The sequence below is a fragment of the Streptomyces sp. CB02058 genome (assembly GCF_001905505.1).
Classification (GTDB): domain Bacteria; phylum Actinomycetota; class Actinomycetes; order Streptomycetales; family Streptomycetaceae; genus Streptomyces.
This window is the reverse complement of record NZ_LIPG01000005.1, coordinates 647,369-731,529: the sequence shown is the minus strand read 5'-3', so window position 1 is coordinate 731,529 and position 84,161 is coordinate 647,369. Positions and strand designations below refer to the sequence as shown.

The 84,161-nt window shown below is 71.8% G+C and carries 60 protein-coding genes, 10 tRNA genes, 1 other RNA gene and 1 riboswitch; of the genes, 32 read left to right on the top strand and 39 right to left on the bottom strand.

What is annotated here, in order from left to right; genetic code table 11:
- Window positions 1-334: 334 nt before the first annotated feature.
- Window positions 335-892: a MarR family winged helix-turn-helix transcriptional regulator gene (locus AMK10_RS28135; protein ID WP_073751075.1), complete on the bottom strand. Its 558-nt coding sequence runs from the start codon at window positions 890-892 to the stop codon at window positions 335-337.
- A gap of 142 nt (window positions 893-1,034) precedes the next feature.
- Between AMK10_RS28135 and AMK10_RS28130 the strand changes: the two genes are divergently transcribed.
- Complete coding sequence (locus tag AMK10_RS28130; RefSeq protein WP_073751073.1) at window positions 1,035-2,330, top strand: MFS transporter; 1,296 nt, start codon at window positions 1,035-1,037, stop codon at window positions 2,328-2,330.
- Between the two features lie 7 nt (window positions 2,331-2,337).
- Here the strand turns inward: AMK10_RS28130 and AMK10_RS28125 are convergent, their stop codons facing one another.
- Together AMK10_RS28125 and AMK10_RS28120 are read right to left on the bottom strand one after the other, a co-directional pair.
- Window positions 2,338-3,984 carry an ATP-binding SpoIIE family protein phosphatase gene (locus AMK10_RS28125; RefSeq protein ID WP_073750975.1) on the bottom strand — a complete coding sequence of 549 codons (1,647 nt, stop codon included), beginning with the start codon at window positions 3,982-3,984 and terminating at the stop codon, window positions 2,338-2,340.
- Window positions 3,985-4,311: 327 nt separating this feature from the next.
- Window positions 4,312-5,748 carry an NAD(P)/FAD-dependent oxidoreductase gene (locus AMK10_RS28120; protein ID WP_079180899.1) on the bottom strand — a complete coding sequence of 479 codons (1,437 nt, stop codon included), beginning with the start codon at window positions 5,746-5,748 and terminating at the stop codon, window positions 4,312-4,314.
- A 338-nt stretch (window positions 5,749-6,086) separates the two neighbouring features.
- On the opposite strand from AMK10_RS28120, the gene AMK10_RS28115 reads away from it, so the two are divergent.
- Together AMK10_RS28115 and AMK10_RS28110 are read left to right on the top strand one after the other, a co-directional pair.
- Window positions 6,087-6,896, top strand: a complete 810-nt coding sequence (locus AMK10_RS28115; RefSeq protein ID WP_073750971.1) for a TetR/AcrR family transcriptional regulator — start codon at window positions 6,087-6,089, stop codon at window positions 6,894-6,896.
- Between the two features lie 428 nt (window positions 6,897-7,324).
- Window positions 7,325-9,388, top strand: coding sequence for a sigma-70 family RNA polymerase sigma factor (locus AMK10_RS28110; RefSeq protein WP_073750969.1), 2,064 nt, complete (start codon window positions 7,325-7,327; stop codon window positions 9,386-9,388).
- Window positions 9,389-9,514: 126 nt separating this feature from the next.
- On the opposite strand, the gene AMK10_RS28105 is transcribed toward AMK10_RS28110, so the two are convergent.
- A complete protein-coding gene (locus AMK10_RS28105; protein WP_073750967.1) occupies window positions 9,515-12,760 on the bottom strand; it encodes an ATP-binding protein in 3,246 nt (1,081 codons plus the stop codon).
- 62 nt (window positions 12,761-12,822) lie between these two features.
- Window positions 12,823-14,934: an asparagine synthase-related protein gene (locus tag AMK10_RS28100; RefSeq protein ID WP_107428513.1), complete on the bottom strand. Its 2,112-nt coding sequence runs from the start codon at window positions 14,932-14,934 to the stop codon at window positions 12,823-12,825.
- Window positions 14,935-15,875: 941 nt separating this feature from the next.
- Here AMK10_RS28100 and AMK10_RS28095 point away from each other — a divergent pair.
- From AMK10_RS28095 to AMK10_RS28080, 4 genes are all read left to right on the top strand, one after another.
- A complete protein-coding gene (locus AMK10_RS28095; RefSeq protein WP_073750963.1) occupies window positions 15,876-17,372 on the top strand; it encodes a sporulation protein in 1,497 nt (498 codons plus the stop codon).
- A 134-nt stretch (window positions 17,373-17,506) separates the two neighbouring features.
- Entirely contained in the window at window positions 17,507-18,763 is a 1,257-nt protein-coding gene (lhgO, locus tag AMK10_RS28090) for an L-2-hydroxyglutarate oxidase (RefSeq protein ID WP_073750961.1), read from the top strand.
- On the top strand, window positions 18,756-19,655 hold the full coding sequence (trmB, locus tag AMK10_RS28085; RefSeq protein ID WP_073750959.1) for a tRNA (guanosine(46)-N7)-methyltransferase TrmB: 900 nt from the start codon (window positions 18,756-18,758) through the stop codon (window positions 19,653-19,655). Before lhgO ends, trmB begins: the two co-directional genes overlap by 8 nt.
- A 70-nt stretch (window positions 19,656-19,725) precedes the next feature.
- Window positions 19,726-21,195, top strand: a complete 1,470-nt coding sequence (locus AMK10_RS28080) for a PrsW family intramembrane metalloprotease (protein WP_073750957.1) — start codon at window positions 19,726-19,728, stop codon at window positions 21,193-21,195.
- Window positions 21,196-21,198: 3 nt separating this feature from the next.
- Here the strand turns inward: AMK10_RS28080 and AMK10_RS28075 are convergent, their stop codons facing one another.
- From AMK10_RS28075 to AMK10_RS28055, 5 genes are all read right to left on the bottom strand, one after another.
- Window positions 21,199-22,143: an aldo/keto reductase gene (locus AMK10_RS28075; RefSeq protein WP_073750955.1), complete on the bottom strand. Its 945-nt coding sequence runs from the start codon at window positions 22,141-22,143 to the stop codon at window positions 21,199-21,201.
- A gap of 144 nt (window positions 22,144-22,287) precedes the next feature.
- On the bottom strand, window positions 22,288-23,328 hold the full coding sequence (locus AMK10_RS28070) for a M23 family metallopeptidase (RefSeq protein WP_073750953.1): 1,041 nt from the start codon (window positions 23,326-23,328) through the stop codon (window positions 22,288-22,290).
- An 11-nt stretch (window positions 23,329-23,339) separates the two neighbouring features.
- A riboswitch (cyclic di-AMP (ydaO/yuaA leader) is annotated at window positions 23,340-23,492 on the bottom strand.
- A 233-nt stretch (window positions 23,493-23,725) separates the two neighbouring features.
- Complete coding sequence (locus tag AMK10_RS28065) at window positions 23,726-24,883, bottom strand: PP2C family protein-serine/threonine phosphatase (protein ID WP_073750951.1); 1,158 nt, start codon at window positions 24,881-24,883, stop codon at window positions 23,726-23,728.
- Between the two features lie 134 nt (window positions 24,884-25,017).
- Complete coding sequence (locus AMK10_RS28060; RefSeq protein WP_073750949.1) at window positions 25,018-25,764, bottom strand: MerR family transcriptional regulator; 747 nt, start codon at window positions 25,762-25,764, stop codon at window positions 25,018-25,020.
- Between the two features lie 115 nt (window positions 25,765-25,879).
- Window positions 25,880-25,953, bottom strand: a tRNA-Met gene (locus AMK10_RS28055).
- 215 nt (window positions 25,954-26,168) lie between these two features.
- Here AMK10_RS28055 and AMK10_RS28050 point away from each other — a divergent pair.
- The 4 genes from AMK10_RS28050 (at window position 26,169) to AMK10_RS28040 (ending at window position 28,750) form a co-directional block, all read left to right on the top strand.
- The gene (locus AMK10_RS28050; protein WP_073750947.1) at window positions 26,169-26,522 is read left to right on the top strand and encodes a hypothetical protein; all 354 of its coding nucleotides are present in this window, start codon (window positions 26,169-26,171) and stop codon (window positions 26,520-26,522) included.
- Between the two features lie 203 nt (window positions 26,523-26,725).
- Complete coding sequence (locus AMK10_RS28045) at window positions 26,726-28,111, top strand: FAD-binding oxidoreductase (RefSeq protein WP_073750945.1); 1,386 nt, start codon at window positions 26,726-26,728, stop codon at window positions 28,109-28,111.
- A 206-nt stretch (window positions 28,112-28,317) separates the two neighbouring features.
- The gene (locus AMK10_RS37780) at window positions 28,318-28,470 is read left to right on the top strand and encodes a hypothetical protein (protein WP_198959801.1); all 153 of its coding nucleotides are present in this window, start codon (window positions 28,318-28,320) and stop codon (window positions 28,468-28,470) included.
- A gap of 58 nt (window positions 28,471-28,528) precedes the next feature.
- Window positions 28,529-28,750, top strand: a complete 222-nt coding sequence (locus AMK10_RS28040) for a hypothetical protein (protein ID WP_073750943.1) — start codon at window positions 28,529-28,531, stop codon at window positions 28,748-28,750.
- A 28-nt stretch (window positions 28,751-28,778) separates the two neighbouring features.
- On the opposite strand, the gene AMK10_RS28035 is transcribed toward AMK10_RS28040, so the two are convergent.
- Both AMK10_RS28035 and AMK10_RS28030 read right to left on the bottom strand, forming a co-directional pair.
- Window positions 28,779-30,119: an ABC transporter substrate-binding protein gene (locus tag AMK10_RS28035; protein ID WP_073750941.1), complete on the bottom strand. Its 1,341-nt coding sequence runs from the start codon at window positions 30,117-30,119 to the stop codon at window positions 28,779-28,781.
- Between the two features lie 239 nt (window positions 30,120-30,358).
- Window positions 30,359-31,813, bottom strand: a complete 1,455-nt coding sequence (locus tag AMK10_RS28030) for an MFS transporter (protein WP_073750939.1) — start codon at window positions 31,811-31,813, stop codon at window positions 30,359-30,361.
- A gap of 161 nt (window positions 31,814-31,974) precedes the next feature.
- On the opposite strand from AMK10_RS28030, the gene AMK10_RS28025 reads away from it, so the two are divergent.
- On the top strand, window positions 31,975-32,430 hold the full coding sequence (locus tag AMK10_RS28025; RefSeq protein ID WP_073750937.1) for a MarR family winged helix-turn-helix transcriptional regulator: 456 nt from the start codon (window positions 31,975-31,977) through the stop codon (window positions 32,428-32,430).
- A 475-nt stretch (window positions 32,431-32,905) separates the two neighbouring features.
- On the opposite strand, the gene AMK10_RS28015 is transcribed toward AMK10_RS28025, so the two are convergent.
- The 8 genes from AMK10_RS28015 to AMK10_RS27980 form a co-directional block, all read right to left on the bottom strand.
- Window positions 32,906-32,982: transfer RNA gene (locus AMK10_RS28015), tRNA-Lys, on the bottom strand.
- 91 nt (window positions 32,983-33,073) lie between these two features.
- Entirely contained in the window at window positions 33,074-34,645 is a 1,572-nt protein-coding gene (locus AMK10_RS28010; protein WP_073750933.1) for an amino acid permease, read from the bottom strand.
- Between the two features lie 61 nt (window positions 34,646-34,706).
- Window positions 34,707-37,805 (bottom strand): FG-GAP-like repeat-containing protein, encoded by a 3,099-nt coding sequence (locus tag AMK10_RS28005; RefSeq protein WP_073750931.1) that lies wholly within the window; start codon window positions 37,803-37,805, stop codon window positions 34,707-34,709.
- Between the two features lie 286 nt (window positions 37,806-38,091).
- Window positions 38,092-40,347, bottom strand: a complete 2,256-nt coding sequence (locus AMK10_RS28000) for a DEAD/DEAH box helicase (protein ID WP_198959800.1) — start codon at window positions 40,345-40,347, stop codon at window positions 38,092-38,094.
- A 209-nt stretch (window positions 40,348-40,556) separates the two neighbouring features.
- On the bottom strand, window positions 40,557-41,117 hold the full coding sequence (locus tag AMK10_RS27995) for a hypothetical protein (RefSeq protein WP_073750927.1): 561 nt from the start codon (window positions 41,115-41,117) through the stop codon (window positions 40,557-40,559).
- A gap of 126 nt (window positions 41,118-41,243) precedes the next feature.
- Window positions 41,244-41,621, bottom strand: a complete 378-nt coding sequence (locus tag AMK10_RS27990; RefSeq protein WP_073750925.1) for a fluoride efflux transporter FluC — start codon at window positions 41,619-41,621, stop codon at window positions 41,244-41,246.
- A complete protein-coding gene (locus AMK10_RS27985; RefSeq protein ID WP_073750923.1) occupies window positions 41,618-42,043 on the bottom strand; it encodes a fluoride efflux transporter FluC in 426 nt (141 codons plus the stop codon). Before AMK10_RS27985 ends, AMK10_RS27990 begins: the two co-directional genes overlap by 4 nt.
- On the bottom strand, window positions 42,040-42,393 hold the full coding sequence (locus tag AMK10_RS27980; RefSeq protein WP_015578045.1) for a metallopeptidase family protein: 354 nt from the start codon (window positions 42,391-42,393) through the stop codon (window positions 42,040-42,042). The genes AMK10_RS27985 and AMK10_RS27980 overlap by 4 nt, the downstream gene beginning before the upstream one ends.
- Before the next feature lie 123 nt (window positions 42,394-42,516).
- Here AMK10_RS27980 and AMK10_RS27975 point away from each other — a divergent pair, with 123 nt between their 5' ends.
- The 4 genes from AMK10_RS27975 to AMK10_RS27960 all read left to right on the top strand — a co-directional run bounded on the left by AMK10_RS27975 (window position 42,517) and on the right by AMK10_RS27960 (window position 44,418).
- The gene (locus AMK10_RS27975; RefSeq protein ID WP_073750921.1) at window positions 42,517-44,052 is read left to right on the top strand and encodes a metallophosphoesterase; all 1,536 of its coding nucleotides are present in this window, start codon (window positions 42,517-42,519) and stop codon (window positions 44,050-44,052) included.
- Between the two features lie 80 nt (window positions 44,053-44,132).
- Window positions 44,133-44,205 (top strand) — tRNA-Glu (locus tag AMK10_RS27970).
- A gap of 39 nt (window positions 44,206-44,244) precedes the next feature.
- Window positions 44,245-44,319 (top strand) — tRNA-Asp (locus AMK10_RS27965).
- A gap of 22 nt (window positions 44,320-44,341) precedes the next feature.
- Window positions 44,342-44,418: transfer RNA gene (locus AMK10_RS27960), tRNA-Phe, on the top strand.
- Window positions 44,419-44,470: 52 nt separating this feature from the next.
- On the opposite strand, the gene AMK10_RS27955 is transcribed toward AMK10_RS27960, so the two are convergent.
- Both AMK10_RS27955 and AMK10_RS27950 read right to left on the bottom strand, forming a co-directional pair.
- Entirely contained in the window at window positions 44,471-45,313 is an 843-nt protein-coding gene (locus AMK10_RS27955; RefSeq protein WP_073750919.1) for a cytochrome c biogenesis CcdA family protein, read from the bottom strand.
- Window positions 45,310-46,071 carry a DsbA family protein gene (locus AMK10_RS27950; RefSeq protein ID WP_073750917.1) on the bottom strand — a complete coding sequence of 254 codons (762 nt, stop codon included), beginning with the start codon at window positions 46,069-46,071 and terminating at the stop codon, window positions 45,310-45,312. The genes AMK10_RS27955 and AMK10_RS27950 overlap by 4 nt, the downstream gene beginning before the upstream one ends.
- Window positions 46,072-46,431: 360 nt before the next feature.
- On the opposite strand from AMK10_RS27950, the gene hrpA reads away from it, so the two are divergent.
- From hrpA to AMK10_RS27935, 3 genes are all read left to right on the top strand, one after another.
- Window positions 46,432-50,352 carry an ATP-dependent RNA helicase HrpA gene (hrpA, locus tag AMK10_RS27945; RefSeq protein WP_073750915.1) on the top strand — a complete coding sequence of 1,307 codons (3,921 nt, stop codon included), beginning with the start codon at window positions 46,432-46,434 and terminating at the stop codon, window positions 50,350-50,352.
- A gap of 116 nt (window positions 50,353-50,468) precedes the next feature.
- Window positions 50,469-50,543: transfer RNA gene (locus tag AMK10_RS27940), tRNA-Asp, on the top strand.
- A gap of 142 nt (window positions 50,544-50,685) precedes the next feature.
- Entirely contained in the window at window positions 50,686-50,997 is a 312-nt protein-coding gene (locus tag AMK10_RS27935) for a DUF6274 family protein (RefSeq protein WP_079180889.1), read from the top strand.
- A 550-nt stretch (window positions 50,998-51,547) separates the two neighbouring features.
- Here AMK10_RS27935 and bldC read toward each other — a convergent pair.
- Window positions 51,548-51,754, bottom strand: a complete 207-nt coding sequence (gene bldC / locus AMK10_RS27930) for a developmental transcriptional regulator BldC (RefSeq protein WP_003949541.1) — start codon at window positions 51,752-51,754, stop codon at window positions 51,548-51,550.
- A 660-nt stretch (window positions 51,755-52,414) separates the two neighbouring features.
- Window positions 52,415-53,260, bottom strand: coding sequence for a hypothetical protein (locus AMK10_RS27925; protein WP_073751071.1), 846 nt, complete (start codon window positions 53,258-53,260; stop codon window positions 52,415-52,417).
- Window positions 53,261-53,438: 178 nt separating this feature from the next.
- On the opposite strand from AMK10_RS27925, the gene AMK10_RS27920 reads away from it, so the two are divergent.
- On the top strand, window positions 53,439-54,521 hold the full coding sequence (locus tag AMK10_RS27920; protein ID WP_073750913.1) for a Leu/Phe/Val dehydrogenase: 1,083 nt from the start codon (window positions 53,439-53,441) through the stop codon (window positions 54,519-54,521).
- 346 nt (window positions 54,522-54,867) lie between these two features.
- On the top strand, window positions 54,868-55,125 hold the full coding sequence (locus tag AMK10_RS27915; RefSeq protein ID WP_073750911.1) for a DUF3073 domain-containing protein: 258 nt from the start codon (window positions 54,868-54,870) through the stop codon (window positions 55,123-55,125).
- A 153-nt stretch (window positions 55,126-55,278) separates the two neighbouring features.
- On the opposite strand, the gene purM is transcribed toward AMK10_RS27915, so the two are convergent.
- Both purM and purF read right to left on the bottom strand, forming a co-directional pair.
- The gene (gene purM, locus AMK10_RS27910; RefSeq protein WP_073750909.1) at window positions 55,279-56,352 is read right to left on the bottom strand and encodes a phosphoribosylformylglycinamidine cyclo-ligase; all 1,074 of its coding nucleotides are present in this window, start codon (window positions 56,350-56,352) and stop codon (window positions 55,279-55,281) included.
- A gap of 60 nt (window positions 56,353-56,412) precedes the next feature.
- A complete protein-coding gene (purF, locus tag AMK10_RS27905; protein WP_073750907.1) occupies window positions 56,413-57,939 on the bottom strand; it encodes an amidophosphoribosyltransferase in 1,527 nt (508 codons plus the stop codon).
- Window positions 57,940-58,625: 686 nt separating this feature from the next.
- Here purF and AMK10_RS38755 point away from each other — a divergent pair.
- Both AMK10_RS38755 and AMK10_RS27900 read left to right on the top strand, forming a co-directional pair.
- Window positions 58,626-58,718 carry a putative leader peptide gene (locus tag AMK10_RS38755; RefSeq protein ID WP_354006217.1) on the top strand — a complete coding sequence of 31 codons (93 nt, stop codon included), beginning with the start codon at window positions 58,626-58,628 and terminating at the stop codon, window positions 58,716-58,718.
- A gap of 207 nt (window positions 58,719-58,925) precedes the next feature.
- Complete coding sequence (locus AMK10_RS27900) at window positions 58,926-60,380, top strand: sulfatase family protein (RefSeq protein ID WP_073750905.1); 1,455 nt, start codon at window positions 58,926-58,928, stop codon at window positions 60,378-60,380.
- A 225-nt stretch (window positions 60,381-60,605) separates the two neighbouring features.
- Here AMK10_RS27900 and AMK10_RS27895 read toward each other — a convergent pair whose 3' ends face one another.
- The 6 genes from AMK10_RS27895 to purS form a co-directional block, all read right to left on the bottom strand.
- Entirely contained in the window at window positions 60,606-61,433 is an 828-nt protein-coding gene (locus tag AMK10_RS27895; RefSeq protein WP_382564607.1) for an META domain-containing protein, read from the bottom strand.
- A 53-nt stretch (window positions 61,434-61,486) separates the two neighbouring features.
- On the bottom strand, window positions 61,487-62,287 hold the full coding sequence (locus AMK10_RS27890; protein ID WP_073750901.1) for a maleylpyruvate isomerase family mycothiol-dependent enzyme: 801 nt from the start codon (window positions 62,285-62,287) through the stop codon (window positions 61,487-61,489).
- A 77-nt stretch (window positions 62,288-62,364) separates the two neighbouring features.
- A complete protein-coding gene (locus AMK10_RS38275) occupies window positions 62,365-63,663 on the bottom strand; it encodes a hypothetical protein (RefSeq protein ID WP_241839692.1) in 1,299 nt (432 codons plus the stop codon).
- 146 nt (window positions 63,664-63,809) lie between these two features.
- The gene (purL, locus tag AMK10_RS27880; protein WP_073750900.1) at window positions 63,810-66,059 is read right to left on the bottom strand and encodes a phosphoribosylformylglycinamidine synthase subunit PurL; all 2,250 of its coding nucleotides are present in this window, start codon (window positions 66,057-66,059) and stop codon (window positions 63,810-63,812) included.
- On the bottom strand, window positions 66,056-66,736 hold the full coding sequence (purQ, locus tag AMK10_RS27875) for a phosphoribosylformylglycinamidine synthase subunit PurQ (RefSeq protein WP_073750899.1): 681 nt from the start codon (window positions 66,734-66,736) through the stop codon (window positions 66,056-66,058). The genes purL and purQ overlap by 4 nt, the downstream gene beginning before the upstream one ends.
- Window positions 66,733-66,984 carry a phosphoribosylformylglycinamidine synthase subunit PurS gene (gene purS, locus AMK10_RS27870; RefSeq protein ID WP_033296931.1) on the bottom strand — a complete coding sequence of 84 codons (252 nt, stop codon included), beginning with the start codon at window positions 66,982-66,984 and terminating at the stop codon, window positions 66,733-66,735. The genes purQ and purS overlap by 4 nt, the downstream gene beginning before the upstream one ends.
- Window positions 66,985-67,370: 386 nt before the next feature.
- On the opposite strand from purS, the gene AMK10_RS27865 reads away from it, so the two are divergent.
- The 6 genes from AMK10_RS27865 to AMK10_RS27840 all read left to right on the top strand — a co-directional run bounded on the left by AMK10_RS27865 (window position 67,371) and on the right by AMK10_RS27840 (window position 70,595).
- Window positions 67,371-67,706: a histone-like nucleoid-structuring protein Lsr2 gene (locus tag AMK10_RS27865; RefSeq protein ID WP_198959799.1), complete on the top strand. Its 336-nt coding sequence runs from the start codon at window positions 67,371-67,373 to the stop codon at window positions 67,704-67,706.
- A 153-nt stretch (window positions 67,707-67,859) separates the two neighbouring features.
- Window positions 67,860-67,931, top strand: a tRNA-Gly gene (locus AMK10_RS27860).
- Window positions 67,932-68,010: 79 nt separating this feature from the next.
- Window positions 68,011-68,083: transfer RNA gene (locus AMK10_RS27855), tRNA-Gly, on the top strand.
- Window positions 68,084-68,520: 437 nt separating this feature from the next.
- The gene (locus AMK10_RS27850; RefSeq protein WP_079180898.1) at window positions 68,521-69,876 is read left to right on the top strand and encodes a sensor histidine kinase; all 1,356 of its coding nucleotides are present in this window, start codon (window positions 68,521-68,523) and stop codon (window positions 69,874-69,876) included.
- Window positions 69,873-70,496 carry a response regulator transcription factor gene (locus tag AMK10_RS27845; RefSeq protein WP_073750897.1) on the top strand — a complete coding sequence of 208 codons (624 nt, stop codon included), beginning with the start codon at window positions 69,873-69,875 and terminating at the stop codon, window positions 70,494-70,496. Before AMK10_RS27850 ends, AMK10_RS27845 begins: the two co-directional genes overlap by 4 nt.
- Window positions 70,497-70,519: 23 nt before the next feature.
- A tRNA-Gly gene (locus tag AMK10_RS27840) sits at window positions 70,520-70,595 on the top strand.
- A gap of 41 nt (window positions 70,596-70,636) precedes the next feature.
- On the opposite strand, the gene AMK10_RS27835 is transcribed toward AMK10_RS27840, so the two are convergent.
- The 6 genes from AMK10_RS27835 to ffs all read right to left on the bottom strand — a co-directional run bounded on the left by AMK10_RS27835 (window position 70,637) and on the right by ffs (window position 79,401).
- On the bottom strand, window positions 70,637-71,563 hold the full coding sequence (locus AMK10_RS27835; protein WP_073750896.1) for a phosphoribosylaminoimidazolesuccinocarboxamide synthase: 927 nt from the start codon (window positions 71,561-71,563) through the stop codon (window positions 70,637-70,639).
- Window positions 71,564-71,817: 254 nt separating this feature from the next.
- On the bottom strand, window positions 71,818-73,281 hold the full coding sequence (locus tag AMK10_RS27830) for a N,N-dimethylformamidase beta subunit family domain-containing protein (RefSeq protein WP_073750895.1): 1,464 nt from the start codon (window positions 73,279-73,281) through the stop codon (window positions 71,818-71,820).
- 204 nt (window positions 73,282-73,485) lie between these two features.
- On the bottom strand, window positions 73,486-75,216 hold the full coding sequence (locus tag AMK10_RS27825; protein ID WP_073750894.1) for a hypothetical protein: 1,731 nt from the start codon (window positions 75,214-75,216) through the stop codon (window positions 73,486-73,488).
- 322 nt (window positions 75,217-75,538) lie between these two features.
- A complete protein-coding gene (gene purD / locus AMK10_RS27820) occupies window positions 75,539-76,792 on the bottom strand; it encodes a phosphoribosylamine--glycine ligase (RefSeq protein ID WP_073750893.1) in 1,254 nt (417 codons plus the stop codon).
- A gap of 198 nt (window positions 76,793-76,990) precedes the next feature.
- Window positions 76,991-79,225 carry a DNA polymerase III subunit gamma and tau gene (locus tag AMK10_RS27815; RefSeq protein ID WP_073750892.1) on the bottom strand — a complete coding sequence of 745 codons (2,235 nt, stop codon included), beginning with the start codon at window positions 79,223-79,225 and terminating at the stop codon, window positions 76,991-76,993.
- Window positions 79,226-79,306: 81 nt separating this feature from the next.
- Window positions 79,307-79,401: signal recognition particle sRNA small type (gene ffs / locus AMK10_RS27810), an RNA gene on the bottom strand.
- A gap of 133 nt (window positions 79,402-79,534) precedes the next feature.
- On the opposite strand from ffs, the gene AMK10_RS27805 reads away from it, so the two are divergent.
- Window positions 79,535-79,622, top strand: a tRNA-Ser gene (locus tag AMK10_RS27805).
- A gap of 395 nt (window positions 79,623-80,017) precedes the next feature.
- On the opposite strand, the gene AMK10_RS27800 is transcribed toward AMK10_RS27805, so the two are convergent.
- Window positions 80,018-80,428 (bottom strand): DUF4333 domain-containing protein, encoded by a 411-nt coding sequence (locus AMK10_RS27800; RefSeq protein WP_198959798.1) that lies wholly within the window; start codon window positions 80,426-80,428, stop codon window positions 80,018-80,020.
- A gap of 480 nt (window positions 80,429-80,908) precedes the next feature.
- Here AMK10_RS27800 and AMK10_RS27795 point away from each other — a divergent pair, with 480 nt between their 5' ends.
- A complete protein-coding gene (locus AMK10_RS27795) occupies window positions 80,909-83,311 on the top strand; it encodes an ATP-binding protein (RefSeq protein ID WP_073750890.1) in 2,403 nt (800 codons plus the stop codon).
- Complete coding sequence (locus tag AMK10_RS27790; RefSeq protein WP_198959797.1) at window positions 83,308-83,964, top strand: response regulator transcription factor; 657 nt, start codon at window positions 83,308-83,310, stop codon at window positions 83,962-83,964. The genes AMK10_RS27795 and AMK10_RS27790 overlap by 4 nt, the downstream gene beginning before the upstream one ends.
- The last annotated feature ends 197 nt before the right edge of the window (window positions 83,965-84,161 follow it).

Genomic DNA, 84,161 nt, shown 5'->3' with positions numbered 1-84,161 from the left:
TTTCGCTTTCCAGTTCTTCGCTTTCGCGTTTCCCTTTCCGGCGAGTCCGACTCTATCAGATCCTTTCGGGCCTGATTCCCAGTCAGCGGGGTTTGTCTTCCCGGCCGTTGGGCCGTTCCGACGCTCAAACTCTAGCGGATTCTCCCGGCAGCTCATAATCGAGCCTTCGAATTGAATTCCGGGCATGCCGAAATTCTCCCCGCTGGGAGATCGTGCTGAGTTTGGTTGCCGCATTCGCGGCGGGATCGGCTGCCGCCGGACCGTACCGGCTCCGGGACAACTCGAAGAACCTTACGGACGCGAGAGGTGCGTGTCAACCCCTCCCCCGGCGCCCTCAGTCCAGGTCGGTGAGCCTGCCGCCGGCGTCCGGCTGCTCGTGCTCCACCCTGCGCAGGAGGCGGATCAGTATCTCGCCGAGCGCTCCGCGCTCGTCACCCGAGAGGTCCTGGAGGAGGTCCTCCTCGAAGGTGCTGGCCATGCGCATCGCCTCGAGCCATTTCGTACGCCCCTCGTCGGTCAGTTCGACGATGACGCGCACGCGGTTGTTCTCGTCCCGGTCCCGTGTGACCAGCCCTTCGCCCGCCATGCGGTCGATGCGGTGGGTCATCGCGGCCGGGGTGAGCCCGAGGCGCTTGGCGAGCTCGCCGGGACCCAGTCGGTAAGGAGTGCCGGCCAGGACCAGGGTCTTGAGGACTTCCCACTCGGCGTTGCTGATGCCGAGGGTCGCGACCTGTCTGCCGTACGCCACGTTCATCCGGCGGTTCAGACGGCCCAGCGCCGAGACGATCTGTTCGACCTGCGGGTCGAGGTCCTGGAACTCGCGCTGGTAGGCCGCGATCTGCTCGTCGAGGCTCGGCTCCTGGAGCTCGGGCTGCTCGGTGGTGTCAGACATGGCGGGCAGTATCGCACGCTCACCATCGCCTTCGAAGTCCTTCGAGCTCAAGACTTCAGCATCTAATTTTAGTGCTAAAGTCTACGGGTCTGTGTTCTTCAAAGTTCTTCATGTCTTGAGGTAGGTGAGTGTGACCAGGGAGATGGGTGCAGCGCTGCGGCGGATCCAGCTGGGCAGCGCGCTGAGCGCGTTCGGCCTCGGGTTCACCGTCCCGTATCTGTACGTCTACGTGGCGCAGGTACGGGATCTTGGTGCCGGTACGGCGGGTGTCGTGCTGGCTGTCTTCGCCATGGCCGCGCTGGCCGTGCTGCCGTTCACGGGCCGGGCCATCGACCGGCGCGGGCCCCTGCCCGTGCTGATCGTCGCCGCCGGTGCCGCCGCCGTGGGTGCCTGCGCCCTGGGGGTCTCGGAGAGTGTGACGACCGCGGTCCTCTCCGCCGCCGTCCTCGGTGCGGGCACCGCCGTCATGCAGCCCGCGCTCGCCACGATGCTGGTGTGGTGCTCGACCGCGGCGACACGTACCCGCGCCTTCGCCATGCAGTTCTTCCTGCAGAACCTCGGGCTCGGCATCGGTGGCCTGGTCGGCGGACAGCTGGTGGACGTCGACCGGCCGTCGAGCTTCACCATGCTGTTCCTGATCGAGGCGGCGATGTTCCTGGTGCTCGGCGTCGTCGCGGCCACGGTCCGCATGCCCCGTGCGCCGTCCCTCCCGGCCACCCCGTCCGTCGACGGTGCCGCGCCCAAGGGCGGACTGCGCGTCCTGCTCTCCCACAAGGCGATGGTGCAGCTGTGCGTGCTGGGCTTCGTCATCTTCTTCGCCTGCTACGGACAGTTCGAGTCCGGCCTCGCCGCCTACGGAACCGAGGCCGCGGGGATCGAACCCTCGACCCTGGGCATCGCACTGGCCGCCAACACCGCGGTCATCGTCATCGCGCAGTTCGTCGTGCTCCGTCTCGTGGAGCGTCGGCGGCGCAGCCGGGTCATCGCCTGGGTCGGTCTGATCTGGGCGTTCGCCTGGATCGTGGCCGGGTACGCGGGTCTCGGGCACGGCAGCCAGACCATGGCGACGGCCGCGATGATCTCGACGTACGCCCTCTTCGGTCTCGGTGAGTCGATGCTGTCGCCGACGGTCGCCCCGCTGGTCGCCGATCTGGCGCCCGAGTCGATGGTCGGTCAGTACAACTCGGCGTTCGCCCTGGTGAAGCAGCTGGCTCTGGCCGTCGGACCGGCGGTGGGCGGGCCCATGGGGGCCACCCTGCACGGGCCGTACATCGTGACCTTCGTGCTGTTCTCGCTGGGCATCACCGTGCTGGCCCTGAAACTGGGCCGGCAGCTCACCCCCGTACAGGACGCACCGCTCGCCGCGGCGCCGTCCCGGGTGGTCGCCGTGTCGCTGCCGGAGAGCGAGCCGGCCGCCGCTCCGGCAGCCGTCCGCTGAGGTCCGTTCAGCCGGGAAGGGCGAACTCGCACCAGACGGCCTTGCCGCCGCCCGGAGTGCGTCTGCTGCCCCAGGACGAGGCGATGCTCGCGATGATGGAGATGCCGCGTCCCGCCTCGTCCGCCGGTTCGGCGCGGCGTCTGCGCGGCAGGTGGTCGTCCCCGTCCGTCACCTCGATGATCAGCCGCCGGTCCGTCCGGCGCAGGCCGAGGCGCATGGGCGGGGTGCCGTGCTGGAGGGAGTTCGCCACGAGCTCGCTCGCGGCGAGGACGCCCAGGTCGCAGAGCTCCATGGGAAAGCGCCAGGACGCCAGGACGCCCGTGGCGAAGGCGCGGGCGCGGGGAGCCGCCTCGATTCCGCCGAGCAGTTCGAGGGAGGCGTTGTGGAAGAGCTCGGCGCTCGTGCCCGTACGCGCGGGATGCTGGACGACGAGCACGGCGACGTCGTCGTCGTGCTCCGCGGTCACTCCCAGGGAACGGATGAGCCGGTCGCAGACCACCTGCGGTGATCCCTTGGCGCCCGACAGGGCCCGCTCCAGGGAGGCGACGCCCTCGTCGATGTCCTCGCTGCGGCGCTCGACCAGGCCGTCCGTGTAGAGCACGGCCGTGGACCCGGGCGGCAGGTCGATCGTCCCCGAGGTGTGGACCCAGCCGCCGGTGCCGAGGGGCGGCCCGGTCGGGTCCTCGGCACGGTGGACCGTGCCGTCCTCGTCGCACACGAGGATCGGGAGGTGGCCCGCGGAGGCGTAGACGAGGTGGCCCTCGTTGGGGTCGTGGACGGCGTAGACGCAGGTGGCGATCTGGCTGGCGTCGATCTCGGCGGCGAGGACGTCGAGGAGCTGGAGCACCTCGTGGGGCGGCAGGTCGAGACGGGCGTAGGCGCGGACCGCGGTGCGCAGCTGGCCCATGACGGCGGCGGCGCGCACCCCGCGCCCCATCACATCGCCGATGACGAGCGCGGTGCGGCCGGCGCCCAGGGTGATGACGTCGTACCAGTCGCCGCCCACCGCCGCGTCCGTGCCGCCGGGCTGGTACGTCGCCGCGATGCGCAGGTCGTCCGGTTGTTCGAGGTCCTGTGGGAGCAGGGAGCGCTGGAGGGTCACGGCGGTTTCGCGGTGGCGGCGTTCGCTGGCGCGGAGCCGCTCCGCCGCCTCCGCGTGGTCGGTGACATCGGTGGCGTAGACGAGGACACCCGCCTCGCCTTCCGGGTCTCCGGTGGTCACGGGGGTGCAGGTCACGGTGTACGAGTTCCCCGCGCGGACCTTGCGGGACTTGACCGTGCGCGAGGTGCCGCTGCGCAGGACCTGGTCCATGAGGGGCAGCAGGCTGAGCTCGGCCAGCTCGGGCATCGCCTCGGCGGCGGGTGTGCCGCACGGGCGCGGTCCGAACGCCGATACGTACGCGGCGTTGACGTAGGTGATGCGGTGCTCGGGACCGTGCAGCAGGGCGACGGGGGCGGGGAGCCGGCCGAGGAGCTCACGGGCCGAGAGGCCTTCCAGGGAGGGGCCGGACACGGGCGCGGAGGGTTCCGAGGTGTCGCCCGGGGGCGTGGCTCCGGACTCGGCGCGGGCGGCGGGTACGGAACTGCGGTCGTCCCGTGCGGCGGCTCGACGCTGCGTTCCGGGAAGGCGGGCACTCCAGCGCGTGAAGTTCACGGAATTTCTGGCCTCGTGTGTCGGTCTGGTCCGCTCGGGCGAGCTGCTTCGTCTGCTGGTCCTCTGCCGGCCCCCGGGTGCTTCTCCCCCGGTCGGGGTGCCGGTGCCGGTCTCCCGACCGTGCGCAGCCGGGCCTCTTCGTGCGGTTGATCTCGCTGGCGGTCACTGTAGGTGACTACCGGCCGGGTCACTCTGCGCAGGTGTGGACCCACCTATGGTCACACGGCCAGTGTGACCGACCGTACTGACAGTTGCCGTACCGCCGCTGGTCCGACCGCTGAATTACGGCCGTTTTCCAGGGGAAGCCGCTGCGCCGAACGTGGCGGATCAGTCCGAGGCGTCCGGCGGGCCGTCCTCCTTCCGACGGGGGTCCCCCGGGGGCTGTTGCGGCTGTGCGTGTCCACCGGCGGCGAGGGCGAATTCGGCGCGCGGGTGTTCGAGCGAACCGAGGGAGACGATCTCGCGCTTGAAGAGGCCGGCCAGCGTCCACTCGGCGAGGACCCGCGCCTTCCTGTTGAAGGTGGGTACGCGGCTCAGGTGGTAGACGCGGTGCATGAGCCAGGCCGGGTACCCCTTGAGCTTGCGCCCGTAGACATGCGCGACCCCCTTGTGCAGACCGAGGGAGGCTACCGATCCGGCGTAGGAGTGCCGGTAGTCCTCGGTCGGCCGCCCGGCGAGGGCCGCGACGACGTTGTGGGCGAGCACCTTGGCCTGGCGCACCGCGTGCTGGGCGTTGGGCGCGGTCTCCGTACCCGGTTCGGACGAGGTGAGGTCGGGTACGGCCGCGGCGTCGCCCGCCGCCCAGGCGTGTTCGACGCCGTCGACACGGAGCGCGGCGGTGCAGCGGATCCTGCCGCGCCCGGTGAGGGGGAGATCGGTGGCGGCGAGGACCGGCGCGGGCTTCACGCCCGCCGTCCACACCAGGGTGCGGGTCGGGAAGCGCGACCCGTCGCTGAGCACCGCGACCCTGCCCTCGCAGCTGTCGAGCCGGGTGTCGAGCCGTACGTCGATGTTGCGGCCCCGCAGTTCCCTGACCGCGTACTTCCCCATCGTGTCGCCGACCTCCGGGAGGATGCGGCCGGTCGCCTCGACCAGGATCCATCTCAGGTCCGTGGGCTTGATGTTGTGGTAGTACCGCGAGGTGTAGCGGGCCATGTCCTCCAGCTCCGCGAGCGCCTCGACACCGGCGTATCCGCCGCCGACGAAGACGAAGGTGAGGGCCGCGTCGCGGATCGCCGGGTCGCGGGTCGCCGAGGCGATGTCCATCTGCTCGATGACGTGGTTGCGGAGACCGATGGCCTCCTCGACGGTCTTGAAGCCGATGCCGAAGTCGGCGAGGCCGGGGACCGGAAGGGTGCGCGAGACGGATCCGGGCGCGAGAACGAGCTCGTCGTACGGGATCTCCAGGGCGCCGGTGCCGTCCTCGCCGGTGGCCGGCGTGGTGACCGTCGCGGTGCGCTTGGCGTGGTCGATCCGCTCCGCCTCGCCGATCACGATCGTGCAGTTCTTGAGGACGCGGCGCAGAGGCACGACGACGTGACGCGGCGAGATCGAACCGGCGGCGGCCTCGGGCAGGAACGGCTGATACGTCATGTAGGGCTCGGGCGTGACCACCACGATCTCGGCCTCGCCGCTTTTCAGTCTCTCCCTCAGCTTCCGCTGGAGACGAAGCGCGGTGTACATCCCGACGTAGCCGCCGCCGACGACGAGAATGCGCACACTTGGCCGGGTGCCGGGGGACGTCCCCCGGGAATCTGGTGCCATCACCATCCCATGACGCAACGGAGTCCTGTGTTTGTCCACAGGCCCGGCAAATTGTGTGACCGGAGCACTTCGATCACCGGGCGGGGCACGGCCGGCGCCGGATTCCGGAGCTGCGCAGGTCAGGTACGCCGGGAGGGTGACCACGCGGGGGCCGAATCAGGGTCCAACCGGTCCTTGCTCCGATCGGGGGGCGCTCCGTGCGGAACTACCCCCTTCTGAATTGACCCGGGCTCAACTATGTTCGTATCCCGTCGGGGTGTCGGAATCGGACGAAGATCCGCACACCGGCGGACAGGTGGGGAAGTCTCCGGGGGGAGACGTCATAACCGGGGGAAGTTATGCACATTCAGGATTTGCATGGGCCGAGCGCTGTCGCCTCCGCCGAGGGCCACGGGCGTCTGACAGCCATGGGCACGGTCGGTACGGTCGCGACGGCGGGGGCCTCGGGGGACACGAGTCGCTCGGCCCCGCTCCGCGTGGACGCGCAGCGCAATCTCGAACACGTCCTGCGCGCCGCGCGTGAGGTGTTCGGCGAGCTGGGTTACGGGGCGCCGATGGAGGACGTGGCGCGCCGCGCACGCGTGGGCGTCGGCACGGTCTACCGGCGTTTCCCCAGCAAGGACGTGCTGGTGCGCCGGATAGCCGAGGAGGAGACGTCGCGCCTCACCGACCAGGCGCGTACGGCGCTCGGGCAGGAGGACGAGCCGTGGTCCGCGCTCTCCCGCTTCCTGCGGACCTCGGTGGCATCGGGCGCGGGACGACTGCTGCCGCCGCAGGTGCTGCGGGTCGGTGCGGGGCCTGACGAGCAGGCACCGGTACCGGGCGCCGTCGCGGCCGACGGTGATACCCGTGTCCCGCACCAGCGGCAGGGGGTGGCACAGCCCGGCCTCCGGGTCGCCGGACAGCGTTCCGACGCGGAGGAGGGCCTCCACGACGACCCCGGGGCCACCGAGCTGCTGGAGGTCGTGGGCCGGCTGGTCGACCGGGCCCGGGAGTCGGGTGAGCTGCGGGGCGATGTGACGGTGGGCGATGTGCTGCTGGTCATCGCCACGGCGGCACCCGCCCTGCCGGACCCGGCACACCAGGCTGCCGCCTCGTCACGGCTGCTGGACATCCTGCTGGAGGGCCTGCGGTCGCGGCCTGCGTAGGGCGCGGGTGCGGCGGTCGGCGTGCCTCCCGAGTCCCTCGGCCCCGCGTGGGCCCGGGTGTCCCCGGTTCGCACGGGGCAGAGGCCTCCTGGCCCTCCTGGGCCCGGCTCCGGGTGGGCGGGGCCGCATGTCCGACGCCGGGCCTGGCCCAGTCGGTCGTCATGAGCCGGGCGGCGCGGGAGCCTCGTACGGCCAGGGCGCGCGCCGTGTCCGGGCGTGCGGGGTGGCCGGAGGCGGGGTCCTCGGTCGGACGTGAGTGCGAGCGAGGGCTGTTGCTTCTTCCCCGTTGGAGTGATCTCGCACCCTCCGGCAGGGGAAGACACCCCGGATGAGTGGTTGCCTCCCCGCCCCGGGTTCGCCTCAATAGGCCGCTGTGGCACTCTGGCCCCGGTATTCAGGGTCCGAGGGTGCATACGGGGGCTTCCGCGATGAGCGGTGACGCGCAGCAGGAAGAGCCGGCCGACGGCATCACGGCCGCGGGAAAGGACGGCACGGGCAGCGAGCCCGACGGTCCGCCCGCTGCGCGGACGGCGAGCCTCGAGGCGGGACGGGTGCCGCAGCCCGGCCGTCCTGCGTCCGGACAGCCGGACGACGACGCCGAGGGTGGCACCGTGCTGCCCGGACCCTGGCCCGCTGCCGCCGGCGAAGCGGCACCGCCCGAGCCCGCCAGCGGGACCGGGACGGGGACGGGGGTCGACCCCGCGTACGCCGTCCCGCTCCAGCGTGAGGGGCGCTCCGGCTCCGCCGATCTCGGGCCGTCCGACGCCCAGTTGATCGAAGGCATGCGCGCGGGGGACGACCAGGCGTACGAGGTGCTGTTCCGGCGCCACAGCGGCGCCGTGCGCCGCTATGCCCGTACCTGCTGCCGGGACGCGGACACCGCCGACGACCTGACGGCCGAGGTGTTCGCGCGGACCTTGCAGGCGGTCCGGGGCGGGAAGGGGCCGCAGGAGGCCGTCCGGGCCTACCTCATGACCGCCGTCCGGCACGTCGCCGCCGCGTGGACGAAGAGCGCGAAGCGCGAGCATCTGGTCGACGACTTCGCGGTGTTCGCCGCCCAGGCGACCCGTTCCGCCGAGATGTCTGAGGCGGACACCCTCGATCTCGGCGCCGATGTCCTGGCCATGCACGAGGCGGACCGGTCGATGGCGATGCAGGCGTTCCGCAGCCTGCCGGAGCGCTGGCAGGCCGTGCTGTGGCACACCACCGTGGAGGAGGAGTCGCCGAGCGAGGTGGCCCCGCTCTTCGGCCTGACGGCCAATGCCACGGCGGTCCTTGCCGTCCGGGCCCGCGAAGGGCTCAAGCAGGCCTATCTGCAGGCGCATGTGAGCCAGTCGCTGACGGCGGGCGGCGACTGCGCGCAGTACGCCGACCGGCTCGGCGCCCACGCGCGCGGCGGCCTGCGAACCCGGGCCGAACGCGGGCTGCGCAAACATCTGGACGAGTGCGCGAAGTGCCGGATCGCCGCCGGTGAGCTCGAGCGGGTCAACGCCGGTATCCCGGCACTGCTGCCGATCGCCGTCATCGGCTGGTTCGCGGCCGGTTACACGGTCAAGGCGGCCGGTCTCGTCGCGGGCGGCGCCGCCGGTGCGGCAGGTGCGGCCGGCGCGGGAGCCGCCGCGGCGGCCACCGGAAGCGCGTCCTCGGGAAGCGGTACGGCGGCGGGGGGCGCTGCCGCCTCGGAAGGCCTCGGTGCCCCCGTGAAGGCCGGGATCGCCGCGACGCTGGCCGTGGCCGCCGCGGCCGGACTGGTGTGGGCCATGGCCGGTGACGACCGGCCCGCTCCGGAGACGCCTCCGGTGGCCAAGCCCCCGGCCGCGGCCCCGCTCACCCCCTCGCCCTCCGCCCCTCCGGAGCCGACACCGCCCCCACCCGCCTCGCCCGCACCGGCACCGCCGCCCGCCCCGGAGCCGACGCCGACTCCCACGCCCACCCCGACCCCGACGCCCGAGCCGCCCGCCCCCGAGCCCACGCCCGAGCCCAGCACCGCGGAGCCGGCACCGCCCGCGCCCACCCCCACACCGACGCCGACCCCACCGCCGCCGCCCGCGCCGGAGGTCTACCAGGTGAACGAACTGGCCTACTCCGTGGCAGGCGATCACACCGGGCCCGAGATCCTCCTCGGCCGGAGCAACGGTCTGTTCTGGCAGCGCGACGGGCTGTCGATCGGCTCCACGACGTACGCCCACGGTGTCACCGCGCATTCCCGCTCGTCCGTCACCGTCCAGCTGAACCGGCCGTGCACCCGCTACGAGGCAATGGTCGGCGTCGACGACATGACCATGGGACTCGGCGCCGTGCGCTTCTCGGTGTACGACGACGGCGGGGCCCGGCTGTGGCAGTCACCCGTGGTGCGGGGCGGCGAGCCTGCCGTGCCGCTGAGCGTCGGCATCGAGGGCCAGGAGACGATCCGGCTCGTCGTGGAACCCTCGGGGCAGCTCGGCGGGGTCGCCCTGGCCGACTGGGCGGAGTCACGGATCAGCTGCCGCTGAGGCCCTCTGCCCCGCACGGGCGGATCGGCTGCGGCCGAGGCGCCCGTCACGACCGGTGCCGGTCAGCCACCGCCGAGGCCCCCACGGTGCCGACCGGCCGCCACCGAGGCCCCCCGCCCGGGCCGATCAGCTGCCGGAGAGGTCCGCGTCACCGCCGGTCAGGAGGCCGATGACCGTCTTCGGGGTCAGGCCGCGCCCCCGGGCGCTCTCCTCCTCGTGACGCCGGGAGCCCAGTTCCTCGCGCAGCCGCTGCACGACCGGGGCCACCTCGGCCTCCTCCACCGCCGACCGTGGGCTGTGCTCCCGCCATTCTTCGGCCGCCGCGAGAATCCGCGCCGCCGTGGCGCACCGGCCCAGCTCCACCAGGATGGTCCCGGCCGCCTCCGCCAGATGCGCGGTGAAGGCCTCGGCGCAGCCCGCCTCCACGGCCAGCACCAGCGCATCGGTCACCCCGCGCAGCCCCTCGGCCGGTCCCCCGGAGGGTTCGAACACGCTGATGCGCGCCGAGAGACCGAGTACGGCCGCCTCGAACTGCGGTGGCCTGCCGCCGTAGGACTGCGCGCCCCGAGCCGAGTCGACGTACCGGCGCGCCTTCAGGATCTCCCCGGACGTGAGCGCGATCGAGGCCCGCAGGAAGTCCACGTAGGCGCGCGCGTCCAGCACATGCCTCCGCTCGGCCTCAGCCTCGGCCTGGGCCAGACCGCTCCAGGCGGCCTCCAGATCACCGGTCTGGTAGGCGAGTTCGGCGAGGCGGCCGATCAGGAACGGGGTCTCCGCGTGGGCGCCGACCTCCTGGGCGAGCTCCAGTGCCTCCTGATAGGCCGCCCGCGCCTCCTCGTACCTCCCGCGCTTCATCCCCGCCTCGGCGGCGGCGCTCGCCACCTGGCCGCGCAGATAGCGGTCGCCGACCCGGCGGCTCAGCGCGCGCAGTTCGGCGAGGTCCGCGTCGACGCCGTCCATGCCCTCCGGGCCGTGCGGGGTGTCCACCACCATCTGGGTGCGCGACATCAGGGTGAAGCCGTACTCCCAGTCGCCCCCGTACTCCCGGGTGTTGGCCACAGCGGCGTCGAAGTGCGCGTGCATGTCGCGGGTGAGATCACGGTGGACGTACGACGTCATCGGCCAGAGCAGCCCGGGGAAGCGGGCGGATTCGGGGCCGCCCGCGCCGAAGGCCCGTGCCACCCGCGTGATCATGGCCTGGAGCTCTTCGTCCTCGTAGATGTTCTCGGTCGGCCTGTTCTCCACGGCGAGGAAGAACCGCAGCATGTGCAGGTGCATGCGGGGCCAGTGACGGGGGTCGGCCGGGTCCGCGGGGTCCTCGCCCAGTGCTGCCGTGCGGTCGGCCCAGGAGAGGCCCTCGATACGGAAGTTGCGCAGCCACCAGAACCACCCCATGGCGAGCACCAGGCGCAGCGCGTCCCGTTCGCAGGGGCTGCCGTGGACCGTGCGGTGCAGGGCGGCACGGATGTTGTCGAGGTCGGCCTCCACCCGTCCGATCCAGGGCATCTGCCCGCCGGAGCGCAGCCGCGGGTCGGCCTCCTCGGCCAGCGCGGTGAAGTGGGCGAGGTGGGCCGTGCGCGCGGCCGTCCGGAGGCCCGGTGTCTCGGCGGCGCGCTCGGAGGCGTACTCGTGGATGGTCTCCAGGAAGCGGTAGCGCATCTCGCCGCCGTCCGCGGGTGTCGCGACCACGAGCGACTTGTCCACGAGTGCGCCGAGCAGGTCGGCGGCGTCGGGTCCGGCCACGGCCTCGGCGGCGGCAAGGTCCCACCCTCCCGCGAAGACGGACGCCTGCCGCAGCAGGGTCCGCTCGCCCGGTGACAGGAGGTCCCAGGACCAGTCCACGACCGCCCGCAGTGTCTGCTGACGGGGCAGCACGGTGCGGCTGCCGCTGGTGAGCAGGCGGAAGCGGTCGTCGAGGCGGTCGGCGATCTGGCGAGGGGTGAGCAGCCGGAGCCGGGCCGCGGCCAGTTCGATGGCGAGCGGAAGGCCGTCCAGCCTGCGGCAGATCTCGGCGACGGCGTCCGGGGTCCCGGCGACGGCCGGCCCGGCTCCCGCTCCCGCCTCGAAGTCCGGCCGCACCGCCCGCGCGCGTTCGGCGAAGAGACGGTGCGCCGGGTCGGGCGGCAGCGGGCCCAGCGGGCGCACGGCCTCGCCCGGTACCCCGAGGGGCTCGCGGCTGGTGGCGAGGATGCGCAGTCCCGGGCAGTGCGTGAGGAGGGTCTCCGCGAGGGCCGCTGCCGCGTCGACGACGTGTTCGCAGTTGTCGAGCACGAGGAGGAAGGGGCGGTCGCGCGACCGGAGGGAGAGGTGTTCGACCAGCCGCTCGGTGGGGTCGGCGCGCGGGACGTGCCCGGTGCCGCCCTGCAGCAGAGTCGTCTCGCGCAGGCCGAGCGCGGAGAGCACGGCACCCGGTACGGCCGAGGGGTCGTCGACCGGGGCGAGTTCCGCGAGCCAGGCGCCCTGCCCGGCGGCGGCTTGCTCGGCCAGCCGGGTCTTCCCCGAGCCGCCGGGGCCGGTGAGGGTGACGAGGCGGGCGTTCGACAGATCGGAGCGGATGAGGCGGAGCTCGGCTTCACGGCCGACGAAGGAGGTGAGCCGGGGGCGGATGTTGCCCTCGGCCGGGTACGTCCCGCCCGGCGGCGGTGTGGAGGGCTCCCCCGCGTCGAGGAGCTCCCGGTGGAGTGCCGTGAGCTCCGGTCCGGGGTCGGTGCCCAGGCCGTCGGCGAGGGCCCGGCGGATCTCCTCGTACGCGACGAGTGCGTCGGCCGGCCGGCCCTCGGCCCGCAGGCCGCGCAGCAGTTGGGCGTGGAGCGGCTCGTTGTACGGGTGGGCCGCCGTCAGTTCCCTGAGCTCGGGTACGAGTCCCGTCGTGGCCCCGCGCCGCAGATCGGCCTCGACGCGCTGCTGGAGCGCGGTGAGCCTGCGTGCCTCGGCGCGGAGCCCCTGCTCGTGGCCCGGGAGGTCGGCGAGTGCGGGACCTCGCCAGAGGGCCAGCGCGTCACGCAGGGTGCGCGCGGCGGCCTGGGGGTGGCCCGCGTCGAGCTCGGAGGCGCCCCGGCGGGCGAGGCGTTCGAAGACGTACAGGTCGACGGCGTCGGAGTCCGAGGCGAGCGCGTAACCACCGGGGGTGGCGGTGACCGCCTCCCGGCCGAGGGCACGGCGCAGCCGGCCGACGAGTGCCTGGAGTGCGGCGGGGGCGTCCTGCGGCGGTTCGTCCGCCCACACGTCGTCGATGAGCGCGGCGACGGGTGCGGGGCGGCCCGCGCGCAGGGCGAGTGCCGCGAGCAGGGTGCGCAGCCGGGTACCGCCGACGGGCAGCACACCGCCGTGCTCGTCTCGCGCCTCGGTGACGCCCAGGATCAGGTACCGCACCGCGCCATTGTGTCCCGGCGGGAGCCCGCCCATCGCACGCCCGTCGGGAGTGCGGTGGGCGCTCAGGCCTGGAGCGTCCGGCGGGCCGGGACCACTCCGCCCGCCACCGCGCGCTGGCGCGGGGCAGCCGTACCCGTCCAGCAGGTGCCCCGGCGGGTGACCAGGCGGCGGAGCCAGAGCTCCGTGGACGCCAGTTCGGCCAGACCGTCCAGGGGCAGGGGCTCGCCCTCGCACGCCGCGCGCAGAGCCTTGCGGACGACGCGGGCCTCGATCAGGCCGGCGTCGGCGAGCAGCGGGGCGTCGAAGAGGGAGATCAGCTCCGGGAGCGCGGTCCGCAGACCGATCCGGCCCGCCGCGTTCGCGGTGGCCTGCGACGGCGTGCCCCAGCCGGGCGGGAGGTCGTGGATGCCCGCGCCCGCGAGCACCCTGCGCAGGATGGCGGCCCGGGCTCCGGGCTGGACCCGCAGCGATTCGGGGAGGGCGCGGGCGGCGCGCACGACCTGGTTGTCCAGGAAGGGGGCGTGCAGCCGCTGGCTGCGGATCTCGGCCGCCTGCTCCAGGATCCGCTGGTCCGCGGCGTGCCGGGCCAGCGCCGCGCGGGCGCGGGCCTCTCCGGGCCGCTGGACCGACGCCGGGCGGATCGCCGCCTCCTGGAGACGAACCGATACTTCCGCGAGGGCCTCCCCGGTGAGCCAGCGCGCCGCCGGACCCGGCCGGGACCAGGCCAGGGAGGCGAGCGAGGCGTCGGCGGGGGTGTCGAGGTCGGGGGCGTCGCGGTTGGCCTCGGGCAGCAGGGACGCCGCCGTCTCGAGCCCGGTGCGGTACGACGTACGGGCCAGCCTGCGGGCGGCGCGGTAGACGGCCAGCGGGACGAACAGGGAGTGCGTGGAGGGCCCTTCGGCCCTGGCGAGCGCGGCGACGGGACGCAGCAGGTGGCGTCTGCGCCGGTCCATGAGGAGGTCGGCCAGCCGTGCGGGGTGCGCGTCCAGGACCTGCCGGGCGCCGTGGCCGACGAAGTGGTCGGCGCTGCCCGCCGCCAGTCTGCGGCGGTGGCGTTCGGCGACGACCAGGGAGGGGGCCGGCTCGTCGGTGAGCGGACCGTTCTCCAACGACGCGTAGGGCAGGGCCTCCTCGCCGGCGGCGACGACCACGTGGTGCAGCCGCGGGTTGGCCGCGATGACCCGGGCGCGCTCCAGCTCGTCCTCGCGCCCCTGGGTGGAGAGGTCGTTGAAGGTGACGGCGAGCAGCCGCTCCCCCGCGCCCGTGCCGTGGCCCAGCACGGTGCCCGGCAGCCCGGGGAGTCCCGCCGCCAGCAGGGCGAGGGTGGCGGACGCGCTCCCGCCGGAGAGGTCCGCGCCGATACCGGGCACGGGCGCCCCCCGGGCCGCCCGGCGTTCCGCCGGCCCCATGCCGGGGACCGGACCCGGGTCGGGCGGCAGGGTCTCCGGGGCGTGCCGCGGGGCGGTGAGCCGTGTGCGTACGGCCTCGACCAGCGCGTCCCGTACGCCCTCGACGGCGCTCACCGGGTCGGCCTGGGGCGCGGCCACGGCCAGCGAGGCCACCGCCTCGTAGCCGGTGATCTCGCGCGAGCCCTCCCGCAGGATCAGCGCGTGGCCCGGCGGGATCCGCTTCACGCCCGCGTACGGAGTGCCGTCGCCCAGTGCCTCCGGGGTCTCCGGGCAGGCCAGCAGCGCGGCCAGGTGGCCGATGTCCAGCTGGGCCTCGATGAGGTCGGCGAGCGGCAGGGCGGCGGTGGCGTAGGCCGTGCCGTTGGCCCAGGGCGTGTGGAAGACGGGGCGTGCTCCGGCGAGGTCCCCGGCGACGGTGATGCGGCGGCCGATCTGCACCACGGCGGTGTAACTGCCCGACCAGGCCGTCAGATGGCGCAGCGCCCCGCCGCGGGCGGCGAGCAGCCCGACCCGCAGCTGCTCGTCGGTGGCCCCGCAGCAGCCGAGGACGGCGAGACGGGTCGTGGGCGCGCCCTCGGGGGTCGCGACCGTGATCACCCGGATCTCGTCGGGGCGCCAGTCACCGACCGCCCAGAGCGGATCGGGGTCGCCCCACAGGAGCTGGGATCCCACGGGATGGACGGTGCGCCCGTCCCCGTGGTGGCCGACCGCGCCCACGGTGCCGAAGCTCGCGGCGATACTGCTCCACCCCACCAACCAACGCACCGCCGCCTCCACAGGCTGTGGACGAACCGGCGTACCAGGACACGGGAACGCCGTTGCGGGACATGCTGCCACGACAACGGCGCCCCGGAGGGGGTACGGGCGGCGCACACCGGATGTGCATGCGCCCCTGGCAAAAGCCTGGCCGCGGCGGCCCGGTCCCCCGGCAACGAAGGTGGGGCCCGCGGAGGTTGGGGTGGCCGGCCCCCAAGAAGGGCCCCGCCTCGGCCGGTTCCCGCAACAGACACAATCCGGCCATAGTCGGACCACTTCCCGGCGCCCCGTCCGACCGGCGCTATTCGGCCATTCTCCGATCGCCGAGATACCGCGCGTTTCGCCGCCCGGGGCACTCCGCGGGGCCCTCGCACGGCTCCTGGCGGCCCCCGGGATCCACCTCCGGGGACACCGGCGGAGCTCCCGCGCACCGGCCGCGGCGGGGCGGTGGCGTGCGGTCCGGCGCATCCCCCCGGTGCGCCGGCCCGCACGTCCACTCCCCGCGCCACATCCCGTACGGCGCACAGTCCGGGAGGTGTTCGTCACCTCCCGGACCGGTTCGCCGCCCGCGGGGATTGGGGCGGCGGTCTCCCCCAGCCCGCAGAGTCCAGTTCGGCGGGCCGACCCACGCAGGACCCATCGAAGCGCTTGCGTACCGGCCGGACCAGAGCGCACGGCCGGGCGCACGGCCACACACCAGGAGCACGGCGCCCGTGCCCCCGGACCGCACGGACAACATTCCCGCCATACGGAGGTCTGCCCCTTAACGGTGGGGATGCGGCGAACTACGCTGGGTTTACCGATGTTCTCGGCAGAGCGGCATATTCCACGGGGCTCGGCCAAATGCGTGTGCGGCCGGAGTGCCCGGGACCGTAGCTGGGGAGGACACGGTACGAATGCCGCGCGCCCGACGGTGACGCGGCGGCCGTCTGTGTGTCGAGGGGTGGCGCATGTCCAGGGAGCAACGCGGGCCGAACGAGAAGCTCGGCACGGTTCTCGCCCTCGCGGGAATCAGCAACGCCGGCCTCGCCCGGCGGGTCAACGACCTCGGAGCGCAGCGCGGTCTGACACTTCGCTACGACAAGACCTCGGTGGCCCGCTGGGTCGCCAAGGGCATGGTGCCGCAGGGTGCTGCGCCCCATCTCATCGCGGCGGCGATAGGGGCCAAACTCGGCCGTCCCGTCCCGCTGCACGAGATCGGTCTCGCCGACGCCGATCCGGCCCCCGAGGTCGGTCTCGCCTTCCCGCGTGACGTGGGCGAGGCGGTGCGCTCCGCGACCGATCTCTACCGGCTGGATCTGGCGGGCCGCAGGGGCGGCGGCGGTATCTGGCAGTCGCTGGCGGGCTCCTTCGCGGTGAGCGCCTACGCGACCCCCGCCTCCCGCTGGCTCATAACCCCGGCCGACCCGTCGGTCGCCCGGGGCCCGTCCGCCGTCCGGGACCCGGCCCCCGGCCCGGAGGGCGCACACGGGGCGCCCGGCGGCATCCCCGTCCAGCCCGGCCCCGACACCGCGTCCGACGTGTCGCTCCTGCGCGTCGGCCACAGCGATGTGACCAAACTGCGCGAGGCCGCCCAGGACGCGCGCCGCTGGGACTCCAAGTACGGCGGTGGCGACTGGCGTTCCTCCATGGTCCCGGAGTGCTTACGGGTCGACGCCGCGCCTCTCCTCCTGGGTTCGTACAGCGACGAGGTGGGCCGGGCGCTCTTCGGCGCCTCCGCCGAGCTGACCAGGCTCGCCGGGTGGATGGCCTTCGACACCGGCCAGCAGGAGGCCGCCCAGCGCTACTACATCCAGGCGCTGCGCCTGGCCCGTGCCGCCGCTGACGTCCCCCTCGGCGGCTACGTCCTGGCATCGATGTCGCTCCAGGCGACCTACCGGGGCTTCGCCGACGAGGGTGTGGACCTCGCGCAGGCCGCGGTCGAGCGCAACCGGGGGCTCGCCACCGCACGGACCATGAGCTTCTTCCGGCTGGTGGAGGCGCGCGCCCATGCCAAGGCCGGCGACGCACCGGCCGCGGGGGCCGCGCTCAGGGCAGCCGAGAGCTGGCTGGAGCGGTCCCGGACCGGCGACTCGGACCCGGCCTGGCTCGGCTTCTACTCGTACGACAGATTCGCCGCCGACGCGGCCGAGTGCTATCGCGACCTCAAGGCGCCCCGCCAGGTGCGCCGCTTCACCGAGCAGGCCCTGTCGAAACCCACCGATGAGTTCGTCCGCTCGCACGGGCTGCGGCTCGTCGTGTCCGCGGTCGCCGAGCTGGAGTCGGGCAACCTCGACGCGGCCTGCGCGGCGGGCACCCGGGCGGTGGAGGTGGCGGGCCGCATCTCGTCGGCCCGCACCACCGAGTACGTGCGCGACCTCCTGCACCGCCTGGAGCCGTACGGCGACGAGCCGCGCGTCGCCGAGCTCCGCGAGCGGGCGAGACCGCTCCTGGTCGCCCCGGCGTAGGACTGTCCCGTGGGCACCGCCGGAACGCCCCGGTATGCCCGGCCCTGTGACGGCCGCGCGCCACGCCCGTCGCCACCCGTGGTTTGAGCCGGTTGTCAGTGGGTCAGTGCACTATCGGGGTGGGAGGTGGCGTGATGATGACGCACGCGGCGTACGACTGCGATGTGCTGGTGATCGGCGGCGGGATCGTCGGTCTGTCGACGGCGTACGCGCTCACGCGCACCGCGCCCGGCACCAGGGTCACGGTGCTGGAGAAGGAGTGGGGCCCCGCCCGGCACCAGACCGGGCGCAACAGCGGGGTGATCCACAGCGGCATCTACTACCCGCCGGGCTCGCTCAAGGCGCGCTACGCGGTGCGGGGCGCCGCCGAGCTCGTCGAGTTCTGCCGGGAGCACGGCATCGCCCACGCGGTGACGGGCAAGCTGATCGTGGCCACGGACAGCGGCGAGCTGCCGCGGCTGCACGCCCTGGTGCAGCGCGGCCGGAAGCACGGCCTGCCGGTCCGGGAGCTCGGCCCCGCCCAGATCGCCGAGCACGAGCCCCGGGTGCGCGGCCTCGCCGCGATCCGGGTCGGCACGACGGGGGTCTGCGACTTCACCGCGGTGGCCGCCCGGTTCGCCGCCGAGGTGACCGCCTCGGGCGGCCAGGTGCGTTACGGCGCGGAGGTCGTCGCCGTCGACCGGCGCCCCTGGGGCGTCGCGGTGCGCACGGCCGACGGCCAGGTGGTCAGGGCCAGGGTGCTGGTCAACTGCGCGGGGCTGTACAGCGACCGGGTGGCCCGGCTCGCCGGCGACGACCCGGGAGCCAGGATCGTGCCGTTCCGCGGGGAGTACTACGAGCTGGCCAGGCCCGAGCTGGTGCGCGGGCTGGTCTATCCGGTGCCGGACCCGGCGTTCCCCTTCCTCGGGGTGCATCTGACCAGGGGCGTCGACGGCACGGTCCACATCGGGCCGAACGCGGTCCCGGCGCTGGCCCGCGAGGGGTACGGCCGGACGGCCGTGCGCCCGGGCGAGCTCGCCGGCACCCTGGCCTGGCCGGGCTCCTGGCACCTCGCCCGGAGGCACTGGAGATACGGGGCGGGCGAGCTGCACCGGTCCCTGTCGAAGAGCGCCTTCACCCGGGCCGTCCAGCGGCTCCTGCCCGAGGTCACCGAGGCCGACCTGCGGCCGTCCCCGGCCGGCGTCAGGGCCCAGGCGGTGCTGCGGGACGGCACGCTGGTGGACGACTTCCTGATCAGGGACGCCCCGCACACCGTCCATGTGCTCAACGCCCCCTCTCCCGCGGCCACCGCTTCCCTGCCCATCGGGAGGGAGGTGGCGCGACGGGCCCTGCTGCGGGCACGCGCGACGGGATGGACGCCTCCCGCCGTAGAATCGGGTCATTGTGTCTGAGCCTGTGAACCCCACCCCCAAGACGCCCGGCCCCAGCCCGGAGACGCCCGGTTCCGCCCCGGAGACTCCCCGTGCCACGCCGGAGACCGCACCCGGCCACGCCACGGAAGCGGAAGCCGACGCCGCCGCGCGCCGGGCCGCCTCCTTCGAGCGCCAGCGCAGGCTGCGCCAGGAGCCCCGCTTCCCCGGCGGTCCCGCCGCCGACCCGGCGGGCTCGCACCACGAGCGCCGCATCCGCAGCTTCCAGCCGCGCCGCAGCCGGGTCACCACCGGCCAGGAGGACGCCCTGCAGCGTCTGTGGCCCTCGTGGGGCCTGGACATCGACGGCCGCAGCGTCCTCGATCTCCCGGAGCTCTTCGACGGCCTGCCCGTGGTCCTGGAGATCGGCTTCGGCATGGGCGAGGCCACGGCGCAGATGGCGGCGGACGACCCGGGCACCGGAATCCTGGCCGTCGACGTGCACACCCCCGGCCAGGGCAATCTGCTGGGACTCGCCGAGCGGGCGGGGCTGACCAACGTCCGGGTCGCCAACGGCGACGCGATCATCCTGCTCCGCGAGATGCTGGAGCCCGAGGCGCTGGACGGACTCAGGGTGTTCTTCCCCGACCCGTGGCCCAAGAAGCGGCACCACAAGCGGCGGCTGATCCAGCCGGAGTTCCTCGACCTCGTGGCCGGGCGGCTGAAGCCGGGCGCGGTCGTCCACTGCGCGACGGACTGGGAGCCGTACGCCGAGCAGATGCTCGAGGTGCTGACGGCGCATCCCCTGTTCGAGAACACCCGGGCGGACGGCGGCTATGCGCCGCGGCCCGCGTTCCGGCCGCTGACCCGCTTCGAGGGCCAGGGTCTGGACAAGGGCCACGTCGTGCACGACGTGCTGTTCACCCGTCGCTGATCAGCCACGGCCGGGCGCCGGGGCACAGGCGCCGTGGCCAGGTGTCAGTCCCGCTCGTTAGGGTCGACAGGTGTCCGAGGGGTCCGTGCAGCACCAGCAGCCGGCCGTCCCGGTTCTCGAGGAGCAGCGGCTCGACGAGTTCCTGGGCGCCGTCCCGGAGCGTGGCCAGTGGCGTTACCGGCCGCGCCGCGTCGGCATGGTCTGGCGCAGCAAGGCGTTCCGCGCCGGGGCGGTGATCACGGTGCTCGCGCTCTGCGGTCTGGTCATCCTGGCCCTGGTGCGCGAACAGACCGGCACCGAGGGCTTCCTGGTGGGGCTGGGCCTGGCCGTGCTGCCCGTGCCGCTGCTGATGTCGGCGTTCCGCTGGCTCGACCGGGTGGAGCCCGGCCCCTGGCGGAATCTGCTGTTCGCGTTCTTCTGGGGCGCGTGCGCCGCCGCGCTGGTGGCGATCCTGGCCAACTCCTTCGCGACCCGCTGGATAGCGACGGCCACCGCCGACCCGGGAAGCGCCGACACCCTCGGCGCCACGGTCATCGCGCCGGTCGTCGAGGAGAGCGCCAAGGCCGCGGCGGTCCTGCTGATCTTCCTGTTCCGCAGAAGGGAGTTCGGCGGAATCGTCGACGGCATCGTGGTCGCCGGATTCACCGCGACCGGCTTCGCCTTCACGGAGAACATCCTCTATCTGGGCAACGCCTTCGGTGAGGACCAGGAGCTGGGGACCACGGGGCTCGCCTCGGTGACGGCCGGCACCTTCTTCGTGCGTGTGGTGATGTCCCCGTTCGCGCACCCGCTGTTCACGGTGCTCTCCGGCATCGGCCTCGGCCTCGCGGCGCTCGGAGGACGGCGCCACCGGATACGCCGGATCACGCTGCCGCTGCTCGGGCTCGTACTCGCGATGGGCCTGCACGCCCTGTGGAACGGCTCGTCGGCCCTCGGCCCGTACGGCTTCTACGTGGTGTACGGCGCGTTCATGGTGCCGTGCTTCGCCCTGGTGACCTGGCTGGCGATCTGGTCACGCCAGCGGGAGCTGCGCACGCTCTCCACCGAGCTCCCGGTGTACGCGGCGGCCGGCTGGCTCGCCCCCGCCGAGCCGCTCGCCCTGGCCTCGATGCGGGCGCGGGGCATGGCCCGCGACCTGGCCAGGCACTGGAACGGCCACCCGGACCGCGGCCGGGGCAAAGCCGCCGCCCGGGCGGTCGCGGAGTACGAGTCGTTCGCGACGTCCCTGGCGATGCTGCGCCGCAGGGCCCGGCACGACGGCGCGGGCCCCGACTTCGCGCTTCGCGAGCAGGAGTTGCTGCACCATCTGTGGCACCGCAGGCTCGTCGCGTCCCCCGCCCTGACGCACGCCGCCCACGCGACGGGCCGGGTGCGCGCGCCCCGGCCGCCCGCGCCCCTCCCGTTCCCCCGTCAGATGCCCTACGGGGGCGCGGCGGTGCGGCAGCCGCCCGCACCGCACCGCCACTACGGCGGCTACAACCCCTATCTGGAGGAGGGCGGCGGCGCCCACCGGGCGCCGCCGCCCTCCCGGGGCCACTGAGGGTCAGGCGGAGGCTTCGGTGAGCTCCGCGAGGTCCTGCTCGGTCAGCCGCAGATCGGCCACCGCCACCAGCGCGGGCAGCTGTTCGACCGTACGGGCGGAGGCGATCGGCGCGGCCACGGTCGGCCGGGCGGCGAGCCAGGCGAGGGCGACCGTCGCGATCTCCGCGTCGTGCTCCTGGGCGACCTTGTCGAGCGCGGCGAGGACCTTGCGACCGCGCTCGGTCTCCAGGTGCTTGCCCGCGCCCTCGGCACGGGCGCTCTCCACGGAGGCCCCCGGCCGGTACTTGCCGGTGAGGAAGCCCGAGGCCAGCGCGAAGTACGGGACGGCCGCGAGCCCGGCACCGGCCGCCGTCTCCTGGAGCGCGCCCTCGTAGGTGTCGCGCGAGACGAGGTTGTAGTGCGGCTGCAGCGCCACGTAACGGGCCAGGCCCTCGCGCTCGGAGAACTCCAGGGAGGCCTTGAGCCGCTCGGGGCTGATGTTGGACGCGGCGATCTCCCGCACCGAACCGGCCTTCACCAGCTGGTCGAGCGCGGTGATGATCTCCTCGACGGGGACGGTCTCGTCGTCGAAGTGCGTGTAGTAGAGGTCGATGTGGTCGGTGCCGAGCCTGCGCAGCGAGGCCTCGGCAGCCGCCTTGATGGTGGTCGGCGAGAGCCCCTTGTACTCGGGGTGGGCGCCGACCTTCGTGGCGACGACGACGTCGTCGCGGCGGGAGCGGGCAGCCAGCCACTTGCCGATGAGCGTCTCCGACTCACCGCCCTCGTTGCCCGGGATCCAGGCGGAGTAGGAGTCGGCGGTGTCGATGAAGTTGCCCCCGGCCGCCGTGTACGCGTCGAGGACCGCGAAGGTCCGTTCCTCGTCGGCCGTCCAGCCGAAGACGTTGCCGCCGAGTGCGAGGGGGAAGACCTGGAGGCTCGAAGAACCGAGCGGGCGCAGAGATGTCATACCCAGGGTCAACCGATCACCCGAAGGAGCTATTCCGCTTCTGTGGGCGCACCGGCCCCCCACACGGGACCGGCGGCCCTGACGTCGGGGGGTCGTGCGTCAGGGCCGCCGGGGTACCGGTGCGCCGGGTGCCGGCGCGCGGGCTCAGATGGTGAGGCCCTTGCCGCGCAGCCAGCTCATGGGGTCGACGCCCGAGCCGTCGGCGGTGTGGATCTCCAGGTGGAGATGCGGGCCGGTCACGTTGCCCGTGGCGCCGACGCGGCCGATGGTGTCGCCGGTGGTGACCTTCTGACCGGCGGTGACGTCCATCGAGGACTGGTGGCAGTACCAGATCTCGGTGCCGTCGTCGAGCTCCAGGACCGTGCGGTAGCCGTACGAACCGGACCAGCCGGCCGACTTCACCGTGCCGCTGTGCACGGCCTTGACCGGGGTACCGGTCGGCGCCGCGAAGTCCAGCCCGGTGTGATAGCCGGAGGACCACATCGAACCGGCCTGGCCGAAGGTCGAGGTGATGGTGTACGAGGAGGTCGGGACGGCGTAGCTGGCGGCGAGCTTGGCGAGGCGCTCGGCCTCGGCCTTCTTCTTCGCCGCCTCTTCGGCCGCCTTCTTCTTGGCGGCGGCCTTCGCCTCGGCGTCGCTCTGCTGCTTCGCGGCCTGGGCCGCGGCGGCCTCGGCAGCCGCCTGCTCCTGAGCCGCCTTGGCCTCGGCGTCGGCGCCGGCCTGCTGCTGCTCGGCCTGCTGGAGGATGCGTGCGCGCAGCGCCTCGCCCGCGTCGGTGGCGCCCTGCTCGGCCTCGGCGGCGGTGATGCCCGCGGTGGTGAGAGGGGAGGACGCGGCGACCGTCTCGTGGTCCGCGTCGGAGTCGCCGGACATGAACGCGCCCACGCCGGGAAGGGACTTGGCGTCGGGGAGGTTGTCCGCGATGGAATCGGGAAGGGAGATGGAGACCGGCGGCTTGCTCTGCGCGGTGGCCATGCCGCCCGCACCGACGGCCGCGATGACACCGACACCGAGGACGGTGGAGCTACGGGCGAGGCCGCGCTGCTTGGCTACGCGGTGCCTGCCGCGTACGGGACGGATGGACTCCTCGGTGGGGTTCCATTCCTCCCAAGTCCTGTCCTCATCACCGAGGCTTCCGGGCCTGAAGGACGACGGGGCCTCGGGGGCAGGCTGGTTGGACGCCACGTGGGCGCACTCCTTTCCTTCCTTCTCGCCTACCGGGTTAGCTGACGGGTTCGGAGCAGGAAGGTCTCCTACGGGCCCCTCCGTCTCTCGCGAGACACAGGTGTCCGATTCACCCCATGTAGGTGGTTCCCCGGTTCCCTTGCGGAATTCGGCGCTGCGCACGGTGCCGCCTCTTGCGGCGGCATGTACAACCGCGCTGCGTTATCGAACGTTAATAGACACCCGGGTCCGATTCCAAGCTGTTCCCACAGATCGTTCAGGCCTCTGGCCTGGACTTTAAGGGCTCAAACGGTCGCAAACGGGCGACTTGAGTGCCCTACGACACCCCCTCAGTTTCTGACGGTGTGTCAAATGTTATGCGGAGAGATGCCTCTCGACTACGGAGGGTCGCCGTCGGTCATTCACTGTCCCGACCCACGATCTTCACGGTCGTCCGCCGGTCCGGCTGGCCCCGGGCCGGCCGGCCGACCGCGAGGAGCGCCAGGTCGTCCGTCGACCTGCCCCCGGTGTGCAGCCGTACGTCGTCGGTGAGCGCGGACAGCAGCTCCTCCGGCCCCGGGAAGATCCGGCCGCGCAGCCGGGCCTCCGGATCGTAGAACACACCGTGCGCGTCCCGCGCCTCGGACAGCCCGTCCGTGAACGCCAGGAACGTCGCCCCGGCCGGCAGCGGCCACTCGTCCGCACGGTCCGGCCAGGAGCCGAGCCCCATCCCCAGCGGCAGCGCCGGCACGGTCGGCGCCAGTACGTCGAGCGCGCCGTCGGGGTGCAGCACCAGCGGCTCGGGATGGCCCCTGTTGACGATCCGCAGCACGGCCGAACCCGCCGGGATCTCGACGAGCACCGCAGTGACGAACCCCTCCGTGGCGTCGAACCCACCGCGCCGCGCGCCCTCCCGCGCCAGCGCCCGCTCCAGCCGCTGGACCACGCCCTCCAGCGACCGCTCCTGCTCGGCGGCCTCCCGGAACGCCCCGATCACCACGGCCACCGCCGCCACGGCGTCCAGCCCCTTGCCCCGTACGTCCCCGACCACCAGCCGCACCCCGTACGGGGTGTCCGTCACGGCGTACAGGTCCCCGCCGACGAACTCGTCCGCCTGCGCCGCCTCGTAGCGCGCCGCGATCTGGAGCCCGCCGATCCGGGACTCGGGCATCGGGAGCACCGCCCGCATCGCGGTCTCGGCGATGACCCGGGCCGAGGCCAGCTGCTCGTTCCCGCGCCGGACGACGCCGTTGATGACGACGGCGAGCACGGACACGGTGAACAGGGTGAGCAGATCGGTCAGCGGGACGACCCTGAAGACCACACCGTCCGAGATCCGGATGGCGAGCACGACGAGGATCGCGACCACTCCGATACGGACCGTGGAGGCCAGCGAGAAGAACGGAGCCGCGACCAGCGCTGCGGCGGCGAAGAGCGGAACGGCGGTCACCTGCGCCGGTGTGCCCAGGTCGAAGGCCACACCGACGCAGATCATCAGCGCGGGCAGCAAGCGCACGAACCGCCGCGCACGGGCGTTCCCGGCAACGCCCCCTCGCCGTCCGTCCCGCATCCCCACCTGTGCGCTCCTGCCCGGTCCGTCCACGGCTGCGGACGGTACCGCGCCCCACCCAGGCTGGCCGGAGCCGCGCCGAGCGGCGACTCGTCATCGGCCAAAGGGAGGAGCGCGCCGGAGCCCCGCCCCGCCGGAGGTCAGCCGGAGAGCCGGTGCTGCGCGAAGATCGTCAGTGCATCCCGTACGAAGACGGCCGTTCCGTCCCCGTGCCGATCGTAGTTCTTCGCGAAGCGCGGATCGGCGGCGTACATCTCGGCGAGGCCGGTCACATAGGAGCGCGTGGGCTCCATCGTGACCGAGAGCCACGCGCAGTGCCGGCGCGCGATGTCCTGCACCTCCTCGGCGCCCGCGTCCCGGCCGGCCGCCCTCGCCCGGCCGTAGTCCCGGGCGATGGTCTCGTGCTCCTCCTGGAAGCGGGCCCGCTCGGCGGGGCCCAGCCCGCGCCACCACCGGCCGCTCCGCTCGTACGCCTCCCGGCCCCAGCGCTCGGTGACCTCCTGCTCGTACACCGTGTGATCGAAGCCGTCGAACACTTCCTCGGCCATGAGCCCCTCCCCTTCCTCGGTCCTCCGGAGAGTGGTCCGCACCGAGGCGATCTGCCGCCCGATGCGCTCCCGCTCCTGCTCCAGCAGGCCCAGATGGGCCCGCAGCGCCGCGGAGGTGTCCCGCTGCCCCTCCAGTACGTCCTTGATCGCGGGCAGCGAGAGCCCCAGCTCCCGCAGCAGCAGGATGCGCTGGAGCCTGACCAGGGCCTCCTGGTCGTAATAGCGGTAGCCGTTGGCACCCGTGCGGCTCGGCACCAGGAGGCCGAGGTCTCCGTAGTGCCGGAGCGTGCGGCTCGTGGTGCCCGCGTGGCGGGCGATTTCCTGTATGGACCACTCCATGCGGGAAACGGTAGATCTTTACGCAACGTCAAGGTCAAGCCCGGCACCGGGCGGCCGCACGCGGGCACACGACAGAGGCCCGGATCCTTGGAAGGATCCGGGCCTCTGTCTTCAGTAGCGGGGACAGGATTTGAACCTGCGACCTCTGGGTTATGAGCCCAGCGAGCTACCGAGCTGCTCCACCCCGCGTCGTTGTGAGTGCAACTCTACGCCATCCAGGAGGGTGCCCCGACCACCCGCCCCGGCCGGCGGCGCACCACTCCCGGCACGGGGTAACCCCTCGTCACCGACTTTCCGCACCAACAAGGGGTGCGTTACCCGCAGTTGGCAGGCATAGTGCCGTGATCAAGGGTGTTGCCGCACCCCCCGATCCCGCTCACCGCCTGTCTGGAGGGCCTCCCACCATGTCCACACCGCTCAGACCTGCCCGGATCCCCGGTTCCGCGCCGTCGCCGCTCCGCGCCTCGCTCGTCAACGGGCTGATCGGCGCCGCGTTCGGCGCGGTGATCAGCGCCGCCGTCAACTACCTGGTCATCGGTGTGCCCGACAGCGCTTCCGCCAACGCGCTCAACCACGGGATATCCGGCCTGTTCAGCGGGTTCGCGGCCGGGTTCATCGGGCTCATGGTCCATCTGCGCGGGACGGCGCGGGAGCGGGAGGACGCGGCAGCGTCCCCGGCCGGGGGCACGGAAGCACCTCCCGCCGAGGGTGCGGGAACCCCTCCGGCCGAGGGAGCGGCGACCGCCCCGCAGACGTGACCCCGCGCCGTGCCCCGGCCCGCACCCGGGGCACGGCGCCGCGCGATTGCGGGCCCTGCCCGGCGGCGGGACGCTGGAAGGACCAGCCATTCGGTGTTCGGTCCCGTCTGCGCGGCATCCAGAGGTGCCGGCGTCGACCTCAGCAGCCTCACCCGATGCACGGAGCCAGGGGAGGCCGGGCGCTCGCGCGCTAGGAGACGACCATGGACGGCACCACACTCGAAACGATGCGCGGCGCGTTGCGCGGCCCCGTCATCGGGCCCGACGACCAGGAGTACGGACAGGCCCGCACGGTCTACAACGCCATGATCGACAAGAAACCGGCCGCCGTGGTCATGTGCCACGACACGGCCGACGTCATGGCGGCCGTCAACTTCGTGCGTGAGCACGACCTCTCCGTCGCCGTACGCGGCGGTGGACACAGCGGGCCCGGCCTCTGCCTCGCCGACGACGCCGTCACACTCGACCTCTCGCCCATGCGCGGCGTGCGCGTCGACCCCGCCACCCAGACCGCGCAGGCCGACGGCGGCGCGAAGCTGGGCGACCTCGACCACGCCACCCACGCGTTCGGCCTCGCCACCCCGGCGGGCATCATGTCCACGACCGGTGTCGGCGGGCTCTCCCTCGGCGGCGGCCACGGCTACCTCACCCGGAAGTACGGCCTCGCGGCGGACAACCTGGTCTCGGCCGACGTGGTGCTGGCCGACGGCACCTTCGTACCCGCGAACGCGAGCGAGCACGCCGATCTCTTCTGGGCGCTGCGCGGCGGCGGCGGGAACTTCGGCATCGTCACGTCGTTCGACTTCGAGCTGCACACCGTGGACACCGTGGGGGTCGGGGTCACCGTGTGGCCGCTGGACCTCTTCCACGACGTGATGCGCTGGTACCGCGACTTCCTGCCGCAGGCACCCGACGACCTGTACGGCTTCTTCGCCTCGCTGACCGTGCCGCCCGGCCCGCCCTTCCCGGAGGAGATCCACGGGCGGAAGATGTGCGGCGTCGTCTGGTCCTCGACCGCGGACCCGGCCGCGCTGGAGGAGACGCTCCGCGTGGTGGACGAACCGGGGCCGCCCGCCTTCCACTTCACCTCGCCCATGCCGTATCCGGCGCTGCAGAGCATGTTCGACGACCTGCTCCCGACCGGTCTCCAGTGGTACTGGCGCGGTGACTTCTTCGACCGGATCACCGACGAGGCCGTCGATGTGCACGCCTCCTTCGCCGAGAACCTCCCCACCGGCCTGTCGACCATGCACCTGTACCCGGTCGACGGTGCGGCGGGCCGCGTCGGGCCCGACGAGACCGCATGGGCCTACCGCGACGCGCTCTGGTCCGGCGTCATCGCGGGCATCGACCCGGATCCCGCCAACGCGGGGGCCCTGCGCGACTGGGCCGTCGGCTACTGGGAGGCGCTGCACCCGCACTCCATGGGCGGTGCCTATGTGAACTTCCTGGGCGCCGGCGAGTCCCAGGACCGGGTCCGGGCCACCTATCGCGGCCACTACGACCGCCTCGCCGAGGTCAAGCGGACGTACGATCCGCACAACCTCTTCCACGCAAACCAGAACATCGAGCCCGCACCGCCGCACTGACCGTCACGCCGGGCTCGCAATTCCGGGGGAAAGCCGTGCTGGGAGGGTTACAGTCTGCATGCACCGCACGATGATCCGGACGCCCCCGGAGCGGCGCGGCACCGGTAGCGGCACCTCGTCGCCGTACCGGTCGGGACCAGTCCGGCATTTCTCCCAGCGGCTCGGTCACAGGGCTCTCACCGCACACCTACGTACAGGACACCGAGATGACCGACATGCCCGCCCGCACGACCCAGCGGCACCCGGACAGCACGACCGCGGCCGACGGGCCCGGCACCGCGGCACCGCTGCCCACTCCGCAGTACGCCGGGCTGTTCATCGAGCCCGACCTGCCGCCGGTCACCGACGAGCCGGAGTGACCCCCGCGGCCGCCGGCCGGGCCAGTGACCGGCCCGGCCGTACGGTCGTTGGGAGACCATGCGCATCCGTATCGGTGTGGTCGTCCTCGCAGTGGTCCTGCTGATCGCCGCGTTCATCTCGAACATCCCCACCCGGGCCGAGACCGAGACGGCCTGCCGGCGGGCCCTCGACAACACGTCGACGTGGACCAACCGGCCGGACGTCTGCCTGGACGTGTCCGCGGAGACCTACCGGACGTTCCTCCTGATGTACGAACTGCGCGAGGAGGGCCTGGACTGAGGGCGGACCCGCAGGGCCTACGACAACCTCAGCCCTGCTGTTCCTTCCACTCCGCCTGGGCCTCGTCGAGGCTCTCGGCGAAGGTGTCCAGGAACTCCTTGGCGCTCGTCTTGCCGAGCAGCACCTTCTGGAAGCCCGATTCGCTGTCGGCCTTGGACAGGGTGTTCCAGTCGGGCAGGTAGTACGGCAGCTGGACGATCCTGGTGTCCCCGGAGAACAGCGCTTCCGCGCCGAGCTTGGTGGTCTCGGCCTTGTCGAGCCACGGGTCCTCGGCCGCTTCCTTGTTGGCCGGGATGAGGCCCGCGGACTCGCTGAACTTGGAGTTCGAGGCGTGCGACGCGGCGAACTCGATGAACTTCCAGGCCGCCGCCTTGTTCTCCGAGGACTTGAGCAGCCCGAGGCCGGACACCGGGTTGGAGACCATCACCCGGGTTCCGTCGGCCAGTTCGGGCTGCGGGATGCCGCGGAACTTGCTCACGCCCAGCGAGCTCACATGGTCCTGGTACGAGCCCAGGTTGTGGTTGAGCATGGCGATGCTGCCGGAGTCGAACTGGGCGACCATCTTGGTGAAGTCGTTGTTGAGGTCGGCCTCGGGGGTGGCCTTCTTGTACAGGCCGACGTACTTCTCCAGGGCCTTGACGTTCTTGGGGTCGTTGACCGTGGTCTTCGTCCCCGACTCGTCCCAGAAGGACTGGATGCCGGACTGCCCGTACATCGCGTCCAGCGCCTGGGCGATGGAGCCCGGGCCGCCCCGGATGGTGTAGCCGAACTGGTTCTTCCGCTTGTCCGTCAGCTTCGCGGCGGCCGCGTAGAACTCGTCCCAGGTGTCCGGCTCGCCCAGCCCGGCCTTCTCGAACAGGTCGGTGCGGTAGTAGAGGACGCCGTTGGTGGCGGAGATCGGCACCGTGTAGACCTCGTCCCGGCCGGCCGCGCTCCGCACGTTCTCGATCATCGCCTCGTTGAGCTTGCCCTTGAGCGAGCTGTCCGCGATCCGGCCGTCCAGCGGCTCCAGCGCGTCCTGCGCGGTGATCCCCGCGACCATCGCGGCGCCGACCCCGCCCACGTCCGGCAGGCCGCCACCCTGGATGGCGGTGTCGTACTTCGACTGGGCCTCGGTGGACGCGATGCCGACGTACTGGACGTCGATGTCCGGGTTGGCCTTCTCGAAGTCGGCGATGATCTCCTTCCAGATCGCCGTGCGGACACCGCCGTTCTCGTCCCAGAAGACGATCTTCCCGGTGCCCGAGCCCTCGGCGCCCTTCGCTCCTGCCATGCCACTGCCGTCGTCACCGCAGGCTGTCGCGGTGAGGGCCAGGGCGGAGACCAGGGATACGGCGGCGGCGAGACGGCTGCTGCGGGGCTTGATCATGTATCGGCTCTCTTCTCTGGGATACGGAAGCGCGGGAGCCCGGCGGTCCCTCCGTTCTCGGCTCTCATATCGCGTCTCATATATGACATACGAAGGGCAACGCGAAGAACGTAAGTCGGCCCACACCCACGGTCAATGCCCGTGCAGCAGAAAGTTCGCGCGCACGCGGAAGCGCCCCGTCCGGCGGACCGGACGGGGCGCTTCCGCGACCTGCGGCCGGGCTCGGCCGCGTACCTCGCTCAGGCTTCGGCGGCGACCTTGCCGGCCGGGGCGAGACCGGAGGTGTCGTCATCCTTGGCGGAGCGGACGAGGCCCGGGATGAGGGCGGCGACAGCGGCGGCGACGAGGGCGACTCCGCAGCCGATCATCAGGCCGACACGGAAGCCGTCCTCGGAGGCCAGCGAGAAGCCGCCGAGATTGATGGTCATCTGGGCCAGCACCACACCGATGACGGCCGATCCGATGGTGGTACCCAGCGAGCGCATCAGGGTGTTGAAGCCGTTGGCGGCAGCCGTCTCCGAGAGCGGGACCGAGCTCATGATCAGCGCGGGCATCGCGCCGTAGGCGAGGCCGACGCCGCTGTTGATGACGATGCCGACGATCATCAGGCCCCAGGCGGAGCCCATCAGGAACAGGGAGAGGCCATAGCCCGCGGAGATCACGAGCGCGCCGAGCACGAGGGCGATCTTGGGGCCACGCGCGTTGATCAGCTTTCCGCCGAGCGGGGAGACGATCATCATCATCACGCCACCGGGGGCCATCCACAGACCGGCGGCCAGCATCGACTGGCCCAGGCCGTAGCCCGTGGCCTCGGGGAACTGGAGCAGCTGCGGGGCGATCAGCATGAAGGAGTACATGCCGACGCCGACCAGGATCGACGACACGTTGGTCAGCAGCACGCGCGGGCGGGCGGTGGTGCGCAGGTCGACCAGCGGGTCACGGGTGCGCAGCTCGTAGAAGCCCCAGGCGCCGAGCGCCACGACCGCGACGGCGAACAGGCCGAGCGTGGTGCCCGAACCCCAGCCCCAGTCCGCGCCCTTGGAGATGGCCAGCAGGAGCGAGACCAGCCCGATCGCGAGGCCGACAGCGCCGGGCGCGTCGAAGCGCTGCCCCTTGGCACCGGCCGGGACGTCGGGGATGAAGGACCAGATGAGTACGGCGATGGCGAGCGCGAGCACCGCGGAGCCCCAGAACAGGACGCGCCAGCTGGTGTACTCGGCGACGGCGGCCGATATCGGCAGGCCGAGGGCGCCGCCGATGCCCATGGAGGCGCTGACGAGGGCGATCGAACCGCTGAGCTTCTCCGCGGGCACCACGTCACGCAGCAGCGCGATCCCCAGCGGCACCATGCCCATGCCCATGCCCTGGAGCCCGCGTCCGACGATCATCGGCACCACGGAGGAGGCCAGCGCACACACCACGGACCCGACGATCAGCGGGACCGAGCAGGCCAGCAGCATGCGGCGCTTGCCGACGAGGTCGCCGAGCCGGCCGGTGACCGGCACACACACGCCGGCGACCAGCAGGGTGACGGTGACCACCCAGGCCGCGTTCGAGGAGGAGGTGTCCAGGATCCTCGGCAGCTCGGCGATGAGCGGAGTGACCAGCGTCTGCATGACGGCGGCCACGGTGCCGGCCAGCGCCAGCGTGGTGATCACACCGCCTGAGCGGGTCGTGGGTCGGACGGCATCCATATCGCGGGTCCTCGGCTATCTGTCGTGGGAAGACTTGGCATCGTACACGCCTATTGCATCATGCACACTGTGTGGTCTATGCAAGTCCTCGTAAACATACGATGAAGTAAGCCGCACCACGACACACCGGCCTCGCCCGGCAGGAAGCAGGAGGCGCCCGTATGAACAGGGCCACACAAGAGGTCGAGTACGAGCAGATGCTGCTCAGCCGTCACGGGCTGCTGAACCAGAGAAAGGGCCGCCGCAAGGACGGCCTCCTCGAGCGCAGCGCCTACGTCCTGCTCAGCCGCATCCGCGTCCAGGGCCCGATGTCCGTCGGCGAGCTCAGCGAGGCCTTCGACCTCGACGTCTCCACCCTCAACCGGCAGACGGCCGCGGTCATGCGCGCCGGCTTCGTGGAGCGCATCCCCGACCCCGACGGGGGCATGGCCCGCAAGTTCCGCATCACCGAGGAGGGCGCCCGCACCCTCGACGCGGAACGCGAGGGCATGGTCAGCTCGCTGCAGCGGGTCATGGCCGACTGGCCCGACGAGGACATCTCCGCCTTCGCCACCTACCTGCGCCGCTTCAACACCGATCTGGAACGCATCGGCGGCCGGCCCTGGCCGAGGCCCTGAGGCCCACGACGCGAGGCACGGGGAACAGGCCCACCCAGGGCCTCTCGTTGCGAACATGGGTAGGGGTACTCATGCCGCAGCCGCCACCCCGACGGCATCGTGTGTCTCACACCGAGCGACACGGAGAGTTCGAGGCCATGACGACGTGCAAGAAGTGCGGAGCGCGGAAGGGCCGTTGGCCCCGCTCCTGTTCCCGGTGCCGTTCCGGATCTTCGGATCGGGCGGAGACGGCCGTGGAGACCGCCGAACTGGCCGCGGAACTGGGACTGCTCGGCTGGATCGGGCGAGGCGTCATGACCGTGGTGCGGCTGGCGCTGCGCACGATCGGCTGACCGGAATCACTCACCGTGACGAACCGAGGCGCTCTCCTCGGCGGTGGGCACACCTGCCCGTCCTTTCGGGCCGGCAGCGCTCACGCAGGCGGCCCGGAACACAGGCGGACCCCAGCCCACATGCGCTCTGAGCTGGGGTCCTGTGGTAGGCCGTGTGGGACTCGAACCCACAACCAACGGATTAAAAGTCCGCTGCTCTGACCAATTGAGCTAACGGCCCACGATGGATCACCCCCGAGCATAGCTGGCCATGACCCGGCAGCCGATCGGGTATCGGGTGCCGGGCCCTGTCGTGGCCGGGGCGGTCCGGGTCAGTCCGTGGTTTCGTCCGTGATCGTGCCCTTGTGAACCGGGGCGGCCTGCTTCAGGAACCAGTGGCGGGCCGAGACCAGCCACCAGACGGCGGCGAAGCCGAGAACCACCAGGACCGCCAGGGGCGCGTAGTTGAAGCTCTCCCAGGTGACCGGGGACACCTGGGGCAGCATGAACAGCACCGTGATCACCGCGACCCAGGACACCGCGACGATCCCGATGGGCCGGGACCAGCGGCCCAGGTGCCAGGGGCCCCGGACGAAGTCGTCGCCCCGCAGCAGCCTGAGCAGGGTGGGGATGACGTAGGCGATGTAGAGGCCGATGACCGCGATGGAGGTCACCGCCGCGTACGCCGTGACGTTGATCAGATACGGGAGACCGAGGGCCAGGGCGCCGAGCGCGGCCAGCCAGACCGCGGCGACGGGGGTGCGGGTGCGGGGGCTGACCGTGTGCCAGACGCGGGAGAAGGGCAGCGCCCCGTCGCGCGAGAAGGCGTAGATCATGCGGCTGTTGGCGGTCACGGAGGCCATGCCGCAGAAGAGCTGAGCGCCGATCACGACGAGCAGCAGGAGTTTGCCCGTCGTGGCGCCGAGCGCGTCCAGGAGGATCTGGGCGGGCGGGGCGCCGGTCGGGGAGTTCAGGGCGCCGTCGTAGGACTGGATGGCGAAGGTGAAGCCCAGCAGGAGCACGAACCCGGCGATCCAGGACGTCCAGATGGACTGCACGATGCCGCGCGGGCCCGCCACGGCCGCGTCGTGGGTCTCCTCGGTCATATGGGCGGAGGCGTCGTAGCCGGTGAAGGTGTACTGCGCCATCAGCAGGCCGATCATCACGACGTAGAACCCGCTGCCCCAGCCGGTGTTGTTCACGAACTCGGTGAAGACGTACGACGCCGACTGGTGCGAGTCCGGTACGAAGGTCAGCGCGCCCACGATGACGGCGACCCCGACCACGTGCCACCACACGCTGACGTTGTTGAGGAAGGCGACGATGCCGACGCCGAAGGTGTTCAGCAGGCCGTGCAGGATCAGGATCGCCGCGAAGAGCAGGATCGTGCGGCCCGGGGTGACCTCGAAGCCGAACTGGAGGTTCAGATAGGCCCCGAGGAAGGACGCGGCGCCGAAGTCGATGCCGGCGGTGACGGCGACCTGGCCCAGCACGTTGAACCAGCCGGCGAACCACGCCCACGCGGCGGCGGAGCGCGGCGGGGCGAGGCGGTGGGCCCAGAAGTACAGGCCGGCGGAGGTCGGGTACGCCGAACAGATCTCGGCCATCGCCAGGCCGACGAACAGCGTCATCAGCCCGACGCCGACCCAGCCCCAGGTGATGACGGCGGGCCCGCCCGTGTTCATGCCGAACAGATACAGCGTCAGGCAGCCGGAGAGCACCGAGATGATCGTGAACGAGACGGCGTAGTTGGAGAACGCGGACATCCGGCGGGCGAGCACCTGGGTGTAGCCGAGTTCGGCCAGCCGCTCCTCGTCGGTGGGAGGAGCGGCCGGAGAGGGAGCATGCGGGCCCGCGGAAGCGTCGGGTGGTGGCACCGCCACAGCGGCATCGTCGTTTGTCATGCCCCCAGCGATGCCCTCGCCGGGGGCACGGCATGCGCCCCTCACCCGATGCGTTGTCCCGCTAGAACAGGGCGGGGTACTTCTGCCAGCCCGGCCCCATCCTGGACGGCCCGGCGAACGTCCCCGTCCCGGTGCCGTTGTAGCGCCAGAGCACCCCGGCCTTGTCCCTGGCGAGCAGGTCGTTCCTCCCGTCGCCCGTGATGTCGCCGACCGCCGCGAGCGCGTCGTACTGCTGCCAGCCCGAGCCGATCCGCACCTTGGCCGCGAGCCTGCCCTTGCCGTTCCCGGGGTAGCGCCACAGGACCCCGGCGCGGTCACGGACCAGCAGGTCCCCGGCGCCGTCGCCGGTGAGGTCACCCGCGCCGACGACCGTGAGCCCGTTCCAGCCGGTGCCGATCTGCGTCCGGGCCTTCAGCCGGCCCTTGCCGTCGCCCGGGTACAGGAAGAGGTAGCCGGTGGCCTGCTGGCGCGCCAGCAGGTCCGCGATCCCGTCGCCGTTGATGTCGCCGGGGGCGAACAGGTCGTACGTCTTCCAGCCCGTGCCGATCTTCACGTACGCGGTGGGGAGGCCGCTGCCCTCGTCGCACGTGCCGTTCAGCCGGATCAGCGAGCCGAAGTCGTTCACGGCCAGGTAGTCGTTGCACCCGTCCCCGGCCAGGTCTCCCGTCGGCAGGATCCGCTTCGCGGCGGTGTCCTCGTAACCCCAGTAGCCGGTGAGCGGGCCGACCGTGCCGGGCAGCTTCCCCGGGCGCTTCCCGAGCATGCCGTCCTCCACGGCGACGAACAGGTCCCCGAGCCCGTCCCGGCCGAAGTCCCGCCAGGCCGCCGCACCCCGGGTCAGGGCGACCTCCCCGGTCCGGACGAGGGCCGCGCCGTGGCCGTCGGCCGGCTGCACGGTCAGCTTCCAGCCGTACGGGCCGTTGACGGCGAGTGTTCCGCCGTCGGTGCGCGCGTCCCAGTCCGCGTAGAGCTCTCCCCGCACCTCGCCGCCCGTGACCGTGCGGACCACCTTCTTCGTCCGCAGGTCCGTGAAGACGGCCTTCCAGGAGGCGGCGGGCTTGGAGAGGGTGGCCCTGTACGTCCAGTCCTGGCCCGCCCAGGACTCCCCGCCGGCCGACAGCGGCTGCGTCGGCACCCCGGTGGGCACCACGTGCACCCGCTGGCCCGCGTCCACGTAGGCGAGGTGGCCGCCGTACTTGTCCACCGTCCAGTCCACCCGGCGCTGCGGGTCCGCCGTCGCGGGAAGGTCCGCGACCGTCCGGGACACCGCGGAACCGGCCGCCGCCGAGGACACCAGGTCGGTCAGCACCAGCTTCCCGGCCGCCTTGTCGTGGCGTACGAGGTATCCGTCGCCCAGCAGGGCCTCGCCGACGGGCACGGACTGCGACGTCCCCGTCGTACGGTCGAGCACCCCGGCCCGGCCGGAGCCGGCGCACGACCAGTACAACCAGCGTCCCAGCGCCTGGAGTTCGTCCGGGACGCAGTCCGTGCCGAGGGACACCGTCGCCGTGGTCCTGCGCGCGGCCAGGTCGTACGAGGTGACCGTGCCCGCCGTGGCCCCGGCGCTCCACAGCGTGCCGGCCCAGAGGGCGGACGCCACGGGGGCCCTGGTCAGGACCTTCTCCCGGCCGGCCCCCTGGTAGACGATCTGCTGCTTGGAAGCGGCGTGCGTGTAGACGGTCCAGTCGCCGTCGGTGTCCGTGATCGTCCCCCCGGAGAGACCTGTGCGGAACTCGCCCAAGCGGGAGATCCGTATCTCGTCGCCGGACGACTGCCTGTTCAGGACGACCGGCTCCCCCTCCGGGGTGCCGTGGATCGCGTAGCAGTCCGGGTCCTGCGGACCGCAGTCGCTCACGAAGGAGATGAACGAGTCGGCGGCGGGACCGTAGACCGGGCTTCCCTGGACCGCGAGCAGCCGCTCGGTGCCCTCGCGGAGCCTCGCGGGACGGTCCACCGTCGTCAGCTTGCCGGCCGCCAGGCCGATCCCCTCCAGATCCCTGGGCAGCGCGGTCAGGTCCACCACGCGGGTGGGCTGCGGCACGCCGTCCGGGCCCTCCACGATGCGGTAGGCCCCCCAGATCGCGTCCGAGGGGTAACCGGTGGCTCCGCCGACGACCACGGCGGAGCCGTCCTGGGCCGCCGCGATCTCCGTCCTGGCCTTCGGGAGCAACTGGCGGGCGGGACCTCCGTCGAGAGGCGTGGCCGTCAGGGCGCTGTTGCCCTTGTTGTGCAGCAGCCAGTCCCCGACGACGGCGAGGTGGTAGCCGTTTCGCTCGGTGGGCGCGGGTGCCGTGAGGACCCTCGGGGTGGCCGCCAGGTCCGACCGGGGGACCACGTTGATCGTCGAGTCGGCGCCGTAGGAGTACCAGACCACGTACCGGGGCGTCAGGAGGTAGCCGGGCGCCGCCCCCCGAATGTGGGCCGAACTCGCGGACAGCTGCGCCGTCTTCACGTCGACCAGCGACATGCGGGCGACACCCTCGTGGATGTAGCGCAGCAGGATGCCGTTCTCGTCGCCCGCCGCGGCGGCCTCGGACAGCCAGTACTTGGCGCCCTCGGGGAAGCCGGTGACCGTACGGTCCCGGGTCGTCCCGTCAGCCCGCACGTCCAGGAGGTGCGCCTCGGGCGCCGCCGTGCTGGTCGTCCCACCGGACTCCACCTTCAGCAGTTTCACGGCGACGACCGTGTGCCCGTACACACCGGAGAAGGTGAGCCCCTCGGGGATGGTCACGAAGGTCGTGGTGCCCGCCGCCATGTCGCGCAGCTCGACCTCGTTCGCCCGGAGGTAGGCGATCGTGTCGGTCCCGGTCCCGTACATCCGTGTGACGGTGCCCGTGCCCGTCGGCCCCGCGGGGACGTGGGTCCCGTCCGAGAAGCGCGTCCAGCGGTAGTCGGCCGAGCCGGGTACGCGGCTGAAGACACCCAGCTTCCCCACGGCGTCCGCCTCGCGGGCGCCGCCGGTCGAGACGAGGGTGAAGGGCTGTACGGAGCTGCTCAGCGCGGCCGGCACGACCACCGGGTCGGCGGCCGAGGCCGTGGCGGCCGGTACGGCGGCGGGCGTGGTGCCCGGCGCGGCGGCGGCCACCGGCGACAGGCCGGCCGTGACGGACAGTACGAGCGATGCGGCGACGACGCCGGATCTGAGGGCGCGGTTGGCCACTCGGTTCCTCCCCTGGACTGATCAGTGCGCAGGCATGGAGGAGGAAGAAAAGAACGGCTGTCGTCGGAACTCGACTGTTTCCGGGCGCACTTGGCCGCCCGTACCTGCCCCCCGGCACGTACCCCCCACGCGAGTGGGGGGATCGTAACAGGAACCCCACAGGAACCGGGGTCGCGTTTCGAACCGGTTCAGTGGCCCGGGGGTCCTGGCAGCTCACGCACAACGCCGCAGGGCCCGTACGGCACCGGAGTGCTGTACGGGCCCTGCGTCAGTCGGTCAGCGACGGTCAGCCGTTGCGCTTCCAGCGCGGCTTGTCGTCGCGGCGGCCGAAGGTACCGGTGCCGGTACCCGTGCCGGTGCCACCGCGGTGGTCGTCACGGCGGCCGGTCGGACGGTCGCTGCCACCGGAGCGGAAGCCGCCCGAGGGACGGTCGTCACGACGGTCGCGGTTGAACGGACGGTCGCTGCCGCCGGAGCGGAAGCCACCGGAGGGACGGTCGTCACGACGGTCGCGGTTGAACGACGGACGGTCGTTGTCACGACGCTCGAAGGAACGGCCACCCCGGTCGTCACGACGGTCGCCGCCGGAGCGGAAGCCACCGGAGGGACGGTCGTCACGACGGTCGCGGTTGAACGACGGACGGTCGTTGTCACGACGCTCGAAGGAACGGCCACCCCGGTCGTCACGACGGTCGCCACCGGAGCGGAAGCCACCGGACGGACGGTCGTCACGACGGTCGCGGTTGAACGACGGACGGTCGTTGTCACGACGCTCGAACGAACGGCCACCCCGGTCGTCACGACGGTCGCCACCGGAGCGGAAGCCACCCCGGTCGCCACCGCGGTCGTTGCCGCCGCGGTAACCGCCCCGGTCGTTGCCGCCACGGTCGTCACGGCGGTTGAAGTTGCCCCGGTCGTCGCGACGGTCGTCACGCGCGGCCGGCTGCTCGGGGACGGACGCCGCGGCGATGAGCGCCGCCTCGGCCTCGGCGGCGGCCTCGGCCACCGCGGTCTCCGGGTCGTCGCCCCGCTCGCGGGCGGCACGGGCGACCAGCCGGTCGGCCTCCTCGCGCAGCTCGACGGCACGGCGCTGGACGCGCTCCAGCTGCTTGGTGAGGTCGGCGGCCTCGCGCTCGGCCTGCTTGGCCGCGTTGTTCGCGGAGTCGGCCTGGACCTCGGTCAGCGAACGGGCACCGGTGATCTCGGCGACCTCGGGCTCGAAGACGCCCGCGCCCTGCACGATGTGGCGCGAGGCGTCGACGCCCGCGTCCTCCATGAGGCGGAAGATCTGGCGGCGCTGGTGCGGAAGCGCCAGCGAGACGACGACACCGGAGCGGCCTGCACGGGCGGTACGGCCCGAGCGGTGCAGGTAGTCCTTGTGGTCGCCGGCCGGGTCCACGTTCAGGACGAGGTCGATGCCGTCGACGTGGATGCCGCGGGCGGCGACGTCGGTGGCGACGAGGGCGTTGACGTAGCCCTTCTTGAAGTCCTCGAGGACGCGGGTACGGGCTCCCTGGGTCATGCCGCCGTGCAGCGCGTCGGCCTTCACGCCGGACTCGATGAGCTGCTCGGCGATGCGGTCGGCGCCCAGCTGGGTGCGGACGAAGATGATCGTGCGGCCCTTGCGGGCGGCGATCGCGGCCGTGACGGGCGCCTTGTCCTTCGGCTTCACGACGAGGACGTGGTGCGACATGGTCGAGACGTTGCCCTGGGCGCTGTCGACCTCGTGGGTGACCGGGTTGCTCAGGTAGCGCTTGACGAGCGTGCCGATCTCGTTCTCCATGGTGGCGGAGAAGAGCATGCGCTGGCCGCCGCCGGGGATCTGGTCGAGCAGCTCGGTGACCTCGGGCAGGAAGCCCAGGTCCGACATCTGGTCGGCCTCGTCGAGCACCGCGACCTGGACGTTCTCCAGGGAGCAGGCGCCGCGGTTGATGATGTCGCGCAGACGGCCCGGGGTGGCGACGAGGACGTCGACACCGCGCTCCAGCGCGTAGATCTGGTTGCCCATCGACGTACCGCCGCAGACGACCTTCATCTTCAGGCCGAGCACGTCGCCGTAGGGCTGAAGCGCGTCCGCGACCTGCATCGCGAGCTCACGGGTCGGCGTGAGGATGATCGCGCGGGGCTTCTTCTTCTCGGTGTGACCGCCGGCCAGCGCGGCCAGGGTCGGCAGACCGAAGGAGAGCGTCTTGCCGGAGCCGGTACGGCCACGGCCCAGGATGTCCTTGCCGGCCAGGGCGTCCGGGATGGTCGCGGCCTGGATCGGGAAGGGGGCCGTCACACCGTTCTGCGCGAGCTTGCGGACGATGCCCTCGGGCAGGCCCAGATCGGCGAAGGTGATGCCCGGCTCGGCGTCCTCGGCGGGAGCGTCCTCGGAGACGACGTCCTCGGCGGCGGGCGCCTCGTCGGCGGCCCGGACAGCCTCGGGGGCCTCGGTCACGACGGCCTCTGCGGCCTCGACGACCTGGGCCGCCTCGATGTTCTCGACGTCGTTCTCGACGTTCTCGGGCATGACGGTGCGGTCAGAACTGGAAATTGACATGCGAAATGCGAAACCTTCCGGAGTCTCGGCACGCGCCCGTAACTCCGTGATTCGCAATTTCGACCGCCTCAATGCGGTCCAGCCACGGCAAGGGAGAGTACGCGCCACACGGCGCTCTTCTGTGTCGGCGCCGGGCAATGGGATCAAACGATCTACTACCATACGCACCCTCCCCCACTTCGCGCAAACCGGGTCCGCCGAGCCCCCGCTCACACCGGCGCGACCTGCGGTGATGCCACCGGGGTCGGCCACACCTCCACCCGGCCCCGCGGCCCCATCGCGTCGGTACGGAACTGAGCGGCCGGCGAGGCCGAGGGCGGCTCCTGAGGAGGCGACGGCTCCGGTTCGGGCGAGGGCGGCGGCGTCTCCGGGGTGACCGGCGGGGGCGTCGGCTCGGCCGGACCGGGCGCGCTGGGCTCCGGGGTGGGCAGGTGGCCTCCCAGGGTCGGTTCCGGCGTACCGGGGCCGCCGGGCTCCGGCCGCGCCGCCCCCGGGGTGGCCGAGGGGCGGCCCGAGGCCTTGCCGTCCGGCTTCCGGGACGCGCCCCGGTCGGACTGCGCCTCCGCGCGGCGGTCGCCGGGGCCGCCGTACCGGCCGGTGCCCGAGACGGTCCCGCCGTCCGGGCGGCTGTCCGATGCCCCCTTCCGTCCGGAGGGGTGCGGAGGCTCGGGCTTCCCGGCGTCGCCGCCGACGCTCATACAGCCTGTGGACACGGCGATCGTCAGCACGCTGACGGCTGCCCGGCGGACGCGGACGGACAACTGGCGCACGGGGTGCACCTCCGGAGCGGAGAGGGACGGCGGTGAGGGGGGAGCGATGTGTTCAACTCCCCTGCCCCCGCCGGGGACACGCCCGGACACAACACCCGCACACGCGCCGGCCCTCCGGCCCGCCCCTCAGGACACCCCGAAACCGCCCATGAGTTCGACACCCAGGAACACCGCCCCGAGCCCCACCAGCAGCGACGCCAGCACATTGGCCGTCGCGAGGAAGCCGCGGCCCGTCTCGGCCAGCCGCAGCGTCTCGTACGAGAACGTCGAGTACGTCGTCAGAGCCCCGCACAGTCCCGTGGCCAGCAAGTGGTGCGCCGGCCCGGACACCGCGGCCCCGGTCAGCAGCCCGAGCAGGAGGCTCCCCGCGGCGTTGGCGGTGAAGGTCCCCCACGGGAACACGTACGGCAGCCCGGCCCCGTGCCGCGCCTGGACCGCACGGTCCGTCAGATAGCGCAGCGGGGCCCCGACCGCGCCCCCGAGGGCGACCAGCAGCCAGTTCACGCCGCACCGCCGGGCCGGCCCGCCGGGAGCCGGTCCACCAGCGCCCGGGTCAGCACCGCCGCGCCCCACACCGCGAGAAGCGCCGCCACAGCGGTCCCCGCCATGTACGCGACGGCCCGCGCCACCTCCTGACGCACCAGCAGGCCGGACACGTCGGCGGCGTACGTCGAGAACGTCGTGAACCCGCCGAGCACCCCGACCCCCAGGAACGGCCGCACCAGCGGACGCGTCACCCGGCCCGTCTCCACGGTCAGCACCATCAGTACGCCGATCAGGGCGCAGCCCGACACATTGACCACGAAGACCGTCCAGGGGAACTCCCCCTCGGCGGCGGGCCAGGCCAGGGACGCCGCGTAACGCGCCGTCGCCCCGGCCGCGCCGCCCGCCGCGACCGCCGCCAGGACCCGCCGGGGCGGGATCATCCGTACCCCAGCTCGTGCAGCCGCTCGTCGTCGATGCCGAAGTGGTGGGCGATCTCGTGGACGACGGTGATCTCCGTCTCGGCGACCACGTCCTCGCGGGTCTCGCACATCCGCAGCGTCGGCCCGCGGTAGATGGTGATCCGGTCCGGCAGCACCCCGGCGTACCACTCGCCGCGCTCGGTGAGCGGCGTGCCCTCGTAGAGGCCGAGCAGCTCCCGGTCCTCGGGGTCCTCCGGCTCCTCCTCCACGAACACCGCGACGTTGTCCATCAGCCGCATCAGCTCAGGCGGGACCCGGTCCAGAGCCAGGCTCACCAGCTCTTCGAACTCCTCGCGCGTCATCTCCAGCACTCCGCCATTGTCACGTACGCACGCCCCGGACGGGCGGCCCCGCCCGTCCTCCCGGCCACCCGCCCGGCCCACCCCGGCCCGTCGGCCCGCATGCCTGCCGCCCGAACGGGGCATACGCGCCCAATGGCACGCCCGTTCCACGCCGCAGCCGCCCATGTCCGCCGCCTCCGCCGCTCCCGCTCGCGTACCGCCGCCCCGGCAGGCGGACTCGTGCCCGCCGCGCACCCCTGGAAGCGCGGGTTCGGCCTGCTGGCCGTGGTCGTCCTGGGGGCGTGGCTCGGGCTGCTGGTCGTCGGAAGCGTGCGTACGCCCGTGGGCCCCATGGACACCACCATGACCCTGCGGCCCTCGGTGAGCGGCGGCACGAAGATCAACGTGTCGCCGCTCGGCGCGCTGGAGCTGGACTCCCACCACGCCCCGGTCCGCCTGGACGTGGACGTCGACCAGCTGGACCCGGAGCGCTCGCAGGCCCTGGTCAAGCACCCCGAACGCCTGGCCGGACTCCAGGACGAGGTCACCGACGACGTCGCGACCGGCACCCGTGAGCTGGCCGTCCGCTCCTGCGTGGCCGTGGTCTCCGGCGCCACCGCGCTCGGGCTCCTCGTCTACCGCCGTCCGCGCAGGGCCCTGGCCGCCGGGGGGCTCGCCCTGGCGCTGCTGGCCGCCTCGGGCATCAGCGCGTACGCCACCTGGAACCCGAAGTCCGTCCTGGAGCCGAAGTTCTCCGGGCTGCTCTCCAGCGCCCCCTCGGTCGTCGGCGACGCCCGGTCGATCGTCACGGAGTTCGACGTCTACCAGCAGGAACTGGCCAGGCTCGTCACCAACGTCACCAAGCTCTACGACGCCACGTCCACGCTCCCCGTCTACCAGCCGGACCCGGCGACCATCCGGGTCCTCCAGGTCTCCGACATCCATCTCAACCCCGCCGCCTGGCACATCATCGGCTCGCTCGTCGAGCAGTACGAGATCGACGTGATCATCGACTCCGGGGACACGATGGACCACGGGACGGCCGCGGAGAACGGCTTCCTCGACCCGGCCCGCGACCTCGGAGCCCCCTATGTGTGGGTGCGGGGCAACCACGACTCGAAGGAGACCCAGGCCTACCTGGAGAAGATGAAGAACGTGCACGTCCTGGACGAGGGGAGGGCCGTCACCGTGGCCGGTGTGCGCATCGCGGGCACCGGGGACCCGCAGTTCACCCCCGACCGCACGCGCCCCACGGGCGGCAAGGCGGCCGAGCAGCTCGCGGGCATGCGCCTCGCCTCGGCGATCCGCGACCAGAAGCGGGCGGGCACCCCGGTGGACATCGCGGTGGCGCACGATCCGAACGCGGCCCGGGAGACGGACGGAACGGTCCCGCTGGTCCTGGCCGGCCATGTGCACCACCGGGTCAACGAGCTGCTCCCCCTGGGCACGCGGCTGAAGGTCGAGGGCTCCGCGGGCGGCGGCGGACTGCGTGCCGTGCAGAACGAGAAGCCCGAGAAGGTGCGTGCCTCGGTGCTCTACCTGGACCGCACGACCCGGCATCTCCAGGCGTGGGACGAGATCACCCTCGGCGGCCTCGGCCTGACGACCGCCGAGGTCAGCCGCCATCTGCCGGAGGAGAACCTGAAGACTCCCCCGCCCTCTCCGAGCCCCTCCACGACCTCCCCCTAAACCGTTTTGGCGATACCTCCTGCCATCACATATGCTTCTCACGTCCCCGACGCGCTGGAAAGCGCGCAGGTGGGCCCTTAGCCCTCATCGTCTAGTGGCCCAGGACGCCGCCCTTTCAAGGCGGTAGCACGGGTTCGAATCCCGTTGGGGGCACGCTTTACCGTGTGCGAGACTTGTCTCGCACATTAGCCAGGTCCTGTGGAGCAGTTTGGAGTGCTCGCCACCCTGTCAAGGTGGAGGCCGCGGGTTCAAATCCCGTCAGGACCGCTGCAGCCCGTATGAGCTGCGTGGCTGGGTAGCTCAGTTGGTACGAGCGATCGCCTGAAAAGCGATAGGTCGCCGGTTCGATCCCGGCCCCAGCCACCACCCGAAGGCCCCGTCCACAGGACGGGGCCTTCGTCGTACGCCACCCGCCGGCTCAGCCCGTTCCCGCCCGGCCGTTACGCCGCCGCCGTACCGCCTGCACGGTCAGCCCCACCAGCACCACGGCCACCAGGGCCATCAGCGCCGCCGCGTCCGGCACCCGTTCCCCGAGGCGCTGGGCCCACTGCTCGACGGCGAACGAGGCGTCCGCGTCCAGCAGTCCGGGCAGCGCGGCCGACCCGTCGTACACGAGGAAGAGCGCGCCGAGCCCGATGAACAGGAGGCCGGACAGGAGCGAGGTGCTGTGCAGTCCGAAGCGGCCCACGTGGAGCGGCCTGCCGCGCAGCCAGGCCCGGTGGCCGAGGTCGAAGCGTTCCCAGAGCAGGGCGAGCACGAACAGCGGCACGGCCATGCCCAGCGCGTAGACGGCGAGCAGCAGCCCTCCGTAGACGGGGCTGCCGCTGACCGCCGCCACCGTGAGGACGCTGCCGAGGATCGGGCCCGCGCAGAATCCTGCCAGCCCGTGCACCGCGCCCAGGGCGTACACGGACAGCGCGGTCGTGGGCCGGATACGTCCGCCGACCGCCGCGATCCGGCGGGAGGCGAAGCCCAGGCCAAGGATCTGGGCGAGGCCGAGGGCGATGATCAGCCAGCCCGCGCCGAGCACGAGCGCGTCCCGGTGGCCGTGGAGGAGCCGTCCGGCGTACGAGCCGGCCGCGCCCAGCGGGACGAGGGTGGTGGCGAGCCCGGCGTAGAAGATCCCCGTACGGGCCAGCAGCCGCGAGGCGGTGCCGGCGGAGTACGCGAAGAAGGCCGGGAGCAGCAGGGCGCCGCATGGGCTGAGCAGGGCGAGCAGACCGCCGAGCAGGGCCGCGAAGTAGCCGATGTCCGGGGTCACTTCGCGGGGTCCCCGGCGCTTCCGACGTTCGCGGCCTCCGCCGCCGCGGACTCGATGGCCTGGGTGAAGACGGCCGTCGGCTGCGCTCCCGCCACGGGGTGGCCGTTGATGAGGAAGGACGGGGTGGACGTGGCGCCGATCCCGTAGGCCTGGTCCCGGTCGGCGCCGACCGCCGCGTTCGCCTCCGCGCTCTCGGTGTCGCGCGCGAAGCGGTCCAGGTCCTTCACCCCGGCCTGCTGGGCGAGGACCCGCAGACGCGCCGGGCCGAAGCCCTTCTCCTTGGCGTCCTCGGCGTAGGCGGCCCGGTGGAAGGCCCAGAAGCGGTCCTGCTGTCCGGCGGCCCAGGAGGCACGGGCGGCGGCCTCGGACTCCTTGCCGAAGATCGGGAAGTTGCGCCACTCGATGCGCAGGGTGCCGTCCTCGACGTACTTCTCGATCAGTTCGGGTTCGGTGTCCCGGGCGAACTTCCCGCAGTAGGAGCACCGGAAGTCGGCGTATTCGATGAGGACGACCGGGGCGTCGGTGCGGCCCCGGGCCAGCTTGTCGTCCGCGTCGCGCCTGGCCAGTTCCGCCAGCTGCCGGTAGAGGTCGGAGTCCGGGCCGCTGGTCGTCACGGTGGCCGGAGTACCGGAGCCCTGGTCCTCGGGGGCGGTGGCCCGGTAGGAGACGAAGCCGAGCAGCCCGGCGGCGATCACGACGACGAGGCCGAGGAGGACCGGTTTCTTCGCGGAGGACGAGGGACGGGTGGGCGTGGGCATGCGGCGCTCCGTGCGAGTGCGTGGGGGGAGGGGAGGAGAGACGCGGGGTCCGCCTGCACCCTCGGCACGGAGAGTTCGGCGGCTGCGGGTATGCCCCGGGACATGGCACCGCCTCACGTGGGGACCGGGTGATCAGCTGCCCGGAATAGTACGTCCTGTCACCACGCCATCCCGTTCGGTGACCACCGTCGTGGCGGACCGGTGGCGGGGAGCGACGCGTCCACGGCTGGACGTGACCGGGCCCGCGGGTGGACGTGACCGGCCGGCGGCTGGACGTGACCGGCCCGCGGGTGGGCGTGACAGGGCCCGCGTGAAATGCGTTCGCCACTCCTCGCGCCCGGGTGAGATCCTGGGGTCCGTATGTCTACTTCCTTCGCCGATCTCCAGTCCCAGCTCGGGCAGCTCTCGCTCCGCGACGCGCACCGGCTCGGCCGCCGGCTCGAGGGTGCCCGACGCATCCGTAAGCCCGAGGCCCGCCAGTCCGTTCTGGACGAGATCTCCGCCGAGGCAGGCAAGGCGTCCGAGCGGCTCGCGGGCCGCGCCTCGCGGATGCCCGCTCTGTCGTACCCGGAGCAGCTTCCGGTCAGCCAGAAGAAGGACGAGATCCTGGAGGCGATACGCGACCACCAGGTCGTGATCGTCGCGGGCGAGACCGGCTCCGGCAAGACCACGCAGATCCCCAAGATCTGCATGGAACTGGGGCGCGGTGTCCGGGGCATGATCGGGCACACCCAGCCCCGCAGGATCGCCGCGCGCACGGTCGCCGAGCGCGTCGCGGACGAGCTGAAGACCCCGCTCGGGGAGGCCGTCGGCTGGAAGGTGCGCTTCACCGACCAGGTGAACCCGGACGCGACCTTCGTGAAGCTGATGACGGACGGCATCCTGCTGGCCGAGATCCAGACGGACCGCGAGCTCCTCGCCTACGACACGATCATCATCGACGAGGCGCACGAGCGTTCGCTGAACATCGACTTCCTGCTCGGCTATCTGGCCAGGCTGCTGCCCAAGCGCCCCGATCTGAAGGTCGTCATCACCTCGGCGACCATCGACCCGGAGCGCTTCGCCAAGCACTTCGGCGAGGCGCCGATCGTGGAGGTCAGCGGGCGTACGTATCCGGTGGAGGTGCGCTACCGCCCCCTCCTGGAGGAAAACTCCTCGGACTCCGACCGGGACCAGATCACCGCGATCTGCGACGCGGTGGACGAGCTGGACCACGAGGGCCCGGGCGACGTCCTCGTCTTCCTCTCGGGCGAGCGGGAGATCCGCGACACGGCGGACGCGCTGAACAAACGCAACCTCAGACACACCGAGGTGCTCCCCCTCTACGCGCGCCTCTCGCACGCCGAGCAGCACCGCGTGTTCCAGCGCCACACCGGACGCAGGATCGTCCTGGCGACGAACGTCGCGGAGACCTCGCTGACCGTCCCCGGCATCAAGTACGTGATCGACCCGGGCAACGCCCGCATCTCGCGCTACAGCCACCGCACCAAGGTGCAGCGGCTGCCGATCGAGCGGATCTCACAGGCCAGCGCCAACCAGCGCAAGGGCCGCTGCGGCCGTACGTCGGACGGCATCTGCATCCGGCTGTACTCCGAGGACGACTTCCTGACCCGTCCGGAGTTCACCGACCCGGAGATCCTGAGGACCAACCTCGCCTCCGTCATCCTCCAGATGACCGCGGCCGGCCTCGGCGACATCGAGAAGTTCCCCTTCATCGACCCGCCGGACCACCGCAACATCCGCGACGGCATCCAGCTGCTCCAGGAGCTCGGAGCGCTCGATCCCGGCGAGAAGGATCCGAAGAAGCGCCTCACCCCGCTGGGCCGCAAGCTCTCCCAGCTGCCCGTCGACCCCCGCCTGGCCCGCATGGTCATCGAGGCCGACAAGAACGGCTGTGCCCGCGAGGTCATGGTCATCGCCTCGGCACTCTCCATCCAGGACCCGCGCGAGCGGCCCTCGGAGAAGCAGACCCAGGCCGACCAGAACCACGCCCGCTTCAAGGACGAGACGTCCGACTTCCTGGCGTTCCTCAACCTGTGGCGCTACGTCCGGGAGCAGCAGAAGGAGCGCGGCTCCTCCAGCTTCCGCCGGATGTGCAAGCAGGAGTACCTGAACTTCCTGCGCATCCGTGAGTGGCAGGACATCTACTCCCAGCTGCGTACGGTCGCCAAGCAGATGGGCATCGAGCTCAACGACCAGGACGCTCCCGAGCAGGCGGTGCACACCTCGCTGCTGGCCGGGCTGCTGTCGCACATCGGGCTGAAGGACACCGAGAAGAACGAGTACCTCGGTGCCCGCAGCGCCAAGTTCGCGATCTTCCCGGGCTCCGCGCTGTTCAAGAAGCAGCCGCGCTTCGTGATGTCGGCCGAGCTGGTCGAGACGTCGAGGCTGTGGGCGCGGGTCAACGCGAAGGTCGAGCCCGAGTGGATCGAGCCCCTCGCCCAGCACCTGCTGAAGCGCACCTACAGCGAGCCGCACTGGGAGAAGGACCAGGCCGCGGTCATGGCGTACGAGCGGGTCACGCTCTACGGCGTGCCGATCGTCGCCCAGCGCAAGGTCAATTTCGGCCGTATCGACCAGGAGGCGTCCCGCGATCTGTTCATCCGGAACGCCCTGGTCGAGGGGGACTGGCGCACGCACCACCAGTTCTTCCACGACAACCGCAAACTGCTCGGCGAGGTCGAGGAGCTGGAGCACCGCGCCCGGCGCCGCGACATCCTCGTGGACGACGAGACGCTCTTCGACTTCTACGACCAGCGCATCCCCGAGCACATCGTCTCCGGCGCGCACTTCGACTCCTGGTGGAAGCACAAGCGCCGTGACGAGCCCGACGCGCTCGACTTCGAGCGCTCGATGCTCATCAACGAGAAGGCCGGGGCCGTCACCAAGGACGACTACCCGGACTCCTGGCGCCAGGGGAAGCTCAAATTCCGGGTGACCTACCAGTTCGAGCCGGGCGCGGACGCCGACGGTGTGACCGTCCACATCCCGCTCCAGGTGCTCAACCAGGTCACCTCCGAGGGCTTCGACTGGCAGATCCCGGGCCTGCGCGAAGAGGTGGTCACCGAGCTGATCCGCTCGCTGCCCAAGCCGATCCGCAGGCACTACGTCCCGGCCCCGAACTACGCCACGAAGTTCCTCGACCGTGCCGTCCCCCTCCAGGAGCCCCTGCCGCTCACGCTCGCCCGTGAGCTCCAGCGGATGGTCGGTGTGCCCGTCACGGCCGACGACTTCGACCTGACCCGCATCCCGGACCATCTGAAGATCACGTTCCGGATCACCGACGAACGGCGCCGCAAGGTCGCCGAGGACAAGGACCTGGAGGCGCTGAAGATCCAGCTGCGCCCCAAGGCGCGCCAGGCCCTCTCCAAGGCCGCGGCCGCCACCGCGGGGCCCTCCGGCGAGTCCGTCGAACGCTCGGGGCTCACCGACTGGACGATCGGCACCCTGAACCGGGTCTTCGAGACCCGGCGGGCGGGCCAGCCGGTGAAGGCGTACCCGGCCCTCGTCGACCAGGGCGAGACCGTGGCCGTACGGCTCTTCGACACGGAGGCAGAGCAGCAGCAGGCGATGTGGCGCGGCACCCGGAAGCTGATCCTGCTGAACATCCCGGTGAACCCGGCCAAGTTCGCCTCGGACAAGCTCAGCAACCAGCAGAAGCTGGCGCTGTCCCGCAATCCGCACGGCTCCGTCCAGGCGCTGTTCGACGACTGCGCGACGGCGGCCGCCGACCGGCTGATCGCCGCGCACGGCGGCCCGGCCTGGGACGAGGCGTCGTTCCGGAAGCTGTACGACAAGGTCCGCGCCGACCTGGTGGACCTCACCGTCCGCACGATCGGCCAGGTGCAGCAGATCCTGGCGGCCTGGCAGGCGTGCGAGCGCCGGCTGAAGTCCACGAACAGCCTGGTCCTGATCAACAACGTCACGGACGTACGGGACCACCTCGCCCGCCTCGTGCCGCCCGGCTTCGTCACCGCGACCGGACTGCGCAGGCTGCCCGACCTGATGCGCTACCTCGTCGCGGAGGACCGCCGGCTCCAGCAGATGCCGACGAACGTCCAGCGCGACACCACGCGCATGGAGAAGGTCCACGAGATGCAGGACGAGTACGCCTGGCTGCTCGAACAGCTCCCGCAGGGACGGCCCGTGCCCCAGGAGGTCCTGGACATCCGCTGGATGATCGAGGAGCTCCGGGTGAGCTACTTCGCGCACGCGCTGGGCACCGCCCAGCCCGTGTCGGACAAGCGGATCGTGAAGGCGATCGACGCGGCGGCACCGTGAACGGGCCCTCCACCGGGCCGTAGTGGCGTCCGCACGCTGAGTGAGTTCGACCTGGCCCCGGGACCTCCTGTAGAGTCTGTCTTCGCAGCCAGCCGCAAGGCCGGAAGCGAAAACCTGGTCCTGTGGAGCAGTTTGGAGTGCTCGCCACCCTGTCAAGGTGGAGGCCGCGGGTTCAAATCCCGTCAGGACCGCAGTAGACGAAAGCCCGGATCCCCTGGATCCGGGCTTTCGTGCGTCTTGACGCGGGCGCGCGCCGCGAGTAACTCCGTAGGACGGAGTCCGCCCCTGTTTCCCTCGACGCGGGGCGGCCGGGTCCACCGGGAGGCCGCACGCATGCCTGCGCCCACGGAAAGGCACGAGACCCGCGCGCTGCTGCGCGCCCATCTGGCGGCAGCTTCCGGCTACCGCCACCTCACCCGGCACTGCCCGATCTGCCATCGCCTGCTGCGGCTCGCCATGGAGCCCCTGACGGCCCCACAGGCGCCGTACAGGTCGCAGGAGCCCCGCACGGCGGACGATCCGCCGCCGGCCCCGGAGACCGCCGCCGAAGCCCCCGCGAGGGAGTGGGGGGCGAAGACCGGCCCGCACCCCTCTCCGGGTGAGCCGGAGGAGCCGGAGAAGGACCAAAGCCCTCCCGCCGCATGACCAACTGCCCCGCCCGGCCGCCTTCGCACAGTGGCAGGCTCGTAGGTGGCACGCCACGCCACTGTGACGGGAGTCACTCCATCAGTTTTGGACAGGGTGGACTTTACGCACTTCCTACAACTGACGAATTTAATATGTGCAATTGCACTGCTCTCACGTACATCCCGGGCCGTTCCGCCCGAGCCGGCCCACGACGCCAGGGAACCGGGCGAACAGTCCCGAACAGGCCCGCCCACACCCGCACGCGGACATCCCCGCAAACCGACCCGTCGGCAGGTTCGGGCAGCCGTCCGGGCCCTTTCGGGCACTCCTCGGGCATCCGGCGCCCGGCACACGCCCCGGGGACACCTCCGGCACGCCCCCGGGATGCCCCCGGGCATGAAAAATCGCGCTGGACCCGGCGGAGTCCAGCGCGATTCAACGACGTACCCGCATGTCACAGGCATGGCGCCCGTTGGGGCAGGCGCCCGTCGTATGGAGCTATGAGTGGGAACACCAAGGGTTGGGGGACCCTTCAGTTCCCTGTTGTGGCTGCGGCGACAGGGGTGTGTCAGGCCTCGCTGCGCTGCTGCGGAATACCCGCAAGCAGTGCGCGGACCTCTGCCTCGCGGTACCGGCGATGTCCACCGAGCGTGCGGATGGACGTGAGCTTGCCAGCCTTTGCCCAACGGGTGACCGTCTTCGGGTCCACGCGGAACATCGTGGCAACCTCAGCCGGGGTCAGCAGCGGCTCGGCATCAGGGGTGCGAGCGGTCATGAGCGGCCTCCTCGGGAGAACCGAACCTTCTCGGTTCTTTCCTCTAAATTCTGCACCTTGACCCGCGTTGCCCGAAATGGCGGACGCGGGCCGAGTCGGTTATAGGACGAACGGCTTGTCCTCGGCACTACAACTACACCATCCGTCCAGCCACGTCGGCCAAACCGATGGAATTGCCCTCCCAGGTGTTCATCAGCGACGGAAGCCGATGGACCATGCCATAGCGGACAGTCACGCCCCAGTAACGATCAGTCACAGGACAACCAGGAGTCGTCAGAAGTCGTCAGACCCCCCATAGCGTGCAATGCGGAGCATTCCGCCCATAGTTGGACGGACAGAGCCCTCCCCGGACTCCTTGTCCTATTTTGGCATGAGGAGTAGGGAAGGGCGCAAGGGCCCCGTTAGTGCTATCCATCACGCTTGAGGCAAAGGCCCGGTTCGGGACGTAGGTCCCGCGCCACATGGGCCACTTCCCGCCTCGCCTGTCACACGCGTCACACCCGGCGGCGGTTCACGGCCCGTCAGATCCCCTCAGGGCATCTCCGTTCACCTCCGCCGCGCTTCCTCGGCGCCCGCAGATGTCGGACACCTCACACGGTGTACCTTCCCTGCCGATAGCGCCTCTATGCGGCGGTGCGTTCCGATTCACACGGCTTCGGGCTAGTTGGAGGACTGCAGGTCCCGTACGGCTCGCCATCGCTCGGCGAGACGGCCGTACGCCACACCCGCCGCATCGGTGTCCCCGGCGCGCAGGGCGGCGATGCCCTCGGCCACGTCCGCGGCCGAGCGGTCGGCCGCGAGCCGCTCACCGCTGAGCGCGTGCACCAGGCCGCCGTAGTCCAGCTCCACCAGGGCGCGGGGATGGAACTCCTCCAGCCAGCGTCCCACCTCCACGAGCCCCTCGGTCAGCGGCCCTTCGTCGACGGTCTCCCGCAGGGTCCGCAGCGCCCTCGCCAGCCGGCGCCTGGCCTGCACCATCGGCGTCCGGTAGCGCATCAGCGCCCGGCCGCCGCCGGCACCGGCGGCGACGTACTCCCGCTCGTCGTCGTCGAAGAGCACGAACCAGCGCACCGGTACGTGCCACACCGTGGTCCTGATCCAGGGACGGGCGTCCGGGTTCCGCTCGGCCCACCGCTCGTAGTCCGCAACCGCCTGCCCCCGCACCACCGGAGGCAGCACCGCGTCGAGCACGGTGGCCGAAAACAGACCCCCCAGTTCGCTCAACGCCATCCATCCGCGCATCCGGGTCCGCCACGGGCAGACGCAGACCACGCCGTCGACCAGCGCCACGAAGGCGTCGTCGCTCTCGTGCACCGGAACCGCGACCGGGGGTGTGGGAACCAGGTCCGCCAGCGAGCGACGCAGTTCGTCCTGGGCCGTGGGGAGCTCGGAGCGCTGGGCATAACGCGTCCAGTGACTCCGCTCCGGTTCCCGGAAGGCGGCGAGCGGCTCGTACACCCGCAGGTAGGACGCGTAAGGGACGAGCACCGAAGACACCACCGACATGCGGTAGATCGTGTCACGCCGGTACTCCACAGGGGGGTGATCCGGTGCAGTGGAACAGATCTACGTGCCACGAGGACTTACGCTCTTGCCCAGTCGGACCGGCCGGGTGCCGGCCGGTCCGCGGCCCTCCCCACCTTCAGGAGGGTCATCCGCCGCTTCGTACTTGGGAGTCACCACAGTGACCGATGTGACCGACGGCGTCCTGCGCACCCTGTTCCACTCGGATCAGGGGGGCCACGAGCAAGTCGTGATCTGCCAGGACCGTGCCACCGGCCTCAAGGCCGTCATCGCCCTCCACTCCACCGCCCTGGGCCCCGCCCTCGGCGGCACCCGCTTCTATCCGTACGCCTCCGAGGAGGAGGCCGTCGCGGACGCGCTGAACCTCTCGCGCGGCATGTCGTACAAGAACGCCATGGCCGGCCTCGACCACGGTGGCGGCAAGGCCGTCATCATCGGCGACCCGGAGCGGATCAAGACCGAGGAACTGCTCCTCGCCTACGGCCGGTTCGTGGCCTCGCTCGGCGGGCGCTACGTGACCGCCTGTGATGTCGGCACCTACGTCGCCGACATGGACGTCATCGCCCGGGAGTGCCGCTGGACCACCGGCCGCTCCCCCGAGAACGGCGGCGCCGGCGACTCCTCGGTCCTCACCGCGTACGGCGTCTTCCAGGGCATGCGCGCCTCCGCCCAGCACCTGTGGGGCGACCCCACGCTGCGCGGCCGCAAGGTCGGTGTCGCGGGCGTCGGCAAGGTCGGGCACCACCTGGTCCAGCACCTGCTGAGCGACGGCGCCGAGGTCGTGGTGACCGATGTGCGCGAGGAGTCCGTACGCCGGATCACCGATCTGCACCCCCAGGTCTCCGTGGCCGCGGACACGGACGCGCTGATCCGCACGGAGGGCCTGGACATCTACGCCCCGTGCGCACTGGGCGGCGCGCTCAACGACGCGAGCGTGCCCGTGCTCACGGCGAAGGTGGTGTGCGGCGCGGCCAACAACCAGCTCGCGCACCCGGGCGTGGAGAAGGACCTTGCCGACCGATCGGTTCTGTACGCACCCGACTACGTGGTGAACGCCGGTGGCGTGATCCAGGTGGCCGACGAGCTCCACGGTTTCGATTTCGACCGGTGCAAGGCGAAGGCGTCGAAGATCTTCGACACCACGCTGGCCATATTCGCACGTGCGAAGGCGGACGGGATTCCGCCGGCCGCGGCGGCCGACCGCATCGCCGAGCAGCGGATGGCCGAAGCCCGACGTCGCTGACGCGTCACCGCACCGTCGGCCCCCCGTCACCGGACCGTGCGTCCGGCCCGGTGACCGGGGGCCTCCGCACGGCCGGGGGACGGTCCGCCGGCCGTGGGGAGACAAGACTCACTCCGGTCGGCGGGTCGGCCGTCCACAAGAGGTTAAAATCGGGTGTGACCAGCGAGGACGGGCTCCTCCGCGGTCCTGCACGGAGGCACGTGATGCGGGCGGCGTACCGTATGGCCGAGGAAGCAGGTACCGTTAAAGCCACGGGCGCGGTCTCTCTGCTGAGAGTCCGTCCTGAAACATGAACGCGTGTCAAGACTCTGGGGCCGTCGAGCCCCGTCACCGAGGGGGTCGAGCCATGGGGCGCGGCCGGGCAAAGGCCAAGCAGACAAAGGTCGCCCGCCAGCTGAAGTACAGCAGCGGCGGGACTGACCTGTCGCGTCTGGCCAATGAGCTGGGCGCATCGCCTTCGAGTCAACCACCGAACGCCGAGCCGTTCGAGGACGACGACGAGGAAGATGACCCGTACGCACAGTACGCGGATCTGTACAACGACGACGAGGACGCGGACGAGGACGAACAGTCCGGTCCGTCGTCACAGCGCCGCGGCGCTTGACCTCGCGCTGACACATCGACCCGGTCCGGGCCTGCCCGGACCGGGTTCTGTGCTGTCCCGGTCCGGAACGGACGGAGCCTGCGGGACCATGGGCCACGCGGCACTCCGGCCGCCACCGGCCCGCCGAAGTGCCGGGCCGGTGGTGACGGTGTCCTACCGTGCGTAGCTTCCGGTCAGCTCGGCGCCCGTGGCGTGGTCCCCACGCTCGGTGATCTCACCGGCGACCCAGGAGTCGACACCCCGGTCGGCCAGCGTCGTCAGCGCCGCGTCCACGGAGTCGGCCGGGACGATCGCGATCATGCCTACGCCCATGTTGAGCGTCTTCTCCAGCTCCAGCTGCTCGACCTGTCCGGCCTTGCCGACCAGGTCGAAGACGGCGCCGGGCGTCCAGGTGGCACGGTCCACGGTGGCGTGCAGACCGTCCGGGATCACCCGGGCCAGGTTGTTGGCCAGGCCGCCGCCGGTGACGTGGCTGAAGCCGTGCACCTCGGTCGTGCGGGTGAGTGCCAGGCAGTCCAGGGAGTAGATCCTGGTGGGCTCCAGGAGCTCCTCGCCGAGCGTCCTGCCGAACTCCTCGACCTGGCGGTCGAGCGTCCAGCCGGCGCGGTCGAAGACCACATGGCGCACGAGCGAGTACCCGTTGGAGTGAAGACCGGAGGACGCCATCGCGATCACGGCGTCACCCTTACGGATACGGTCCGGGCCCAGCAGCCGGTCGGCCTCGACCACGCCGGTGCCCGCACCCGCGACGTCGAAGTCGTCGGCGCCCAGCAGACCCGGGTGCTCGGCCGTCTCGCCGCCGACCAGAGCGCAGCCCGCCAGGACGCAGCCCTCGGCGATGCCCTTCACGATGGCCGCGACACGCTCGGGATGCACCTTGCCGACACAGATGTAGTCGGTCATGAAGAGCGGCTCCGCGCCGCACACGACCAGGTCGTCGACGACCATGCCCACGAGGTCGTGGCCGATGGTGTCGTACACGCCCATCTGCCGGGCCAGGTCGACCTTCGTGCCGACGCCGTCGGTGGCGGAGGCGAGCAGCGGACGCTCGTAGCGCTTGAGCGCCGAGGCGTCGAACAGGCCGGCGAAACCGCCGAGGCCGCCGAGGCCCGCGACCTCGGGCCGCTGCGTCTTCTTCACCCACTCCTTCATCAGCTCGACGGCACGGTCACCGGCTTCGATGTCGACGCCCGCCGCAGCGTAGGAAGCACCTGTTGTCTCAGACATTGCCCGGGTTCTTTCGTGTGGGAATACGGGGCTGGTGGGGAAGTGGCCGGTCGGTCCGGGTCACGGACGACGCAGCGCGTCGGCCGCCGCGGTGGCGGCGGGGCCGGCCGCCAGCTCGGTCTCCAGCAGCTGCTTGCCGAGCAGCTCCGGGTCCGGGAGCTCCATCGGGTATTCACCGTCGAAGCAGGCGCGGCACAGGTTCGGCTTGGCGATCGTCGTCGCCTCGACCATCGCGTCGAGCGAGATGTACGCGAGCGAGTCGGCCCCCATGGAGGTGGCGATCTCGTCGACGGACATGCCGTTGGCGATCAGTTCGGCGCGCGTCGCGAAGTCGATGCCGAAGAAGCAGGGCCACTTCACGGGCGGGGAGGAGATCCGGATGTGGATCTCGGCGGCGCCCGCCTCGCGGAGCATCCTGACCAGGGCGCGCTGGGTGTTGCCGCGGACGATCGAGTCGTCGACGACCACCAGGCGCTTGCCCTTGATGACTTCCTTGAGCGGATTCAGCTTGAGACGGATGCCCAGCTGGCGGATGGTCTGTGAAGGCTGGATAAAGGTCCGGCCGACGTAGGCGTTCTTGACCAGTCCGGACCCGAACGGAATTCCGCTCGCCTCGGCGTAGCCGATGGCCGCGGGGGTTCCGGATTCCGGCGTCGCTATGACCAGATCGGCGTCGACGGGGGCCTCGGCCGCCAGCTTCCGGCCCATCTCCACACGGGAGAGGTAGACGTTCCGCCCGGCGATGTCGGTGTCGGGGCGGGCCAGATAGACGTACTCGAAGACACAGCCCTTGGGCTTCGCTTCTGCGAAGCGGGAGGTGCGGAGACCGTTCTCGTCGATGGCGACGAGCTCGCCCGGCTCGATCTCACGGACGTAGCTGGCGCCGCAGATGTCGAGGGCGGCGGACTCGGAGGCCACCACCCAGCCACGCTCCAGCCGGCCGAGGACCAGCGGGCGGATGCCCTGCGGGTCGCGGGCGGCGTAGAGGGTGTGCTCGTCCATGAAGACGAGCGAGAAGGCGCCCTTGACCTCGGGGAGCACCTTTGCGGCGGCCTCCTCGATGGTGAGCGGCTTGTCATTCTCGTCCCGCTGTCCGGCGAGCAGGGCGGTCACCAGGTCGGTGTCGTTCGTCGCCGCGACCTGGGTGGCGCGACCGTCCTTACGGGGAAGGTCGGCGACCATCTCGGCGAGCTGGGCCGTATTGACCAGGTTGCCGTTGTGACCCAGGGCGATCGAGCCGTGCGCGGTGGCACGGAACGTCGGCTGCGCGTTCTCCCACACCGAGGCACCGGTGGTGGAGTAGCGGGCATGACCGACCGCGATATGGCCCTGGAGCGATCCCAGAGACGTTTCGTCGAAGACCTGCGAGACCAGTCCCATGTCCTTGAAGACCAGGATCTGGGACCCGTTGCTCACTGCGATGCCCGCGGACTCCTGTCCACGGTGCTGCAGGGCATACAGTCCGAAATAGGTGAGCTTGGCGACCTCTTCGCCCGGAGCCCAGACACCGTAGACGCCGCAAGCGTCCTGGGGGCCTTTTTCTCCGGGGAGCAGGTCGTGGTTGAGTCGTCCATCACCACGAGGCACGGCACCGAGTGTAGGCGAGATCGACCACCGGTCCGAATTGGGTGACCGCCCGACAGGGGTCCTTCGACCGGTGCGGCCGTGCCTCCGGGGCTGTTTCCACAGGTACCGCGGGCTGTTCGGTTCGATCACTCCGGGTGATCATGGCCCGTTCCCGTCTCCGTGCTCCGGACCCCCGCAGGACGTTCGTTGCGGGGATGTGCGGCGGTTACCGGGGGGTCCGGGGCCCCGGCGGTCCGGCGCCCGTGCGGAGGCTCTCGTGGCGCTCGGTGAGCCGGGGCCGGATGCGGGCGAGGGGTTGCCGAACGCTCGTTTCGTGTCGAGCCTCACACCGGGCGGCCCGTGCGGGGAGGTCCGCGGACCGCCGCGGAGGGCCACTCGGCCGGTCCGGAACGCTCTTGGTCCGGTCCAGGACCGGCCCGCGATCCCGGTCCGTGGACCACGCGAGCCGGCGGGGGCGGATCGCGCGAGCCGTTACGGGCGTTGCCGAGGGGCCGGGTCCGGGCTGGGCCGCGCGAGCCGGTGGGGGCGTCGGCCGGGGTGCGGGTCCGGGCTGGGGTGCGGGTCCGGGCTGGGGTGCGGGTTCGGGCTGGGCCGCGCTCCCATGGCGGTGTCCGGTCCCGGGACGGGCGTCCGTACTTCGAGATCACCGTTGACACGGTCATGGCCTGTTGGCAGGCTCCTGCCTCATGCAGCCCCTCGGTGATCATTCGGTCACGCTCGTGGAGCGCCGCCACGTCGATCTGGGACGTGTCGCGAGCGCCATCTGTCGCCGCGCCTGAGCTGTCACGCTCCTGGGCCCTTCCCCGGCCTCGGTAGAGCTTCCGCTCCGCAGAACTCCCGTTCCGCGGAGCTTCCGTTCCACCCTCCTTTCCGCCCGCTCATGACCGGGTGCGCGTCCGCGTACGCCCGTCTCCGGCGGGTTCCGTCGTGCCCCTCTCCCTCGCGCACCGCTCCTTCCGGCGCCCGAGGCCCGCCCAGGAGACCTCATGCCCTCTCGTGATTCGAACGTCAGTACGGACAAGTCCCCCGATGTGCCGCTGAGCCGCCGCGCCTTCACCGCGGCCGTCGGCGCGACGGCGGCCACCGCCGCCGTCGGGATACAGGCAGCCTCTCCGGCAGCCGCGGCGGCCGGGGAGGCGACGCGGGAGCAGCCCTTCCGGGCCGCCCGCGGCAAGCACGCCCGCCGCCCCAACATCCTCTTCATCCTCGGCGACGACCTCGGCTGGGCGGATCTCTCCTCCTACGGCGCCCCGCACATCCGCACCCCCAACCTGGACGCGCTCGCACGGCAGGGCGTCCGCTTCACGGATGCCTACTCCGGGTCCGCGACCTGCTCCCCCACCCGGTTCAGCCTCTACACGGGCCGCTACCCGGGGCGTACGAAGGGCGGGCTCGCCGAGCCCATCGCGGACAAGTCCGTCGGCCTCGAACCGACCCACCCGACGCTGGCGTCCCTGCTGCGCGGCGCCGGTTACTCGACGGCGCTGATCGGCAAGTGGCACTGCGGCTACCTGCCGGACTACAGCCCGACCAAGTCGGGCTGGGACGAGTTCTTCGGGAACTTCGGCGGGGCGCTGGAGTACTACTCGAAGCTCGGCCTGGCCGGGGAGTACGACCTGTACGAGGGCGACGCCGAATACAAGGACCTGCGCTACTACACCCGGGTCCTCACCGAGCGCGCGAGCGAATACGTGCAGCGCGACCACGAGAAGCCGTGGCTGCTCAACCTGAACTTCACCACCCCGCACTGGCCGTGGATCGCCGACGGCGACACGGAGGCCAGCGCCGAGATCGTCCGCCGGATCAAGGCCGGCGACAGGTCGGCGCTCTGGAACGCCGACGGCGGCTCGGTCGAGAAGTACACGGAGATGGTCGAGGACCTGGACCGCTCGATCGGCCAGGTGCTGAAGGCCCTGAAGCGATCGGGCCAGGAGGAGGACACACTCGTCTTCTTCGCCAGCGACAACGGCGGCGAGCGCTTCTCGTACAACTGGCCTCTGTCCGGCAACAAGAGCTCGCTCCAGGAGGGCGGCATCCGGGTCCCGTCGGTGCTGCGCTGGCCCGCTCGCATCAACGGCAACCAGGTCAGCGACCTCCCGGTGTTCTCGCCCGACTGGACGGCGACCCTGCTGGAGCTCGGCGGTGCGCGGCCCGACCCCGCCTACGCCCTGGACGGCGTCAGCCTCGCCGGATACCTGCTGCGGGACGAGAGGCCGAAGGAGCGCGACCTGTTCTGGCGGGTGCGCGGCGAGCGGGCGCTGCGGCGCGGCGACTGGAAGTACTACAGGGGGAAGAGCGGGGCCGACCAGCTCTTCCAGCTGAGCGAGGACCAGCGCGAGCAGGCCGACCGGGCGAAGGCCGAGCCCGAACTGCTGGCCGAGCTGCGGGCGTCGTGGGAGAAGACGAACGCGGGCCTGCTCCCGTATCCGACGGCCTCCTGAGCCACCCGTCCCGGGGCGCCCGGCCCCTGGGACGGCCGGGACCGGGGACGGCCGGGACCGGGGACGGCCGAGGACCTGGGCTGCCCTCGGCGTCGGTCAGCCCCGGCCGGCCCAGTTCCGGGCGGCCGGGGCTGCCCGGAACTGAGACGGGCGGCCCGGTCCGGGCCGAGCGGGAGCACCCGGGGCGCCCCGGGTGCTCCCGCTCGCCTCCGGCGGCGCCGGTGGTCAGTCCTCGGCCGCCGTGGCCGCCGCGGTGAGCCCCTCGCCGCTCTTCGCCGTGAGCGAGAGGGTGCGGTGATCGACGACGTACTCCGTCTTCCCCTCCAGCGCGGCGAGCAGCGCGCGTTCCAGCTTCATCTGCGGTCCCGGGCACATCTTCCTGGTGGAGGCGAGCGGACCGAAGGTGATCGTGGAGCCGGAGACCGCCGCCTTGCCGTGGAACGAGTTGCAGCCGAGGCTCCCCTCCACCGAGCCGTCCTCGGCGAAGGTGAGGCGCGCCTCGTCCTCCGTGCCCGCGGGGAGGGAGGAGGCGGTGCTTCCGGAGACCAGCCCGGTGACCTTCCACGCGGTACCGGCGAGCGGGGCCGGGGGCTCGGACGTCAGGGCGATGGAGTCGCCCTCCGCCGTGGTCAGGGTCAGTGTCTTCGCGTCCCCACTGCCGGCCACCGCGGCCTCCAGCTTCCCGCCGAGCACGCCGCCCAGCGCCGTCTCGAACCGCTGGACCTCCTTCTCGCACGCCATGCCCGTGGTCGTGCTCCGCCCAACGGTCACGGCGGTGCCGTCGACACGCACATCGGCGGAGAAGCGGTTGCAGCCCAGATTGCCGGTCGCCTTCCCCTCGGATCCGATCTCGACGTGGGCGCCCTCCGGAGCAGCGGTCTTCCTGCCGCCGACGGTCAGGGACGAGACGTTCCAGTGGACACCCGTCAGGGGCAGTTCGGTCCGTACGGTGCCGCTGCCGTCGCCGGACTCGGAGTCTCCGGATCCCGCTCCGGAGCCCGACTCCGTGCCGCAGGCGGCAAGAGTGAGAAGGGCCAGGACGCTGACAGCCATACGTTGTTTGCGCATGGCCCTGGGACGGATCGACCGGTCGATCCGGTTCCCCCTCAGCCCAACAGCGGCAGCAACGGGGCGAGGTCGGCCCGCTCACCACTCGCGCTGACCTGCGCCGCTTCGACCGCCTCCGTCCACCGCGCACGACCGGTCGCGAGCCGGATCCAGGTGAGCGGGTCCGTCTCCACGACGTTGGGCGGTGTGCCCCGGGTGTGCTTGGGGCCGCCGATGCACTGGACGACGGCGAAGGGCGGGACGCGCACCTCGACGGAGCCGCCGGGCGCCTTGTCCGCCAGCGCGTCGGCGAGCAGCCGGGTGCAGGCGGCGAGCGCCTGGCGGTCGTACGGGATGTCGAGGCCTGTCGCCCGGTGGAGGTCGTCGGTGTGGACGACGAGCTCGACGGTGCGGGTGACCAGGAAGTCGCCCAGCCGCATCGTCCCCGCCCCGGCCGTCACCAGCCGGTCGTCGAAACCGGCGGGCACCAGCTCCCTGAACCGTGCCTCCGTCTCCTCGTAGAGCGCGTCCAGGTCGGGCCGCTCCGCGGCGAGTTGCCGGGTGGAGTCGGCGATTCCCGCGGCCCTCCGGGCGGTGGAGAACGGCCACTCCAGCAGCGCGGTCTCCGGCTTGGGCCCCCCGGCCGGCACCGGGAGCTCCACGGCCCCGCTCACCCGGCCCAGGGCCATGGTCAGATGCGCCGCGAGCTCCCGCACCGTCCACTCCCCCAGCCCCGGCAGGGCGAGCTGCTCGGGCGTCAGGGACCGGACGGCTTCCCGTACGTGGGCGAACTGGGCCAGGACGGCGGTCCGTGTCCGGGCGAGGTCGTAGGCGCGAGGGCGCTTCTTGGCCGGTGGCATGAGGGCGAGACTAACCGGCGCCTGTGACAGTGCCCCCGCGCTCCGGGCGGGCCACCGGCCACCGGCCCGCCGCCCGTTCACCTCTTGGGGAAGTCCGCCGCGTCGGGGTGGACGGTGCCGGTGCAGCCCCGTCGCTCCGTCGCGTCGTCGACGTACGCCCTGAAGAGCGTCCGCAGCCGGTCGGCGGCTATCCGGTCGTACGGATAGGACACCCACATCACGTGCAGGGCCGGCCGGCCGGAGCAGACCGAGGAGGCCCACCAGATCTGCCCGGAGTCGGTGCCCGCCGTGCCCGGGGTGAGCTCGGTCGGCTGCTTGAAGTGCGCGGTGCGCAGCCCTCGCGTCCCGTCGCCGACATAGGTCTCGGTCTTCACCCACCAGGGGAAGTACGTCAGCACGTTGTCCAGCGACTGCGGATAGTCCGAGGTCTTCACGAAGCCCGGATAGATCCTGCGGGTCTCCTTCTCCCCCACCGTCAGCAGACAGGCGTCGTGGTCGCTCGCCTTCCCCGCCGGGGCGGCCAGCGCCCTGTCGGGGAGCTGCCCGCGCTCCTCGGTGGCGAGGAAGCGCTGGTACCAGGCGCAGGTGCCGCCCGTGCTCGCCGGGGCTCCGAACTCCGTCGCGGGCGCGGCGAGTGTGGCGGGCAGCTCCGGGAGCTCGGCCCGGCATCCCGTCCGCCCTGCGGCCCGGTCCGCCCCTTGGCGGGCGAGAACGGCGAGCGTGCGCCGGTCCTCGGGGGTGACGCGCTCGTCGTACTGGGCGACAGCCGACACCTCTATGGAGGAGAGGGCTCCGCCCTTCTCGCAGAGCGCCCGCGCCGTCACCTTGTACTCGTCGTACTCGCCCAGCCTGCCGTCGCCCAGCGGATGCGGGAGGGCGTGGTTCAGGACGGGCCCGGTGGTCCTGTCCTCGTCGCCGTACGGCCGGCGGAACGGCTCGTCGCTCGTCTCGTCGATCTCCGTCCGGTCCGCCTCGGTCTCGTCGGCTTCCGGCTCCGCCGAGCGCCGCAGGACGGCCATCGAGAAGTGCCCGTAGGTCGTTCCCGGCTCTCCGACCCTGTAGACCAGGCAGCCGCTGGACCGCTCGGCGAGATCGGTCTCGTACTCGTCGGAGATCTTGACCCGGTCGATCCCGCCGCCGTTCAGCCCGAGGACGGGGTCGGGATCGATGAGACCACCGCACGCCTCGGTGATGCGCCCACGGCTCTCGTCCCTGTCGCGGAGGTCGATGAACTCCTGCACGAAGGCCCAGATGCTCAGCCCGATGCCGACCACGGCGAGCACGCACAGCAGCTTGTTCACCACGTCGCGCCCGCGCCCGCGCTCGGGCAACGGCCGGGGCTCGCCCTCCGGTTGCGCACCGCGTGAATCGTCCATGCCCGTCCCCCCGTGCGCCCCCTGCGCAACGTTCCTCAAGCTATCAGCCGGTACCGACAGCCTCCTCGAAGGGAAGTCGGGGGCCGGAATCGCGAAGCCCCCGTCCGGTTCGACCGGACGGGGGCTCGCCACAAGCGGCGGGTGACTCAGGCGAACAGACCCTCCAGGGTCCCCTCGTGCGCCGTGCGCAGCTCGCTCAGCGGAATGCTGAACTCGCCCTGGATCTCGATCTCCTCGCCGTCCACGACACCGATGCGGGCGACGGGCAGACCCCGCGCGCCGCACATGTCGTTGAAGCGGAGCTCCTCGCTGCGCGGAATCGAGACGACCGCACGGCCGGCCGACTCCGAGAACAGGAAGGTGAACGCGTCCAGACCGTCCGGGACCACCAGCCGGGCACCCTTCCCGCCCCGCAGGCAGGACTCGGTGACCGCCTGGATCAGACCGCCGTCGGAGAGGTCGTGCGCCGCGTCGATCATGCCGTCGCGGGAGGCCGAGATGAGGATCTCGGCGAGCAGCTTCTCGCGGCCCAGGTCGACCTTCGGCGGCATACCGCCCAGGTGCTGGTGGACGACCTCGGACCACGCCGAGCCGCCGAACTCCTCGGCGGTGTCGCCCAGGAGGTAGAGCAGCTGGCCCTCTTGGGCGAAGGCGACCGGCGTGCGCCGGGTGACGTCGTCGATCACACCGAGCACCGCGACGACCGGCGTCGGGTGGATCGCCGTCTCCCCGGTCTGGTTGTACAGCGAGACGTTGCCGCCGGTGACCGGGGTGCCCAGCTCCAGGCAGCCGTCCGCGAGACCACGCGTGGCCTCGGCGAACTGCCACATGACGTCCGGGTCCTCGGGCGAACCGAAGTTCAGGCAGTCCGAGATCGCGAGCGGCTTGGCGCCGGAAGCGGCGACGTTGCGGTACGACTCGGCCAGCGCGAGCTGGGCGCCCGTGTACGGGTCGAGCTTGGCGTACCGGCCGTTGCCGTCGGTCGCCATGGCCACGCCCAGGTTCGACTGCTCGTCGATCCGGACCATGCCGGCGTCCTCGGGCATCGCGAGCACGGTGTTGCCCTGCACGAAGCGGTCGTACTGGTCGGTGATCCAGGACTTGGAGGCCTGGTTCGGGGAGCCGACCAGCTTGAGGACCTGCTCGCGCAGCTCCGCGCCGTTCGCCGGACGGGCCAGCTTGCCGGCGTCGTCGGCCTGGAGGGCGTCCTGCCAGGAGGGGCGTGCGAACGGCCGGTGGTACGTCGGGCCCTCGTGGGCCACGGACCGCGGCGGCACGTCCACGATCCGCTCGCCGTGCCAGAAGATCTCCAGCTGCGAGCCCTCGGTCACCTCACCGATGACCGTGGCGATGACGTCCCACTTCTCGCAGATCTCCATGAAGCGGTCCACGTGCTGCGGCTCGACGATCGCGCACATGCGCTCCTGCGACTCGCTCATGAGGATTTCCTCGGGCGAGAGGGAGGAGTCGCGCAGCGGCACGGTGTCCAGCTCGACGCGCATACCGCCGGAGCCCGCGGAGGCCAGCTCGGAGGTGGCACAGGAGAGCCCGGCGCCGCCGAGGTCCTGGATGCCCGCGACGAGCTTCTCCTTGAAGATCTCCAGGGTGCACTCGATGAGGAGCTTCTCCTGGAACGGGTCGCCGACCTGCACGGCGGGGCGCTTGGTGGGCTTGGTGTCGTCGAAGGTCTCCGAGGCCAGCACGGAGACGCCGCCGATGCCGTCGCCGCCGGTGCGGGCGCCGTAGAGGATCACCTTGTTGCCGGGCCCGGAGGCCTGGGCCAGGTGGATGTCCTCGTGCTTCATCACACCGATGCAGCCGGCGTTGACCAGCGGGTTGCCCTGGTAGCAGGCGTCGAAGACGACCTCGCCGCCGATGTTCGGCAGGCCGAGGCAGTTCCCGTAGCCGCCGATGCCGGCGACGATGCCCGGCAGCACCCGGCGGGTGTCGGGGTGGTCGGCCGCACCGAAGCGCAGCGGGTCGACGACCGCGATCGGGCGGGCACCCATGGCGAGGATGTCGCGGACGATGCCGCCGACGCCGGTGGCCGCGCCCTGGTAGGGCTCGATGTACGAGGGGTGGTTGTGCGACTCGACCTTGAAGGTGACCGCGTACCCCTGGCCGACGTCGACGACACCGGCGTTCTCGCCGATCCCGACGAGCATGGCGTCGTTCTCGGGGACCTTCTCGCCGAACTGCTTGAGGTGGACCTTGCTGCTCTTGTAGGAGCAGTGCTCGGACCACATCACGGAGTACATGGCGAGCTCGGCGCCGGTGGGACGGCGGCCCAGGATCTCGCGGATCCGGGCGTACTCGTCCTCCTTGAGGCCGAGCTCCTTCCAGGGCTGTCCGGCGTCCGGGGTTTCGGCCGCGTGCTTGACCGTGTCCAGGCTCATGCGTTGACCAGCTTCTTGATGATCGAGGTGAAGAAACCCAGGCCGTCGGTGCGACCGGTGCCGATCAGCGGCTCGACGGCGTGCTCCGGGTGCGGCATCAGACCGACGACGTTGCCCGCGGCGTTCGTGATGCCGGCGATGTCGCGCAGCGAGCCGTTCGGGTTGACGTCGGCGTAGCGGAACGCGACGCGGCCCTCGGCCTCCAGCTCGTCGAGCGTGCGCTCGTCGGCGGTGTACCGGCCGTCCACGTTCTTCAGCGGTACGGAGATCTCCTGGCCCGCCGTGTAGTCCGAGGTCCAGGCCGTCTCCGCGTTCTCCACCCGCAGCTTCTGGTCGCGGCAGATGAAGTGGAGGTGGTTGTTGCGCAGCATCGCGCCGGGCAGCAGGTGTGCCTCGGTCAGGATCTGGAAACCGTTGCAGATACCGAGGACCGGCATGCCGGCCTTCGCCTGCGCGATGACGGTCTCCATCACCGGCGAGAAACGCGAGATGGCGCCGGCGCGCAGATAGTCGCCGTAACTGAATCCGCCCGCCAGGATCACCGCGTCGACCTGGTGGAGGTCCTTGTCGCGGTGCCAGAGGGATACGGGTTCGGCACCCGCGATCCGCACGGCCCGGAGGCTGTCCTGGTCGTCGAGCGTGCCGGGAAAAGTGACGACTCCGATACGGGTGGTCACTTCTCCTCCTCCACCTTGACGGTGAAGTCCTCGATGACTGTGTTGGCGAGGAAGGTCTCCGCCATCTCGTTAATACGGGCGAGGGCGGCATCGTCGACCGGCCCCTCGACCTCGAGCTCGAAACGCTTTCCCTGACGAACGTCCGCGATTCCGTCGAAGCCGAGACGGGGCAGTGCGCGCTGCACAGCCTGTCCCTGCGGGTCGAGGATCTCCGGCTTGAGCATGACGTCGACTACGACGCGTGCCACTGGCACTCCCGGTGGTGTGGTGCGGCTGTGTCTCCGAGGGGTTCCCCAGATCCCCGCGGGTCCACTCAGCGTACCTGGCCAGAAATTCTACGCGGGTAGATATCGAGCACCTCCGATCACGCCGTGATAACGGACCCGGACAACACACAGGGAAAGCCCAGGAAAAAAATCTTCACCCGGATTGCACGCAGGCACACGGAGGCAACACGCGGATGTAATTGAGCGGGCTTCACAATGCGCCTCCCGCCGCTGTACAAATGAATACCGGGGAAAGCACGATTGCCCCGGAACAGTCGACACCCGTCGATCCGTATCCGCCCAGCCGCCGGAAGGCCGGCATCAGCGCATGTCAGACGCGACGGTGCCGCAGGAAAGGACCGATATCCGTGGCTCAGCGTGTAGTGGTGACGCTCTCCGACGACATCGACGGGGGAGAAGCGGCGGAAACGGTCACCTTCGCCCTGGACGGGAAGTCGTACGAGATCGACCTCAATCCCGCCAACGCAAAGAAACTGCGCAAGACACTGGCTCCGTACGTGGCGGCCGGCCGAAAGCAGACAAATACCGGCAAGCGCGGCAAGGCGCCGGTGTCGTACCACCACACCTCGCTCGCGCCCGACCCCGCGGCCGTGCGCGCGTGGGCCCGCTCGCACCGGATGGAGGTGCCGGCCCGCGGCCGGATCCCCAAGAAGGTCTACGAGGCGTTCCAGGCCGCCAGTTGAAGGTGACGCCCGGAATGTTCTCTTCCGGTTTCCCGTGGACGGGACCCCCGGGGCGACGCCCCGGGGAGCCGACTTGCACAACACCCCCGCTGGTCGGCTAGAGTCTGGAGCACGCCGAAGGGCAAGGCCGAAAAGCCGGGTCCGACGCAGCGTGCGGGTGTAGTTCAGTAGTAGAACATCCCCCTTCCAGGGGGAAGGCGCAGTGTGCAATTCCTGTCACCCGCTCTGCACTGCCTTACCGATCCACTCAGTGGATCAGGTAGAGTAGTGAGCGCTCCACCGGTGAAAGCCGAGTGGCAGCAATGCGGACGTAGCTCAGTTGGTAGAGCGCAACCTTGCCAAGGTTGAGGTCGCCAGTTCGAACCTGGTCGTCCGCTCTTGATTCAAAGGCCCCGGTCGATTTTCGACCGGGGCTTTTGGCGTTTCCGCTGATTCCCATGACGTTTGTCATGAGCAGTGATGACGGCGCGCACTGCCCCCGGCCGTGCTCCGACGGAAGTCTGGAGACATGACCAGCGACGGCATTCCCCTCCCGGAAACCCGCGCCGCCCTCGTCGTCGACGCGGTACGACGGCGTCGCGCGGGCGGCCACGAGGCAGTGAGCGGGATCTCGTGCTCCGCGGCACCGGGTGAGCTCTTCGCCCCGCCCGGCACGGACGGAGCCGGAAGGACCCCCGCGTCCGAGCCGCTGAAGGACCGGCCCGCCCCGATGGCGGTACGGTCCGCGCTGGGCCACGCCCCCGTACCGCGAGCGGGCGGCGGTCCGGCGGAGTCACCGCAGGGGGTACGAACGGCGCAAGGGGAGGCTGGGGACATGGCAGAGGTGACGACGGGCCGGCGGCCGGGGGAGATACGGCGATGGGCCCGGCCGAAGGCGTTTCGGGCCGGGCGGGCCACGAAGACCGACACGGCGAAGGTCGAGCTCTACACGCGCGCCACCTTCCAGATGATGGCGGGCATCGAGTTCGGGGGGCTGGCCGTGCCCCTTCTCTTCGGCGACCGGCGGCCTTCCGACGTCTGGCTGTTCCTGCTGCTCCTCGCCCACTCCGCCATGTGCGCCGTGATGTCCTCCAGGGGACTCGACCTGCGGCTGGGACACCGGGAGAACCCGGTCCGCCTGACCGCGGCCGCCGCCGCCCTGACGGGCGCCTGCCTCCTGGCGTGTGTCCTGCTCCTCGACACCGGGGCGATCTCCGAGACGGACGACTTCGGCGTCCTGCTGATGGGATTCGCCGCCTTCGGCCTGGGCTCGCTCTCCCTCGGTCTGCCGACCACGGGCGCACGGGTGTGGCTGGTGCTCGGCGCGGCCACCGGCACCTCCGTCTTCACGGCGGCGCTGGGCATGGGATGGCGGCAGACCTGGCTGAACTTCACCGGCGTCTCCGCCGCGGGAGCGCTGTTCGTCGCCACGTACGTCTTCTCGGCCTGGCTGGCCGGTGTCGTACGGCAGTTGGACGCCGCCCGCGAACTGGAGACCCGCGTCGCGGTCGCGGAGGAACGGCTGCGGTTCGGGCGGGACATGCACGACGTGATGGGGCGCAACCTCGCGGTGATGGCCCTGAAGAGCGAACTCGCCGTCCAGCTCGCCGAGCGCGGAAGGCCCGAGGCCGTGTCGCAGATGGCCGAGGTCCAGCGGATCGCGCAGGAGTCCCAGCGCGAGATCCGCGACATCGTGCGCGGCTACCGGGAGGCCGGCCTGCGCACCGAACTGGAAGGCGCGCTGGGCGTGTTGAAGGCCGCCGGGATCGACTGCACGGTCCACGGCGTCGGCGACGACCTGAGCACAGCGCTCCCCGGAGACGTCCAGTCCGCCCTGGGATGGGTGGTGCGGGAAGCGACGACGAACGTACTGCGGCACGGCGATCCCCGGAGCTGTGCCATCCGCCTCTCGACGGCGGAGCTGCCCGGGGGAACCCAGGAGGTGGTTCTGATGGTGCAGAACGACGGTGTGCCCGAACCGGCCGGGCCCGCGGGCGGGAACGCCGGTCGCCGCCCGGCGCCCGGAACGGGGCTGGCCGGTCTGCGGGAGCGGCTGGCCGCGCACGACGGCACGCTCGAGGCGGGCCCGGTCCCCGGATCGGACCGCTTCCGGCTCACGGCACGGGTGCCGCTGCCGGACCGTGACCGCTCCCCCGCTCGTCCCGCCGGCCGTGAGGACGGCACCGCATGACCACCGGACGGGGCCCCGTGCGGGTCCTCCTCGCCGACGACGAGCACCTGATCCGCGGCGCACTGGCCGCGCTGCTCGCACTGGAGGACGACATCGTGCTGGTCGCCGAGGCCGCGACCGGGCCCGAGGCACTCGCGATGGCGCTGGCGCACCGGCCCGATGTGGCGGTCCTCGACCTGGAGATGCCCGGGGCGGACGGTGTGAAGGTCGCCACATCGCTGCGGACCGGACTGCCCGGCTGCCGGACCATGATCGTGACGAGTCACGGCAGGCCCGGCCATCTGAAGCGGGCCCTCGAAGCGGGCGTCCGGGCGTTCGTGCCGAAGACACTCAGCGCCCGGCGGCTCGCCGAGATCATCCGCGCCGTGCATGCGGGAAACCGCTATGTGGACCCGGAGTTGGCCGCCGACGCCATCTCCGCCGGGGACTCCCCGCTGACCGCCCGGGAGGCCGAGGTGCTGGAGCTGGCGGCGGACGGGGCGCCCGTGGCCGAGATCGCCGAGCGCGCCTCCCTGTCCCAGGGCACGGTGCGCAACTACCTGTCGGCCGCGGTCTCCAAACTCGGTGCGGAGAACCGTCATGCGGCAGTGCGTCTCGCACGGGAGAGAGGTTGGGTATAGTAGGCATCGCGCTTCGGCGCAGTGCGAACGTAGCTCAGCTGGTAGAGCGCAACCTTGCCAAGGTTGAGGTCGCGAGTTCGAACCTCGTCGTTCGCTCCACTCAGGAAGGCCCCGGTCCCCAGGACCGGGGCCTTCCGCCGTCACACGCCCTGGGCCGGCCAGCTGGTGCCGGTCAGAAGCTCGTACGCGTCCAGGTACTTGGCCCGGGTCGCGTCGACGATCTCCTGCGGGAGCGCCGGGGGCGGCTGCTCGCTGTGGCGGTCCCAGCCGGAGGCCGGCGAGGTCAGCCAGTCACGCACGAACTGCTTGTCGTACGAGGGCTGCTGCCTGCCCGGCTCCCAGGTCTCGGCCGGCCAGAAGCGCGAGGAGTCCGGGGTCAGCACCTCGTCCGCGATGATCAGCTCCTCGCCGCCGTCGGCGGTGGGTGCGAAGCCGAACTCGAACTTCGTGTCGGCCAGGATGATCCCGCGCTCACGGGCGATGTCCCGGGCCCGGGCGTAGACGTCCAGCGTCGTCCGGCGCAGCAGGGCAGCGGTCTCGGGGCCGACCTCGCGGGCGACCTCCTCGTACGACACGTTCTCGTCGTGATCGCCGACCGCGGCCTTGGTGGCCGGGGTGAAGATCGGCGCAGGGAGCTCGGAACCGTCGACGAGGCCCTCGGGGAGACCGAGGCCGCAGACCGTGCGGCTCGCGTCGTACTCGATCAGGCCGGAGCCGGTCAGATAGCCGCGCGCCACGCACTCGACCTGGACCATCCGCAGCGAACGGCAGATCAGGGTACGGCCCGCCCAGTCGGCGGGCGCACCGGCCGGAAGGTCCGTCGACAGCACGTGGTTGGGGACGAGATCGGCGAGCTGGTCGAACCACCACAGCGACAGCTGGGTGAGCACGCGGCCCTTGTCCGGGATCTCGGTGGGCAGGACCCAGTCGTACGCGGAGATGCGGTCGCTGGCGACCATCACGAGGTCGCCCGCCTCGTTCCTGTACAGGTCGCGCACCTTGCCGGTGTGCAGATGGGTGAGCCCCGGCACCTGCACAGGCTCGGGCTTTTCTACGAAACCGGACACGCTGCCTCCGCGTAGGTTGATCCAGGAGTCGTTCCGATTGTCCCGCATGCGAAGAGGCCGCGCCGACAGGGGTCGCCAGGTGGACAGGGGTGGGCGGGCCCGGGAACCCTCACGGACGGCGAGCCGCCCGTACGCCTCCTGGTTCCGCTTGCCGGTCCCGGCCCGCTCGCGATCCGGAGGCGTGGTCTCTCGACTGCCGCTCGCCGGTCCCGGGCCCCGGAGGCTCGCCCGTGCGCGATCCGGGCGAGGCCCCGTCAGTCCCGCTTGCAGATCCGGTCGAGCAGGTTGGCCGTGGCCCGCTGGATCCGGGCGTCGACATGGCCGGGCCGGTCCAGCGCCGGGGACCAGGCGAAGGTGCCCGAGGCGAAGACGAGCGCGCCCGACGGGGCGCGGTAGAGGGAGGTCTCCTGGTGCCGGGTGGCCCCGTCGCCGTCGGCGTACGGGGAGTGCGCGAGCAGCATGCGGTTCTCGTGCTCGGGCAGCGTCGTGCGCGGGAAGTAGCGGTCGGCCTCGCCGGCGACCAGGCCGTCGATCTCGTCGCCCTCACCGGCTCCGGTGGCCTCCCAGAGCCAGTGCCCGGCGTTCCGCACGACCAGAGGATGGGGCTCGGGGACCCGCCCGGCGTACTGGATGCCCAGCAGCTGCTGTTCGGCCCGGTCGATCTCGCGCCACAGGGCCGGCTTCCCGGGGCCCCGGCGCTTGCGGCAGGTGAGCAGACGGTCGGGGACGCCCGAGGGCGACGGGCCGAGCCCGACCTGCCAGTACATGGTGTTGGCCGAGAGGAAGACCAGCGAGGTGCCGGTGTCCCGGGCGAGCTCGGCGGTGCGGCGCATGGGCACCGACCAGTACTCGTCGTGGCCGGGGAAGACCAGGCCCCTGTAGCGGCTCGGGTCGACGCGGCCGGCGTGCAGATCGCGGGCGTCGGCGTACGCGAGGTCGTAGCCGTAGCGCTCGGCCCAGCGGATGAAGTCGTAGGCGTGGCCGACGTGGAGGGGGAGGCCGGCGCCGGCGTAGGGACGGTCGAAGGAGATGGTGGCGGCGGCGTCCTCCTCGCCCAGCAGCCGGCCCTGCTCGTCCCAGGCGTGGTAGAGGCTGGCCCCCGTACGGCCGTCCTCCGGGTAGAGGTTGTACGCCTGCCAGGTGATGTCCGGGAGCAGGAGCAGCAGGTCCGCCGGGTGGTCGTCGCGCACCGTGAAGGGGACGTGCGAGCGGTATCCGTCGGCGGTGGTGAGGACGGCCACATACGCTCCGACCGACCAGTAGCTGGGGATCTGCAAGCGCCAGGAGAGCCACCAGTGGTGGCAGGAGACCGTCCGCTCGGCGGTCAGCGGCGGCGGCTGGACGATGCCGGAGAGACGCGGGCTGGTGGTGATCTTCGCGGCGCCGTCGCCCCCGTAGTGCCCGATGCGGTAGACGTCCACGGAGAACTGCTGGGGCGGGTCCACGGTGATGTGGAAGTCGATGGCCTCGCCGGGGGCCGCGGCGCCGGGCGAGGCGAAGCCCTTGATCTGCTGGTGCACGTCGTCGGCGGTGCGCGTGCCGCCGCCCGTTCCGCTGCGGCCCAGCTCCGGAGCGGCGTACCAGGGGACGACCTGGCCGGTGTCGTCGAAGTAGTTCTCGCTGCCGCGCAGCCAGGGCAGCGGGCCCTGCCCGAAGGGGTCGCTCACGGCGTGCGCGAGGGCACCGGATTCCCATCGCCGGATCTGATCCGCCCCCATCCCGCTCCCCTCCCTCGTCCCCGACAGCTGTAGGGCGTCGGATGCCGGCGCCTCTTCACAGCACATCACATAACGCACGCACTCCGTCACCGTTCGTCGCGAATTGGCGTGAGCGGAGCGAAATCTTCCGGGTATCAGGCGCACATCCGGGACATTTCGCCGCCTGTATGGACGTACGGTCGTGCAACTGGCGCTCGTCCGCCGTCACCCCAGGCGTACGGGTTTGTCCGTGCGCACGCCCACCGCGGTGAGCCAGGTCCGCAGCGGCTCCGCGTCGCCGTCCTCGACGAGGCTGAGCACGGGGGCGCCCAGGTCCGACCTGCGTCCGCCGTCGACCAGCAGGGCGGGGCCGTCGAGCCAGTCGAGGCCCGGGGCGGCTCCGGCCGTGTCCACGGCCGCACAGCAGACCATCGCCACCACATGGTCGGCGAGCAGCTCGGTGCCCGTGCGCGGCGGCTGGAGGGGGAAGAGCGGAAGCGGGACGGGGCCCCAGAGGTCGAGGGGGTCGCCGGCGGCGGGCGGAGTCGCCGCCGGGGAGCCGTCGGAGCCGCCGGTCCGTGGACGCGGCGCCTCGCTCGCCTCGTCGCGGGCGACGGCCGCGCCGATCCCGGCCGCGAGCGCCTCACTGTTGGCGCCCGGTGCGGCGAGGTGGTCTATGACCCGTGCCAGCGTGGGCACGGCGGAGCCGTCGGCACCCTGGGCGGGCCCGCCCACGGAGACGCTCGCGGCCACCCCCAGGGCGTCGAGCACGCGGTGCAGGCGGGCGGCCTCCGTACGCCACTTCCGGTCCACGACCTCTTCCGGATACTGCTGCCAGTCCACCGGGGACCAGCCGGGGCCCGCCTCGGCCGGACCGCCGTGGAAGAGCCGCGCGGCGAGCAGCGAGGCCGCCTCGTCGGCCGCGCCGGGCTCCTCGATCAGATCGCAGGCGGGGCGCTCCCCCAGCCGGGAGGTGAAGCCGTCGGCCAGCCGGTCGCGCCGGGAGAGCTCGGTGAGCGCGGAGACGACGCCCGCGTCGAGCCGGGAGGGCCAGCGGCCCATCCGCCAGGCGGGCAGGGCGACCCGGGTCAGCAGCCGGTCCCAGCCGGCGTACGCCAGGCCGACCTGTTCCTGGGCGACGATGCGCAGCCCGTAGTCCACACCCTGGGCGCGCCCCGAGGCCGCGGCGGCGACGCAGCGCTCCATCTCGGCGGCGTGACCGCGACACCCGCGCAGCATCAGCCGGGCGACCCACCCCACGAAGGCCGCGGGAATCCCGCGTACGCGCCCCCGGCCCGGCTGGTCGGCGTCGGCGACGGCGGCGTCCAGACCGCGGACGAAGCGGCGGGCGGCGGCTATGTCGGGGTGCGCGGAGGGGCCGGTGCCCGCGACGACCGGGGCGAGCACCGCCCGCAGCTCGGCGACCCGCATCCACCACAGGAAGGGGGAGCCGATGACGAGCACCGGGGCTGCCGGGACACGACGGCCGCGCCCGGCACCGGTCAGCTCCCGGGCCAGATCCTTGGCCTTCGGCTGGGTCGCGGGGTGCGTACGGTCCTCCAGCCAGCTGTCGCAGTCCGGGGTCAGCGCTATGGCGGAGGGCGCCGGGACGTCGAGCCGGTCGGCGAGGTCGCGGACCAGCCGGTAGAGATCGGGGGCCGCCGCCTCCGTGAGGGGCACGGTCGGACTGACTGCGGGCCTGGCCCGCGCCACCGCGACGGCCACCCCCGCGCCGATCAGCAGGACCACCACGGCGCAGACCGTGACAGCCCAGCTCACCGTCGACCACACGCCCCCGCCGATGCGCCCCTGTGCCTGGGCGACGAGCAGCACGACGGCCGCGCCCGCCGGCAGGATCGCCAGCGCGGTGGCTCTGCTGCGGATGCGCAGCAGAGCCATGGCCCTGGCCCGCGCTGCGTGCGCACCCAGCTCCTCAACCGAACCGGTACCGGACACGGCTGGACGTCACCCCCTCTGCCCCCGCGACGGTGTTGGTCACTCCCCCACTGTGGCACCCGGCACCGACATCGCAATGCCGGTGGGCCAAGTGCCGGAACGCTTGCGCCGCACCCTAGTTGGGGCCCCGGCGGGCGTCATCCGGATGGCCGAGTCGTCACCCGATGGAATGGCTTTGGGCAAAGCTGCTGACGCGCCGGTGAACTGTGCTCCGGTGATACGGGACCGCACCCCCGGGCCCTTCGCGGGGCCTCCGGACACGCCTGTGCCCGGCGCCTCCGGAGGGAGCGCCGGGCACGGGCCGACGGGGCTGCGGGAGGCGTCAGGCCTCCTCGGCGGCCTTGCGCGCGATGTCCGTACGGTGCTGGGAACCGTCGAGCCGGATCCGGCCGAGCGCCGTGTAGGCCCGGTCCCGGGCCTGCGCGAGGTTCTTGCCGGTCGCCGTGACCGAGAGCACACGGCCTCCGGCGCTGACGACGGTGTCGCCGTCCTGCCGGGTGCCGGCGTGCAGGACGAACGCGTGGGGTTCATCCTTGGCCGCCACATCCGCGAGGCCCTCGATCGGGTCTCCCGTCCGGGGCGTGTCCGGGTAGTTGTGCGAGGCGATGACCACGGTGACCGCGGCGTCGTCGCGCCAGTTCAGCGCGGGCACGACGTCCAGGGTGCCGTTGGCCGCACCGAGCAGGACCCCGGCCAGCGGGGTCTTGAGCCGGGCCAGGACGACCTGCGTCTCCGGGTCGCCGAAGCGGGCGTTGAACTCGATGACCCGTACACCGCGCGAGGTGATCGCGAGGCCCGCGTAGAGCAGCCCGGAGAACGGCGTACCCCGCCGGCGGAGCTCGTCCACGGTCGGCTGCAGGACGGTCTGCATGACCTCGTCGACCAGCTTCGGGTCGGCCCACGGCAGCGGGGAGTACGCGCCCATGCCGCCGGTGTTCGGACCCTCGTCGCCGTCCAGGGCGCGCTTGAAGTCCTGGGCGGGCTGGAGGGGCAGCACCGTGGTGCCGTCGGTGATCGCGAAGAGGCTCACCTCGGGGCCGTCGAGGAACTCCTCGATGACCACACGGTCGCAGGCCAGGGCGTGGGCGCGGGCGGCTTCGACGTCGTCCGTGACGACGACGCCCTTGCCGGCCGCGAGGCCGTCGTCCTTGACGACGTACGGAGCGCCGAAGGCGTCGAGTGCCTCGTCGATCTCGGCGGGCGTCGTGCAGACGTAGCTGCGGGCGGTCGGGACGTTGGCACCGGCCATGACGTCCTTGGCGAACGCCTTGGAGCCCTCCAGCTGGGCGGCCTCACGGGAGGGGCCGAAGCAGGGGATGCCGACGGCGCGCACGGCGTCGGCGACACCGGCGACAAGCGGTGCCTCCGGGCCGACGACCACCAGCTCGGCGCCCAGCTCGGTGGCGAGGCGCGCGACGGCGTCACCGTCGAGTGCGTCGACCGGGTGCAGTTCGGCCACCTCCGCGATTCCGGCGTTGCCGGGGGCGCAGTACAGAGAGGTGACATCGGGGTCGAGGGAGAGAGAGCGGCACAGGGCGTGTTCGCGGGCGCCGCCGCCGATGACGAGGACCTTCACGGGGTGCAGCCTAGCCGCCGGGGGCCTCGGGCCTCGACGGGCGCCGGTCCGTGGACAGCTCGGGGGACGGGCCGGGGCTCTCCCCTGGTGGTCGGGACCCCTGGTGGTCGGGGACCTCTGATGGTCAGGGACTCGTCGCGACCCACGCGCGGAAAGGGACGCGCCACCGTCCCTTCGTGGAACGCCACTCGCCGCCCGTCACTCGTTGGTGAACTCCTCGACCACCGTGGCGCCCAGCTCGCGGACGATCAGGTCGTGCCCGGAGAGCGCGGAGTCGACCAGGTCGGGATCGTCCGCCTCGGCGGTGTCGTCCTCGGGCGCGACCGAACGAGGCGGTTCCGGGGCCGCCACCCTGTCGTACGAGGACTGCTCGGGCTGCCCGCCCTGCTGGGGCGAGGACTGCCCGCCGGGCGGCGGAGCCTGCGGGGCCGGGGCGGGCCGGGGCTCGTACGACGGAGCCGGCGGGGCGGGCGGGGGCTGGTAGGGAGCGGCCGGGGGCCTGCCTCCGCCGCCGCCACCGGTCTGCGGGGGCGTTCCGCCGCCGCCGGACGGGTCGACGACCGCGTCCACCCGCCAGGTGGCGTTGAACTGCTCGGCGAGCGCCTGCTTCAGCACTTCCTCGCTGCCGCTGCTGGAGAAGGTGTCGCGGGCTCCGGCGTTGAGGAAACCGAGCTGGAGTGTGCTGCCGTCGAAGCCTGTGACCTGGGCGTTCTGGCTGAGCAGGATCCAGGTGAACCGGCGGCGGTTCTTCACGGCCTCCAGGATGTCCGGCCACATGTTCCGCACCTGGGCCGCGCCCTGGGCCATGCCCGGCCCGCCCGGCGCGGGCGCCTGCGCGGCGGGGGCCGGGGCGGCCTGGACGGGGGGAGGCGCGGGCGCCTGTGCCTGCGGTGCGGCCGTCGGGCCGCTGCCGGGCGCGGAAGCGGTCGGCCAGCCACCGGGCCGCCGCGCGGGCTCGGCCGCGCCACTGCCGGCTCCGGCCGCCGCGGGCCACGCCCCGGGACGCTGCCCGGCGGGCTGCTGGGGGGCGGCCGGCTGGGGGGCGGGTGACGCCTCCTGCGGCGCGGCGGGCTCGGCGGCCATGGGCGCCCTGGGTACGTCCTCGACGGGGGCCGCCACCGGGGCCGCCTCGCCCCGGGCCGCGGCACGGGCCGCTGCGGGACCTCCGCCGGGCCCTCCCACGGGGCCGGTGCCGGGCAGCCCGGCGGAGGGGCCATGGGCCTCCGGCCCCGGCACGTACCCCATGGCGGGGCCCGGCCCGGCCGTGGCGAAGGACGCGCCGCGCTCCAGCCGGTCGAGCCGGGCCTGGAGCGAACGCTCGTCGTCGAACGCGGCGGGCAGCAGCACCCGGGCGCAGATCAGCTCCACCTGGAGCCGCGGCGAAGTGGCCCCGCGCATCTCGGTGAGGCCCTCGTTGACCAGATCGGCGGCACGGCTGAGCTCCGCGGCGCCGAACACGGACGCCTGGGCCTGCATCCGCTCCACCACATCGGCGGGCGCGTCGATGAGCCCCTTCTCCCCGGCATCCGGCACCGCGGCCAGGATCACCAGGTCACGCAGCCGCTCCAGCAGGTCGGCGACGAAGCGCCGCGGGTCGTTCCCGCCCTCGATCACCCGGTCCACGACCTCGAAGGCCGCCGCCCCGTCGCCAGCCGCGAAGGCGTCCACGATCGAGTCCAGCAGGGACCCGTCCGTATATCCGAGGAGCGAGGTCGCCATGGCGTATGTCACACCGTCGTCGCCCGCTCCGGCGAGCAGCTGGTCCATGACGGACATCGAGTCACGCACGGATCCCGCACCGGCCCGCACCACGAGCGGCAGCACCCCGTCCTCGACGAAGCTGTTCTCCTTGCCGCACACCTCCGCGAGATAGCCGCGCAGCGTCCCGGGCGGGACCAACCGGAAGGGGTAGTGGTGCGTACGCGAGCGGATCGTCCCGATGACCTTCTCGGGCTCGGTGGTCGCGAAGATGAACTTCAGATGCTCCGGCGGCTCCTCGACCACCTTCAGCAGGGCGTTGAACCCTGCCGGGGTGACCATGTGCGCCTCGTCGATGATGTAGATCTTGTACCGGCTGGAAGCGGGCCCGAAGAAGGCCTTCTCCCGCAGGTCACGGGCATCGTCCACACCACCGTGCGACGCGGCGTCGATCTCGATGACGTCGATCGAACCCGGCCCGTTGCGCGCCAGGTCACGGCAGGACTGGCACTCCCCGCACGGGGTCGGCGTGGGCCCCTGCTCGCAGTTCAGACAGCGCGCGAGGATGCGCGCACTGGTCGTCTTCCCGCAGCCGCGCGGCCCGCTGAACAGGTACGCGTGATTGACCCGGTTGTTCCGCAGGGCCTGCTGCAGCGGGTCAGTGACATGCTCCTGACCGATGACCTCGGCGAAGGACTCGGGGCGATAGCGGCGGTACAGCGCAAGGGACGACACACATACGAGGTTATCGGGGCGGACCGACAACCGGTCCCGCCCCGGGAGCGAGCGCCCGGTGGGAAACCACACCCCGGACACGCAAGGGCCCCCCACGCACCCGCCAGAGCCAACCTACCCTTGCTGCCTTCCGGCCCTGGGGGAGTTCAGTCAGATAGCGCCACGTGAGGGGCTGACGCCCACCTTAACCGATCCCAGCCCCCCGCCGTCCACCCTCACCCCCGCTCCGGCCCTCCGGGAGGACGGTCCGGAACGATCTACGGGGAACGTGTTCGCGAGCACCCTCCAACGTCTTGTATTGTTTGCGGCGGAGGATTCGCCTAGTGGCCTAGGGCGCACGCTTGGAAAGCGTGTTGGGGGCAACCCCTCACGAGTTCGAATCTCGTATCCTCCGCCATTGCTCTCACCGGGCAATACGTCGAAGGCCCCCGCAGCTCGCTGCGGGGGCCTTCGACGTTGCCGACGATCTTCGACCGCATGTGTCCACGCGGGCCGGGGTTCCCGGTCGATCAGGGAGGCGGTGCGGCCCTTCGCGACCCACAGGGGCGTGATGGGCCGGATGTTTTACCGCACGGCGTCGGCCGGGCAACGTGCACGCTGCTCGGGCTCAGGTGGTGCGGTTATGAATCCCAGGTGCCTAAGGCAGACCGCCGGTGTATCTCCGACGCCCTCGTCACCGGCGTGACCACGACGCGGTCCAGGGGGATCCGGGACGAGGGACACCTCAGGTTCGGCCCCGGCGAACCGGAGGGGCCGCCCCTCACCTGTTCATCGGCTTCCGGGTCGTCGTGATCACTGGGTGCTTTCGTCGACCTTGAAGTTGTAGTTGACCTGCTTGCCGTTGACCGCGGTGGCCGTGACCGTGATGCCGAGCGTGTCGCTGCCGGCGTTGAGTTCGCAGCGGATCGTGGCGCCGACCCGGGCCGGCAGGTGCTCGGGGCAGGTGACCTTGTCGGGACGCTTGCCGGTGTCCGCGGCGAGCTTGTCGGAGATCGTCTGCGCGACCCGTGCCTTGTGGACTGCTCCGCCCTCGTTGACGCCCGTGTTCTCGGGCGCCGTGGGGTCGCCGGCGGGCGGTGTCGACTCCTCCGCCGGCGCCTCGGCGGCCGGGCTCTCCTCGGCGGGCGCGTCCGTGCCGGCCGTCGTCGGGTCCTTCTTCTCCGCGTCGCCGATGCTGAAGGAGCATCCGCTGACGAGAAGCACCGTCAGTGCACCCAGTGCCGCTGCGGCCCCAAGCCTCTTGCTACGCGCTGTGTTCCGCATTCTTCCTCGCTTGTTCGTGGTGATGACGGTGCGGTCGTGCTTGACGCGACGATCGCAACTCCCTTTTCACTGGGTGGAGATCACGTCGTTGAGTGCCAGGGAGGTTCTTGAGGAACTCTCTGCCCGGGATCATGTCCTTGCCCTGTTGGGGATTTCCGCAGAGCGCCACCCTGCTCCTCGTGCTTCCGGCGTGCGGGGTGCCGAGCGTGACGACGTCCCCGATGGGGGGCCTCTTCGTCTTCGGGAAGCCTGCGGCGCCCCGCTGGGTGCAGTACAGAGCCTCAATTCTCGGCATGGAATTCCCCGTGTCTGAGTGCGCTCTTCAGACGCGCACGGTAGCCCGTCAAGGCCACTGGGTGTGCCGGTCGTTCGCCCCACATACCATTCCGCCGTGCTCGCCGGTCCACTACTCTCGGCCTCATGCGGCGCGGGGGGCACGGGGGCAACAGCGAGCGCCTGTTGACCCTGACCGTCGAGCGGTACGGCGTATGGCTCAGGTCCGCCGTGGTCTGTCTGTGCAGCGCCCTGGGCCTCGTCTCCGCGGACAGCGCGGAGATTCCCCTGGCGACGGCTCTGCTGGCGCCCGCTGTTCTCGCCTGCGGTGTACGCCTCCGCGCGCTGAGGCGCCCGCTCCCGTTCGCCCTGCTCTGGGCGTTGGACGCGGCCGTTCTGATGTTGACGGGGCTGTCCCAGCCGGCGCTCGGCAGCGAGAGCGCGGACGCCATGGTGGAGGTGATCGTCGGCATCAGCGTCATCGCTATCCAGTTCGAGTGGGCGACGCGCCCCGTGGCCGGCGCCGCCCTGGCCGTGGTGGGAGCTGCCGCCTGCGCGCTGGGGGACATCCTCTCTTCACCCGCGCACAGCTTCGACGTGATCCCCCTGGTACGCATGCTGATCCAGGTGGGCCTCGCGAGGGCCGGCTACCTCATCGTCAGGGCGCGGGCCAGGGCCGCCGACCGGTCGGCCTCGGCCACGGCAGCCCTGCACCGGGAGGCCGACGTCGCCGCCGCACGGTGGGCGACCGAACGCGAGTACCTCGCGACCCTTCACGACACGGCGAGCGCGACGCTGCTGATGGTCTCCCAGGGGAATGGCCGGGACTGGTCGTGGCTGCCACCGCGTGCCAGACAGGATCTGGACGCCGTGTCCGCCATGCCCGGCTTCGAGACAGGGAGCGTCGACCTCGCGGCGCTTCTCCGCTGCGTGCCCGAGGGCGAGGGTCAGGCCAGGGTGCGGCTCACGACGCACATCGACGGCCCGCTCACGATTCCGTCCGGCCCCGGGCTCGCGATGTTCAACGGGGTCCGGGAGGCCGTCACCAACGTTGCGCGCCATTCAGGGGTGCGAGAAGCGGAACTCAGGGCGTGGGCGGAGGAGGACGGTGCCGTCGTCGAACTGTCCGACGCGGGAGGAGGCTTCGACCCGGACTCCGTTCCCGCACGGCGCCGGGGCATATCCGGTTCCATCATCGGCAGGATGCACGCGGTCGGAGGCTCAGCTTCCGTCACCTCGCGTCCGGGCACCGGAACCCGAGTGCAGTGGCGCTGGCACGGCCGGGCCCCGGCGGCACTGACAGGGGAGGAGGAGCAGGCGGCCGGCGTACCGCGCCCGCTCCGCGCCCAGACGCAGCACCTGGCTGTCGTCCGCTTCATCCGCGGGCAGCTCCTCTACGGGGCCCAGCTGGTGGCGCTGCTGATCAGCCTGGTGTGGCAGTTCACCATCTCGCTGCGCCGGCTCGTGGTCCACCAGGACGTGTACCACCCCGCGTGGGCACAGACAGCCGCCTTCGTCTGCCTCGCCGCCGTCGCGGTGAACGGCGGGGCCTACCTGCTGCGTGGCAGGCAGATACCGCCGAGTGTGCGCGGCTGGAGCCTGAGCTCGGTGCTGGCCGTTTCGGCGGTGTGCGCGTTCACACTCCCGCCGGAGCAGTCCACGGGTGCGGCGGACTGGGCGTTCGGAGTGGTCGGCTGGCATGCCCTGTTCCTGCTGGCAGACCTACGGGTCACGGTCTTCGCTGCGTTCCTCGGGGCGCACATAGCACTCAACGCGACAGCTGTGGCCTTGTCCGGGACGCCGACCGCCGCCGAGCTGGCAGGCCTGGGGGTCTCCACGATCGGCAGCTGCGGTCTCCAGCTCTCCGTCGGTGTACTGATGACGCACCTGCTCCACGGCACGGCGCCGGCAGCGGGCTCGGCGGCCTCCCGGGAGGAGGAGCTGCGTACCCAAAAGCGCATCCACGAGCATCTGCAGAGTGATCACAAGGAGCGCTACCGCGCGCTGACGGCGACGACGGTTCCGCTGCTCGTGGGCCTCGGCCACGGTGCACTGAGTCCGCACGACGAGGAGGTCAGGCTGAGGTGCGGCGTGGAGGCCGCCCGTATGCGCCGCCTGTTCGCCGAAGGCGATGCCGTCGCCGACCCGCTGCTGAACGAGTTGCGGGCCTGCGTCGAGGTGGCCGAGCGCCAGGGGGTGAGGGTGAGCCTGGCCGTACGCGGCCGGCCGGGTGAGGTACCCGTGGAGGTACGCAGGGAGCTGATCGACCCGGTGGCGGTGACTCTGGGCCGTACTCGCTCGACGGCGCGGGTCACCGTCGTGTGGACCGCCGGCATCGTCCGTGTGAGCGTGGTGGGTGTGGACTGTGCCGACGGCCGCACCACGGAAGCGGTTGGTGCGTCACACGGCCGCACCACGACAGCGGTTGCCCCGTCGCACGGCCGCGTGACGGACCCGAACGTGTCCGTCACGCGAACCACGTACGGCGAAAGTGTGTGGGCCGAGGCGAGCTGGAGCAGATCGGCGTCATCGGGAGTTGACCTGACATGAATACCGACGCGCCGGTCAGCGTGGTCGTCATCGACGACCATCCCGCCATCCTCTCGGGTGTGGAGATGTGGTTCGGCGCATCGCCGCGGCCCATCACCGTGGTCGCGGCAGGCGGCTCCGTACGGGAAGCCTGGACCGCGCCGGGCGACACGGCCGACGTCGTCATCCTGGATCTGCAACTGGGCCAGGGCGGCTCCGCGTTCGGCGATCTCCGAAGACTCGTCGACGCCGGGCGGCAGGTGGTCGTCTATACGATGCGGGACGACGAGAAGACCGCGCTCAGCTGCCTGGATCTGGGAGCCGCGACCTTTCTGACCAAGAGCGAGGGCAAGGACCACCTGGTCGAGGCGACACTGGCGGCAGCCGATGAGCGGCCCTACATGCCGCCCGCGCTGGCCGGCGCGCTGGGAACGAACGCCCGCGCCGACCGGCCCCAGCTCTCCGGTCGCGAGGAGAACGTGCTCATCGAGTGGTTCCAGTCGGAGTCGAAGGAGCTGGTCGCGCAGCGCCTCGGCATCTCCGTACGGACGGTCAACTCGTATCTGGACCGGGTACGGATCAAGTACGCGAACGTCGGCCGCCCCGCGCGGACCAAGGCCAGTCTCGTCGCCCGTGCCATCCAGGACAGGCTGGTCGACGTGGACGACCTCTGAGCAAGAGCTCCGAGGCCCGGACCGTCCATGTGCTCTCCTCCATGCCACCAGGTCAGGGGGCAGCCCCTCACGGGTTCGGCTCTCGCATCCCTCGCCCGTTCTCGCACCGGGCCATACGCCGGAGCGACGGGAGACCCCGGAGCCACGAGCCCGGTCCGCGGCGAACCGGAGGCTCGTGGCGGGCGGGCTCATGACGG

Bases quoted from the DNA above. Each gene is read 5' to 3' on its own strand.
- AMK10_RS27975 (WP_073750921.1), top strand. From the start codon at position 42,517: ATGGCACGCCCGTTCCACGCCGCAGCCGCCCATGTCCGCCGCCTCCGC.
- AMK10_RS27985 (WP_073750923.1), bottom strand. From the start codon at position 42,043: ATGATCCCGCCCCGGCGGGTCCTGGCGGCGGTCGCGGCGGGCGGCGCG.
- AMK10_RS28025 (WP_073750937.1), top strand. From the start codon at position 31,975: ATGAACAGGGCCACACAAGAGGTCGAGTACGAGCAGATGCTGCTCAGC.
- AMK10_RS27950 (WP_073750917.1), bottom strand. From the start codon at position 46,071: ATGCCCACGCCCACCCGTCCCTCGTCCTCCGCGAAGAAACCGGTCCTC.
- AMK10_RS28060 (WP_073750949.1), bottom strand. From the start codon at position 25,764: ATGGAGTGGTCCATACAGGAAATCGCCCGCCACGCGGGCACCACGAGC.
- hrpA (WP_073750915.1), top strand. From the start codon at position 46,432: ATGTCTACTTCCTTCGCCGATCTCCAGTCCCAGCTCGGGCAGCTCTCG.
- AMK10_RS38755 (WP_354006217.1), top strand. From the start codon at position 58,626: ATGCAGCCCCTCGGTGATCATTCGGTCACGCTCGTGGAGCGCCGCCAC.
- AMK10_RS28075 (WP_073750955.1), bottom strand. From the start codon at position 22,143: ATGACATCTCTGCGCCCGCTCGGTTCTTCGAGCCTCCAGGTCTTCCCC.
- lhgO (WP_073750961.1), top strand. From the start codon at position 17,507: ATGATGACGCACGCGGCGTACGACTGCGATGTGCTGGTGATCGGCGGC.
- AMK10_RS27790 (WP_198959797.1), top strand. From the start codon at position 83,308: ATGAATACCGACGCGCCGGTCAGCGTGGTCGTCATCGACGACCATCCC.
- AMK10_RS27850 (WP_079180898.1), top strand. From the start codon at position 68,521: ATGGCAGAGGTGACGACGGGCCGGCGGCCGGGGGAGATACGGCGATGG.
- AMK10_RS28130 (WP_073751073.1), top strand. From the start codon at position 1,035: ATGGGTGCAGCGCTGCGGCGGATCCAGCTGGGCAGCGCGCTGAGCGCG.
- AMK10_RS28110 (WP_073750969.1), top strand. From the start codon at position 7,325: ATGAGCGGTGACGCGCAGCAGGAAGAGCCGGCCGACGGCATCACGGCC.
- AMK10_RS28030 (WP_073750939.1), bottom strand. From the start codon at position 31,813: ATGGATGCCGTCCGACCCACGACCCGCTCAGGCGGTGTGATCACCACG.
- AMK10_RS27890 (WP_073750901.1), bottom strand. From the start codon at position 62,287: ATGCCACCGGCCAAGAAGCGCCCTCGCGCCTACGACCTCGCCCGGACA.
- AMK10_RS27935 (WP_079180889.1), top strand. From the start codon at position 50,686: ATGCCTGCGCCCACGGAAAGGCACGAGACCCGCGCGCTGCTGCGCGCC.
- AMK10_RS27830 (WP_073750895.1), bottom strand. From the start codon at position 73,281: ATGGGGGCGGATCAGATCCGGCGATGGGAATCCGGTGCCCTCGCGCAC.
- purL (WP_073750900.1), bottom strand. From the start codon at position 66,059: ATGAGCCTGGACACGGTCAAGCACGCGGCCGAAACCCCGGACGCCGGA.
- AMK10_RS28095 (WP_073750963.1), top strand. From the start codon at position 15,876: ATGTCCAGGGAGCAACGCGGGCCGAACGAGAAGCTCGGCACGGTTCTC.
- AMK10_RS27900 (WP_073750905.1), top strand. From the start codon at position 58,926: ATGCCCTCTCGTGATTCGAACGTCAGTACGGACAAGTCCCCCGATGTG.
- AMK10_RS28010 (WP_073750933.1), bottom strand. From the start codon at position 34,645: ATGACAAACGACGATGCCGCTGTGGCGGTGCCACCACCCGACGCTTCC.
- AMK10_RS28115 (WP_073750971.1), top strand. From the start codon at position 6,087: ATGCACATTCAGGATTTGCATGGGCCGAGCGCTGTCGCCTCCGCCGAG.
- AMK10_RS38275 (WP_241839692.1), bottom strand. From the start codon at position 63,663: ATGGACGATTCACGCGGTGCGCAACCGGAGGGCGAGCCCCGGCCGTTG.
- AMK10_RS28120 (WP_079180899.1), bottom strand. From the start codon at position 5,748: ATGGCACCAGATTCCCGGGGGACGTCCCCCGGCACCCGGCCAAGTGTG.
- AMK10_RS28040 (WP_073750943.1), top strand. From the start codon at position 28,529: ATGCGCATCCGTATCGGTGTGGTCGTCCTCGCAGTGGTCCTGCTGATC.
- AMK10_RS27915 (WP_073750911.1), top strand. From the start codon at position 54,868: ATGGGGCGCGGCCGGGCAAAGGCCAAGCAGACAAAGGTCGCCCGCCAG.
- AMK10_RS28050 (WP_073750947.1), top strand. From the start codon at position 26,169: ATGTCCACACCGCTCAGACCTGCCCGGATCCCCGGTTCCGCGCCGTCG.
- AMK10_RS27925 (WP_073751071.1), bottom strand. From the start codon at position 53,260: ATGTCGGTGGTGTCTTCGGTGCTCGTCCCTTACGCGTCCTACCTGCGG.
- AMK10_RS27795 (WP_073750890.1), top strand. From the start codon at position 80,909: ATGCGGCGCGGGGGGCACGGGGGCAACAGCGAGCGCCTGTTGACCCTG.
- bldC (WP_003949541.1), bottom strand. From the start codon at position 51,754: ATGACCGCTCGCACCCCTGATGCCGAGCCGCTGCTGACCCCGGCTGAG.
- AMK10_RS28135 (WP_073751075.1), bottom strand. From the start codon at position 892: ATGTCTGACACCACCGAGCAGCCCGAGCTCCAGGAGCCGAGCCTCGAC.
- AMK10_RS28045 (WP_073750945.1), top strand. From the start codon at position 26,726: ATGGACGGCACCACACTCGAAACGATGCGCGGCGCGTTGCGCGGCCCC.
- purM (WP_073750909.1), bottom strand. From the start codon at position 56,352: ATGTCTGAGACAACAGGTGCTTCCTACGCTGCGGCGGGCGTCGACATC.
- AMK10_RS27895 (WP_382564607.1), bottom strand. From the start codon at position 61,433: ATGGCTGTCAGCGTCCTGGCCCTTCTCACTCTTGCCGCCTGCGGCACG.
- AMK10_RS37780 (WP_198959801.1), top strand. From the start codon at position 28,318: ATGACCGACATGCCCGCCCGCACGACCCAGCGGCACCCGGACAGCACG.
- AMK10_RS28000 (WP_198959800.1), bottom strand. From the start codon at position 40,347: ATGTCAATTTCCAGTTCTGACCGCACCGTCATGCCCGAGAACGTCGAG.
- AMK10_RS27845 (WP_073750897.1), top strand. From the start codon at position 69,873: ATGACCACCGGACGGGGCCCCGTGCGGGTCCTCCTCGCCGACGACGAG.
- AMK10_RS28035 (WP_073750941.1), bottom strand. From the start codon at position 30,119: ATGATCAAGCCCCGCAGCAGCCGTCTCGCCGCCGCCGTATCCCTGGTC.